101 protein-coding genes (2 of these 101 only partly in view) are annotated in these 112,016 nt (G+C 71.4%); 49 read left to right on the forward strand and 52 right to left on the reverse strand.

Going from position 1 to position 112,016, the window contains the following annotated elements; genetic code table 11:
- Window positions 1-1,193: the 3' portion of an acyl-CoA synthetase gene (locus ACZ7L6_RS09360; protein WP_471921514.1), read on the forward strand. It extends 367 nt beyond the left edge of the window; only the last 1,193 of its 1,560 coding nucleotides appear in the window; its start codon lies off the left edge, out of view; it ends in the stop codon at window positions 1,191-1,193.
- A 44-nt stretch (window positions 1,194-1,237) separates the two neighbouring features.
- Here the strand turns inward: ACZ7L6_RS09360 and ACZ7L6_RS09365 are convergent, their stop codons facing one another.
- The 4 genes from ACZ7L6_RS09365 to ACZ7L6_RS09380 all read right to left on the reverse strand — a co-directional run bounded on the left by ACZ7L6_RS09365 (window position 1,238) and on the right by ACZ7L6_RS09380 (window position 9,499).
- On the reverse strand, window positions 1,238-4,147 hold the full coding sequence (locus ACZ7L6_RS09365) for an ATP-binding protein (protein WP_471921516.1): 2,910 nt from the start codon (window positions 4,145-4,147) through the stop codon (window positions 1,238-1,240).
- Window positions 4,148-4,402: 255 nt separating this feature from the next.
- The gene (locus ACZ7L6_RS09370) at window positions 4,403-5,410 is read right to left on the reverse strand and encodes a (-)-alpha-amorphene synthase (RefSeq protein WP_471921518.1); all 1,008 of its coding nucleotides are present in this window, start codon (window positions 5,408-5,410) and stop codon (window positions 4,403-4,405) included.
- Window positions 5,394-7,031, reverse strand: coding sequence for a cytochrome P450 (locus ACZ7L6_RS09375; RefSeq protein ID WP_471921521.1), 1,638 nt, complete (start codon window positions 7,029-7,031; stop codon window positions 5,394-5,396). Before ACZ7L6_RS09375 ends, ACZ7L6_RS09370 begins: the two co-directional genes overlap by 17 nt.
- Before the next feature lie 20 nt (window positions 7,032-7,051).
- A complete protein-coding gene (locus tag ACZ7L6_RS09380) occupies window positions 7,052-9,499 on the reverse strand; it encodes a penicillin acylase family protein (RefSeq protein WP_471921523.1) in 2,448 nt (815 codons plus the stop codon).
- 132 nt (window positions 9,500-9,631) lie between these two features.
- Here ACZ7L6_RS09380 and ACZ7L6_RS09385 point away from each other — a divergent pair, with 132 nt between their 5' ends.
- Window positions 9,632-11,131 carry an acyl-CoA synthetase gene (locus tag ACZ7L6_RS09385; protein ID WP_471921525.1) on the forward strand — a complete coding sequence of 500 codons (1,500 nt, stop codon included), beginning with the start codon at window positions 9,632-9,634 and terminating at the stop codon, window positions 11,129-11,131.
- Here the strand turns inward: ACZ7L6_RS09385 and paaK are convergent.
- A complete protein-coding gene (gene paaK / locus ACZ7L6_RS09390; protein ID WP_471921527.1) occupies window positions 11,128-12,423 on the reverse strand; it encodes a phenylacetate--CoA ligase PaaK in 1,296 nt (431 codons plus the stop codon). The two genes, ACZ7L6_RS09385 and paaK, sit on opposite strands and share 4 nt — an antisense overlap.
- A gap of 418 nt (window positions 12,424-12,841) precedes the next feature.
- On the opposite strand from paaK, the gene ACZ7L6_RS09395 reads away from it, so the two are divergent.
- From ACZ7L6_RS09395 to ACZ7L6_RS09405, 3 genes are all read left to right on the forward strand, one after another.
- On the forward strand, window positions 12,842-13,327 hold the full coding sequence (locus ACZ7L6_RS09395; RefSeq protein ID WP_471921529.1) for a cation:proton antiporter regulatory subunit: 486 nt from the start codon (window positions 12,842-12,844) through the stop codon (window positions 13,325-13,327).
- A gap of 6 nt (window positions 13,328-13,333) precedes the next feature.
- Window positions 13,334-14,605: a cation:proton antiporter gene (locus ACZ7L6_RS09400; RefSeq protein WP_471921532.1), complete on the forward strand. Its 1,272-nt coding sequence runs from the start codon at window positions 13,334-13,336 to the stop codon at window positions 14,603-14,605.
- A 205-nt stretch (window positions 14,606-14,810) separates the two neighbouring features.
- Window positions 14,811-15,536, forward strand: coding sequence for an alpha/beta fold hydrolase (locus ACZ7L6_RS09405; protein WP_471921534.1), 726 nt, complete (start codon window positions 14,811-14,813; stop codon window positions 15,534-15,536).
- A gap of 15 nt (window positions 15,537-15,551) precedes the next feature.
- Here the strand turns inward: ACZ7L6_RS09405 and ACZ7L6_RS09410 are convergent, their stop codons facing one another.
- The 3 genes from ACZ7L6_RS09410 to ACZ7L6_RS09420 form a co-directional block, all read right to left on the reverse strand.
- A complete protein-coding gene (locus ACZ7L6_RS09410) occupies window positions 15,552-16,013 on the reverse strand; it encodes a hypothetical protein (protein ID WP_471921536.1) in 462 nt (153 codons plus the stop codon).
- Between the two features lie 139 nt (window positions 16,014-16,152).
- Complete coding sequence (locus tag ACZ7L6_RS09415) at window positions 16,153-17,751, reverse strand: alkaline phosphatase family protein (protein ID WP_471921813.1); 1,599 nt, start codon at window positions 17,749-17,751, stop codon at window positions 16,153-16,155.
- Between the two features lie 353 nt (window positions 17,752-18,104).
- Window positions 18,105-19,733, reverse strand: coding sequence for an acyl-CoA synthetase (locus ACZ7L6_RS09420; protein ID WP_471921538.1), 1,629 nt, complete (start codon window positions 19,731-19,733; stop codon window positions 18,105-18,107).
- Between the two features lie 178 nt (window positions 19,734-19,911).
- On the opposite strand from ACZ7L6_RS09420, the gene ACZ7L6_RS09425 reads away from it, so the two are divergent.
- The 8 genes from ACZ7L6_RS09425 to ACZ7L6_RS09460 all read left to right on the forward strand — a co-directional run bounded on the left by ACZ7L6_RS09425 (window position 19,912) and on the right by ACZ7L6_RS09460 (window position 28,453).
- The gene (locus ACZ7L6_RS09425) at window positions 19,912-20,715 is read left to right on the forward strand and encodes a crotonase/enoyl-CoA hydratase family protein (RefSeq protein WP_471921540.1); all 804 of its coding nucleotides are present in this window, start codon (window positions 19,912-19,914) and stop codon (window positions 20,713-20,715) included.
- Window positions 20,716-20,728: 13 nt separating this feature from the next.
- Window positions 20,729-21,700, forward strand: coding sequence for a Zn-ribbon domain-containing OB-fold protein (locus tag ACZ7L6_RS09430; RefSeq protein WP_471921542.1), 972 nt, complete (start codon window positions 20,729-20,731; stop codon window positions 21,698-21,700).
- Window positions 21,697-22,746 (forward strand): thiolase domain-containing protein, encoded by a 1,050-nt coding sequence (locus ACZ7L6_RS09435; protein ID WP_471921544.1) that lies wholly within the window; start codon window positions 21,697-21,699, stop codon window positions 22,744-22,746. The genes ACZ7L6_RS09430 and ACZ7L6_RS09435 overlap by 4 nt, the downstream gene beginning before the upstream one ends.
- A complete protein-coding gene (locus ACZ7L6_RS09440) occupies window positions 22,743-23,909 on the forward strand; it encodes a thiolase domain-containing protein (protein ID WP_471921546.1) in 1,167 nt (388 codons plus the stop codon). Before ACZ7L6_RS09435 ends, ACZ7L6_RS09440 begins: the two co-directional genes overlap by 4 nt.
- 120 nt (window positions 23,910-24,029) lie before the next feature.
- Window positions 24,030-24,272: a DUF397 domain-containing protein gene (locus tag ACZ7L6_RS09445; RefSeq protein WP_471921548.1), complete on the forward strand. Its 243-nt coding sequence runs from the start codon at window positions 24,030-24,032 to the stop codon at window positions 24,270-24,272.
- Window positions 24,273-24,452: 180 nt separating this feature from the next.
- The gene (locus ACZ7L6_RS09450) at window positions 24,453-25,358 is read left to right on the forward strand and encodes a universal stress protein (RefSeq protein ID WP_471921550.1); all 906 of its coding nucleotides are present in this window, start codon (window positions 24,453-24,455) and stop codon (window positions 25,356-25,358) included.
- Window positions 25,359-25,474: 116 nt separating this feature from the next.
- Window positions 25,475-25,972 (forward strand): hypothetical protein, encoded by a 498-nt coding sequence (locus tag ACZ7L6_RS09455; RefSeq protein WP_250084667.1) that lies wholly within the window; start codon window positions 25,475-25,477, stop codon window positions 25,970-25,972.
- Between the two features lie 243 nt (window positions 25,973-26,215).
- Window positions 26,216-28,453, forward strand: coding sequence for a glycoside hydrolase family 95 protein (locus ACZ7L6_RS09460; RefSeq protein ID WP_471921815.1), 2,238 nt, complete (start codon window positions 26,216-26,218; stop codon window positions 28,451-28,453).
- 18 nt (window positions 28,454-28,471) lie between these two features.
- Here the strand turns inward: ACZ7L6_RS09460 and ACZ7L6_RS09465 are convergent, their stop codons facing one another.
- Both ACZ7L6_RS09465 and ACZ7L6_RS09470 read right to left on the reverse strand, forming a co-directional pair.
- Complete coding sequence (locus tag ACZ7L6_RS09465) at window positions 28,472-30,445, reverse strand: N-acetylmuramoyl-L-alanine amidase (protein WP_471921553.1); 1,974 nt, start codon at window positions 30,443-30,445, stop codon at window positions 28,472-28,474.
- A 281-nt stretch (window positions 30,446-30,726) separates the two neighbouring features.
- Complete coding sequence (locus tag ACZ7L6_RS09470; protein ID WP_471921555.1) at window positions 30,727-31,869, reverse strand: aminoglycoside phosphotransferase family protein; 1,143 nt, start codon at window positions 31,867-31,869, stop codon at window positions 30,727-30,729.
- Window positions 31,870-32,114: 245 nt separating this feature from the next.
- Here ACZ7L6_RS09470 and ACZ7L6_RS09475 point away from each other — a divergent pair, with 245 nt between their 5' ends.
- Window positions 32,115-33,608, forward strand: coding sequence for a DNA-binding protein NsdB (locus tag ACZ7L6_RS09475; RefSeq protein WP_471921557.1), 1,494 nt, complete (start codon window positions 32,115-32,117; stop codon window positions 33,606-33,608).
- 91 nt (window positions 33,609-33,699) lie between these two features.
- On the opposite strand, the gene ACZ7L6_RS09480 is transcribed toward ACZ7L6_RS09475, so the two are convergent.
- A complete protein-coding gene (locus ACZ7L6_RS09480; protein ID WP_471921559.1) occupies window positions 33,700-35,130 on the reverse strand; it encodes a PP2C family protein-serine/threonine phosphatase in 1,431 nt (476 codons plus the stop codon).
- Between the two features lie 430 nt (window positions 35,131-35,560).
- On the opposite strand from ACZ7L6_RS09480, the gene ACZ7L6_RS09485 reads away from it, so the two are divergent.
- The gene (locus ACZ7L6_RS09485; RefSeq protein WP_471921561.1) at window positions 35,561-35,974 is read left to right on the forward strand and encodes an SsgA family sporulation/cell division regulator; all 414 of its coding nucleotides are present in this window, start codon (window positions 35,561-35,563) and stop codon (window positions 35,972-35,974) included.
- Between the two features lie 60 nt (window positions 35,975-36,034).
- On the opposite strand, the gene ACZ7L6_RS09490 is transcribed toward ACZ7L6_RS09485, so the two are convergent.
- Together ACZ7L6_RS09490 and ACZ7L6_RS09495 are read right to left on the reverse strand one after the other, a co-directional pair.
- Complete coding sequence (locus tag ACZ7L6_RS09490; protein ID WP_471921563.1) at window positions 36,035-37,132, reverse strand: baeRF3 domain-containing protein; 1,098 nt, start codon at window positions 37,130-37,132, stop codon at window positions 36,035-36,037.
- 64 nt (window positions 37,133-37,196) lie between these two features.
- Window positions 37,197-38,780 (reverse strand): alpha/beta hydrolase, encoded by a 1,584-nt coding sequence (locus ACZ7L6_RS09495; RefSeq protein WP_471921565.1) that lies wholly within the window; start codon window positions 38,778-38,780, stop codon window positions 37,197-37,199.
- A 271-nt stretch (window positions 38,781-39,051) separates the two neighbouring features.
- On the opposite strand from ACZ7L6_RS09495, the gene ACZ7L6_RS09500 reads away from it, so the two are divergent.
- Window positions 39,052-39,720, forward strand: a complete 669-nt coding sequence (locus ACZ7L6_RS09500) for a chaplin (RefSeq protein WP_471921567.1) — start codon at window positions 39,052-39,054, stop codon at window positions 39,718-39,720.
- A 205-nt stretch (window positions 39,721-39,925) separates the two neighbouring features.
- A complete protein-coding gene (locus ACZ7L6_RS09505; protein WP_471921817.1) occupies window positions 39,926-40,777 on the forward strand; it encodes a GNAT family N-acetyltransferase in 852 nt (283 codons plus the stop codon).
- Here the strand turns inward: ACZ7L6_RS09505 and ACZ7L6_RS09510 are convergent.
- The 4 genes from ACZ7L6_RS09510 to ACZ7L6_RS09525 all read right to left on the reverse strand — a co-directional run bounded on the left by ACZ7L6_RS09510 (window position 40,774) and on the right by ACZ7L6_RS09525 (window position 47,678).
- Complete coding sequence (locus ACZ7L6_RS09510) at window positions 40,774-41,502, reverse strand: class I SAM-dependent methyltransferase (RefSeq protein ID WP_471921569.1); 729 nt, start codon at window positions 41,500-41,502, stop codon at window positions 40,774-40,776. The two genes, ACZ7L6_RS09505 and ACZ7L6_RS09510, sit on opposite strands and share 4 nt — an antisense overlap.
- A 7-nt stretch (window positions 41,503-41,509) precedes the next feature.
- Window positions 41,510-45,754, reverse strand: a complete 4,245-nt coding sequence (locus ACZ7L6_RS09515; protein WP_471921819.1) for an aminotransferase class I/II-fold pyridoxal phosphate-dependent enzyme — start codon at window positions 45,752-45,754, stop codon at window positions 41,510-41,512.
- 196 nt (window positions 45,755-45,950) lie between these two features.
- Window positions 45,951-46,436, reverse strand: coding sequence for a nucleoside deaminase (locus tag ACZ7L6_RS09520; RefSeq protein ID WP_471921571.1), 486 nt, complete (start codon window positions 46,434-46,436; stop codon window positions 45,951-45,953).
- A gap of 42 nt (window positions 46,437-46,478) precedes the next feature.
- Window positions 46,479-47,678: an MFS transporter gene (locus ACZ7L6_RS09525; protein ID WP_471921573.1), complete on the reverse strand. Its 1,200-nt coding sequence runs from the start codon at window positions 47,676-47,678 to the stop codon at window positions 46,479-46,481.
- A gap of 60 nt (window positions 47,679-47,738) precedes the next feature.
- On the opposite strand from ACZ7L6_RS09525, the gene ACZ7L6_RS09530 reads away from it, so the two are divergent.
- Complete coding sequence (locus tag ACZ7L6_RS09530) at window positions 47,739-48,128, forward strand: MerR family transcriptional regulator (RefSeq protein WP_471921575.1); 390 nt, start codon at window positions 47,739-47,741, stop codon at window positions 48,126-48,128.
- Between the two features lie 40 nt (window positions 48,129-48,168).
- A complete protein-coding gene (locus ACZ7L6_RS09535; protein WP_471921577.1) occupies window positions 48,169-48,945 on the forward strand; it encodes a GNAT family N-acetyltransferase in 777 nt (258 codons plus the stop codon).
- 204 nt (window positions 48,946-49,149) lie between these two features.
- Here the strand turns inward: ACZ7L6_RS09535 and ACZ7L6_RS09540 are convergent, their stop codons facing one another.
- Window positions 49,150-49,413 (reverse strand): GlsB/YeaQ/YmgE family stress response membrane protein, encoded by a 264-nt coding sequence (locus ACZ7L6_RS09540; protein ID WP_471921579.1) that lies wholly within the window; start codon window positions 49,411-49,413, stop codon window positions 49,150-49,152.
- A gap of 69 nt (window positions 49,414-49,482) precedes the next feature.
- The gene (locus ACZ7L6_RS09545) at window positions 49,483-50,052 is read right to left on the reverse strand and encodes an ATP-binding protein (protein ID WP_471921581.1); all 570 of its coding nucleotides are present in this window, start codon (window positions 50,050-50,052) and stop codon (window positions 49,483-49,485) included.
- A gap of 29 nt (window positions 50,053-50,081) precedes the next feature.
- On the opposite strand from ACZ7L6_RS09545, the gene ACZ7L6_RS09550 reads away from it, so the two are divergent.
- Window positions 50,082-50,870, forward strand: a complete 789-nt coding sequence (locus tag ACZ7L6_RS09550) for a phosphotransferase (protein WP_471921583.1) — start codon at window positions 50,082-50,084, stop codon at window positions 50,868-50,870.
- 22 nt (window positions 50,871-50,892) lie between these two features.
- On the opposite strand, the gene ACZ7L6_RS09555 is transcribed toward ACZ7L6_RS09550, so the two are convergent.
- Entirely contained in the window at window positions 50,893-51,423 is a 531-nt protein-coding gene (locus tag ACZ7L6_RS09555; protein ID WP_471921585.1) for a hypothetical protein, read from the reverse strand.
- Window positions 51,424-51,611: 188 nt separating this feature from the next.
- On the opposite strand from ACZ7L6_RS09555, the gene ACZ7L6_RS09560 reads away from it, so the two are divergent.
- Complete coding sequence (locus tag ACZ7L6_RS09560; RefSeq protein ID WP_471921821.1) at window positions 51,612-52,379, forward strand: ArsR/SmtB family transcription factor; 768 nt, start codon at window positions 51,612-51,614, stop codon at window positions 52,377-52,379.
- Between the two features lie 79 nt (window positions 52,380-52,458).
- On the opposite strand, the gene ACZ7L6_RS09565 is transcribed toward ACZ7L6_RS09560, so the two are convergent.
- Complete coding sequence (locus ACZ7L6_RS09565; protein ID WP_471921587.1) at window positions 52,459-52,899, reverse strand: SPW repeat protein; 441 nt, start codon at window positions 52,897-52,899, stop codon at window positions 52,459-52,461.
- Window positions 52,900-53,136: 237 nt separating this feature from the next.
- On the opposite strand from ACZ7L6_RS09565, the gene ACZ7L6_RS09570 reads away from it, so the two are divergent.
- Complete coding sequence (locus tag ACZ7L6_RS09570; RefSeq protein WP_433035696.1) at window positions 53,137-53,490, forward strand: YciI family protein; 354 nt, start codon at window positions 53,137-53,139, stop codon at window positions 53,488-53,490.
- An 8-nt stretch (window positions 53,491-53,498) separates the two neighbouring features.
- Window positions 53,499-54,680 carry an RNA polymerase sigma factor gene (locus ACZ7L6_RS09575; RefSeq protein ID WP_471921589.1) on the forward strand — a complete coding sequence of 394 codons (1,182 nt, stop codon included), beginning with the start codon at window positions 53,499-53,501 and terminating at the stop codon, window positions 54,678-54,680.
- 41 nt (window positions 54,681-54,721) lie between these two features.
- On the opposite strand, the gene ACZ7L6_RS09580 is transcribed toward ACZ7L6_RS09575, so the two are convergent.
- Window positions 54,722-55,834 (reverse strand): substrate-binding domain-containing protein, encoded by a 1,113-nt coding sequence (locus ACZ7L6_RS09580; protein WP_471921591.1) that lies wholly within the window; start codon window positions 55,832-55,834, stop codon window positions 54,722-54,724.
- A gap of 157 nt (window positions 55,835-55,991) precedes the next feature.
- Here ACZ7L6_RS09580 and ACZ7L6_RS09585 point away from each other — a divergent pair, with 157 nt between their 5' ends.
- From ACZ7L6_RS09585 to ACZ7L6_RS09595, 3 genes are all read left to right on the forward strand, one after another.
- Entirely contained in the window at window positions 55,992-56,435 is a 444-nt protein-coding gene (locus ACZ7L6_RS09585; protein WP_471921593.1) for a MarR family winged helix-turn-helix transcriptional regulator, read from the forward strand.
- Between the two features lie 228 nt (window positions 56,436-56,663).
- Window positions 56,664-57,374: a chitinase gene (locus ACZ7L6_RS09590; protein ID WP_471921595.1), complete on the forward strand. Its 711-nt coding sequence runs from the start codon at window positions 56,664-56,666 to the stop codon at window positions 57,372-57,374.
- A gap of 23 nt (window positions 57,375-57,397) precedes the next feature.
- Window positions 57,398-57,943, forward strand: a complete 546-nt coding sequence (locus ACZ7L6_RS09595; RefSeq protein ID WP_471921597.1) for a beta-galactosidase trimerization domain-containing protein — start codon at window positions 57,398-57,400, stop codon at window positions 57,941-57,943.
- 3 nt (window positions 57,944-57,946) lie between these two features.
- Here the strand turns inward: ACZ7L6_RS09595 and ACZ7L6_RS09600 are convergent, their stop codons facing one another.
- A complete protein-coding gene (locus ACZ7L6_RS09600) occupies window positions 57,947-59,269 on the reverse strand; it encodes a cytochrome P450 (RefSeq protein WP_471921599.1) in 1,323 nt (440 codons plus the stop codon).
- Window positions 59,270-59,632: 363 nt separating this feature from the next.
- On the opposite strand from ACZ7L6_RS09600, the gene ACZ7L6_RS09605 reads away from it, so the two are divergent.
- Window positions 59,633-60,004: a MarR family transcriptional regulator gene (locus ACZ7L6_RS09605; protein ID WP_471921601.1), complete on the forward strand. Its 372-nt coding sequence runs from the start codon at window positions 59,633-59,635 to the stop codon at window positions 60,002-60,004.
- Between the two features lie 446 nt (window positions 60,005-60,450).
- On the forward strand, window positions 60,451-60,882 hold the full coding sequence (locus ACZ7L6_RS09610) for a tetratricopeptide repeat protein (protein WP_471921603.1): 432 nt from the start codon (window positions 60,451-60,453) through the stop codon (window positions 60,880-60,882).
- Between the two features lie 213 nt (window positions 60,883-61,095).
- On the opposite strand, the gene ACZ7L6_RS09615 is transcribed toward ACZ7L6_RS09610, so the two are convergent.
- Both ACZ7L6_RS09615 and ACZ7L6_RS09620 read right to left on the reverse strand, forming a co-directional pair.
- Window positions 61,096-62,838 carry a protein kinase domain-containing protein gene (locus ACZ7L6_RS09615; protein WP_471921823.1) on the reverse strand — a complete coding sequence of 581 codons (1,743 nt, stop codon included), beginning with the start codon at window positions 62,836-62,838 and terminating at the stop codon, window positions 61,096-61,098.
- Window positions 62,839-63,155: 317 nt separating this feature from the next.
- Window positions 63,156-64,016 (reverse strand): UbiA family prenyltransferase, encoded by an 861-nt coding sequence (locus ACZ7L6_RS09620; RefSeq protein ID WP_471921605.1) that lies wholly within the window; start codon window positions 64,014-64,016, stop codon window positions 63,156-63,158.
- A gap of 121 nt (window positions 64,017-64,137) precedes the next feature.
- Between ACZ7L6_RS09620 and ACZ7L6_RS09625 the strand changes: the two genes are divergently transcribed.
- From ACZ7L6_RS09625 to ACZ7L6_RS09640, 4 genes are read left to right on the forward strand one after another with little or no spacing between them, the layout of a single operon-like run.
- On the forward strand, window positions 64,138-65,211 hold the full coding sequence (locus ACZ7L6_RS09625; protein WP_471921825.1) for a type III polyketide synthase: 1,074 nt from the start codon (window positions 64,138-64,140) through the stop codon (window positions 65,209-65,211).
- A 22-nt stretch (window positions 65,212-65,233) separates the two neighbouring features.
- The gene (locus ACZ7L6_RS09630) at window positions 65,234-65,749 is read left to right on the forward strand and encodes an isoprenylcysteine carboxyl methyltransferase family protein (protein WP_471921827.1); all 516 of its coding nucleotides are present in this window, start codon (window positions 65,234-65,236) and stop codon (window positions 65,747-65,749) included.
- On the forward strand, window positions 65,746-66,777 hold the full coding sequence (locus ACZ7L6_RS09635; RefSeq protein ID WP_471921608.1) for an NAD(P)/FAD-dependent oxidoreductase: 1,032 nt from the start codon (window positions 65,746-65,748) through the stop codon (window positions 66,775-66,777). Before ACZ7L6_RS09630 ends, ACZ7L6_RS09635 begins: the two co-directional genes overlap by 4 nt.
- A 56-nt stretch (window positions 66,778-66,833) precedes the next feature.
- Window positions 66,834-67,757: an aldo/keto reductase gene (locus tag ACZ7L6_RS09640; RefSeq protein WP_471921611.1), complete on the forward strand. Its 924-nt coding sequence runs from the start codon at window positions 66,834-66,836 to the stop codon at window positions 67,755-67,757.
- Window positions 67,758-67,779: 22 nt separating this feature from the next.
- Here ACZ7L6_RS09640 and sph read toward each other — a convergent pair whose 3' ends face one another.
- Together sph and ACZ7L6_RS09650 are read right to left on the reverse strand one after the other, a co-directional pair.
- Entirely contained in the window at window positions 67,780-68,766 is a 987-nt protein-coding gene (gene sph, locus ACZ7L6_RS09645; RefSeq protein ID WP_471921613.1) for a sphingomyelin phosphodiesterase, read from the reverse strand.
- Between the two features lie 111 nt (window positions 68,767-68,877).
- Window positions 68,878-69,336 (reverse strand): pyridoxamine 5'-phosphate oxidase family protein, encoded by a 459-nt coding sequence (locus ACZ7L6_RS09650; RefSeq protein WP_471921615.1) that lies wholly within the window; start codon window positions 69,334-69,336, stop codon window positions 68,878-68,880.
- A 162-nt stretch (window positions 69,337-69,498) separates the two neighbouring features.
- Here ACZ7L6_RS09650 and ACZ7L6_RS09655 point away from each other — a divergent pair, with 162 nt between their 5' ends.
- Together ACZ7L6_RS09655 and ACZ7L6_RS09660 are read left to right on the forward strand one after the other, a co-directional pair.
- On the forward strand, window positions 69,499-69,885 hold the full coding sequence (locus ACZ7L6_RS09655; protein WP_471921617.1) for a VOC family protein: 387 nt from the start codon (window positions 69,499-69,501) through the stop codon (window positions 69,883-69,885).
- 54 nt (window positions 69,886-69,939) lie between these two features.
- A complete protein-coding gene (locus tag ACZ7L6_RS09660; protein ID WP_471921619.1) occupies window positions 69,940-71,010 on the forward strand; it encodes an adenosine deaminase in 1,071 nt (356 codons plus the stop codon).
- A 13-nt stretch (window positions 71,011-71,023) separates the two neighbouring features.
- Here ACZ7L6_RS09660 and ACZ7L6_RS09665 read toward each other — a convergent pair whose 3' ends face one another.
- Together ACZ7L6_RS09665 and ACZ7L6_RS09670 are read right to left on the reverse strand one after the other, a co-directional pair.
- Entirely contained in the window at window positions 71,024-71,533 is a 510-nt protein-coding gene (locus tag ACZ7L6_RS09665; protein ID WP_471921621.1) for a mycothiol transferase, read from the reverse strand.
- A 47-nt stretch (window positions 71,534-71,580) separates the two neighbouring features.
- On the reverse strand, window positions 71,581-72,468 hold the full coding sequence (locus tag ACZ7L6_RS09670) for a LysR family transcriptional regulator (RefSeq protein WP_471921623.1): 888 nt from the start codon (window positions 72,466-72,468) through the stop codon (window positions 71,581-71,583).
- Window positions 72,469-72,605: 137 nt separating this feature from the next.
- Between ACZ7L6_RS09670 and mgrA the strand changes: the two genes are divergently transcribed.
- Complete coding sequence (gene mgrA / locus ACZ7L6_RS09675; protein ID WP_471921625.1) at window positions 72,606-73,601, forward strand: L-glyceraldehyde 3-phosphate reductase; 996 nt, start codon at window positions 72,606-72,608, stop codon at window positions 73,599-73,601.
- Window positions 73,602-73,648: 47 nt separating this feature from the next.
- Here the strand turns inward: mgrA and ACZ7L6_RS09680 are convergent, their stop codons facing one another.
- Complete coding sequence (locus tag ACZ7L6_RS09680) at window positions 73,649-73,936, reverse strand: DUF1905 domain-containing protein (protein WP_471921627.1); 288 nt, start codon at window positions 73,934-73,936, stop codon at window positions 73,649-73,651.
- Window positions 73,937-74,020: 84 nt separating this feature from the next.
- On the reverse strand, window positions 74,021-74,404 hold the full coding sequence (locus tag ACZ7L6_RS09685) for a nuclear transport factor 2 family protein (protein WP_471921629.1): 384 nt from the start codon (window positions 74,402-74,404) through the stop codon (window positions 74,021-74,023).
- Between the two features lie 339 nt (window positions 74,405-74,743).
- On the opposite strand from ACZ7L6_RS09685, the gene ACZ7L6_RS09690 reads away from it, so the two are divergent.
- From ACZ7L6_RS09690 to ACZ7L6_RS09705, 4 genes are all read left to right on the forward strand, one after another.
- A complete protein-coding gene (locus tag ACZ7L6_RS09690; RefSeq protein ID WP_471921631.1) occupies window positions 74,744-75,154 on the forward strand; it encodes a hypothetical protein in 411 nt (136 codons plus the stop codon).
- A 72-nt stretch (window positions 75,155-75,226) separates the two neighbouring features.
- Window positions 75,227-77,584, forward strand: a complete 2,358-nt coding sequence (locus ACZ7L6_RS09695; RefSeq protein ID WP_471921633.1) for an FHA domain-containing protein — start codon at window positions 75,227-75,229, stop codon at window positions 77,582-77,584.
- Window positions 77,585-77,594: 10 nt separating this feature from the next.
- Window positions 77,595-78,188 (forward strand): SH3 domain-containing protein, encoded by a 594-nt coding sequence (locus ACZ7L6_RS09700; RefSeq protein ID WP_471921635.1) that lies wholly within the window; start codon window positions 77,595-77,597, stop codon window positions 78,186-78,188.
- A complete protein-coding gene (locus ACZ7L6_RS09705; protein ID WP_471921637.1) occupies window positions 78,178-79,176 on the forward strand; it encodes a serine/threonine-protein kinase in 999 nt (332 codons plus the stop codon). Before ACZ7L6_RS09700 ends, ACZ7L6_RS09705 begins: the two co-directional genes overlap by 11 nt.
- A 12-nt stretch (window positions 79,177-79,188) precedes the next feature.
- Here the strand turns inward: ACZ7L6_RS09705 and ACZ7L6_RS09710 are convergent, their stop codons facing one another.
- Window positions 79,189-80,475 carry a streptophobe family protein gene (locus tag ACZ7L6_RS09710; RefSeq protein ID WP_471921639.1) on the reverse strand — a complete coding sequence of 429 codons (1,287 nt, stop codon included), beginning with the start codon at window positions 80,473-80,475 and terminating at the stop codon, window positions 79,189-79,191.
- Window positions 80,476-80,639: 164 nt separating this feature from the next.
- Here ACZ7L6_RS09710 and ACZ7L6_RS09715 point away from each other — a divergent pair, with 164 nt between their 5' ends.
- From ACZ7L6_RS09715 to ACZ7L6_RS09725, 3 genes are all read left to right on the forward strand, one after another.
- Complete coding sequence (locus ACZ7L6_RS09715; protein ID WP_471921641.1) at window positions 80,640-81,842, forward strand: DUF6777 domain-containing protein; 1,203 nt, start codon at window positions 80,640-80,642, stop codon at window positions 81,840-81,842.
- 98 nt (window positions 81,843-81,940) lie between these two features.
- Entirely contained in the window at window positions 81,941-82,396 is a 456-nt protein-coding gene (locus ACZ7L6_RS09720) for an ATP-binding protein (protein WP_471921643.1), read from the forward strand.
- A gap of 71 nt (window positions 82,397-82,467) precedes the next feature.
- Window positions 82,468-82,950 carry a helix-turn-helix domain-containing protein gene (locus tag ACZ7L6_RS09725; protein ID WP_471921645.1) on the forward strand — a complete coding sequence of 161 codons (483 nt, stop codon included), beginning with the start codon at window positions 82,468-82,470 and terminating at the stop codon, window positions 82,948-82,950.
- A gap of 15 nt (window positions 82,951-82,965) precedes the next feature.
- On the opposite strand, the gene ACZ7L6_RS09730 is transcribed toward ACZ7L6_RS09725, so the two are convergent.
- The 3 genes from ACZ7L6_RS09730 to ACZ7L6_RS09740 form a co-directional block, all read right to left on the reverse strand.
- A complete protein-coding gene (locus ACZ7L6_RS09730) occupies window positions 82,966-83,568 on the reverse strand; it encodes a ClpP family protease (protein WP_471921647.1) in 603 nt (200 codons plus the stop codon).
- 1 nt (window position 83,569) lies between these two features.
- Window positions 83,570-84,208, reverse strand: a complete 639-nt coding sequence (locus ACZ7L6_RS09735; protein ID WP_471921649.1) for a ClpP family protease — start codon at window positions 84,206-84,208, stop codon at window positions 83,570-83,572.
- 111 nt (window positions 84,209-84,319) lie between these two features.
- Window positions 84,320-85,531 carry an epoxide hydrolase family protein gene (locus ACZ7L6_RS09740; RefSeq protein ID WP_471921651.1) on the reverse strand — a complete coding sequence of 404 codons (1,212 nt, stop codon included), beginning with the start codon at window positions 85,529-85,531 and terminating at the stop codon, window positions 84,320-84,322.
- Window positions 85,532-85,654: 123 nt separating this feature from the next.
- On the opposite strand from ACZ7L6_RS09740, the gene ACZ7L6_RS09745 reads away from it, so the two are divergent.
- Window positions 85,655-86,137, forward strand: a complete 483-nt coding sequence (locus ACZ7L6_RS09745; protein ID WP_471921653.1) for a VOC family protein — start codon at window positions 85,655-85,657, stop codon at window positions 86,135-86,137.
- Between the two features lie 8 nt (window positions 86,138-86,145).
- Here ACZ7L6_RS09745 and ACZ7L6_RS09750 read toward each other — a convergent pair whose 3' ends face one another.
- From ACZ7L6_RS09750 to ACZ7L6_RS09770, 5 genes are all read right to left on the reverse strand, one after another.
- Window positions 86,146-87,054, reverse strand: coding sequence for an SGNH/GDSL hydrolase family protein (locus ACZ7L6_RS09750; protein WP_471921655.1), 909 nt, complete (start codon window positions 87,052-87,054; stop codon window positions 86,146-86,148).
- 118 nt (window positions 87,055-87,172) lie between these two features.
- A complete protein-coding gene (locus tag ACZ7L6_RS09755) occupies window positions 87,173-88,051 on the reverse strand; it encodes a geranyl diphosphate 2-C-methyltransferase (RefSeq protein WP_471921829.1) in 879 nt (292 codons plus the stop codon).
- Between the two features lie 50 nt (window positions 88,052-88,101).
- On the reverse strand, window positions 88,102-89,157 hold the full coding sequence (locus ACZ7L6_RS09760) for a family 2 encapsulin nanocompartment cargo protein terpene cyclase (RefSeq protein ID WP_471921657.1): 1,056 nt from the start codon (window positions 89,155-89,157) through the stop codon (window positions 88,102-88,104).
- 16 nt (window positions 89,158-89,173) lie between these two features.
- Window positions 89,174-90,616 carry a family 2B encapsulin nanocompartment shell protein gene (locus ACZ7L6_RS09765; protein ID WP_471921659.1) on the reverse strand — a complete coding sequence of 481 codons (1,443 nt, stop codon included), beginning with the start codon at window positions 90,614-90,616 and terminating at the stop codon, window positions 89,174-89,176.
- A gap of 190 nt (window positions 90,617-90,806) precedes the next feature.
- Window positions 90,807-91,814, reverse strand: coding sequence for a zinc-binding alcohol dehydrogenase family protein (locus tag ACZ7L6_RS09770; RefSeq protein WP_471921831.1), 1,008 nt, complete (start codon window positions 91,812-91,814; stop codon window positions 90,807-90,809).
- Window positions 91,815-91,964: 150 nt separating this feature from the next.
- Here ACZ7L6_RS09770 and ACZ7L6_RS09775 point away from each other — a divergent pair, with 150 nt between their 5' ends.
- The gene (locus ACZ7L6_RS09775) at window positions 91,965-92,765 is read left to right on the forward strand and encodes a VOC family protein (RefSeq protein WP_471921662.1); all 801 of its coding nucleotides are present in this window, start codon (window positions 91,965-91,967) and stop codon (window positions 92,763-92,765) included.
- A 54-nt stretch (window positions 92,766-92,819) separates the two neighbouring features.
- Window positions 92,820-93,500: a ribonuclease H family protein gene (locus ACZ7L6_RS09780; RefSeq protein WP_471921664.1), complete on the forward strand. Its 681-nt coding sequence runs from the start codon at window positions 92,820-92,822 to the stop codon at window positions 93,498-93,500.
- A gap of 46 nt (window positions 93,501-93,546) precedes the next feature.
- On the opposite strand, the gene melC2 is transcribed toward ACZ7L6_RS09780, so the two are convergent.
- Complete coding sequence (gene melC2, locus ACZ7L6_RS09785) at window positions 93,547-94,371, reverse strand: tyrosinase MelC2 (protein WP_471921667.1); 825 nt, start codon at window positions 94,369-94,371, stop codon at window positions 93,547-93,549.
- 34 nt (window positions 94,372-94,405) lie between these two features.
- Complete coding sequence (gene melC1 / locus ACZ7L6_RS09790; protein WP_471921670.1) at window positions 94,406-94,783, reverse strand: apotyrosinase chaperone MelC1; 378 nt, start codon at window positions 94,781-94,783, stop codon at window positions 94,406-94,408.
- 343 nt (window positions 94,784-95,126) lie between these two features.
- Between melC1 and ACZ7L6_RS09795 the strand changes: the two genes are divergently transcribed.
- Window positions 95,127-96,344 (forward strand): FAD-dependent monooxygenase, encoded by a 1,218-nt coding sequence (locus ACZ7L6_RS09795; protein ID WP_471921672.1) that lies wholly within the window; start codon window positions 95,127-95,129, stop codon window positions 96,342-96,344.
- A gap of 7 nt (window positions 96,345-96,351) precedes the next feature.
- Here ACZ7L6_RS09795 and ACZ7L6_RS09800 read toward each other — a convergent pair whose 3' ends face one another.
- Complete coding sequence (locus ACZ7L6_RS09800) at window positions 96,352-98,043, reverse strand: cholesterol oxidase substrate-binding domain-containing protein (RefSeq protein WP_471921674.1); 1,692 nt, start codon at window positions 98,041-98,043, stop codon at window positions 96,352-96,354.
- A 137-nt stretch (window positions 98,044-98,180) separates the two neighbouring features.
- Between ACZ7L6_RS09800 and ACZ7L6_RS09805 the strand changes: the two genes are divergently transcribed.
- Both ACZ7L6_RS09805 and ACZ7L6_RS09810 read left to right on the forward strand, forming a co-directional pair.
- A complete protein-coding gene (locus ACZ7L6_RS09805) occupies window positions 98,181-99,164 on the forward strand; it encodes an aldo/keto reductase (RefSeq protein ID WP_471921676.1) in 984 nt (327 codons plus the stop codon).
- Between the two features lie 83 nt (window positions 99,165-99,247).
- Window positions 99,248-99,745, forward strand: coding sequence for a DUF6328 family protein (locus ACZ7L6_RS09810; protein WP_471921678.1), 498 nt, complete (start codon window positions 99,248-99,250; stop codon window positions 99,743-99,745).
- A gap of 41 nt (window positions 99,746-99,786) precedes the next feature.
- Here the strand turns inward: ACZ7L6_RS09810 and ACZ7L6_RS09815 are convergent, their stop codons facing one another.
- The 9 genes from ACZ7L6_RS09815 to ACZ7L6_RS09855 all read right to left on the reverse strand — a co-directional run bounded on the left by ACZ7L6_RS09815 (window position 99,787) and on the right by ACZ7L6_RS09855 (window position 110,699).
- Window positions 99,787-100,821, reverse strand: a complete 1,035-nt coding sequence (locus ACZ7L6_RS09815) for a hypothetical protein (protein ID WP_471921680.1) — start codon at window positions 100,819-100,821, stop codon at window positions 99,787-99,789.
- A 121-nt stretch (window positions 100,822-100,942) separates the two neighbouring features.
- The gene (locus tag ACZ7L6_RS09820) at window positions 100,943-101,914 is read right to left on the reverse strand and encodes an LLM class F420-dependent oxidoreductase (RefSeq protein WP_471921682.1); all 972 of its coding nucleotides are present in this window, start codon (window positions 101,912-101,914) and stop codon (window positions 100,943-100,945) included.
- Window positions 101,915-102,026: 112 nt separating this feature from the next.
- Window positions 102,027-103,622, reverse strand: a complete 1,596-nt coding sequence (locus ACZ7L6_RS09825; RefSeq protein WP_471921684.1) for a serine/threonine protein kinase — start codon at window positions 103,620-103,622, stop codon at window positions 102,027-102,029.
- Window positions 103,623-103,779: 157 nt separating this feature from the next.
- The gene (locus ACZ7L6_RS09830; protein WP_471921686.1) at window positions 103,780-104,739 is read right to left on the reverse strand and encodes a pyridoxal-phosphate dependent enzyme; all 960 of its coding nucleotides are present in this window, start codon (window positions 104,737-104,739) and stop codon (window positions 103,780-103,782) included.
- Between the two features lie 36 nt (window positions 104,740-104,775).
- A complete protein-coding gene (locus ACZ7L6_RS09835; protein WP_471921688.1) occupies window positions 104,776-105,885 on the reverse strand; it encodes a polyprenyl synthetase family protein in 1,110 nt (369 codons plus the stop codon).
- Window positions 105,882-106,946, reverse strand: coding sequence for a tetratricopeptide repeat protein (locus tag ACZ7L6_RS09840; RefSeq protein ID WP_471921833.1), 1,065 nt, complete (start codon window positions 106,944-106,946; stop codon window positions 105,882-105,884). Before ACZ7L6_RS09840 ends, ACZ7L6_RS09835 begins: the two co-directional genes overlap by 4 nt.
- Before the next feature lie 206 nt (window positions 106,947-107,152).
- Window positions 107,153-107,830, reverse strand: a complete 678-nt coding sequence (locus tag ACZ7L6_RS09845; RefSeq protein WP_398825329.1) for an AIM24 family protein — start codon at window positions 107,828-107,830, stop codon at window positions 107,153-107,155.
- Between the two features lie 146 nt (window positions 107,831-107,976).
- A complete protein-coding gene (locus ACZ7L6_RS09850; protein ID WP_471921690.1) occupies window positions 107,977-109,362 on the reverse strand; it encodes a CAP domain-containing protein in 1,386 nt (461 codons plus the stop codon).
- An 89-nt stretch (window positions 109,363-109,451) separates the two neighbouring features.
- Window positions 109,452-110,699, reverse strand: a complete 1,248-nt coding sequence (locus ACZ7L6_RS09855; RefSeq protein WP_471921692.1) for a serine hydrolase domain-containing protein — start codon at window positions 110,697-110,699, stop codon at window positions 109,452-109,454.
- Window positions 110,700-110,893: 194 nt separating this feature from the next.
- Between ACZ7L6_RS09855 and ACZ7L6_RS09860 the strand changes: the two genes are divergently transcribed.
- On the forward strand, window positions 110,894-112,016 hold the 5' portion of the coding sequence (locus ACZ7L6_RS09860) for an ROK family protein (RefSeq protein WP_471921694.1). The gene runs 59 nt beyond the window's last position; 1,123 of the gene's 1,182 nt are visible here — the first part of the coding sequence; it begins with the start codon at window positions 110,894-110,896; its stop codon lies beyond the right edge, outside the window.

Here is a 112,016-nt window from a genome sequence, read left to right on the forward strand (position 1 = left end):
AGGCAGGCCTGCCCGCGAGCCACCGGTACGCGATCGGCACGGTCGAGGGCTTCCGGCCGTACGCCGAACTCCTCGACGGGCAACCGGAGTCGGCGCCCGCCGACCGCACCCTCGGCTGGGTCATGAACTACACCTCCGGCACCACCGGCCGCCCGCGCGGCATCCGGCGCCCCCTGCCCGGCAAGCTCCCCGAGGAGGCGTACCTGGGCGGCTTCCTCGGCATCTTCGGCATCCGCCCCTTCGACGACAACGTGCACCTGGTCTGCTCGCCGCTCTACCACACGGCCGTCCTCCAGTTCGCGGGCGCGTCCCTGCACATCGGCCACCGCCTGGTGCTGATGGACAAGTGGACGCCCGAGGAGATGCTCCGCCTGATCGACCGTGAGAAGTGCACCCACACCCACATGGTCCCGACCCAGTTCCACCGCCTGCTCGCCCTGCCCGAGGAGGTGCGGGCCCGCTACGACGTCTCCTCCATGCGGCACGCCATCCACGGCGCCGCCCCCTGCCCCGACCACGTGAAGCGGGCGATGCTCGACTGGTGGGGCCCGTGCGTGGAGGAGTACTACGCGGCCAGTGAGGGCGGCGGAGCCTTCGCCACCGCGGAGGACTGGCTGAAGAAGCCCGGCACCGTCGGCAAGGCCTGGCCCATCAGCGAACTCGCCGTCTTCGACGATGACGGCAACCGGCTCCCGCCCGGCGAACTCGGCACCGTCTACCTGAAGATGAACACCGGCGGCTTCGCGTACCACAAGGACGAGGCCAAGACGAAGAAGAACCGCATCGGCGACTTCTTCACCGTCGGCGACCTCGGCTACCTCGACGAGGACGGCTACCTCTTCCTCCGCGACCGCAAGATCGACATGATCATTTCGGGTGGGGTGAACATCTATCCCGCCGAGATCGAGTCCGTGCTGCTCCAACACCCCGCCGTCGCCGACGCCGCCGCCTTCGGCATCCCGCACGACGACTGGGGCGAGGAGGTCAAGGCCGTCGTCGAGCCCGCCCCCGGTCACGAACCGGGCCCTGCCCTCGCCGCGGCGATCCTCGACCACTGCGCCGATCAACTCGCCGGCTACAAGCGGCCCAAGAGCGTCGACTTCATCACCGAGATGCCGCGCGACCCCAACGGCAAGCTGTACAAGCGGCGGTTGCGGGACCCGTACTGGGCGGGACGGGCGCGTCCCGTGTGACCACGGCCCGGCCGCTCGTCCGGGATCGGCGGCCGGCCGGGGCCTCAGGAGCGAGGGCGAGGAAAGGTCGCCAGCGCCTTGGCGAGGCCGGCGGCGTCGCTGCCGACCTTCCGGTAGACGCTGGACAGCAACTGCCGCACACCCTGCTCGGTGAGCCGGAGCTCCTTGGCGATCACGGCCGCCGGATGGCCCTGGACGGCCAGTTCGGCGGTACGGCGCTCCTGGGCCGTCAGCGTGTCCGCCTGCGTGTACCGCAGCGGCAGCGGCCGCAGCCCGGCCGCCGAGAGTTCCTTTCTGGCCCGGGCGGCCAGCGCCTCCGCCCCACAGTGGACGGCACCTTCCAGACCTCGGTAGAGCCGATCGGCGGCCTCCTGGACCCGGCCGCCCAGGGACAGGGCGGCACCGTGGCCGACCAGGGCACGGGCGAGCTCGTAGGAGGCGGGTGACTGCTCCAAGTGGTCCACGGCCTCGGCGTACAGGTCGACCGCCGCCGGACCGCCGGTCACCTCGGCGAGGGTGTGCAGGGCGTGGCCGATCGTGGAGGCGGCGCCGAAGTCCCGGGCGCGCTTGACGGCGTCCTGGGCGTGACCGACCGCGGCCTCCGGGGCGGTGGGGGCGAGGGCGGACGCCAGGTGCAGCTGCCACGGGCACCAGGAGGGGTTGCGCACGCCCCGTGCGTCGAGCCAGTCCCCGACGGCGGACAACAGGCTCTCGGCCTCGGCATGCCGGCCCTCGGCCAGCAGCAGTTCGGCGTACACCGTGCGGGGGTCGGGGTAGATGACGGCGTTCGGGACGATCTCGCCGTAGCGGTAGTTGTCGGCGAGGCGACGGGCGTCGGTGGTGCGGCCGCGGGCGAGCAGGGTTTGGATGAGGATGCCGATGGCGAACCACTGGGCGGGGACGGCGCCTTCGACCCGGTCGGCGATGCGCAGGCCCTCACGTGCCATCTGCTCGGCGTCCGCCAGGCAGCCGCGACGGTAGCGGATGTAGCCGTAGAGGGTCTGTCCCAGGGCCAGGTGGGAGCCACGCCAGCCTTTGCGCTCGCACTCGGCGATGCCGTCGGTGAACAGTTCCTCGGCCCGTCGGGGCTGGTCGCTGTACATGAACACCAGGGCGACCGACACGGGAACCTCGAAGCCCCGGGTCTCGTCGGTCCAGCTCAGTCCGCCGCGCAGGGCCTCCTCCGCACACGCGAGAACGGTGTGCCGAGGTTCGCCGCGCACCATGGCGTCCCACGCACGCGAACCCAGGATGTACCGCTCCTCCAGGCCGCGGCCGGTCAGACGCTCGGCCAGGCGGGCCAGCTTGCGTGAGCGGGCGAAGGAGTCGGGCTCGTCGGCGCGGAAGGCGCTCCAGACGAAGTGATCGCCCTGCATGCGCAGTCGGATGCGCGGATGGGTGGCGAGCCGTGCCTCGTCGGCGGACACGGTCGCCGCCTCGGCCAGCCGGTCGGTGTGGGCCAGCGCCTGGGTCAGCCGGTAGACCATGGAGGCCCGCAGATGGGGATCCACGTCGGGCTCCGCCAGCGCCTCCTGGAGATGGCTGACCGTGGCCGTGGGTTCGATCAGGAAGGTCGAGCCGGCGAGCTCGTGGAGCAGTGCGGCCCGGTGTTCCGGGTGCGGTGGCTCCTGCAGCGCTCGGGACAGGACGCGTCGGGCAGCCTCGGGAGCCCCGGCCCGGAGGTATTCGCGGGCGGCCTCGCGCAGGCACGCGACGACCTCGGGCCTGCCTTCGCAGGGGACCTCCAGCAGATGCCGGGCGGCGGCGGTCGGGCCGTACCCCGCCGCGCGGACGGCCTCCGCGGCCCTGTCGTGCAGGCCGACCCGCAGGCCCGAGGGGATGGACCGGTAGATCGTCGTGGCGATCAGCGGGTGGACGAACTCGATGCCTCCCCCGGGCCCCTCGGCCTCGGCGAGGATCCGGGCGGCGCGCAGCTTCTCGGTTGCCTCCACGGCCTCCTCGCTGCCGATCACGGCGAGAGTGGCCGCGACCTCCCGTGACACCGGTGGGCCCAGTACGGCGGCGGCATGGGCGAAGCGGACGGTGGTCGTGCCCAGCGCGTGCAGGCTCTCGATCAGTCCAGGGCCCTTGACCGCCGCGGCCAGGTCCCGCATCGCGGGCAGCTCGTCCTGCGCGCCCATCAGATTCCGTTCGCCGAGCCTGATGGCGAGTTCGACGGTCTCGAACGGGCTCCCGCCGGTCACCGACCAGCACTCGTCGCAGAACTCGTCCTCGACTCCCTCTCCCAGCTCGTCCCGGACGATCTTGGCCACCCCGGCGGCGCTGAGCCGCGCCAGCGGGTAGGGGCGGTCCCCGTGACGTTCGACGACCGTGCGGAAGGGGGCTGCATCGGGCTGCAGTTCGTCGGGCCGGTAGGCGACGACGATCAGGAGCGGAAGATCGGCGGCACGGGGGGCGAAGGAGGCGAGCCAGCCCAGTGATTCGAAATCTGCCCAGTGCAGGTCGTCCAGGAGCAGGACGAGGGGCGCCTTCATCGCCACGAGGCGCGTCATGACCCAGTCGAGGCCGTCGCGCACCCCGGTCGGGTCCGGTGTGTGGGCGGTGTCCGTGGCCTCCAGGCCGAGCGTGGCGGCGAGGATGTCGTACCAACTGCCCAGAAAGGCACGGCGTTCCGTCTCGTCCATCGTGGCCAGCGCCGGTTGGACGAGCTGGCGCACCAGACGGAACGCCAGCTCCTGGTCCTTCTCACCGGCCCGGGCCGAGAGCACATGGAATCCGTGTGCCGTGGCGCGGACGCGTGCCTTCGTGAGCAGTGCCGTCTTGCCCAGCCCGGCCGGACCGGTGAAGGCGAGCAGTCCGGTGGGCCGTGCTCGCTGCATGCCGTCGGCGGTGTCACGGAGGTCCGACAATGCGGAGTCGAGCGCATGGAGTTCCCGTTGGCGCTCGAGCAACGGGCGGGGCTCGGTGTTCGGTTGCCACGACCCATGCGCCATGTGCCCTACCGCTTCCTGTCGTTGATCCTCGGAGGACAGCGAGAGCGTATGCCCGGGATGAGCACCCGGTGGTGGTGTTCGGGGAGGGGAATGACAGAGAAGGATGAATCCCGCGCCGAAGTGGTTCGATTGTCCGCCCTTCGGGTAATGAGATCCGAATCAGCCCTGTCGGTGCGGGCCGTTGCGGAGAACTGGTTGCGGGCTACCTCGACGAGCCGTGCGCCCGCCACGTGGCACTGGCGGGCGCACCGTGCATCAGGTGAGAGCGGGCGTCAGCGCCGTGTCCACATAGCGCGGCACCGTGCGGGCCCAGTAGTAACACCCGCGGATCCAGCCGACCATGCCTTCCACATAGCCGATCCCGGCAGGGCTCAACTCAGGTTTGATCTCCTCGTAGAGCCGCTCGAACTCCCTGATCGTGCTGTTGATCTGCCGGATGGCCAGCAGCACGGCCACCGGCAGGGAGCACCGGTGGGTCCGCTGGTGGGCGAGGGCCAGATTGATCATTCCGCCCGTCCGCTGCTCCTTCACGGCGGAGAAGAGGTCGGGTATCCACACTGCGGCATCGGCCGACAGTCGGCTCAGGCGCTGCATGACGGGGTGATGCAGCTCGTGGGGAGCCAGCTCGCACGGCTGTGCCGCCTCGGTCAACGGGTAGAAGGGCTCGACGCCGGCGGTGAGGGACCGTATCGAGGTGCTCAGTCCCATGCCCGGGGCAAGGGGCTGGGCCTGGGCCACCGACTCGTACAGGAGACCGTGTACGTATTCGCGGCTCTTCCACGCCCACCGCGCAGCCTGTGCGGGTGTGCATCGCTCCCGGACCTGCCGGTGGAGATCGGCCAGCGCCGCCCCCAGTGGAGTGCGGGGCGCAGAGCCGTCACGCAGGATTCCGACGCTCTCGCACAGCATGGACAGCAGCCGGTCCGGCGACCGCCGGCCGATCTCTTCCGCCCGGTCGTCGAAGACGAATTGATAGGCGATTTGATTGGCGACCATCTGGAGGACGTCCAACTCCACCGTGGGGCTGTTGTAGGAGGCGAGTTCGGCCGGCCGAGTGAAGGCGATCATCGCCGCCACTCCCACTTCCTCGGTCAGCCCGCACGAGCGTAACCATGCGTCCACACCGGCGGCCGCTTCGGATGCGTGGCGATTGCGCACGAAGGGGAAAGGCATGTAGAGATGGGCGTCGATCAGGTCCTTGAGGCTGGAAGCCGGAATTCCGTCCTGCGCGTCGAGCACGATTTCCTCATGCGTCGTGGACACCGTCGTCACCTGCCCTTCCGGAATCGACGGTGCCGGGCGCGGCGGTTGTCCGGGGTGCGAGAGAAGCCGCGCGAGGCGACGGGCCGACCGGCGTGTGTGGGCGCGGTTCGCAGATCATCACCAGCGACCTCGGCCCCAGCGTCGCGCCGGGGCGCGGTCGTTCGACCGAACCGGGCAGGTGACGCAGGTGCCAGCGGCCGGCGACGGTCGCGAGGGCCACGGTCATCTCCGCCATGGAGAGTACGTCGCCGACGCACTTGCGGCTGCCCGCGGCGAACGGGATCAACGCACCGTACTGCTCGTCGGTGGCCTGCCCCGGAAGCCAGCGTTCCGGAAGGAATCGGTCCGGGTCGGGGAACCACTTGGGATCGTGATGCAGCAGGTAGGGGCTGTAGAGAACGGTGGCCCCCCGGGGGAGACGGCACCCGGCGAACTCCGTTTCCTTGGTGGTGACGCGCGTGAAGAGCCAGCCGGGCGGTGAGTGGCGCAGCGTCTCCGTGACAACGCATCGGGTGTAGACGAGGCGCGGCAGATCGTCGGGACCGGGTCGCCGCCCTCCGGCGAGCACAGCGTCCAGTTCGGCGTGCAGGCGGCGCTCCGCCTCCGGATGTTCGGCCAGGAGGCTGAAAGCGGAGGCCAGGCACATGGAAGGGCTCTCGGACCCGGTGAGCAGGAGCGACACGAGGTGATCGTGGACTTCCTGCTCGGTGATCGCCTTCCTTGAGTCGTCGCCGCGCGTGGCCTCCAGCAGCGTCCCCAGCAGGTCGTCGCGGGGAGCGCCCCGCCGGCGCTCGGCGATGGCCGCGTCGATGATCGCGTGCACGCGGTCGACCGCACGCCGGTACCGACGGTTCGCGGGCGTGGGGACACGGAACAGGGCCTCGACCGGCACCACCGTACGGACGAACAGGCCACGGACGATGGCGGCTAGGCTGTGCCTCACCTCGGCGGCCGTCGTGGCGTGCAGGGAGTCGGAGAAGAGAACTCGACCGATGACCCCTGTCGTGAACGTCATCATGGCCGCGCTGACGTCGATCGCCTGTCCGGGCCGCCAGTCGCGGCACACCGACTCGGCCTCCTCGCCCATCCACTCGGTGTGGTCGGCTACCCGGGAAGGGCGGAAGTCGGGTTGCACCAGCCTGCGCTGCCCCTGATGTGCCGCGTGACGGCACGTCACCACGCCGTCCCCCATCAGGACCCGAAGCCTGTCGTACTGCGGACCTCCCTTGTCGAAGGTGCGTGTGTCCCTGAGCATCCGGCGGACCAACTCCGGGTGACACACCATCCAGGCCCGCTGGGGACCCAGCCGAATTTCGACCAGATCCCCGTGCGCGGGCAAAGAATTCAGAAACGCGAGCGGCTGACGGAACAACGCGATACCGTGACCGAGGAATGGGAATATGCCTGGAGCAGTACCAGTCCTCCATGCCTGCTCCTGTTCAGGCACAGCACGACTCATGGAAACCTCCCCCTCAAACGCGACACGCGAAATCGTTGAACGTGCCACGGACTTGACACTTGAGGCAAGTCCTGCCCAGTTCAAGGGGTGCTCGGCTTCCCGAATCCTTTCTCCAAAGGGGCGCACAGAAGCACGCAGGAGCAAATTGCGGTCCCGCCCCATGGGGGCGGGACCACAACGACTCAGCGTTCGCGCACGCGCACGACCTTCAGAGCGGGCGAAGCCGCGATGTCCTTCTCGCAGAACCGCGAGGTCACCCACTTCTCACCGGAGAACAACCGGGTCTGGTCGCTGAAGTGGGGCGAGTCGGGGTTCGAGGACTGGGAGTACGTCAGCAGCGTACGGACCACCGGGCAGCGGCTGCCGTCCCAGCCCACCGCCTGGATGTGACTGGAGCCGGTCGTCACCTCCCGATAGCCGCCGCGCGCCTGGTCCCACACCGGCTCGATCTTGTTCCACACACCCAGCCCTTCCGTGCCGCCCGGAACGGGGATGTGCCGACCGTTCCGTACGACGAACTGGTGCTCACCGAGGCGCGAGTCGAGCGCGATGCCCGCCGCACGGAACTCCGCGACCGTGTCCGCGAGGGCTGTGGTGAAGCCCGGGGCGTCGGTGTTGAGGGTGTGGGGGGTGCGCACCGGGTCCGCCGCCGAGAACGGCACCTTCCACCGCTGGGCGGCCGGCACCTTCGCCGTGAGCTTCCGCCAGAACCGGTCGAACAGCAGGGCGCCCCGGCTGCCGGTGTCCATCGTGCGGTCCCAGGCCGCGAGCACCGAACAGGCCTCGGTGACGTCAACCGCCTTGCCGTCACTGCCTGTCGCCGTCCCGCCCGGCAGCGCGGCACACGCCTTCGCCACGTCGGCCGCGGCCAGGTCCCCGGCAGGCACCCGGTTCGCGAACTGCTGGCGCTCCAGGTCCCGGACGGTCAGGCCGCCTCGCTCCGCCATCGCCGCCACGTCCTGGACCGCGCCTCGGGTGCGCAGCGAGCGCTGTGTGCCGATGTTGCCGAAGACCCGCTCGTAGCCGGTGAGCGGCCGGTCGGCGTTGGCCAGCCACGCGCTGTCGTTGGAGTTCTCCGCGTACGGCGCGTCCTTCAGCGTCGGCATGCGTGCGGGCCCCAAGATCCCGGGCTGGACCGCGTCGGGGTCGGTGCCGAGCGCGCACTCACCGCGGGAGCCGTCGAGGACCGCGAGCCCCGCCGCCGGATAGGTGACGTTGCCGAGATCCGTCGAACACCGCGCCGCGAGATCGTCGGTGATCCTGGGCAGCACCTGCGACTGGGTGTAGAGGGAGTGCCCCGAGGAGTCCGCGGCGATGGTGTTCACCCACGGCAGGCCCTGGTGCCGGGCGAGGGAGGCGAGGACGTCGGCCGTGCCGCGCGCTTTGCTGAAGCCGAGAGAGGTGTCGGCGAACCTCATGTTGGCCGCGTTGGGGTCGCCCAGTGCGTACGCCGTCGTCGCCGTCCAGGGCAGCGGGAGGTCGCCGTCGGCGGAGGCCACGACTGGGCCGTACCGGGTCCACCACTGGGTGCGGGTCACCGGTGCGCCGTCCTTGACCGCGACGGTCACCGTCCGTTTGGTCATCCGCTCGGGTTTGCCGTCCACCAGATAGACGGTGGGGTCGGCCGGATCCAGCGTCAGCCTGTGCAGGTTGAACGGGACACCGGTCGAAACGGTGTGGCTCCACGCCACATGGGCGTTGTAACCGATGGAGATCGTCGGCGAGCCGAGCAGCGACGCGCCCGCGACGTTCAGCTCGCCGGGAATCGTCTGCTGCGCCTGCCAGAACCGGCGTCCGCCGTGCCACGGGTAGTGCGGGTTGCCCAGCAGCAGACCGCGGCCGTTCGCTGTGGTGTCGCCGTGGAAGGCGACCGCGTTCGAGCCCATCTCCGCGTCGGCGGTCCGCTCGCGCACGGCCCGTCCCAGGGTCTCGGCGTCCGGACGGGGTGCGGTGCCCTGGGCGCGGGCGGCGGATCCGGTGGGCGGCTGCGCGGACGTGATGTCGTCCACGGCGCCGCCCTGGCCGCCGAGCACGGCGACGGCGTAGAAGCGGGCGGCCACGTCGAGCGCGGTGACGGGCCGCACCCAGGCGGCTCCCTTGCACGCGGGGTCGGTGATCCGGTTCTGCTTCAGCCAGGCGTTGTACCCGGCCGCGAAGCCGCCCATCAGGTCCTTCACCTGACGGCTCGGACCTTGCGGTGCCGGCTCGGCGAGCAGTTTCTCCACCGTGCGCGCCTGCCGTACGCCGCGGAAGTACAGGTCGCTGGAGAGGTTCCTGGTGGCCGAGGAGAGCGAGAAGTCGGTCGCCGCGTCCGGCCCGAAGAAGCGAGACCGCTCGCCGCGCACGGTCACGAACCCGTCGGCGAGCGTGCACACCTGGTCGGCGGCCTGCGCCCAACCGGTGCCGAAGCCAAGGTTCTTGTAGTCCTTGGCGACGATGTGCGGAATGCCGTACTCGGTGTAGCGGATGACGGCGGACAGACCGCCGTGCGAAAGCTGTTCCTGCCGGTGCTGCGAGTCCTGCCGGTCCTGCGAGTCCTGCCGCTCGGCCGCGGTCGCGGGCAGCCCGGCCGCCGTGGCGGCGAGCAGGGCGACGGCCGCGACGACGAGCCGTCTGGGGCGGGTGCGCATCGTGCCTCCCAACGTCATTGAGGGAAGGAGCCGTTGAGCGTACCAACGGGTATGTGTCCCCGGCACGGTGTTCCGTGTCGTGTTCGGTGTCCTGCTTGACCTGTCCGTGCGACGCACCGAGGATCATGTGTCATGACGCCTGGACACGGCAGCACGGTTGACGGGGTCCTGCGACGCAGCGCACGGCGCACCCCAGCGCGCGTCGCGGTCGACTACCACGACCGCTCCTGGACGTACGAGGAACTCGACGAGGCCGTATCGCGCGCGGCGAGCGTCCTGCTCGGCCAAGGCCTCACCCCCGGCGACCGGGTCGGCGCCTACGGCCACAATTCGGACGCCTATCTGATCGCCTTCCTCGCCTGCGCCCGAGCCGGCCTCGTCCACGTCCCGGTCAACCAGAACCTCACCGGCGACGACCTCGCCTACATCGTCGGCCAGTCCGGCAGCTCCCTGGTCCTCACCGACCCGGACCTGGCGGACCGGCTCCCGGACGGCGTTCGTACGGTGCCCCTGCGCGACGCCGACGACTCCCTGCTGGCGCGACAGGCCACGGCGCCCGCGTACGACGGCCCGGAGGCGCGCAGCGAGGACCTCGTGCAACTGCTCTACACCTCGGGTACGACGGCCTTGCCCAAGGGCGCGATGATGACCCACCGCGCCCTGGTGCACGAGTACTTGAGCGCGATCACGGCCCTGGACCTGAGCGCCGGCGACCGCCCCGTCCACTCACTGCCGCTGTACCACTCGGCGCAGATGCATGTGTTCCTGCTGCCGTATCTCGCGGTCGGCGCCACCAACACGATCCTCGACGCGCCTGACGGCGACCGGCTCTTCGACCTGATCGAAGCAGGCCGCGCGGACAGCCTCTTCGCCCCGCCCACGGTATGGATCGGGCTCGCGGGCCGCCCCGACTTCACCACCCGCGACCTCGACGGACTGCGCAAGGCGTACTACGGCGCCTCGATCATGCCGGTGCCGGTCCTGGAGCGACTGCGGGAGCGATGGCCGAAGCTGGCCTTCTACAACTGCTTCGGGCAGAGCGAGATCGGCCCGCTGGCCACGGTCCTGGCCCCGGACGAGCACAAGGGCCGCATGGACTCCTGCGGCCGTACCGTCCTCTTCGTCGACGCCCGTGTGGTCGACGAGAACGGCGAGGACGTGCCCGACGGCACCCCCGGTGAGATCGTCTACCGCTCCCCGCAGTTGTGCGAGGGCTACTGGGACAAGCCCGAGGAGACCGCCGAGGCCTTCCGCGACGGATGGTTCCACTCCGGCGACCTCGCGGTGCGCGACCCGCACGGCTACTACACGATCGTCGACCGGGTGAAGGACGTCATCAACTCCGGTGGCGTCCTGGTCGCTTCACGCCAGGTCGAGGACGCGCTGTACACGCACGAGGGCGTCGCCGAGGTCGCCGTGATCGGCCTGCCCGACGAGCGGTGGATCGAGGCCGTCACGGCGGTCGTCGTGCCGCGCGGCGAGGTGACCGAGGCCGAACTGATCGACCACGCCCGCGACAAGATCGCCCACTTCAAGGCGCCGAAGCGGGTGGTGTTCGTGGACGAGCTGCCGCGCAACGCCAGCGGCAAGATCCTCAAGCGGGAGCTGCGGGACCGTCTTGCCGCTGATTAGCGCGGCCGCAGGTCCACGATCCGCCGGATCTTGCCGACGGAGCGTTCCAGCGACTCCGGCTCGACGATCTCCACGGCGACCGACACACCGATGCCGTCCTTCACGGCCGCCGCGATGGCCTGCGCCGCGGCGTCCCTGGTATCGGGTGACGCGTCGGGGCGGGCCTCCGCCCGCACGGTGAGCGCGTCCAGACGGCCCTCCCGGGTGAGACGCAGCTGGAAATGGGGTGCGACCCCCGGCGTGCGCAGCACGATCTCCTCGATCTGGGTGGGGAAGAGGTTCACCCCACGCAGGATCACCATGTCGTCACTGCGCCCCGTCACCTTCTCCATCCGCCGGAACACCCGCGCCGTGCCCGGCAGCAGCCGCGTCAGGTCCCGTGTCCGGTACCGGACGATCGGCATCGCCTCCTTGGTGAGCGAGGTGAAGACCAGCTCGCCCTCCTCACCGTCGGGCAGCACCTCACCGCTGATCGGGTCGACGATCTCGGGAAAGAAGTGGTCCTCCCACACTTGGAGCCCGTCCTTGGTCTCCACGCACTCCTGCGCGACCCCCGGCCCGATCACCTCGGACAGCCCGTAGATGTCGACGGCGTCGATCGCGAACCGCTCCTCGATCTCGCGCCGCATCTGCTCGGTCCAGGGCTCCGCACCGAAGATGCCGACCCGCAGCGAGGTACCGCGCGGATCGATGCCCTGCCGCTCGAACTCGTCGAGGAGGGTGAGCATGTACGACGGCGTCACCATGATGATCTCGGGCCTGAGATCCTGGATCAGCTGCACCTGGCGGGCCGTCATCCCGCCGGACGCCGGGATGACCGTACAACCCAGGCGTTCGGCCCCGTAGTGAGCGCCCAGTCCACCGGTGAACAGCCCATAGCCGTACGCCACATGGACCTTGTCCCCGGGTCGCCCACCGGCCGCCCGGATCGACCGGGCCACCATGTCGGACCACAGGGAAAGGTCGGCGTCGGTGTAGCCGACGACCGTGGGGCGTCCGGTGGTGCCGCTGGAGGCGTGGATGCGGCGGATACGGTCCTGGGGCACGGCGAACATCCCGTACGGGTAGTTCTCGCGCAGGTCGGCCTTGGTGGTGAACGGGAAGCGGGTCAGATCGGCGAGCGAACGGCAGTCGTCGGGCCGTACGCCGGCCTTGTCGAAGGACTCCCGGTAGAACGGCACGTTGTCGTACGCGTGCCGCAGTGAGGCTCTGAGCCGCTCCAGCTGCAACGCCCGCAGCGCCTCCGAGTCGAGCCGTTCCCCCGAGTCCAGCAGCTCCGTCGCATCCGCCATGGGGAGTTCTCCCTCGCCAACCGCATCAATCCGGACGACCGATCATTCGGTATGGGTGTTCGGGATCAGTAATCCAGGCGGTGAATGATCAGGCAAGAGGGCGGGCCGCACTTTCTGGCAAGGACGTTCGGGAGATGGTGCGCGCCCACATGGGGCCGGCCCCCATCCGCCCCTCCTCGTCCTCGCGGGCGAACTCGACGTCGCCCCGGCCCCGAGCTCGACCGCACCGCCGACGTCTGCGCGCACGCCGAGGTCGCCGTGCAGCCCGGCGCCGGGCACCATCAGTGGCTGGACGACGCGGAGTGGTTCGTACGGCGTGTCGTGGCCTTTCTGAACGGGGGAGCACCCGTCGGTCCGGGCGTCGGCAATGGTTAGGGTTCGGTAAAGAACCGGACGCCTGAACGACCCAGGGGACCACGTGAGCGCTCCACGTCTGAGCAGTACGCCATTGCCCGGTATCGGGGTCCGCTACGACCTCACCACGCGCGAGCAGCGCCGCCTGTCGGTGGTCGCCCACCGGGACGGATCTCGCACGCTGAGCGCCTACCGCAAGGACGATCCGGACGCGTGCGCGCTGTCGGTGCGGCTCAGTGCGGGGGAGGCGGCCACGCTGATCGACGCGCTGATGCCGGCGCACCACAGCCCCAACCTGCTGTCCACCACCGAACTGGGCCTCGTCGCCGAGCGGATCGAACTGTCCGCCACCTCGCACTGGAACGGACGGCTGCTGGGCGAGACCCGCATGCGCACCGAGACCGGCGTGTCCATCGTGGCCGTGCTGCGGCGCGCCGAGGCCATCCCCTCGCCGACGCCCGACTTCCGGCTGGCCGGCGGCGACACCCTCATCGTGATCGGCACCCGCGAGGGTGTGGAGGCGGCTGCCGTGATACTCGGGCGGGAGTGAGCCGCGATGCACTCCTCCGCGGTCTTCCTCATCGAGTTCGGCGCGATCATCCTCGGTCTCGGCCTGCTGGGCCGGCTCGCCGGGCGCCTGAAGTTCTCGCCGATACCCCTGTACCTGCTGGCCGGGCTCGCCTTCGGCGAGGGAGGGCTGCTTCCCCTCGGCACCAGCGAGGAGTTCGTCGCCATCGGCGCCGAGATCGGCGTGATCCTGCTGTTGCTGATGCTCGGCCTCGAGTACACGGCCACCGACCTCGTCTCCAACCTCAAGTCCCAGTACCCGGCGGGACTCGTCGACGCCGTGCTGAACGCGCTGCCCGGTGCCGGCCTGGCCCTGCTGCTCGGCTGGGGCCCGGTCGCCGCGTTCGTCCTGGCGGGTGTCACCTGGATCTCGTCGTCCGGTGTCATCGCGAAGGTCCTCGGCGACCTCGGACGGCTCGGCAATCGCGAGACGCCGGTCGTGCTGAGCATCCTGGTCCTCGAAGACCTGTCGATGGCCGTCTACCTCCCGATCGTCACCGCCCTGCTCGCCGGTGCCGGTCTCGCCGCGGGCAGCGTCACCCTCGCCATCGCGCTCGGCGTCGCCGGACTCGTCCTCCTGCTCGCGGTGCGCTACGGCCGTCACATCTCGCGCTTCGTCTCCAGCGACGACCCCGAGAAACTGCTGCTCGTCGTGCTCGGTCTCACCCTGGTCGTGGCCGGGCTCGCCCAGCAGCTCCAGGTCTCCGCCGCCGTCGGCGCGTTCCTCGTCGGCATCGCCCTGTCCGGCGAGGTGGCCGAGGGCGCGCACAATCTGCTGGCGCCGCTGCGGGACCTGTTCGCCGCGGTGTTCTTCGTCTTCTTCGGGCTGCACACCGACCCCGCGAGCATCCCGCCCGTGCTGCTGCCCGCGCTCGCCCTGGCCGCCGTCACCGCACTCACGAAGATCGCCACCGGCTACTGGGCGGCGAAACGCGCCGGCATCTCGGCCAAGGGCCGCTGGCGTGCGGGCGGGACGCTGGTCGCCCGCGGCGAGTTCTCCATCGTCATCGCCGGACTTGCCGTCACCGCCGGCATCGAGCCGTCGCTGGGCCCGCTGGCCACCGCCTACGTCCTGATCCTGGTGATCCTGGGTCCGCTCACCGCCCGTTACACGGAGCCGCTGGCGACCCGTCTGACGGAGCGCCTGGGCCGGCGCGCGTCGACGCGTCCGGCAGCCGCTGGGGGCGGGCCCGAACTCGACCCGACGGCGCAGGCTCCGCACGACGCGGTGGACGGCCGGGACGTGCTGGGCCGGTCATGAGCCGGTGAGCCGGTGAGCCGACGGCCCCCGGCCGCGGCCCGGTCAGCCCCGGGGCCGCGGCCCGGACCGGGCACTCGAGAGCGGCCGCCGGAGCAGGTGCAGGCCCTTCACTGCGGCGATAGCGCTGTGCGCCTGCGGCTGACGCGCTCGGCCAGGCTCTCCAACGGCTCCGGATGGCCCAACTCCGCTCGGGTACCGTACCGTTGTGGACACAACCTCCCGCACTGTCAAGGCAAACGGCATCACCCTGGCCTACCGCGCCTGGGGCCCCGAGGATGCGCCGCCCGTCCTCCTGCTGCACTGCCGCGGCGCCGACGGCGCGGACTGGGCGCGGATCGCGCAAGGGCTGGCCGCCGAGCCGCGGCCACGTCGGGTGTACGCGCCTGATCTGCGGGGTCACGGGCGCAGCGACTGGCCGGGCACGGATCCGGTCGCGGGCCCGGAGGCGTACCGGTACGAGGTGATGCGCGACGACATACGCGCCTTCCTCCTCGCCCTCGGCCTGGACCGGGTCGACGTCGTCGGCCACTCGCTCGGCGGCGCGGTCGCCTACCTCCTCGCTCAGCAGTCACCCGAGGTCGTACGGCGGCTCGTCCTGGAGGACGTACCGGCACCGTTCCCGCTCGATCCGCCACGCCCGCCCGCTGAACGGCCGGACGGGGAGCTGCCGTTCGACTGGGCCATGGTGCGGGCGACCGACGAACAGCGCAACGCCCCCGATCCTGTGTGGTGGGACCACATGGGTCGGATCACCATGCCGACCCTGCTGATCGGGGGCGGCCCCACCAGCCTCATTCCGCAGGCGCAGATCGCCGTGCTCGCCGACATGATCCCCGACACCCGACTGGTGACCCTCGACACGGGACACCTGGTCCACGAGACCCGGCCCGAGGAGTTCCTGGTGGCCGTAGAGGCGTTTCTGGGGGAGTGACGGCGGCGAGCCGACTCAGCGGCCGGCCCGGCGCCGGTACATGACGTAACCGAGGGTCAGAGCCAGGGCGCCGCCGGCGAGGCCGGCTCCCAGCGCCACCTCGAAGTCCGCCGGCCCTCTCCCGCCGCCCAGGCCGCCCCTGACGCCCTGCGTGGGCATCACCGAGCGGGTGGGGAGGGGCGTCAGCGTGGGGATCGGCGTCAGGGTGGGGATGGGCGTCAGCGTGGGCATCGTTGGCTTGACGTCAACGTCCCGGCGCGGCAGCGTCTCACAGGCGATGCCGTCGTCCACCCCATGGTCCTCGTCCAGACGGTGCGGGTCCCGGGTGTCGCGGTTGAACTCCGCCTGTGCGTCTTCCCGGAAGGTGAAGTCACTGCAGTCCAGGTCGCCCCGGGCGTGCGCAACGGGGGCCGCCGGTCCGGCGGTGACGAGAACGGTGATCGCAGTCGTGCATATCGCGCGGATGCGTATCTTCACGGGGGTTCCCTTTCGGTCCTGCGGTCTCGACGACCGTCATTGCGACCGTAGGGACGCCACCCGCGCACCGTCGCGTCCTGCTACGCCGTACGAACCCTTTCGCACCTCGAGTGTCCTCGAACGGCCCAACCCCGGTTGCTCAGCCCGTCCGGGAGCCGTACGCCGTCATGAAGCGGTCCCGGAACCTGTCCATGCCCCAGGTCGGTGCGTTCTCGGCGGGCTTGAGGCCGTCCGTCCAGCCCCAGTCGGCGATCCGCTCCAGAACCTTCTTGTCGCGGGCGACGATCGTGACCGGCACGTCCCGGTTCGTGCTGCCCGCGGTGACCGTCGGGACGGGCTGGTGGTCGCCGAGGAAGACGAGGACGGTGTCGTCGTCGCCGTACCGCTGGACCCACTGGGTCAGGCTGTCCAGGGAGTACTGGATGGCCTTGCGGTACTCGGTCCGCACGCGCTTCGAGCTCTTCCAGACCTCGGTGGGGTTCGTGCCCTCCTTCTTGATCTTGTGGAAGACCGAGCCGTCCCCGAGGTCGTTCCAGTCGACCATGTGGGCGATGGGGGACCAGGGGTTGTGGCTGGAGGCCAGGATGATCTCCGCCATGATCGGGTCGCGGTTCTTCTTGCCGTGCTCCAGCTTCTGGAAGGCCTCCAGGCTGAACTGGTCCGGCACCGGCGTCCAGCTGAAGTACGGGCCCCGGTAGCCGAGGTGGGTGGAGTCGTAGATGTGGTCGAGGCCGAAGTACTTGCCCTCGGGCCAGGACTTCCGGACGCCCGGGACGATGCCGACGGTCCGCCAGGCGCCGCTCTTCTGGAAGTAGCTGGTGAGGGTCGCGCGGTCACTGGTGGTCAGTGTGCGGTACCGCTGCTGGTTCTTGACCCACAGCCCGGACAGGAACGTCGAGTGGGCGAGCCAGCTGCCGGCGCCGGTCACGGGCGACCTGAGCCAGCCGCTGCGCGCCTCGAAACCGGCCGACTCGAGCCTGGCGTCGCCCTCCTTGAGCGTCGCGTCGACCTCCGGTGCCATCGCCGGATCGTCGATGGCCACCCGGCCGTAGCTCTCGATGAAGGTGAACATGACGTCCTTGCCACGCAGTCCGGTCAGCAGCTGGTCGGGCGGCGTGTCGGCGAAGGCGTCGACCGGGAGCTGCTTCTTGAAGTCCTCGGCGTCCCCGAGGCCGTCGCGGACGTACTGCACACGGTTGGCGAGGTACTGGGCGTAGCTCTTGGTGGCGACCGTGGTGCCGCCGAACTGCAGCCCCAGGGTGAAGCAGATGGTCCATACGACGCCGAGGACCAGCGTGGTGCGTACGGCCACGGGACGGTGCCGGGCCAGTACGTCCGCCAGCCGCCTCACCGCGAGCGCGCTCACCACGAGCACGGCGACGACCAGGACGATCACCCCGGCCACCGCGAGCAGCTCTCCCGAGCGGCCGAGCGAGTCCTTCAGGAAGTCCGCCGCGTCGTTCAGCAGAACCCAGTCGAAGACCAGGTCGAACGGTCGCGCCAGGGTCTGGCGGAAGCCCATGTCGAGGCACTTGAGAACGATGGACATCCCGAGGAACGCCCCCAGGACGACGGCCGTGACCCGCCGTGCCTTCGACGGCAGCGCGAGCAGGACGGCCGCCAGGAAGATCGCCTCCACGGGGAGACGGAGGAACTGCTGGACAGTGATCCAGTCGAGGCGGTTCGGCACGAGGAGCGCGGCGAGCACCAGCGCACCGGCCAGGACATGCGTCCCCATCCGCACGGCATATGCGGCGCGCGGGTAACGACGGCGCCAGCCGAACCAGCCGGGCCTGTCCGCGCGGCGGGGCGCAGGCGCGCTGGTCTCGTCACGTGCCTCGGCGGCCTCGGGAAGCGGCTCGGCGGCCTCGGGCGCCTCGGACCCCTCGACCCCGTCGGCTGTCTCGACCGCCTCTGCCGTCTCCGCTTCTTCTGTCTCTCGTTCTGCCTGCTCTGTTGCTGCCTCCTGCGACACCCGGAGGTCCTCCCGTGCGGTCTTGCGATGGCATGGCAAACAGCGCCCGATGACCGAGCCTGCCACCACGAGTACGTCCGCACGTCACCTTAGGTTCAATCGGACCTGCCCGGAATTCATCCGTCCGCCGCCACCGCCACGTCCCGCGCCCACCGGTAGTCCGCCTTGCCGCTCGGCGAGCGCCGGATCGACTCCGTGATCACCAGCTGGCGTGGGATCTTGTACCCCGCGAGGTGGGAGCGGCAGTGCGTCTGGATGTCCGCCAGTGACGGCCGCACCGCGCCCGCGCGCAACTGCACGACGGCCGCCACGTGATGCCCCCACTTCGGGTCCGGCACCCCGGCCACGAGCACGTCGTACACGTCGGGATGGGACTTGAGCGCCTGCTCGACCTCCTCCGGGTACACCTTCTCGCCACCGGTGTTGATGCACTGCGAGCCGCGGCCCAGCACGGTGACGACGCCTTCCTCGTCGACCGTGGCCATGTCGCCGAGCAGCACCCACCGCTCGCCGTCCTTCTCGAAGAAGGTCTCGGCGGTTTTCGCCGGGTCGTTGTAGTAGCCCAGCGGCACGTGGCCGCACTGCGCGACCCGGCCCACCTCGCCCACCGCGACCGGCTCGTGCGTCGCCGGATCGACCACCTGCGTACGGGAGTTGACGCGGATGCGGAAGCCGCGCTCGGGTCCGGAGTCCTCGGTCGCGGTGCCGTTGAAGCCGGACTCCGAGGAGCCGAAGTTGTTCAGCAGCATCACGTTCGGGACCAGCTCCTGGAACTGCCGGCGCACAGTGTCGGACATGATCGCCCCGGACGAGGAGACGCTGAACATCGACGAGCAGTCCGTGCCCTTCATGGGCCCGTTCAGCGCGTCGACCAGCGGCCGCAGCATCGCGTCGCCCACCAGCGACACGCTGGTGACCTTCTCCTTCTCGATCGTCCGCAGGACCTCCTCCGGCACGAACTTGCGGTGAATCACGACGCGTTGGCCGAAGTTGAAGCCGATGAAGGCGGTCAGCGTGGACGTCCCGTGCATCAGCGGAGCGGTGGGGAAGAACGTGATCCCGTCTCCGCCCGCCGCCACGCGCTCGGCCAGCTCCTCCGGCTTCTTCACCGGCTCGCCGGTCGGCGCACCCCCGCCGAGCCCCGAGAAGAACAGGTCCTCCTGGCGCCACATCACACCTTTGGGCATGCCGGTGGTGCCACCGGTGTAGATGATGAACTGGTCGTCGCCCGACCGCACCGGGAACCCGCGCTCGGGCGACCCGGCGGCCTCGGCGTCCGCGAAGGCCACGGCGGGCACGACCGGCGCGTCGGCCGCACCCGGCGCCGCGGTGCCCACCCGCACGAGATGCCGTACCCCGTCCACCTGCGGCAGCGCCGCCGCCACCCGATCCGTGAACTCCGCCTCGAAGACCAGCGCCACCAGATCGGCGTCCCGGTACAGGTACACCAACTCCTCTTCGACGTAGCGGTAGTTGACGTTGACCGGAACGATCCGTGCCTTCAGGCAGCCCAGCACCGTCTGCAGGTACTCGACGCCGTTGTAGAGGTGGAGCCCGAGGTGCTCGCCGGGGCGTATCCCGCTGTCGATCAGATGGTGGCCGATCCGGTTGGCGGCCGCGTCCAGTTCCGCGTACGTCAGCCGGCGCTCCGCGCCCGTGCCCGGGTGGTCGACGTACACGAGCGCCTCGCGGTCGGGCACCGCGTCGACGACCGACTCGAACAGGTCGGCAAGGTTGTACTCCACCGCTCCTCCTGACCTCGACAGGGGCCTGGCTCTCCGACGGTTCGCCGGTCATCAGAGCAAAGGGCGGCACAACTGTGAAGCCTCCGCGCAAAAGAATCTGACTGTCTGTCAGAAAACCCTTGAAGTGCCTCCGCGCCTACTGCAACCTGTTCTCGTTCTGGCAGAGGGGAGACGGGTCATGGGTGGGACGGAACACCTCACCGTGCGGCGCGAGGGCGCCACGCTGGTGCTCACGCTCAACAGGCCGGAGGCGAAGAACGCGCTGTCGTTGCCGATGCTGGTCGGTCTCTACGACGGCTGGATCGAGGCCGACGCGGACGACTCGGTCCGCTCGATCGTGTTCACCGGAGCGGGGGGCAGCTTCTGCGCGGGCATGGACCTCAGGGCCCTCGCCGGGAACGGCGGCCTGGAGGGAGAGCACTATCGCGACCGGCTCAAGGCCGATCCCGACCTGCACTGGAAGGCGATGCTCCGCCATCACCGCCCGCGCAAGCCGGTGATCGCCGCCGTCGAGGGGTACTGCGTCGCGGGCGGCACCGAGATGCTGCAGGGCACGGACATCCGGGTCGCGGGCGAGTCGGCGACGTTCGGGCTCTTCGAAGTCAAGCGAGGCCTGTTTCCGATCGGCGGCTCCACGGTCCGTCTGCAACGGCAGATCCCCCGCACCCACGCCCTGGAGATGCTGCTGACCGGCCGCCCCTACAGCGCCCGGGAAGCCGCCGACATCGGCCTGATCGGCCACGTCGTCCCCGACGGCACGGCCCTGACCAAGGCCCTGGAGATCGCCGAACAGATCAACGCCTGCGGTCCGCTGGCCGTCGAGGCCGTCAAGGCGTCGGTGTACGACACGGCCGAGATGACCGAGACCGACGGCCTCGCCGCCGAACTCAAGCGCGGCTGGCCGATCTTCGACACCGCCGACGCCAAGGAGGGCGCCCGCGCCTTCACGGAGAAGCGACCGCCTGTCTACAAACGTTCCTGACGAGGGAGTCACCGTGCCCGAAGTCCTCAAGGCCCCGCTGACCGTCGAGTTCCCGTTCACCCGCTCCCTCAGTCCCGTCCAGAGCGCCTTCCTCACCGGCCTGCGCGAACGCGTCGTGCTCGGGGTGCGCACCAGCGACGGCCGAACGCTCGTCCCACCCGTCGAGTACGACCCCGTCACCGCGGAGGAGATCCGCGACCTCGTCGAGGTCGCCCCCACCGGCACGGTCACCACCTGGGCCTGGAACCACGCCCCCCGCCGCGACCAGCCCCTCGACACCCCCTTCGCCTGGGCGCTGGTGCGCCTCGACGGCGCCGACACCGCCCTCCTGCACGCCCTCGACGCCCCCGGCCCCGACGCCGTGCACACCGGCATGCGCGTCCGCGTGCGGTGGGCCGAGGAGCGCACCGGCGCCATCACCGACATCGCCTGCTTCGAGCCGTACGAGAGCGAGGCGACCGAAAGCGCGCCGTACGACGATGACCGGGCCGAACCCGCCGCCCACACCGGCGAGTTCGAGAACCCGGTCACCGGCATCGTCGCCCCCGCCCGACTCGACTACACCTACTCACCCGGCCGCGCCCAGTCCGCCTACATCAACGCCCTGGCCGTACACCGCAACGTCGGCGAGCGGTGCCCGTCCTGCCGCAAGGTGTACGTCCCGCCGAGGGGTGCGTGCCCCACATGTGGGGTGGCCACATCGGAACAGGTCGAGGTGGGTCCCCGCGGCACAGTCACGACGTTCTGCATCGTCAACATCAAGGCCAAGAACCTCGACATCGAAGTGCCGTACGTCTACGCCCACATCGCCCTCGACGGCGCCGACCTCGCCCTGCACGGCCGGATCGGCGGCATCCCCTACGACCAGGTGCGCATGGGCCTGCGCGTCGAACCGGTGTGGACGGAAGGCGCCCGCTTCCCCGACCACTACCGGCCCACGGGCGAACCGGACGCGGACTACGACACCTACAGGGAGCTGCTGTGAACCGCGAGATCGCCGTCGTCGCCTTCGCACAGACCGACCACCGGCGCACCAGCGAGGAGCTCTCCGAGGTCGAGATGCTCATGCCGGTCCTGCACGACGTGCTGAAGCAGACGGGCCTGAAGACCGCCGACATCGGCTTCACCTGCTCCGGCTCGAGCGACTACCTCGCCGGCCGCGCCTTCTCCTTCACCCTCGCCCTCGACGGCGTCGGCGCCTGGCCGCCGATCTCGGAGTCGCACGTCGAGATGGACGGCGCGTGGGCGCTGTACGAAGCCTGGACCAAGCTGCTGACCGGGGACGCCGACACCGCGCTCGTCTACTCCTACGGCAAGTCCTCACCCGGGCCCCTGCGCGACGTCCTGACCCGGCAGCTCGACCCCTACTACCTCGCCCCCCTGTGGCCCGACTCCGTCGCCCTGGCCGCCCTCCAGGCGCAGGCCCTCATCGACGCCGGCCACACGGACGAGCCCGCGCTCGCCGCGGTCGCGGCCCGCAGCCGCGCCGACGCCTTCGCCAACCCCCATGCCCAGCTGCGGGGTCCGGTGCCGCACGGCGAGTACGTCGTACGACCGCTCCGTACCGGCGACTGCCCGCCCATCGGCGACGGCGCCGCCGCCGTGATCCTCGCGGCGGGGGAGCGGGCCCGCGAGCTGTGCGCACGGCCCGCCTGGATCCGCGGCATCGACCACCGCATCGAGGCACACGGCCTCGGTGTCCGTGACCTGACCGACTCACCCTCCACCCGCCTCGCCGCCGAGAAGGCCGGTGCGTTCGAACGGCCCGTCGACACCGCCGAGTTGCACGCGCCTTTCACCTCGCAGGAGGTCGTCCTGCGCAAGGCGCTGAAGCTCGACGACGGCGTGCGCGTCAACCCGTCGGGCGGAGCGCTCGCCGCCAACCCCGTCATGGCCGCGGGACTCATCCGCGTCGGAGAGGCCGCGGCCCGTATCCAGCGGGGCGAGTCCGACCGGGCGCTCGCGCACGCCACGTCCGGCCCCTGTCTGCAACAGAACCTGGTCGCCGTACTCGAAGGGGATCCGCGATGAGCAAGGAGCCCGTGGCCGTCGTAGGCATCGGCCAGACCAAGCACGTCGCGGCGCGCCGGGACGTGTCGATCGCCGGGCTCGTCCGGGAGGCCGCCCGAAGGGCGCTCGACGACGCGGAGTTGACCTGGGCCGACATCGACGCCGTCGTCATCGGCAAGGCGCCCGACTTCTTCGAGGGCGTGATGATGCCGGAGCTGTACCTCGCCGACGCGCTCGGCGCGGTGGGCAAGCCCATGCTCCGGGTGCACACGGCCGGCTCCGTCGGCGGGTCCACCGCCCTCGTCGCCGCCAACCTGGTGGCGGCCCGCGTGCACGGCACCGTCCTGACGCTCGCCTTCGAGAAGCAGTCCGAGTCGAACGCCATGTGGGGACTGTCCCTGCCGATCCCCTTCCAGCAACCCTTGCTGGCCGGGGCGGGCGGGTTCTTCGCCCCGCACGTGCGCGCGTACATGCGACGCAGCGGCGCGCCCGACACGGTCGGCTCGCTGGTGGCGTACAAGGACCGGCGCAACGCACTGAAGAACCCGTACGCGCACCTCCACGAGCACGACATCACCCTGGAGAAGGTCCAGGCCTCGCCCATGCTGTGGGACCCGATCCGCTACTCGGAGACCTGCCCGTCCTCCGACGGCGCCTGCGCGATGGTGCTCACCGACCGCGCCGGGGCCGCACGGGCGCCCAGGCCGCCCGCCTGGATGCTGGGCGGCGCGATGCGCAGCGAGCCCACCCTCTTCGCGGGCAAGGACGCCGTGTCGCCGCAGGCGGGCAAGGACTGCGCGGCCGACGTGTACCGGCAGGCGGGGATCGCCGATCCGCGCCGGGACATCGACGCCGTCGAGATGTACGTGCCGTTCTCCTGGTACGAGCCGATGTGGCTGGAGAACCTCGGCTTCGCCGCCGAGGGCGAGGGCTGGAAGCTCACCGAGTCCGGGGTGACCGAACTCGACGGTGACCTGCCCGTCAACATGTCGGGCGGCGTCCTGTCCACCAACCCCATCGGGGCCTCCGGGATGATCCGGTTCGCCGAAGCGGCCCTTCAGGTGCGCGGACAGGCCGGGGAACGCCAGCTGGAGCGGGCCCGCAAGGTGCTGGGGCACGCCTACGGCGGCGGGTCCCAGTTCTTCTCGATGTGGCTCGTGGGCTCCGCGCCCCCGGACGCCTGAGACGGCTCGCCGGACGGCGGTGGAGAGGCCTCCGCAAAGGTCCCCCTCACGTGGCCTGTCGACACCCGGACCCGATCGCTAGGCTGGCCCGCGGACGGACGAATCGGGAGGAGCACGGACGTGGCCGAGAGCACCATCCAGCAGCAGCCGTTCGCGGGCTGGGACAAGCCGGAGCTGGACCTCAGCAACGCCGAGTGGCACTCGGGCAGCCGCGGCCTGGGCGATGTCCAGATCGCCTTTGTCGAGGGATTCATCGCGATGCGCAACAGCGGCCGGCCGGAGAGCCCTTCCCTGATCTTCACCCCCGCCGAGTGGGGTGCCTTCGTGTCGGGCGCGAGGGAGGGCGAGTTCGACCTGACGTGAAGCGCGGGTCCGGGTGAGCCGGCGGGCGGTCGCTCCGCGCGCCGGCCGCCGTCGGGCCGATCCGGGCGCGTTCCGCCCGTTTTTCCGGACACGCGACCTTGAGAAGCCTCCTGGGGCCGATCCTTGAGCGAGGCTGGCCCCGGGAGGGGCGAAGGTCGTCTTCCGGAGGTGAGGAACCCCATGAGCACCCTGCCGGTCATCGCGGCGGTCGACGGATCGGACGACAGCCTGGTCGCGCTCGACTGGGCCGTCGAGGCCGCCCTGGCACGTGCGGCACCGCTGCGGGTGGTCCACGTACAGCAGTACCCCGCCTGGGCCAAGCCGGACGTCCTGCCCGCCGGACGGCCGGAACCGGAGGACGACCCCGTGCTCGACCAGGTACGCCGGTATCTGGCGGGGCGGAGCGAGCGACCGGTGATGGAATACGTCGCTCTGGAGGGCGCACCCGGCGCGGTGCTGCCCGAACTGGGTTCCACCGCCGACCTGTTGGTGCTCGGCTCCCGGGGCCGCGGTGGGTTCGCCAGTCTGCTGCTCGGCTCCAACGGCATGGCCGCCGCACGTGACGCCGAATGCCCGGTCGTCGTGGTGCCCAAGCCGGGGCGCGAGGTGCACGACGCCATGCCGATCGAGCCGGGGCCGCGGGTCGTCGTCGGCCTGCAGGTCGACGGTCCCGACGAGGCCACGCTCTCCTTCGCCTTCACCGAGGCGGCCCTGCGCGGCGCCCGCCTCCAGGCCGTCGCCGCCTACTCATGGCCGGCACACATCTGGACGGCGGCCCCCGGCGTGGTCCTGCCGCCGGCCGTCGACCAGGACGCCGTCGAGAACGAGACCCGCGCCCTCGCCGAGGGCTTCCTCGCCCCACACCGCGAACGCCACCCGGAAGTCCACGCCGAGCCGTACGTGGCTCCGGGCGACGCCGCCGGCCTCCTCGTCGCGGCCTCCCGGGACGCGCATCTGGTCGTCGTCGGCCGCCACCGACGCCGCCTCCTGGCCCCCGCCCGCATGATGGGCTCGGTGGCCCAGGCGGTCCTGTTGCACGCCGCGAGCCCCGTGGCGGTGGTGCCGCCCGCACCGCCGGAGGAGTGACGGCCGCAGGGCGTGTCATGCCGTCCCGAACCAGGGGCGTACGACGGCACGGCGAAACCGCGCGTGAACCTCCGCCCGCACGTCACGGACCTGGTCCGGCCACGTACCATGGCGACATGTCGTTCCTCCGCCGCCGCAGCGCCACGCCCGCCGGGCCCGACTTCGACGTACTGGCCATGGACCCGGGTGACTGGCCCGGCAATCTGGGTGCCGGGCTGCTGCCCGCCCCCGACGGCAGCTGCCAGGGCGTCTTCCTGCGCTACGACCTCTTCGGCGGCCGCGGCCCGGCGATGATCATCGGCAACCTCCCGGAGGGCTCGCCGGCCCGCGAGGTCGCCGAGGGCGAGATCCCCTTCGAGGTGGCGCAACTGCTGCTGGCCCTGGAGAACGACGAGGAGGTCACCGTCGTCGGCAGCGAGGACGTGCCCGTGATGCAGGGCGACAACCTGCTGATCGTGCGCCGTCTGAAGCTCTCCGAGAGCCGGATCTCCTGCGTTCAGTTCGACCGCAGCGACAACGTCCTGGTCACCATCGCCGCCTGGGACCGTCCGATCACCGACGACCTGTACGCCCTCCTGAAGCCGCTGCCCGCGGAGCTCTTCCAGCAGGGCTGAATCACACCGCACCGCCACGCCCCGCCAGTGATCCGCTGTGGGGTGCCTTGCTCGTGTTGTCATGACCCTTGCCGCTGAGTCATCGGACCTCTAGCGTCAGGGGTCATGTCTTATGAGTCGCGCGGGATCACTCGAAGGACCACCTTGAAGGCAACGGCTGCAGGGGCGGGAGGGTTGGCCCTGGGTGCCGGAGCTGCGGAGGCGGCCGTCGCCGATTCATCCGATGTATCGAGCGAGTCGTCCGTGCTCTGGTACGCCTCCCCGGCCGCAGACTGGGAACGCGAGGCCCTGCCCATCGGCAATGGCGCCCTCGGTGCCATGGTGTTCGGCACCCTCGCCTCCGAGCGGCTGCAGTTCAACGAGAAGACCCTCTGGACCGGCGGCCCCGGCTCCGCCCAGGGCTATGACCACGGCAACTGGCGCGCACCCCGCCCCGGCGCGATCGCCGCCGTCCAGGACGACCTCGACACGCGGACCACCCTCGACCCCGAGTCCGTGGCCGACCGGCTCGGCCAGCCACGGATCGGCTACGGCGCCCATCAGACCTTCGGTGACCTCCACCTCGACCTGCCCGGCGCGCCGACGGCGACGCCGGAGGACTACCGCCGCGAGCTCGACCTCGACCGCGCCGTCGCCTCGGTCACCTACACCCACCAAGGCGTCCGCCACCAAAGGGACTTCTTCGCCTCCCACCCCGACAGTGTGATCGTGGGCCGCCTCGCCGCCGACCGGCCCGGCGGCGTCACCTTCACCCTGCGCTATACCTCGCCCCGCGCCGACTTCACCGCAACCGCGGCCGACGCAACCCTGACCGTGCGGGGCGCGCTCGCCGACAACGGACTGCGCTTCGAAGCGCAGGTCCGGGTGCGCAGCCGGGGCGGCACGGTCACCTCCGACGCCGATGGCACGGTCACCGTGACGGGGGCCGACAGCGCCTGGTTCGTCCTGGCCGCGGGCACCGACTACGCCGACACCTACCCCGACTACCGCGGCCCGGACCCGCACACCGCCGTCGCCCGTGCCGTGCAGCAGGCGGTCGAAGGCGGCTACGAGGCCCTGCTGGCCCGGCACCTCAGCGACCACCGCGCCCTGTTCGGCCGGGTCGCCCTCGACATCGGCCAGTCACTCCCGGCAGACGTGCCCACCGACGCGCTCCTCGCCGGGTACACCGGCGGCACGAGCGCCGCGGGCCGCGCCCTCGAAGCCCTCTACTTCCAGTACGGCCGCTACCTGCTCATCGCCTCCTCACGCCCCGGCTCCCTGCCCGCCAACCTCCAGGGCGTCTGGAACAACAGCACCACGCCCCCCTGGTCCGCGGACTACCACACCAACATCAACATCCAGATGAACTACTGGCCCGCCGAGGCCGCGAACCTCGCTGAGACGACGGCGCCGTACGACCGTTTCGTCGAGGCCCTGCGCGCGCCCGGACGCCGTACGGCACGGGAGATGTTCGGCTCGCGCGGCTGGGTCGTGCACAACGAGACCAACCCGTACGGTTTCACCGGCGTGCACGACTGGGCGACCGCGTTCTGGTTCCCCGAAGCGGCGGCCTGGCTCACCCAGCAGCTCTACGAGCACTACCGGTTCGGCGGCTCCACCGACTATCTGCGCACCACCGCATACCCGGTGATGAAGGAGGCCACCGAGTTCTGGCTCGACAACCTGCGCACCGACCCGCGCGACGGAACCCTCGTCGTCACCCCCAGCTACTCGCCCGAGCACGGCGACTTCACCGCCGGCGCCGCCATGTCGCAGCAGATCGTCCACGACCTGTTCACCAACACCCTCGAAGCCGCCCGGACCCTGGGCGACACGCCCGACTTCCGCCGCCGCGTCGAGGACGCGCTGAACCGGCTCGACCCCGGCCTGCACATCGGCTCCTGGGGTCAACTCCAGGAGTGGAAGCAGGACTTGGACGACCCGACCGACACTCACCGGCATGTCTCACACCTGTTCGCCCTCCATCCCGGGCGGCAGATCGAACCCGGCAGCACGTGGGCCGAGGCCGCCAAGGCCTCCCTGACCGCACGCGGCGACGGCGGCACCGGCTGGTCCAAGGCCTGGAAGATCAACTTCTGGGCCCGGCTGCGCGACGGCGACCACGCCCACAAGATGCTCGGCGAACAGCTGAAGTCCTCGACCCTGCCCAACCTCTGGGACACCCACCCGCCGTTCCAGATCGACGGCAACTTCGGCGCCACCTCCGGGATCGTGGAGATGCTCCTGCAGAGCCAGCACGACGCCATCGAGGTGCTGCCCGCCCTGCCCGCCGCCTGGCCGGCCGGCTCGGTGCGCGGCCTGCGCGCCCGCGGCGGCGCCACCCTCGACATCACGTGGACCGACGGCCGGGCGACCCGCATCGCCCTGAAGGCGTCCCGGACGCGTCAACTCACCGTACGCAGCGACCTGTTCCAGGACGGTGACCTGACCTTCAGGGCGGTCGCCGGGCGTCGGTACACCTGGGAGAGGGAGGGCTGACGCCGCCCGGTGGTGCCGTCAGGAGCCCGACGGCACCACCCGCACATCCGCCGCCCGCACGAACGCGACCCGGTGACCGAACTGGATCTCGTAGTACTCGTCCTTGCCGGCCACGACCCGGTGCGAGCCCTCGTCGAAGGTCACCGCGTAGTAGTACTCGCCCGGTACCTTGTCGCCCACCGCGTACTGCTGCCCGGCCGGCAAGGTGTACGGCAGCGGCGACACCGTCTGAGCGGGAACGTCCGCCGGATACGCCGAGGCCTCGGGATAGGCACGCCCGTACACCGGGACGCTCTGCACACCCTCCTTGGGCGTCACCACCAGCCCGGCCGCGTTCACCGCGGTCGGGTTCTTCTTCGGGTTCCTGAACCATGCCTTCTGGCCCAGGTACCAGATCGCCGTCCAGTCGCCCGACCGCCCGGCGACCGCGTACTGCTGACCTGTCGAGACCCGGGAGGAGAGGTCGTTCACCCCGGTGCTCGGAGTGGTGCCCAGACCGACGTCCTTGATCAGGGGATACGACGCGCCGGGCCCGGAGTACAGCCGCACCGCACTCGAACCGTGGGCCGCGCACGGCTCGCCCGCGGAGACGCAGCCCGTGTACTCGGGCCGGTTGGTCGCGTAGTCGGGACGGATCGTCACCAGGCCGCCGTACGGGCCGGCGGTGGGCACCAAGGGCCGGCCGAGCAGCTCGAAGTAGTGCCGCCAGTCCCAGTACGGGCCCGGGTCGGTGTGCATACCCCTGATGTTCGACGCGGTCGGGCCCGGCACGGTGTCGTGGCCGAGGATGTGCTGCCGGTCCAGCGGGATGCCGTACTTGTCGGCGAGATACGTCACCAGGCGTGCCGAGGACCGGTACATCGCCTCCGTGTACCAGGCGTCCGGCCGCGCCAGGAAGCCCTCGTGCTCCAGGCCGATCGACTTGGCGTTGACGTACCAGTTGCCCGCGTGCCAGGCCACGTCCTTGGCCTTCACATGCTGGGCGATGTGGCCGTCGGTGGAGCGCAGCGAGTACTGCCAGGACACGTAGGTCGGGTCCTGCACCATCTTGAGGACCCCCTCCCAGGAGCCCTCCGTGTCATGGATGACGATGTACCTGATGCCCTGCGCCGCCGGACGGTCCCCCAGATCGTGGTTGCCGTAGTCGCCCTCCCCGAACTGCTCGTACGGCGCCGGGACCCACTCGCAGGCCACGGTCGACGGGCACTCGGTCTCATCGGATTCGACGGTGCGCAGTCCCGCCCGCTTCAGCTGCCCGGTGTCGGGGGAGAGGCCCGGGCGGCCGGTCACGGCGATCCGTTGGTCCGCGTCCGTGCGGCGCTGCAGGCCGGTGCGCAGCACGTCGTAGACGTCGTTCGCGTACGCCGCCGCCGTCGCGGTGTCGTCGGCGCCGGAGAAGCGGGCCACCGCGCCGTACCAGTCCGCCGGATCGGAACTCAGGGGTGCGCCCAGCGCCTTCTGCTCGGCGGCGAGCAGGGCGGCCCCGCCCGCCACATTGGCGGCCGGGTCCGTACGCAGCTCCCGCGGGCTCAGCCCGGTCAGTTCCGCCGCCCTCGGCAGGGTCCTGAGGCGCGCCGGGATCTTCGCCGTGTCCGGGAGCTTCGCCGTGGGGGACAGGGGCGCTCGGGCGCTGTCGCCGCGCGGGTCCTCCGAGCCCTCACTGTGATGCGGGACCGTCCCGGCGAGCGCGGTGCGGGCGTCGGTGAGGTGCATCGGGCCGTAGCCGCCGGTCACGCTGGGGGCTCCGCCGTGCGTGTCCCAGCGGGACTGCAGATAGGAGACACCGAGCAGGATGCTCTGCGGCACGTGGTACTTGGCTGCGGCGGAGGCGAACGCCCGCTGAAGGCTGTCCGTCGAGGAACGGTCATCGGGCGGCGGCGGAGCTGCTCCGAGCAGCGGCAGCAACAGCGCCGCGGAGGCCAGCGCGCCGACGGTGGTCCGCCTGCGTCGGTGCCCGGCCGCTCTGCCGGGGTCGGTGACGGATCCGCGCATTGCAGCCTCCTGGGACGGTCGGGCGCGATGAGCCGTGCGGGGCCGGGCGTGCGTCAGTGGTACCGGCTGTCCGACGATCCGTCAATCATGCCAAGAGACAGGCGTCTTCCCTTGTCAACCGGGGGTCCCGGGAGTTTCGCGGCGACGGCCCGCGGGCCTGCGGCGCGTCAGTGGCACACACCAATGGGGGTGAGCAGCGTCCACCGAAGGGCGTATGCGAGCAGACATACGAAGGTCCGCGGTGCGCCGTTCTCCCGGCTCACCGCGGACCACCGTCCCCGTCAGCGAGTGCCGACCGCCGCGCGCACGGCCCGCCGGGCCAGCTGGCAGTCGTCGTGCAGCCGCCGCAGCAGCAGCCGCTGTTCCTCGCCGGACGGCGCAGCACCCGGGTGGGCCTGACCCGGTGCCGCCGGGGTCGAGTCGTGCATCGAACGCTGCACGGCCGTCTCGTAGGTACGGATCTCACGGGTCAGCACGAGCATCAGGTTCACCAGGAACGCATCCCGGGAAGCCGGACCCGCCGACTGGGCGATCTGACTGATCTGCCGCCGTGCCACCGGCGCGTCCCCGAGCACCGACCACAGCGTCGCCAGGTCGTAGCCCGGCAGATACCAGCCCGCGTGCTCCCAGTCCACCAGCACTGGACCGGCCGGTGAGAGCAGGATGTTCGAGAGCAGTGCGTCGCCGTGGCAGAACTGGCCCATGCCCTGCCGGCCCGCGGTCGCCGCGATGCCGTGCAGCAGCTTCTGCAGATCGCCCATGTCCCGGTCGGTGAGCAGACCCAGCTCGTGGTACCGGGAGATCCGCGTCGCGTAGTCCAGCGGCGCGTCGAACGTGCCCGCCGGAGGCCGCCACGCGTTCAGCCGGCAGATCGCTCCGAGTGCCGCCCTGATGTCCGCACGCGGCGGCGCCTCCAGCGGGTGCCGCTGCAGGGCCGCCACCCGGCCCGGCATCCGCTCGATGACCAGCGTGCAGTTGTCCGGATCCGCCGCGATCAGTCTCGGCACCCGCACCGGGGGGCGGTGCCGGACGAACGAGCGGTATGCCGCTATCTCGTGCCGGATCCGCTCGGCCCACGCCGGGGAGTGGTCGAGTAAACACTTGGCGACGGCCGTGCTGCGCCCGGTCGTGCCGACCAGGAGCACGGACCGCCCGCTGCGGCGCAGGACCTGCACCGGAGTGAACTCCGGGCAGATCCGGTGCACCGACGCGATCGCCGTACGCAGCTGGGCGCCCTGAGGGCCGGACAAGTCGAGTCTCCCGCTGAGCGGTTGGGTGCCGATCCCCGCGGGACGGCGCGGCCGGCCCGCACCGAGCACGGGCGCGGCCGCCGGCCGCACGGGATCGAGGTAGGGGCCGCTGCCCGCCGGGCGGGCTCGCAGCGACCGGGGCGGGGCGGACACGGAGGACGATGCTGCGTACATGGGAGAGACAGATCCCTTCGTGTGCCTGAGATGTCAAAGCGCTGCCCGATCCGGCCGCCCGGGTGCACCCTGGGGAATGCACCAGCCGTGGCAAGAAGGCGACCGGGTCGGGGTGGCGCGTTCCTACCTGACACCCGATGCCCGGTGGCACACCATCTGGCGCACCCTGGCGAACCCTGGCGAATAGTCCCGGGGCAACTCTCACCCGGCTACTGTCAACTCAGCCGAGAACCTGGGGGCTTGACGTGAGCGGAGAACCCAACACCCGCCTATCGGACCTGTTCGGCCTGGCCGGCTGGTCCAAGGGCGAACTCGCGAGGCTGGTCAACCGGCAGGCGGCGGCCATGGGCCACCCCCAGCTGGCGACCGACACCTCGCGGGTGCGGCGGTGGATCGACATGGGAGAGATCCCGCGCGATCCGGTACCGCGGGTGCTGGCGGCCCTGTTCACCGAGCGTCTCGGCCGTGTCGTGACCATCGAGGACCTCGGTCTGGTCCGGCACGGGCGTGCGGGGAAACGGCAGGACGGCGGGAGTGCGGAGCATCCCGACGGTGTGCCGTGGGCGCCCGAGCGGACGGCTGCGGTCCTCACCGAATTCACGGGAATGGACCTCATGCTCAACCGACGCGGCTTGGTGGGCGCGGGTGCCGCGCTCGCCGCGGGATCCGCACTCAGCAGCGCCATGCACGACTGGCTGCACACCGACCCGGCCCTCAAGGCCGACGCCCCCCAGATCGACGACCCCCTGCACGCCGACCCCGCCGGGTTCGACCGCTACGAGGCCGCCCCCATCGGGTCGCAGGAGATCGAGGAACTGGAGCGCTCGGTAGAGGTGTTCCGGGCCTGGGACGCGGCCCGCGGCGGCGGGCTGCAGCGCAAGGCAGTCGTAGGCCAACTCAACGAGGTGGGCGGCATGCTCGCCTACCGTCACCCCGACCATCTGCAGCGGCGCCTGTGGGGCGTCGCCGCCAACCTGGCCGTCCTCGCGGGCTGGATGTCGCACGACGTCGGCCTGGAACCCACGGCCCAGAAGTACTTCGTCATCGCCGCCCACGCGGCCCGAGAAGGCGGCGACCGGCCCCGCGCCGGGGAGGCGCTCTCCCGAGCGGCTCGCCAGATGGTGCACCTCGGCCGGCCCGACGACGCACTCGACCTCATGAAACTCGCCCAGTCCGGTTCCGGCGACCAGGTGCTGCCGCGCACCAGGGCCATGTTCCACACCATCGAGGCCTGGGCGCAGGCGTCGATGGGCAAGGGCCAGGCCATGCGCCGCACCCTCGGACAGGCGGAGGACCTCTTCGTCTCCGACCGGGGCGACGTGCCGCCGCCGAGCTGGATGCAGACCTTCAAGGACGAGGATCTGTACGGCATGCAGGCCCTGGCGTACCGCACGCTGGCCGAGTTCGAGCCGGGCGCGGCCGTCCACGCCCAGCACTACGCGGAGAAGGCCCTGGCCCTGCGCGTCGACGGCCGGGAGCGCTCGAAGATCTTCGACCATCTGTCCATGGCGTCCGCCTGTTTCATCGCGGACGACCCCGAACAGGCCGACCGCTACGCACGGCTGGCCCTGATGTCGATGGGTTCGAACTCGTCCGGCCGCACCTGGGACCGGCTGCGCCAGATGTACCGGCTGACCGCCGAGTACTCCAGCTACCCGAAGATCCACGAACTGCGGGAGGAGATCCGGTTGGCGCTGCCCAAGGCGAAGAAGCCGGGCGGCGGCAGCGCACGCGCATAGCGCACAGGCACAGGGGGCCTGTGCGACCGATCGATCCCCGTACGCTCCGGGACGTCACCGACGTTCTACGACATCAACCTGGCCGGACCTTCTACGACATCACCCTGGCCACGAGCACGCAGGCGTCGTTCTCGCGCTCGCTCTCACCGAACTCCTCCACGACCAGCCGTACGCAGTCCTGTGCGCTGTGTGTCCCGTCGATGCGGGGGGCCAGGTCGAGGAGGCGGTTCATGGCGTCCGCTCCCTGGTGCCTGGGCGCCAGTCCGTCCGTGTGCAGCAGGAGCAGGTCGCCCACCTCGAGGGTCTCTTCGGCCTGTGCGTACACGGCACCCGAGGTGGCGCCGAGCAGGACGCCGTCCGGCGCGTTCAGCCTGCGCCCCGTCCCGTCGCGGAAGAGCAGCGGGGCGGGGTGTCCGGCCTGTGCCCAGGTCAGGGTGCGGGTCTCGGGCCGGTAGCGGCAGCAGACGGCGCTGCCGAGGGCCGGCTGGACGGTCGCGTCGAGCAACTGGTTGAGCCAGGACAGCAGTTGCCCCGGCTGGGTGCCCGCCATCGCCATGCCGCGTACGGCGCCCAGCAGGGTCGCCATGCCCGATGTCACGGCGACGCCGTGCCCGGTGAGGTCGCCGACGCTCAACAGCGTGTCCCCGTCCGCCAGTTCGAGGGCGTCGTACCAGTCGCCGCCGATCAGCGCGCTCGTCGACGACGGCAGATAGCGGGCGGCGAGGTCCAGGGTCCGCGGGCCCCGGTGCGGGAGCCGCAGGGAGCCGCGCCACGGCGGCAGCACGGCCTCCTGCAGCTCGACCGCGAGCCGGTGCTCGGTCTGCGCCTGGTGCTGCCGGCGTTGGAGCGAGTCACGGGTCTCGCTCACCGCCCTCTGGCTCAGGCGCAGTTCGCTGACGTCCCGCAGCACGGCCCACATCGAGGCGGTGCTGCCGTCGGCGTCGAGCGCGGGCTCGCCCATCATGTGCACGGTCCGGGCTTCGCCGTCCGGCCGCACGATCCTGAACTCCCCGTCGATGGGCTTGGCGTCGACCAGGCAGTGGGTGACCATCGCCGTCAGCTTCGGCCGGTCCTCGTCGAGCACCAGGGACGGCAGCTCGTCGAGGGTGAGCGGCGCAGCGGCGGGGTCACGGCCGAGGATCTGGTAGAGCTCGCCGGACCAACTGGCCTCGTCCGTCAGCAGGTTCCACTCCGCGCTGCCTACCCGGCTGAGCAGGGAGCCGCGCCCGGGAGCGGGTGCCGTGGTCCCGTCGGCCGGCGCGGCCGCCGGAGCCGGGGAGGCGAGGGCCGGGCCGTCCCGCAGCTGCGCCAGGTGCTCGTCGAGGTCGTTGAGCTGGTGCAGGGCGAGGTCGCACAACGCCCGCTGCCAGCGCTCCTGCGGGTCCGAACCGTCGCTCTGCGTGCCCTGCCGTACGGCGTCGACGTCGCCCTTGAGCCGTCGCGTCTGCGATATGAGCGCGTCGACCGAGCCGCGTCCGGGCGGCTGAGCGGCGGGGCGGTCCGCAGAGAGATGGGACGGCATGACGCACTCCGATGCGGGGACGGTACGACCAAGGCTGACGGAAGGACCGTTACGACTGTTGCACAGCCCGCGACGCGCTGTAAGGGATTTGGCAACACCCGATACGGTGGTGCGTCTGGCATATGCCAGAGTCTTCACGGAGGGCTCGTGCCGTGCGAATGGCGTACGTCATTGAAGGGGTCAAGTCGTAGGCAGGGTACGCGATTTGATGGTCCGTGCGGGCGATCGCGCGGCGCTCATTCGAGTGTTCGACGGTCGAACGTTCTAGGAGTGGGGCCGCGGCGGGTGTCGGTCGTACGGTTGCATTTCTCGGCAGTGATGCAGATCACATAAATGAAGTCGACTTCGGCGTAATGCGAGGGGCGCCTGCGGGGTCCTAAAGGCACAGCGGCAAAACAGCCCGACCTCCGACCCGCAGGGGAGATCGCCCATGGACATCGCCCTCGAGCAGCCCGCCCGCGCCCGTCTGATCACTGGCGAGGAGCGCGAACTCCCCGTTGCCGCCAAGCTGCGGTACGCGTCCACGGACCCGCTGGCCGTGCACCTCGACTTCCCGGGCGAGGTCTCCCTCGACGGGCAAGGGGCCACCTGGACCTTCGCCCGCGGCCTGCTGGAGGCCGGGCTGCGCGAGCCGACCGGGGACGGGGACGTGCACCTCTGGCCGTGCGGGCCGCAGCGCACGGTCGTGGAGCTGCACTCGCCCCACGGCATGGCGCTCCTGCAGTTCGACACCCCGGCGCTGCAGCGCTTCCTGCTGCGGACGTATGCGGTGGTCCCGGCCGGCGAGGAGGACCTCGAGGCGGTCGTGGAACGCGGCTTGAGCGCGCTCTTCGGGGGTGTATGAGGACGCCCGCCGGACGAGGAGGCAACCGCACCACCGCCGTGCCTCCTCGCCGCTCCGGCGTCAGTACCGCAGCACCCCGGCGATCCCTTGGGCATCGCCCAGCGTGCCGTCCGGTACGAAGCGGACCTCGGCGCCGGTCTCCAGGCACTGCTCGACGATCTCGTCCACGATGTCCTCGCGGGCGTCGAGTTCGTCGCTCTCGGCCGGGATCAGATGGTCGCCGTCCTCGCCCCGTACCGTCACGCGGTAGTTCTCCTCGACGGCCAGCAGCCGGATCCGGCCTTCGCGGGCGCTGCGCCAGACCTCGTCGACACCGGCCGCGAACGCCTTGTGGCCCATGGCCGACTCGAGTTCCCGCGCCACGGCGTCGGTGTCCTTGCGGGCCTGGGCGGCGATCACCGGCTGGATCGCCTGCCACACGGCGTCGTGCGTACCGTGGGCGAGCCCGCCGTGCGGGATGTGCACGGCGTCCTTGGTGACGCCGCCGATCTCGTCCAGCAGGGACAGCGCCGCCGGCTCGCCGGTGACGTACAGCGGCCGCGGTTCGCGCCGGATGATCGCGCTCAGGGCGGAGTCCGCGTCCTTGAGGAAGTGGCGGGTGTCCTCGTCGCGGAACGTGCTCGGCATGTCGCCGATCCGCTCCCGGCGCTCGGCGTCGAAGTTCTCGACTCTCCTGGTCAGCGGGAAGCCGCCCATGCGGGCCTCGGTGATGCGGTCGAGGCTGCCGTTCCACAGGGTGACGCGGTCGGCGGAGACCGAGAGCACCCAGTACGGCCGCTCGGCGGCGTGTGCGGAGACGAGGTTGCGGGTCAGGAAGGTGTCCGAGAGCACCACGCGCTCGGGCACCGTGCGGGCGAGCGACCACACCTGGTGCTCACCCGGCGCGGCGAAGATCGCCAGGCCGTCCTCGGCGTACGTGAGATCGACCTCGGCGAGGGCCTGGTCGAGCTGCCGCTCGACTTCCGCCCGGCGCTCGCGGGTGACCGACGGATCGGCCTCCAGCTGCTTCTTGGCCGCGGCCACGGCATTGCGCAGCCGGACCTGGTCCTGCGCCCGGTAGGGCTCTCGGCGATGGGTGGGCGTCAGCACGGACACGGCCGGATAGGGGCGCGGGCGCCGCAGCTCGGTGAGGGTCGTGGGACTGAGTGCGTGCTCCATAACAGCACGATAGGACCGATTCGCCGATCGGGCATTAGGGGCAATCCAGTGCATCGCCGCGGCCCTACTCCCGGTCGTCCTCGGGCCCGCAGGAACTGCCGTCGGGCGGCAGCGTGCCGTACAGCAGGAACGCGTCGACCTTGCCGTGCACGCACTTGGAGGAGGCGTATCCGGTGTGGCCGCTGCCCTTGTTGTCCAGCACCACGGCCGAGGTGCCGAGCCGCTTCGCGGTCTGCACGGTCCAGCGGTACGGCGTCGCAGGGTCGCCGCGGGTGCCCACGAGGAGCATCTTCGGCGTGCGCAGGTCCTTCACCTCGTCCCGGATGAAGTCCGTGCCCCTGGGGCGGCCATAGCACATCAGCACCCCGGTGAGCCGGTAGGGGCCGAAGACCGGCGACGCCTGCGCGTACTCGGCGCGCAGCCGGTCGAGATCGCCGATGATCTGCTTCGCCGCGGGACGGTCGGGATCGTCCGCGCAATTGATCGCCATCAGCGCCGCGGGTGCGTTGTCGAGGGGGATGTCCTCTTCGTCGACGAGACCGCCGTCGGGGTCCTCGGTCTCGTGGCGGCCGGTGGGCGCGGCTCCGCCGAACGCGAAGGTCTCGACGGCGTGCGTGTCGCCGTCCTCGACCAGTGAGGCGAGGGCCCGCTCCAGGGAGGGCCACAACTCCTCGCTGTAGAGCGCCTGTCCGATGGCGCCGACCAGGTCCTGCCCGGTGAACGGCTCGCCGAACGCCGAAGGGACCGGGTCCTCGTCCAGCGAGTCGACGAGTCGTACGACCTGCTTCCTGGCCTCGCGCGGATCCTGCCCGAACGGACAGGCGATGTCCTTCACGCACCAGTTGATGAACTCCTCCAGCGCCTTCTGCTGTCCCTGGGCGCTCGCCACGCCCTGCTCGGTCAGCGGTTCGGTCAGCGTGTCGACGCCGTCGAGCACCAACCGGCCCACCTTCTCGGGGAACTGGGCGGCGTACACCGCGCCGAGCCGCGTTCCGTAGGAGAAACCGAGGTAGTTGAGCTTCTTGTCGCCGAGGGCCTGGCGCATCACGTCCATGTCGCGCGAGGCGTTGACCGTGCCGATGTGGGGCAGCACGGGCCCGGAGTGCCGGGCGCACGCCTCGGCGGCCTGCTTCACATGCGCGAGGACGGACTGCGGATCGCGGCCGAGATCCGTGCCGTCGTCCGTCATGTCGACGTTCTCCTCGCCGTCCCCGCAGCTGACCGGCGAGGACCTGCCGACGCCGCGCGGATCGAACGTCACGATGTCGTAGCCGTCCGTCAGCTCCAGGAAGTCCTTTGCGCCTGCGGCGAATTCGGGGATGCCGGCGCCGCCGGGCCCGCCGAAGTTGAGCAGCACCGAGCCCCGCTTCTCGCCCGTGGCCCGGTAGCGGGCGAGCGCCAGATCGAGGGTCCCCGCCTTGGGGTGCGCGTAGTCGAGGGGAACGGTGACCTTGCCGCACTGCATGTCCTTCGGCAGTCCCTCGCCCGGGCATTTCCCCCAGGCGACCTTCTGCCGGTAGAACCGGGTCAGGTCGGGCTCGGCGTCGTCCGTGACCGTCGGCAGACCGGTGCCGAGCAGGACCACTCCGACCGCGCCGGTGACCGCGCAGCGCCGCAGCATGGGCCGCGTTGACAGCTTTGCCGGCATCGATGCCTCCAGGGACGCCCGTCGCGGACCGGGATACGGCGTCCTCGATCACGATAAGCGGGCCCCGGAACACCCGCCTCCGGACGTGCGGGACCGCCCGGGCCGCCGTACCCTGCGCCCCTTGCGTGGCTATCGGGCGTTTTTGCCACTAGTTCGACAAGCGTGCCACTCGATGGGGTGAAAGGCCGATAAGCCATAACTCCAATGGTTCGCCTGCGTTTTATCCGGTGCGGGCGAGGGCCCGCGACCATGTCTGGAAGGCAGGGAACCTATGAAACGGGTTACCCGAAACGGTGTGATCGCCTTCGCCGCCACCGGCGCGATGGCAGTGGCGGTGCCGGTGTCCGCTGCTTTTGCGGCACACGCAGCTTCCGCGGCGGACGGAGCCGCGGCCGACTCGCCGGGGCTGCTCTCCGGGAACACCGTCCAGCTCCCGGTGCACGTCCCGGTGAACGTGTGCGGGAACACCGTGAACGTGGTGGGACTGCTCAACCCCGCCGCGGGCAACACGTGCGCCAACAAGGACGGTGGAGGCAAGCACGGCGCCGCGTCGCGCAGTGGAGCCTCGGCCGAAGGGAGCGGAAAGGATTCGCCGGGCGTCGGGTCCGGCAATGTGGTGCAGCTGCCCGTCCACCTCCCGGTGAACGTCAGCGGGAACAGCGTGAACGTGGTCGGCGTCGGCAACCCGGCGACCGGCAACGAGTCGGTCAACGGCCCCGGCGGCAGCCCTTCGACGAAGCCGGCGCCCAAGCCGTCCGAGCCGCGCACCAAGCCACCGCGGCCGAAGACGGTGCCACCCGCGGTCGTCCCCCATGCGCCCGAGGGCTCCCTCGCCCACACGGGAGCGGACCAGGCCGTCATCGCCGCGGCGGGCGGCACGGTTCTCCTGCTGGGCGGGGCCGTCCTGTACCGGCGCTTCCGCCCACAGGCGGTGCGCTGACCCCGAGCCGGCACGAGCGGCACGAAAGGCCCCACCGGGCGGTCGAGCGGTGGGGCCTTCGTGGCGCGAACACCCGTGCGGGCATGCCCCCTTGTGCGGCAACGGCTTGATCATGCCGTGACGCCCTCCCGGACGATCCGAAAGGATGCTGCGGGCACGGTCGATCACCGTGCGCACGCAGCAGCCGACGGAATGGAGCACCCTCATGGCCTCTCCGGCCCCCGAAGACCTCGTCGTCACCCAGGCCGGCCTCGACGACTGGCCGGTCGTCCGCGCCTGGGCCGTCGACGAGGGCTGGAACCCGGGAGTCGCCGACAGCGCGGCCTTCTTCGCGCAGGACCCGGAGGGCTTCTTCATCGGCCGGATCGACGGCGAGCCCGTCTCGGCGATCTCCGTGGTCAACTACGGCTCCGACTACGCCTTCCTGGGCTGGTATCTGGTCCGCCCCGACGCACGCGGCCGTGGCTTCGGCCTCACCACCTGGAAGACCGCGCTGGCGCACGCCGGGAACCGCACGGTGGGCCTCGACGGAGTCGTCGCCGAGCAGGACAACTACCGCCGCTCCGGCTTCGAACTCGCCCACCGAACCTTCCGGTTCACCGGAGTCGCGCCCGCCACCGGGGCCGCGGACGTGCGGCCCGCAGTGCCCGGGGACCTGGCGGACATCACCGCGTACGACAGCGCCTGCACCCCCGCCGACCGCCCCCGCTTCCTCGCGCACTGGCTCACCACCCCCGGACACCACACCGTCGTCCGCCGCAGCGGCGACCGCGTCACCGGTTACGGCGTGATCCGCCCCGGCCAGGACTGCCCGCGCATCGGCCCGCTCTTCGCCGACACCGCCGAGGACGCACGGGCCCTGTTCGCCGCCCTGACCGCCGAGGCGGCCGGCCGCGAGGTCGCCATCGACGTGCCCGAGACCAACAAGGCGGCCGTCGCCCTCGCCGAGGAGGCCGGATTCACGCCCTCCTTCGAAACGGCCCGCATGTACACGGGCCCCGTGCGGCCGTACGCCCAGGAGCGCGTCTTCGGCGTCACCACCCTGGAACTGGGCTAGCGCGTGCGCCCCGTCAGCAGCACCATCCCGGAGTCCCCGTAGTCCGGCAGCGTCGGGTCGCTGTCGATGTGGGTGACCGCGAGCTCGCGGGTCAGCGGGGTGAACACGTCGGTGACGATGTCCGGGTCGACCGGGCAGCCCGGCCAGCGTGAGGCGGGGCCGATGCGGTAGGTCGGCATGTTCTCCATGAAGGCCGCCACCAGGTACCCGCCCGGCGTCACGCACCGTACGAACGCCCGGCAGAACTCGGCGAATTCGGCGCGGTCCTCGGTGGCGCCCTCGGCGACGAAGTGCATGGACCCCAGGTCGTAGCCGCCGGGCGGGAGGCCGCGGACGTCCGCGTGGACGACGTTCACGTGGGCCAGCGCCCCGGCCAGGGTGGCGGGCAGGTCGGGGTTGAGCCGGCGGCACAGCGCGTGGAACGGCAGCCAGCTCGCGTCGGGCTCGACCAGGATCTGCTGTTCCAGATAGGCGACATTGCCGGCCCCCGCTTCCACGGCGTCGATCCGGCGGCTCGCCGCGGCCGCCAGGACGAGGGGATACAGGTTGGGGCCGGCGCCGAACTCCACGGAGCAGCCGAGGGAGCGCGGGGCGAGCCGACGGTAGAACGCCGAGTGGTGGGCGATGACGGCCGCGTCGGAGGGGTGCACGTCGCGGTAGTTCTCCGCGAGGTAGTCCACCACGGGCCAGCTGTCCCAGTCCACGTCGTCGTTGTGCGTGATCATGGTGGGCTCAGCTCTTCGGGCGCAGCGGGAAGCGTGCGGACAGACGGGTCAGGGTCGTGGTCAGCCGGTCGATGTCGGCGTCGGAGTTGAGCGCCGTGATCTGGACGCGGAAGCCCACCCGGTCGCGGGGCACGAGGGGATAGGCGGCCAGCGTCACATAGATGCCCTCCTCCCACAGGAACGCCGCGACCGCTTCCAGGTCGGCCGGATCGGCGAGGGGAATCTCGATGATGGGCAGCCGGTCGGTGTTGAGGGTGCTGACACCCAGGGCGTCCAGGTGGTCGAGGACGCGGGCCGTCCTGCGGTACAGGTCGGCGCGCAGGGCGTCACCGCGGCGGTCGTTGATGTCCAGGCCGGCGAGCGCGGTGGCCAGGGACGCCGTGGGCGACGGCCCCGAGTAGAGGTAGGGCGCGGCGGCCGTCTTCAGCCGGTTCTTGAGCTCGGTGGGCAGGGCGAGGAACGCCAGCAGCGAGGAGTACGCCTTGGAGAAACCCGCGACCAGGACGATCCGGTCGTACGACTCGCCGGTGTGCCGGACCAGGCCGTTGCCGCGCATGCCGTACGGACAGGGCTCGTTCGGACCGCGTTCGCCGATCACGCCGAAGCCGTGCGCGTCGTCGACGTACAGCGTGGCGTCCCGTTCGCGGCACACCGTGGCCAGCGCGGGCAGGTCGGGGATGTTGCCGGTCATGCTGTTGACGCCGTCCAGGCAGACCAGGCGGGGGGCGCCGGCGGGGACCGCGGCCAGCAGGGAGTCGAGTTCGTCGGGCCGGTCGCCGTGGAAACGGCGCAGGGTCGCGCCCTGGCCGCGGGCCACGACACAGCCGTCGTACACCGTCCGGTGCGCGGCCGCCTCGACGAAGACATGGCCCTCGTCGGCCAGGACCGGGATCACCGAGGCGTGGATGAGGGTCAGCGTCGGCAGCAGCAGCGTGTCCGGGGCGCCCAGCAGCGCCGAGAGCCGTTCCTCGATCTCCGGGTACAGCCGCGGGCTGCCCAGCAGCCGCGACCAGCTCGGGTGCGTCCCCCACCGTCGTATGGCCGGACCGATACAGGCGGCGATCTCCGGGTCCCAGTCGAAACCGAGGTAGTTGCAGGAGGCGAAGTCGATCAGCCAGTGGTCCCGGCTGCGGATGTGCCGGCCCCGCACCTCGTCGAGGACGGCGTCGCTCATGGGACTCGTGCGCCGCAGATGGTCGAGTTCCGACCACCGCGCCTCCCGCCTGCTGCGCAACGGCAGGTTCCGGTGGTCGGGAGGCCGTTCCGGGACGCCGGCACCCGGCGCGAAACGGTTCCCGTCGCGCCGCAGCACCCGCCCGCTCTGCTCCAGCGTCATCGGCCGCGCGAACAGGAAGCCCTGCCCGAACCGGCACCCCATCCCGGCGAGGAGATCCCGCTGGGCGGGATCCTCGATGCCCTCGGCGATCACCTGCAGCCCCATGGTGTCGGCGATGCGCACGATGCCCTCGACCAGCGCGACCTGCTGGGCGTCGCGGGTGATGTCGTCGATGAACGACTTGTCGATCTTCAGTACGTCGATGGGGAAGTCCCGCAGATACCGCAGCGAGGAGAACCCGGTGCCGAAGTCGTCGACGGCGATGTGCACGCCCAGGTCCTTCAGGGCGTGCAGTACCGCCTGGATCTGGGCGTCGCGGCGCAGCAGCACCGTCTCGGTGAGCTCCAGCTGCAGCGAGCCGGGCGCGAGGCCCGGTGTCCGCAGCGCCTGGCCGACCTGGTCCACGAACCCGGTGTCACGGAACTGGCGCGCGGACACGTTCACACTGACGTACGGCGGACCGCTCTGTCTTGGAAGCCGCTGCAGGCCCGCGATGTCGTGCACCGCGTTCTCGAGCACCCACGACCCCAGCACGGCGATGTGCCCGGTCTCCTCGGCCAGGGCGATGAACTGCTCCGGCGTCACCGGCCGGCGCGGGGCACGCGGCCAGCGGACCAGCGCCTCGAAGCCGACGACGTCGCCCACGGTGATGTCCACGACGGGCTGGTAGCGCAGCGCGAACTCCTTCCCGCTGACCGCCTGGGCGAGCCGGCTCTGCAGGTCGTGCCGCTCGATCATGCGGGTGTGCAGCAGGGGCTGGAAGCGGCGCCACTGCCGCTTGCCGGCCGACTTCGCCGAGTACAGCGCGAGGTCGGCGTGCCCGAGCAGTTCGTCGGCGTCGGTGCTGTCGTGCGCCGTCGCCACCCCCACGCTGGCGGAGACGGTCACCGACTCACCGCCCAGCCTGAACGGCCTGCTCAGGGTCTGGATCACCTGCGCGGCCAGCAGCTCGGCGTCGAGCGGCTCGCGTGCGCCCTCCATCAGCACGGCGAACTCGTCGCCGCCGAGCCGGGCCGCGGTGTCGGTGCGCCGCAGCATCTGCGACAGCCGACTGCCGACGTCCCTCAGCAGCTGGTCGCCCGCCGAGTGCCCCAGCGTGTCGTTGACCAGCTTGAAGTCGTCCAGGTCGATGAAGAGCAGAGAGGTCAGCGAGGCCTCGCGGCGACCGCGCAGCAGGGCGCGCTCGATGCGCTCCAGCAGCAGCGTCCGGTTCGGCAGGCCGGTCAGCGAGTCGTGGAAGGCGCGCTCGGTCAGCTCGTGCTCCAGCCGGCGCTGCTCGGTGACGTCCCGCAGGGTGACGACCAGTCCGGCCACGGTGCGCTCGTCCCGGAAGTCGCTGCACCGCACCTCCACCTCGACCCGCCCGTCCGGGTGCCGCACCCACCAGTGGTCGTGGGTGGCCCGCGGCCCGATCTCGCGTACGGCGGCCAGCTGCCGGGCCGCCCGGTGCCGGTCCCGGGGGTCCACCAGGTCCGGCAGCGGCCGGCCGACCAGGTCGGTGCTGCCGAACACGGACGCGGCGGACGGGCTCGCGTACCGGATCGTGTCGTCGTCCTCCAGGATCAGGATGACGTCGGAGGCGTTGCGCACGAGGGTGCGGAAGTACGCCTCGCTCTCCCGGCGGATGACCTCCTGGCGCAGCGTGACGCGTTCCGTGGCGAGGCCCGCGTGCGAGGCCAGGATCTCCAGTGAACTGCGCGTCTCCCTGAGCCGTCCGGGCGGACCGGCGACCAGCAGCACTCCCGGGAGGTCCCCGGCCGGACGGTCGGGCGGGGTCATGGGGCACACCAGGACGGAGGTGAAGTCGCGCAGCTCGGCCGCGACGTCGGCATCCAGGGCGTCGGCGCCGACCAGCCGGCCGTGGCGCGGGGCGAGCGCGGCGGCCCGCTCGGCCGGCAGCACGAGCGTGCGGTGGCGGACGGTGGGGCCGAGCAGCCGGTCGACGGCCGCCTCGCAGGAGCGCGCGACCTCCTCGTGCCGGACCGCCGACACCAGCGAGGCACCCGCCGCGCGCAGCGCCAGCTCCCGCTCCACCGCCCGGCGGTGGGCCACGACCATGCCCCCGAGGCGCAGGATGACCAGGAAGAACAGCACCCCTGAGAAGGCGGCGATCACCGGAACGCCGTGCGGCTGCTCCTTGATCCCCTCGTGCAGCAGGATCGCCGGGGCGATGAAGGTGGCCACCGCCAGCATCAGCACCCGGTGCGGCGGCGGGAGCAGGGACTCGCGCACGGGCACGGAGGCGGTCAGCTTCACCATGTCGGGGTGCAGCGCGGCCAGGCCCCACGCCGTGTAGAAGGCGATCCACCCGGAGTCGATCAGCGTTCCCGTCTGCCACATCTCGTTCAGCTGCAGGATGCCGTACGCGATGTCGAAACCGAGCAGCGTCAGCGTGCCGACGACCAGCAGTCCCACCGACCGGTTGTGCCCGGCCAGCGGGCCCGGCGTCAGCAGCCGGGCCAGCAGGGCCAGCACCAGCACGTCACCGAGCGGATAGGCGATGCTGATCGCCCGCTGCTGCCAGGTCAGCCCCTGGATCTCGGTCAGCGGCTGGACGAGGAACACCCACACCGGCAGGGCGAGCCCCGCGGTGAAGATCAGCGCGTCGAGCAGACTGGGCAGGTCGCGGCCTTCCCAGCGGTATCGCACCAGGCCGGACAGGCCGATGGCGAAGAACGCGTAGCAGGCGAGGTACAGGGCGTCCGCGGGGGAGGGGAACGGGTTGGAGGCGTCGAAGTACTCCTCCACCACGTTGTAGTACGTGTCGCCGGCGATGAAGGACAGCAGACCGGCCGCCAGGAACCACCAGGGCCAGCGGTGCGCGGGGCGGTGCAGCTGCGTGCCGGTCAGCACGGCGGCGACACCGGCCAGACCGATGACGGCCCACACGGGGGCGAGCACGGCGGGGACCGTCATGTAGACGATCGTGGCCACGGCGACCAGCGTGATGTAGGCGGCGATCAGCCGCCGAGCCGGCAGCAAGAGCGCCTCCTCCCGTCGGAGGAGACCGGGCCGTCCACCTGGTCTGGGTCCACTTCTGATCGTAGGCACCCCGGCCAGGCGCCTGCATCTTGAGCGGGCCGGCCTGCGGCGCTCGAAACGTCTGCCCGGGTCAGCCCGTTCGCCGGTGGAACCGGAAGTGCAGGGCGCGGACGTCCTCCGCGAGCTCGGGCACCGGCCCGTCCACGGTCACGCCCGGCGCGACCTCCTGGACCGGCAGGGTCCGCACCGGCGGGGCAGGCACCGCCAACTCGGCCAGCCAACTAGCCAGTTGCTCCGACGAGGCGATGTACACGATGCGTCCCAGGCCGACCCACGCGTGCGCGGCCGCGCACATCGGGCAGTGCTCGCCTGAGGTGTACACGGTCGCCGCGGCCCGCTCCTCGGGCGTCATATGGGCGGCGGACCAGCGTGCCAGCTCGAACTCGGGGTGCCGGGTGCGGTCGCCCGAGGCAACCCGGTTGTGGTCCTCGGCGAGCACCGACCCGTCCGCCCCCACCAGCACCGAGCCGAACGGCTCGTCCCCGGCCTGAAGCGCCTCGGTCGCGAGCTCGACACAGCGGCGCAGATACGGCAGTTCGGCGTCCTTCACGACCATGGCGTACGGCCCTCCTCGCGATGCGATCCCTCCGTGCGCACCCTATGATCGCCGCCGCACGGCCGGGAAGGCGTGCCGACGCCCGAGCGCCACCGTGACGAACCCGCCCGCGACCAGCGGGAGCGAGGCCCACGGCAGAGCACCGGCGCCCAGGTGCTCCAGGGCCACTCCACCGGTGAGGGAACCCGCCGCGATGCCCGCGTTGTAAACCGTGGTCTGCAAGGACGTGGCCACGTCGGCGTGCGCGGGACCCGAGGCGTCGACCAGCGCGGTCTGGATCAGCGTCGGCGCCCCGCCGAAAGCGACGCCCCACAGCGCGACGCAGCCGAGCAGTACCGCGGGGGACCCGGCGAAGCGGCCGAGGACGACCATGACCGCCGAGCACAGGGCGAGCGCGCCCAGCAGGGCCGGCCGAAGACGCCGGTCGACCAGGGCGCCGGTCAGCCAGATCCCGGCGACCGTAGCGGTCCCGAACACCGTCAGCACCAGGCCCGTACGCCCGAACCCCGCCTGCGCCGCGAACGGGGCGACGTAGGTGTACATCACCTGGTGGCCCAGCAGCAGGAACAGCGTGACGGACAGGACGACCGGAATCCCCGGGAGCCCGGCCACGGCGCGAAGTGGCAGTCGCGCACCCGGCGGCTCGCCCGGGAACCCCGGGACCCGCCATCGCACCCATCCCACCAGCAGCACCGCGAGCCCCGCCAGGGCGCCGAACGCAGCGCGCCAGCCGACCGCCTGGGCCAGCGCGTTTCCGGCAGGTACGCCGAGTGACAGCGCGAGCGTGATGCCCGCGAGCACGATCGCGATCGCCCGGCCCCGCCGCTCGGCCGGTACCATCCGGGCCGCATACCCGACGAGCATCGCCCACAGCGTGCCGCCCGTCAGCCCGGCCACGAGCCGCGCCGCGAAGGTGAGGCCGTACGACGACGACAGCGCGACCACCACGTTGCTCACCGCGAAGCCCAGCAGTGTGCCGATGAGCACCGGCCGCCGAGGCAGGCCCCGCAGCAGGACGGTGAGCGGGATCGCGCCCGCGAAGGAGGCGACCGCGTACGCAGTGACCAGAAAGCCGACCCGCGCCTCGGACACACCCAGCGCCGGCGCCATCCGCGGCAGCAGTCCCGCCGGGAGGAGTTCGGTCAGGACGGCGGTGAAGGCGGCGGTGGACAGGGCGAGAAGCCCGGACCAGGGCAGCGATGTGGGCAGGGCTCGGCCCTTGGCCATGGATGCGGTGGACATGCGACCATGCTCGAACCCTCACATCAGTGTGAAGGCAAGGGCGGACCCGGCGAGGCAGACATGAAGATCGGCGAACTCTCCCGCCGCACCGGCATCCCGAACCGGCTGCTGCGCTACTACGAGGAACAGCACCTGCTCCAGCCGGACCGCTCGGACAACGGCTACCGGGACTACTCGGAGTCGGCCGTCCAGGACGTCCAGCAGATCCGCGGACTCCTCGACTCCGGCCTGACCACGGAGATGATCCGCACGATCCTTCCCTACCTCTCGGGCCCCGACGAGATCCTGCTGCCCGCCGAGCACCTCACGCCGGAGACGGCCGCCCTCCTGCAGGGCCACATCGATCGCATCCAGGCCCGCATCGACTGTCTGGCGCGCAATCGCGACCGGTTGAGCGCTTACCTGGCAGCGGTGCGGCCGGAGCGTGGCGAAGACGTGGTTGACCGGTAAAGCGGTTGCCCCGGGCCCCGCCCGATGCTGGAGTGAACCCATGGATCATGCCGCGATACTCGCCCTGTACGACCGGGACATGCGCGAAGGCGCACAGCCGGACAGCCCGGACGCCCGGGTCGAGCGGATCGGGCGCGTGGTCCGCCAGGTCTCCTCGGTGCGGGGATGGAACGGCGTCGTGTGGTCCGACCTGGACGAGACGAGCGCCGAGGCGGTGATCGCCGAGCAGATCGCCCACTTCACCGGCCTCGGCCGCGAGTTCGAGTGGAAGCTCTACGGGCACGACCTTCCGGTGGACCTCGGACAGCGGCTCAGGGACGCCGGGTTCACGGCCCAGCCCGAGGAGACCCTGATGGTCGGCGAGGTCGCCGGTCTCACCCTGGACGCCGAGCCGCCGGAGGGCATCCGCGTCCTGCCCGTGACCGACGCGCACGGCGTCGACCTGGTGGCCGAGGTGCACGAGAAGGCGTTCGGCACCGACAGCTCCCGGATGCGCCACCAGCTGCTCGCCCGCCTCGCGGCCGACCCGGACACCGTGGTCGCCGTGGTCGCGCTGGCCGGGGACACACCGGTGAGCGCCGCCCGCATGGAGCTGGTGCCCGGTACCCGGTTCGCCGGACTGTGGGGCGGCGGCACCGTCGAGTCCTGGCGGGGTCGCGGCATTTACCGCGCCCTGGTCGCCCACCGGGCCCGCGCGGCCGCGGACCGCGGCTACCGCTACCTCCAGGTCGACGCCATGAGCACCAGCCGCCCGATCCTGGAGCGGCTCGGCTTCGCGCCGCTGACGACCACGACGCCGTACGTGTACGTGCCGTAGCGGGCGCGCCCGGTCCCGGCGGCTGCGCCCACGCTCCCGACCGCCCTCCGACGGATTTCGGAGGCCATGTCCGCTACGTGGCAGGGGAGTTCGGGCCGGACGCCCGCGCGCCCCACGGTCCGCGACGGTCTCGCCGCTGTGCGGGCCGTGGGGCACGCGTGACGTCCCCTGCACGCCGTTGCGCCTCGCTGTCCGTCTACGAGGTCAGCGGCGTGCCTTCGACCGGTCCAGTGCCGCCACGCCCAGTGCGGCGAGGCCGATCTGGATGAGCCACTCGATCCAGTCGACGCCGTCGGTGTCGGCCACGTCGAGGCCGGCCGCGAGTGCCGAACCGAGCAGCGCGGCCACGATGCCGACGGCGATCGTCCACAGGACCCCGATGCGCTGACGGCCCGGAATCACGAGACGCCCCAGCACACCAATGATGATGCCGATAACAATGGCACTGATGATGCCCGAGATCTCCATTTCGTCCCTCTTCCTCCTGTCCCCGCAGGGTTCGGGTTCCCCCTGGACGCAGGGACAGTCGGGTCCGCTTCAACCGGCGACCGACAGCGAGCCACTCGTGACCCCGCCCGGCCCCCACCCGGTGGCGGCCACCACCTCCGCGGCGATGTCGATCACCGTGCGGCCGTCGGTCACCACGCGCAGCACGTCCGCGGGCGCACGCTCGTCCAGGAGCCGTGCCTTGCGGGCACTGCTCCTCACCTCCTGCTCCAGCTCGGAGCCGAGCTCACGCCCGAACAGCCGCCGCTCCGCGGTCTCGTCGGTGGCGGTGAGCAGAACCCGTACGAGCCGGACCTCCTCGCCCATGGCCCGGCGGAACATGGGCGTGGCCTCGTCGAGCACGCTGACGGTGTTCGTGTAGACGAGTCGCCGGTATCCGAGCTCGGCGTAGTTCGCCCACACCGCAGCCAGGTTCCGTTCCGTGATGCCGGCCCGGCGCGCGTCGCCGTCCGGGGCCGGATGGACGGCGCCCATGAAGTCGCCGTCGATCACGGCATGCGCGACCTGCGCGGCCCGCAGCCGGGCCGACACCTCCCAGCCCACCGTGGTCTTGCCGACCCCGGCCCGGCCTCCGATGAGCAGTACCTCCGCGTGATCCATACGGGCAGCGTGGCGGGGAACGGGCATGCTTGGCGAGTGGTTTTGGCTCGGGATCGTCCTGGTCGGCGGAGGTGTGGATGGAGGAGCGGGTGCTCGGTGGCGGAGCGGTCAACGAGGTCGTGCGGGTCGGGACGACCGTCCGATGTGCGCCGCACGAACGTTCAGGACATGTGCGGGAGTTGCTCGCGTTCTTCGAGGCGCGAGGCTGGGAAGGTGCCCCGCGGTACATCGGGACGGACGAGCGGGGGCGGGAGGTGTTCGGATACCTCGAGGGGCGGGCCGCGCTCACTCCTCGCGAGCGGGCGGCGGCGCGCACCGATGCGGGGCTCGTGCGCGTCGCTCAACTCGTGCGCGCTTTCCACGACATGACACACGGCACCTCCCTCGCCGGCGACCAGGACGTCGTATGCCACAACGACCTGGCTCCGAAGAACACGGTCTATGCGCTGGACGGCGCCGAGTGGTGGCCGACCGCCTTCATCGACTGGGACCTCGCCGCGCCCGGCGAGCGTGTCCACGACCTCGCCCATGTGTGCTGGCAGTACCTGGATCTGGGGCCGGCCGTCACGGATGTGCTCGAGGCGGCCCGGCGGATCGCGCTCGTCTGCGACGCGTACGGGCCGGGCGGCGGCGGTGAAGGGATCGTCGACGTGGTCCTGTGGTGGCAGGACCGCTGCTGGAGGGGGATCGAGGCCGGTGCGGCGCGCGGTGAGCCCGGCATGGTCGGGCTGCGGGAACGCGGGGCCGTCGAGGAGGTGCGGGACGCCTACGCATGGGTCGCCGAACACCGGCGCGAGCTGGGGATGTTCCTGGCCTGACGCCCTGCGAAGGGCGGTGGCGTCAGCGCGTGGGCGCCGGCGTGTCGTCGACCCATGAAGTCAGCTGACCGTCCGGCCGCAGGGTGACGTGCAGCCCGTTGTTCTCGCCGTGTGCGGCGCGGCCGTTCGCGACGAGTGTGTCCAGCCGTACGCCCTTCGCCAGGATGTCGGCCTCGTGGTGCTCGGCGGTGAGCCGGTGGAGATGCGCCGTCGTCACGCCGTCCGCCAGCGTCGCCGTGGCGACCAGCACGCGCTGGACCACGGGCTCGGGCTCCGGGCGGGGTTCGGCCCGCTCGACCGAGGACGTCACCTCGCCGTCCGGGTGGAGCGTGATGTGCAGCCCGTTGTTCAGGCCGCGCGCGGCCCTGCCCTCCGCGTACAGGGTGCCGTGTGCGGTGCCCTTGGCCCAGATCTCCGCCTCGTAGCGCTTCTTGCCGATCTTGTAGACCTGCGCCTGGCTGACGTCGTCCGCGAGTTGCACCGTCTTCACGTGGACACGCTTGATGACTGCGGCGGCGAGGGCGGTGGTGCGCAGGGTGCGGGGAGCACGCATCGGCGAGTCGTTCCTTCGGTGGGGTTCGTTCCTGCGCGTTCGACGCTACGGACCGTCCATGAAGGAGGCCCATACGTCGTGTAACAGCTGATCGATGTATATGGCTCGAAGCGGACAAACGAGGGCCGATTGACATGCAGGTACTTACCTGCATAACTTTGAGTGTGCGATCAGAGAGCGACCCCGGAATGGACAAGGTCTTCAAGGCGCTGGCCGACGAGACGCGCAGGCGGCTCCTGGACCGGCTGCACGAGCACAACGGGCAGACGCTGGGCGAGCTGTGCGCGCGCATCGACATGGCGCGCCAGTCGGTGACCCAGCATCTGGCCGTCCTGGAGGCCGCCAACCTGGTCAGCACGGTGCGGCGGGGGCGGGAGAAGCTGCACTACCTCAATCCGGTCCCGCTCCACGAGATCCAGGAGCGGTGGATCGACAAGTTCGAGCGCCCGCGGCTGCGCGTGCTCGGGGCAGTGAAACGACGAGCCGAGGAAGCCATGACCGACAAGCCCACGTTCGTGTACGTCACCTACATCGAGAGCACGCCCGAGAAGGTCTGGGACGCGCTCACCGACGCCGACCTGACCGCCGCCTACTGGGGACACAGCAACGTCTCGGACTGGCGGCCGGGTTCCCGCTGGGAACACGTGCGTACGGACGGCTCGGGCGTCGCCGACGTGGTCGGCACCGTTGTGGAGAGCGAGCGTCCGACCCGCCTGGTCACCACCTGGGCGGCGCCGGACGAGGAGCGGCAGGAGGACAAGTACTCCCGGGTCACCTTCGACATCGAGCAGCACGCCGACATCGTCCGGCTGACCGTGACCCACGAGGACCTGCCGGACGAGAGTGCGCACGCCGACGTGTCGTCCGGCTGGCCCGCGGTGCTGTCCAACCTCAAGTCGCTCCTGGAGACCGGCCACGTCCTGCCGCAGGAGCCGTGGCTGATGCCGGCCCGCTGAAGGGGCTGCCGTGGGAGGGCGCGAGAAGGCCGGTCCGCGGGCGCGGACCGGCCGGCATGGCTTCCTCTCGGGTGTACTTCTACGGCCTTGGGGCGCTCTTCGCGGCCGTACCGGCGCACATCGCCCCGAGTATCACGGCCAGCGCGCCGATGATGATGTTGTTGACGACGACGCCCGCGTCAGGGCTGTCGCCGACGATCCACGGCGCGATGATCATCCATACGCCCATCGCGCAGAAGGCCCAGCTGAGGCCGTACATGCGCTCCGGGGCCCGGGTGAACCCGAGGGCCAGCAGGCCGATCGCGATCCCCACGATCAGGTTGTGGGTCACGAGCGGCGGCTGGCTGGTCGTGTAGTGGAGTATCCAGGGGGACACCGCACAGTACAGACCGAGCAGGAACACCGGTCCGTCCACGAGCGCCACGTCACGACCGCCGAGCATGCGGTCGTAGCGCTGCCGCATTTCGGATACATCGGGGTGAGCGGTTATGTCACCTCTGGTGGGCTGCACATTGGCCATGACTCGTCTCCTTTGACTCGCAGGCCTGACCGCGTCTGGTGCGGTATGCGGTAAGCGCCGCCTAGGCACATTCTGCGCTTATTTCTTCTTTATGTGTAGAGCTCGACGGGTTCATGACGATGTAAGCGGAGCCGCTCTCCGGAAGTTTCTCCGGTGCCCGCGTGCGGGGTGTCGATCCGGGGGCGGGCCGTTCGTGTAGGAGGTGAGAGACCACGACGAAGGTCCGAGGAGGCCGTCATGAAGTACTACCTGCTCAATGTGATGCAGCCCGTCGGGGAACCGCCCGCCCCGGACGTCCTCGGTGAGATCGAGAAGAGGCTCGACGCCCTCAACCGCGAGCTGCGCGAGGCGGGCGCCTGGGTCTTCGCCGGGGGACTGCACGGCCCGGAGTCCTCCACCGTGCTCCGGCCCCGGGACGGCGACGTCCTGGTCACGGACGGGCCGTACGCCGAGGGCAAGGAGATGCTGGGCGGCATCAGCCTGATCAAGGCACCCGACCTGGACGCCGCACTCGAATGGGGCCGCAAGCTGGCCCTGGCGACCACCCTGCCGATCGAGGTGCGGCCGTTCATGGGCGAAGCCGAGGACTGATGGCGGCCATGGACGTCGAAGACGTCTTCCGTGCGGAGTACGGCCGCGCGGTCGCCGTCCTCGTCCGCTTCCTCGGCGACATCGACCTCGCCGAGGAAGCGGTCCAGGACGCCTTCACCACGGCCGTGCGGAGCTGGCCGGAGACCGGCGTGCCGCCGAGCCCGGCCGGGTGGATCATCACCACCGCCCGCAACCGGGCGATCGACCGGCTGCGCCGCGAGGCCAAGCGGGACGAACGCCAGGCCCAGGCGGCCCTGCTGCACGCCCCCGACGCACCGTCCGAGGAGGGCCCCGTGCGCGACGACCGGCTCCGGCTCATCTTCACCTGCTGCCATCCGGCCCTCGCCGTGCAGGCGCGGGTCGCCCTGACCCTGCGCCTGCTCGGCGGGCTCACCACCGCCCAGATCGCGCGTGCCTTCCTGGTGCCCGAGCCGACCATGGCCCAGCGACTCGTACGGGCCAAGGCGAAGATCCGCAACGCCGGGATCCCGTACCGGGTGCCCCGCGACGCCGACCTGCCCGACCGGCTCACGGGGGTGCTGGCCGTCGTCTACCTGATCTTCAACCAGGGGTACGAGGGTGAGGCGGGCCTGTGCGAGGAGGCCGTGCGCCTCGGACGCCTGTTGGCCGAGCTCATGCCGGACGAACCCGAGGTCACCGGCCTGCTGGCGCTGATGCTGCTGGTCCAGTCGCGCCGGGACGCCCGCCACGGCGAGCACGGCGAGTTCGTGCCGTTGCCCGAGCAGGACCGCGACCGGTGGGACGGGCAGCTGATCGCCGAGGGGCAGGAGCTCGTCCGGCGGTGTCTGCGCCGCAACCGGCCGGGGCCGTACCAGATCCAGGCCGCCATCCAGGCCGTGCACAGCGACGCGCCGACCGCCGACGCCACCGACTGGGAGCAGATCCTGCAGCTGTACGACCAGCTCATGGCCATCGCCCCCAGCCCTGTCGTGGCGCTGAACCGGGCGGTCGCCGTCGCCGAGGCGAAGGGCCCGGGGCCGGCCCTGGACCTCGTGGACGCCCTGGACCTCGACCGCTACCACGTCTTCCACGCCGTGCGAGCCGACCTCCTGCGCCGGCTCGGACAGGACACGGAGGCAGTACGGGCGTACCGGGCGGCCATCGCCCTCACCGAAAGCCCGGCGGAGCGCGGCTTCCTGCAGCGGCGCATGGAGACCCTCACACGCTGAGCGCTTTGCGGACGTGGCCACGGGGTGTGGCCGGGTGCGGGTCAGGAGCGGGCGGTGTCGAGGCCGAGCTGGGTGAGGACGTCGAAGTCCATGCCGTCCGCCTGGGCGAGGTAGATGCGCTGCTTGACATGGCCGCCCCTGAGCCGCAGCAGTCCGCGCGGTCCTTCGTACGACACCGAGTCCGCCGCCGCGCCGATGGCGGCGACGTCCAGTGTCCGGGCCCGGGCGATGAGCGCGGCGAGCAACAGCACACCCTCGTAACACGATTCGCCCAGACTCCCGGGCGCCGGCGCCTGGATGCCGTACCGCCCGGCGTACCGGCTGTGGAAGTCGAGGGTGTCCTGGTTGGCGAGCGAGGCGAAGAAGCCGGCGGTGCTGTACAGGTCGGCGGTGGCCGTGGGCCCGCTGGCCATCAGCATGTTCTCGTCCATGAGCGTGCTCAGGCGCAGACAGCGCTCGTCGAGTCCGGCGGCGGCGAAGGCCCGGTTGAAGCGGACGGCGTCGTTGCCCACCAGGAGCATCAGGACGGCGTCCGCCTCCGACTGCTCGATCCGCCGCAGCACCCCGTCGAAGTCGTGGGTGCCCAGCGGCAGATACGCCTGCCCGCAGACGACGCCCCCGCACTCGCGGGCGTACGCGCACGCGGCCCGCGCTGTGCGCCGCGGCCAGACGTAGTCGTTGCCGACGACGAACCACCGGCGCACCCTGCGCTCGCCGGCCAGCAGCCGCATCGCGGGCCGCAGTTGGTCGTCGGGTGTCTCGCCGGCCAGGAAGACACCCGCGGTGCGCTCCCCGCCCTCGTACAGCGCCGTGTACACGTACGGCACCCGGTGCGCGATGCGCGGGGCGAGCACCTGGCGGACGGAGGAGATGTGCCAGCCGGTGACGCCCTGCACGACGCCCAGCTCCACCAGCGCCGCGACCCGGTCGGCGATCTCGCGGGGCTCGCCGCCGCCGTCCACCGGCAGCAGCCGCAGCTCCTTGCCGAGCACGCCGCCCGCATGGTTGACCTCCTCCGCGGCGAGCTGTGCGCACAGCTCGCAGGCCGGGCCGAAGATGCCCGCGGCGCCCTGCATGGGGAACACTAGCGCGACGCTGAGCACGGAGTCGTCGACGGTGAACCAGTCGAGCGGAGAGGGGTCGAGCTGGAACATGCGGTCATGATTCCGGGTCCGTACGGTGAACTCCAGCCCGTCTCGCGGTCCGGGCGGTGGGGAAGTCGTGGACGCCTTTGTCCTTCGGTGACACGGCGACGATCGTTCGGTGAAGCGGCACTTGTACGATGACGGCACCCAGGGACCGAGGAGCAGGATGCCCACGCCACCTCCGCGTCAGCCCCAGGATCTGATGCAGCTGCTGACACGCGCCGAACGACTGGCCGCGCGCAGGCTGCAAGGTGTCCTCGACGAGCACGGCTGCTCGCTCGACGCCTGGCGGGTGCTCGCCCAACTCGCCGATGGCGAGGGCCACTCCATGACGGCGGTCGCCGAAGCGGCCTTCCTGCCACCGGCGACGCTCACCAAGCTGGTCGACCACCTCGTCGACCGGAACCTCGTGCACCGGCGCGTCGATCCGCGGGACCGGCGTCGTGTCCTCGCCTTTCTCACGCCGCGCGGGGAGACCTACTGGCGGCGGGTCGACCGCGAGGTCCGTGCCGAGTGGCCGGTGCTGAGCGACGGCGACGACCAACTGCTGCGCGCGCTGCTGGAGAGGACGATCGGGGCGCTCGAAGGTACGGCGAGGACCGCCACCTGATCGCCCGTCCGACTCCTCCTTGCCTGGACTCAACTCGTTCGAAATCCCGGTCAAGTTGACTGGTCTACACCCTTGACTGGTACAGACCAACGCGGTTGAGTGTGCCTCCACACCCCCCACCACGGCCGCCCCCACGCCGTGGCCGGCTTCGTCGGCGCGTGCGCACAAGGCTCTGCTTCGCCCTGCCCTTGCCCGGGAGCGGCCGTGCTCCGCAGAGGAGTTGATCCTGTGTCGAGGCGCCGCATAGCCGCAGTACTGTCCTCACTCGCCCTGGGCAGCGCCGCCCTGGTGCTCCAGCCGGCACCGAGCGCGTCCGCCGCCGGTTTCGTCGTCAGCGAGTCGCAGTTCAACCAGATGTTCCCGAACCGGAATTCGTTCTACACGTACAGCGGCCTCACCGCCGCCCTCAGCGCCTACCCCGGCTTCGCCAACACCGGCAGCGACACGGTGAAGAAGCAGGAGGCGGCCGCCTTCCTCGCCAACGTCAACCACGAGACCGGCGGCCTGGTCCACATCGTCGAGCAGAACCAGGCCAACTACCCGCACTACTGCGACTGGAGCAGGCCGTACGGCTGCCCGGCCGGTCAAGCCGCCTACTACGGACGCGGCCCCATCCAGCTCAGCTGGAACTTCAACTACAAGGCGGCCGGTGACGCACTCGGCATCGACCTGCTCAACAACCCCTGGCGGGTCCAGAACGAAGCGGCCGTCGCCTGGAAGACCGGCCTGTGGTACTGGAACACCCAGACCGGCCCCGGCACCATGACCCCCCACAACGCCATGGTCAACACCGCCGGCTTCGGCCAGACCATCCGCAGCATCAACGGCTCCCTCGAGTGTGACGGCAAGAACCCGGCCCAGGTGCAGAGCCGCGTGGACGCGTACAAGCGGTTCACCTCGATCCTCGGGGTCTCCCCGGGCGGCAACCTCTACTGCTGACGGCGGTGCGCCCGCGGAGTGCCGTGCTCCGCGGGCGTCCGCACGTCGCTCTGGTGCTGGCCGACGTGGCGGGGGTGACGTACGACGAATTCAGCGACCTCGCCGGCGACGTCCCGGTGCGTGCGTCGGCGGGCGGTCCGCTCGACCTGCCGGAGGACGGTACGGCGACGGCGACGCACTGGATCGAGTGCCTGAACGTCGTCGACGCCGAGGTGCTCGCCGAGTACGACCACCCGCATTTCGGCCGCTGGGCCGCCGTCACCACCCGACGCCACGGGGCGGGCCGCGTCACCTGCGTCGGCACCGTGCCCGGCCGCACGCTCGCCCGCCCACTGGCGGCATGGCCGGCACCCACCGCCCGCCACGGCTGGGGTGACCTTCCCGCGTCCGTGACCGTGACCACCGGCACCTCGGCCGACGGCCGCCGTGTCCACGTCGTCCACAACTGGAGCTGGGAGCCGGTCCGTGTCGTCGCCCCGGTGGATCTGACCGACATCCTGGGCGACGACGGGATCCCGGCGGGCTCCGAGGTGGAACTGGACGCATGGGACGTACGCGTGTTCGCGTGACGGCTACCGCCGTTCCACTGCCACCTTCAGCGGCGCCCTGAAGGACAACAGCCCGAGCATCGGTGGCTCCGCCGCTTCCGCTGCGGGCAGGACCTCCGGGAGGGCGTGGGCCGCCGCCCGCAGGGCCACCGCTGCCTCCGTGCGTGCCAGGGACGCGCCCGGACAGCGGTGGCGGCCCACGCCGAAGGCCAGGTGGTGGCGGATGTTCTCGCGGTGCGGGCACATCCGTTCCGGATGCGGGAAGACCTCCGGGTCGGATCCGCTGCCCATCAGCATCAGCAGCAGCTGAGCGCCCTCCGCCAGCCGCACACCGCCCAGCTCCGTGGCCCGGCCGGTGACCCTGCGCCAGGTAGTCACGGGCGGCTCGCGCCGCAGGGTCTCTTCCACCCAGGCCTCGGCCAGGCCCGCTTCCCCGGCCGCGCGTGGCCATGTGCCGGGCTCGGTCAGCGCCCGGCGCAGCACCGTGGCGATGAGCTGCCCGGTGGTGGACTGCCCGGCGATGAAGACGAAGAAGCACGCGCCGACCGCGGTCTCGACGTCCAGCGGCCTGCCGTCGGGCAGGCGGTGGCGGGTGAGTGCCCCGATGAACGAGTCGGCAGGGGCCGTGCCGCCGCGCACGGTCTCGGTGAGCCACTGGTGGAAAGCCGCGACGGGCTCTGCCAGCTCCAGTTGCCGTTCGAGTGTCGGTCTGCCCCAGAACAGCTCCAGTGACGCGTCGCTCCAGCGGATGAGCGTGTCCGGGTCGACGCCCCGGATGCCGAGGAGCTCCATCAGCACCCTGCACGGCAGGACCTGGGCGTACGCGGTGAACAGGTCGCAACCGCCGGTCGAGTCGAGCCGCGACCGCACCCCGTCGAGCAGTTCACCGGCGATGCGCTCGATCACCGGTACGGCGGCTTCGACACGCCGTGCGTTGAAGAACCGGGTGACCACGCGGCGCAGGCCGGCATGGCTCGGGCTGCCGTTGTTCGCGAGCGCGGGCGGAAGGGTGAAGCCGGCCCGGACGAGGATGCGCAACACCGGGACGGGCAGCGGGGTGACGGCGTCCTGGGCGTTGTCCGGAAGGAAGACATCCGGGTCAAGCAGTACCTGGCGTACGTCCTCGTGCCGGCTGACCAGCCACAGTCCCGTGACGGGGTCGTGGTGCACGGGAGACTCGGACCGCAGGAGGTCCAGCCACGGGTAGGGGTTACGGACGAAGGAATCGCCGAACAGGTCGAGCAGTCCGAGCGGATCACGGGCGTCGGCAGGTCCGGGGCCGGCCGCGGGACCGCCCCTTGTCGCTGCACTGCCGGGTGCGAGTGTGTCCAGAGCCGGGAAAATCACTGCCGGACGCTAACACGCGCCAGATCGCAGCCCCGGGCCTGTGTGCGCGGCATCACTCGGTCACTTGCCGGATCCCCGCGGACAGGCATCACCGGCGACGTCTTGCACGAGCCGACGTGGTGGTCCTGCTGGGCACCGGCTTGCCGTACAAACGGCTTCCTGGCGCAGGCGTGCAGTTCGCCGACCGCGGACGCCAGGTGATTTCGATGTCGGGAGGCGGGGGACTCGGCGTGCTGATGGGTGGGCGGCTGTGGGCTGCTCACGGTGAAGGTGCACGACCTGCCGCCGCACATCTCGGCCGGGCAGGTGTAGGAGTTCGCCTTCGCAGCGGACCGGATCGTGCTCGACGGAGGCGTCGGGAAGATGCTCGACATGGCGCAGTCGAACCTGTCGGCTGCCGACTTGGCGGGGCTGGTTCAGCTGACGGATGTGCCCGAGGGGCGGCAGCGTTATCAGGATCTGGCCGGGAGCTGGAGTGGGAGACAAGCCATGTCCCATCACATCGCGCGGATGGCCGGCCAGGGGCCGGTGGTGCGCGAGGAGTGCCTGGAGGACGCCCCGGGCGCCTTCGTGGTGATCACGGATGCGGGGCGGGCGGCAATCGAGGCGGCCGCTCCGCTCCATGTTGAGGCGGTGCGTTCGCTGTTCCTCGACCATGTCACTTCCGCGGAGCTGCGGACGCTCGGCGAGATCTCCGAGCGCGTGGTCACCAAGCTGGACGAAGATCAGTCCTGAGTCGGCGTCCCCGGTCGCCGCGCGGATGGCTGGAGGCGGCCTCACCGGACCGGCTCACATGGCCGGGCCGAGAGCCACGGCCTGGCGGCGCAGACCACCACGAGGATGACGGGTGCCATGGCGTTCCCCCGGGTGTCGGGGGTGGTGCAGGCGCTGGCTCTGGCGTGGAATGCCGTAGCGCCGATCATCGTTATTGCCGAAGCCGACGGCGGCCGCGATGCCCGCACGAGGAGTTCGCCAAGAGTCGGCCGACCGGCGTCCCGATGCCCAGGCACACGTCCCTGCTCGCCATCCGAGGGACCGAGCGCGCTCACTCCGCCGAATCGGCGGCATGACGCCTCGAGAGAGCGGAGCGCGGCCGGGGCGGGCGTGCAGCGGTGGCTGTGGTCAGGCTTCGGGGGCCTGGGCCGGCGGTTGCCCACCCGAGCAGGGAGGAACGAGGAACGATGACCGACAGCTTCAACGACTACCCGGCGAGCGACGGAGTCGCCCCCGACCGCTGGGCGAGCGCCCTGCACCTGTTCGACAACGGCGTCGGCGTGCCGCACGAGGAGACCACCCTCGAGCGCTGGGAGAGGGCTCAACTGCTCTTCGAAGCCAGGGACTACATCGGTGCCGCGAAGCTGCTCGCCGACGTCACCGAGGAGGTCCCGGAGCAGACGGGACCCAGGCTGCTGCTGGCCCGCGCCTATTACCACTCCGCGCAACTGCGACGCGCCGAGGAACAGTTGCGCAAGGTCGTCGAGCGCGACCCGGTGGAGCACTACGCCCACCTGATGCTGGGCCGCACCCTGGAACGCCAGGGGCGCCATGAGGAGGCGGCACCTTGGCTGCGTATGGCCGCCGCCTTCACGGGCGAGTTTCCGGCGGACACCTGAGCGGTCGCAGGCAGGGAACGGCCGAGGGGCGGACCACTGGTCGACCTGCGGCCCGCCCCTCGGGGATCCGGCCCGTGGCCGACTGGGGCAGGGGCACGATCTTGCACGCGCGGCTCGCGTCGAGCGCGGCGGCGGCCGCCGTGAGGCCGTAGGTACTTGAGATCAGCCCGCGAAGGTCGGCACGGGGGCGCACTCCGAGGCGGGCCGGGGACGTCAGTCGGTGCTGCGCAGGGAGGACCAGGTCGCGTGGTCCACGATGCCGTCGGCGTCCAGCCCCTTGCTGTGCTGAAAGCGCCGGACCGCGGACTCCGTTCCGGGGCCGAACTCTCCGTCGACGCCGGTGCTGCCCACGCTGTAGCCGCGCTTTGTCAGCATGCACTGCACCTGCAGTACGCGTTTGCCGCTGTCGCCCTGTTGCGTGCGCCCGTTGCCGGCGTAGTGGGTGCAGTCGGAGATCCAGGGCGGGGTCGCGGGTTCGGTGGGCGGACTGCTCGGGGACGCAGACGCGTCGACGGGAGCGCTGGGCCCGACACCAGGAGAGGAGGGATCGCTCTGTTGACCGGCGCCGGGGGAGCCGGAGACACCGGGGCGCGAGGCGTCGCTGTCGGTGGGGCGCGAGGCGTCGCTCTCCGGTAACGCGGCGCCGTCGACGCTCTTGCCGGGCCCGGACGTCCTGCTCGAGGCCCCGGGCATCGGCGGGGCGGCGGCACCGCCGGGAAGGGTGGCACCGGTGGTCGCGCCGGCCTCCGGGGAGAGGGCGGTGGCAGGGACGTCCTGACGCGTGAGGAGAAGGACACCCGTGGCCACCGCGCAGACGGTGATGCCCGCGGCGACGGCCAGCATCGGGCGCTTCCCTGCCCACGGACGGCCTCCTCCCGCACGCGACGGCCCGGCCGGAGTGCCGGCGGCAGGACCTGCCCCCTCCGCCGGTGGTCCGGAGTCGGGCGAAGCGGAATGGCTCGCCGGATCGGTCGGGAGCGACGGCACCGCCTTCGGCCGATCGTCCGGGGAGATCGAGTGGGCCTTGCCTTCGACGGGGAGGCGGCGCAGCGCCTCGTACGCCTGCTGTCGAGCCAGCACGCTGCCGCGCAGCGGCTCGGGCCAGAGAGTCGTCCCGGCGTGTGCCCCGGCCGCGTCGATCAGATCCTGCGGAAAGGGCCGCCGCTCGGGCTCCTTGGCCAGGCAGGCTGACAGCAGTGAGCCGAGCGCCGCGTCAGCCGCCGAGATCTCACCGAGCAGCTGGGCATTCGGTTCCTCGAACGCCACGCGGTGCATGACGTCGACACCGGTGCCGTCGCCGAACGGAGCACGCCCCGTCGCGGCGTAGACCAGCGTCCCGGCCAGGGAGAAGATGTCCGACGCCGTGTCGCATGTGCCCGTCCTCAGATGTTCCGGCGACATGTAGGCCGGGGTTCCGACCCGGTTGCCGGTGCCGGTGAGTGCGCTCGCGTCCACGGCCTTCGAAAGGCCGAAGTCGATGACGTACGTGCCCCCGACGGACAGCAGGACGTTGGACGGCTTCAGATCCCGGTGGACGATCCCCGCGGCGGCGAGGCCGGCGAGCGCCCGCCCCAGGTCCGCCACCAGGCGCCAGACCGCGGCGGTCTCGAGGGCGCCTTCCTGGCGTACGGCGTCCGCCAGATCGAGTCCCGGTATGTACTCGGTGGCCATCCACAGCAGTTCGTCCTGGAAGCCCGTGCCGCACAGACTCGGCGTGTGCGGTGTGCGGACCTGTTCGTGCACCGACGCCTCACGTTCGAACCGGCGCCGGAAGTCGGGATTCTCCGCGTACTCGGGCCTGATCACCTTCGCGGCGACCGGATCGGGGCCGCCGTCGGCGGGACGTGCGAGATAGACCCGTCCCATGCCACCGCTGCCCAGCAGCGCCAGCGGCACGTAAGGGCCGATGCGGGCCGGGTCGCCCACGCGCAGGGGAGAAGCACCGGTCTGCCGCAGCACGGCAGCCTCACTCGTCGCTGAGTCCGGTGTAACCGGCCGCTGTTCTGACACGGCTCTCCCGAAGTGACTTTCGACGTACGTCAGTTCGCTCGCAAGGGAAGACGAGGCTAACCCAGCCCGGGCGTGGGTTCAGGCATCATTTCGGTCGGCGCGTCTCGCGGGATGGCTCAATGCCGCCGTCCTGCCCGGCACACGTCGACGATGCGAGACACGCCTGCGGTGCGCGCCGCAGGTGCCCCGTGACTTCCTGCGCCCATGTCCCCGGCACGCTCCGACGGGCGCAGGCCGTACCCGTCCCAGTGCCCGGGTGCGGCTCAGGCCATGCCCGAGCCCCGCAGCAGGAGCTGAGCCACAGCAATGCCGGCCACCGCGATCGCCGCCCGGAACGGCCACCGGCTCCGGGCCCCCGACGGCAACGCCGTACCCGCGACCGCGACACTCCCGGCCGCGGCCGCCAGTACCCAGTCCGAGCCTCTCGCCGGCCCCGGCGGACCGGCGGCGACCACGCCCACGGCCGCCAGCATGACGAAGGGGGCCACCCACCGGCAGGCCGGGCGGCCCAACCGCTGCGGCAGCCCGCGGACTCCGGTCGCGAGATCGTCCTCGATGTCAGGAAGGACGTTCGCCACGTGCGCCCCCACGCCCAGCAACGCGCCCGCCGTCAGCGCCCACCAGGCGGGCCAGGACGGCGTCGGCAGACCGAGGGTGACGAAGGCCGGAAGCGAGCCGAAACCCACGGCATAGGGCAGCGGTGAGAGCACCGTGTGCTTCAACCGCAGGTTGTAGACCCAGCCGGCGGCCACCCCCGCCAGGTGTGCCGCTCCTGCGGCGACGCCGCTCAGCAGCGACAGCGGCACGCACACTCCCAGGGCCGTTCCCGCCGCGAGAGCCGCCGTCCGGGGCGTGAGTTCGCCGGTGGCCACCGGCTTGTCGGGGCGCCCGCATGCCGTGTCACGCTGCGCGTCGAGCGCGTCGTTGCACCAGCCGACCGACAGCTGACCGGCCAGCACGGCCCCGGCCACCGCCGCGGCCCCTGCCGCACCGCGGCCCGCCGTCACGGCCAGGGTGGTCACGAACACCGTCACGGCGAGAGCGGGCTCCGGATGGCAGGAGCGCAGCAGCACCGGCAGGCGGTGGCTCGTACGAGAGAGAACCCCAGACGGGTGGAGAGACACGTGTGCAAGGTAGTCGGGTGCCCGAGGCGAGGAAGGCATGAACGACATGCGTGTCCCCGTGATCGTCGATCATCCCCCTGCTCGGCCCACTGCGCGGCGCCGGACGCCCCTGCCCCCGGCGGTGACCACGATCACCGCCGTCCGCACCGCGCTGCCGCCGCACCGATACACCCAGGACGACCTCACCGAGCCGATCGGCGACCTGTGCCTGCCCCCGGGGGCGGATCGCGCCGTGCTGCGCCGCCTGCACGCGTCCGCCGGTGTGCGCACGCGTCACCTCGCCCTGCCGATCGAGCGGTACGCCGCTCTCGGCGACTTCGGCCAGAGCAACGACGCCTGGATGGCGGTGGGCCTCGAACTGGCCGAGGAGGCCCTCACCGCCGCGCTGACGGAGGCGGGGCTCCGACCGGCCGATGTCGACCTCCTGGTGTGCACCTCGATCACCGGGGTCGCCGCCCCGTCGCTCGACGCCAGGCTGGCCGGGCGCATCGGACTGCGGCCCGACGTCAAACGGCTTCCGGTGTTCGGCCTGGGCTGCGTGGCGGGCGCCGCCGGCCTCGCCCGGGTGCATGACTACCTGTGCGGGCATCCCGAGGACACCGCTGTGCTGCTCACCGTCGAACTGTGCTCGCTGACGCTGCAGAAGCGCGACGACTCCCGCGCCAACCTCGTGGCCGGCGCCCTGTTCGGTGACGGTGCGGCAGTGCTCGTCGCACGTGGCAGCGGCAGTCGCGGCGGCAGGAGCGGGCCGCACGCAATCGGGCCCTCGGTGGTCGCCACCCGCAGCCGCCTCTACCCGGACACCGAACGGCTCCTGGGGTGGGACATCACCGGGAGCGGCTTCCGCGTCGTGATCGACGCCGGTGTTCCCGCCATCGTGCGGGACCACTTCGGCCGGCACGTGCGGGCCTTCCTGGCCGAACACGGCCTCACCACCGACGACATCGGGACCTGGCTGTGCCATCCGGGAGGCCCGAGGGTCCTCACCGCCGTGACCGACTCCCTCGGCCTGCCCGGCGACGCCCTGGACTCCGCGTGGCGCTCGCTGGCGACGGCGGGGAACATGTCCTCCGTCTCCGTACTGCACGTCCTGCGGAACACGTGGGATTCCCGTCGGCCCGAGTCCGGTACATGGGGGCTCCTCATGGCGATGGGCCCCGGATTCTGTTCCGAACTCGTCCTGCTGCGCTGGTGAGTGGGTGGCCCTCATGTTCCCCATGCCGTGGTACACGCTGCTCGTCCTGGCCGTCGCCGCCGAACGCCTCGCCGAACTCGCCGTCGCCCGGCGCAACGCGGCCTGGACACTCGCCCGCGCCGGTGTGGAGCACGGCCGTGGCCACTACCCGGTCATGGTCGTCCTGCACACCGGCCTGCTCCTGTGCTGTCTGCTCGAACCCGTCCTCGCCGACCGGCCGTTCCTGCCCGCACTGGGCTGGCCCATGCTGGCGCTCGCCGCAGCGGCCCAGGCCCTGCGCTGGTGGTGCATCACCACACTCGGACCGTACTGGAACACCCGGGTCATCGTCGTTCCGGGAGCGCGCCTGGTCGGTAATGGTCCCTACCGCTTCCTGCGCCACCCCAACTACCTGGCGGTCGTCGTGGAGATCGCCGCCCTGCCCCTGGTGCACTCCGCCTGGCTGACCGCCACGGCGTTCACCCTCGCCAACGCGGTGCTCCTCACGATCCGCGTCCGCTGCGAGAACGCGGCCCTCACCCGGGCGGCGACCGCGTGAGCCGCTGCCACGACCTCCTGATCGTCGGAGGCGGGCCCGCCGGCCTGGCGACCGCCCTGTACGCCGCGCGCGCCGGCCTCGACACCGTCATCGCCGAGCCCCGCCCCGCGCCGGTCGACAAGGCGTGCGGTGAGGGGCTGATGCCCGGCGCCGTCCGCGCCCTCACCGCCCTCGGCCTGGAGATCCCGGGCCACCCCCTCACCGGCATCCGTTACATCCAGGGGCCCCGACGGGTCCAGGCCGCGTTCCGCCACGGGCCCGGACTCGGCGCGCGCCGCACCCACCTGCACAGCGCCCTGCACCGGGCCGTCCTGGACGCGGGGGTGCCGGTACTACCCCTGCGGGTGCGGGAAGTACGGCAGGACACCTCGAGCGTGACCGTCCCCGGCACGGGCCTGCGCGCCCGGTGGCTGGTCGCCGCGGACGGCCTGCACTCACCCGTGCGCCGCAGCCTCGGCCTCGGGGCGAAGACCCGCGGGACACCCCGATACGGGATGCGCCGGCACTACGCGGTGGCCCCATGGTCGCCTTACGTCGAGGTGTACTGGGGAGCGCACGCGGAGGCGTACGTCACCCCGCTCGGCCCCGCACTCATCGGCGTCGCCCTGCTGACGGCCCGGCGAGCCCCGTTCACCACCCAGCTCGAGAGCTTCCCCGACCTGGCGGCCCGCCTCCCTCCGGAAGCCGCCGCCACCGCCGTACGAGGCGCCGGACCCCTGCGCCAGCGGGCCCGCACCCGCGCCCACGGACGCGTCCTGCTCGTCGGCGACGCCGCCGGATACATCGACGCGCTGACCGGCGAGGGCGTTTCCCTCGCCCTCGCCGGCGCCGAGGCGCTGATCGGCAACGTGTGCCGCGGCACGCCGAGCCGCTACGAGACCGACTGGAGACGAGCGACCCGCTCCCACCGTCTCCTGACGGAGCTCCTGGTCAGGGCCCGTCAGCAGCCCGCACTCGCCGCACACATCGTGCCCACGGCCGCACGCCTGCCACGCCTTTTCGCGGCGGCGGTGAACGCACTGGCATGAGAGCGTCGGCACCGCCACGGGCGGCAACTACCGCTGACGACCATGCGTCCCGCGACATGTGCGAGACTCCGCCGATGACCTCCGCAACGATCACCGCGGACGCCGCGGGAAGCCGGAAGCTCGGCGACCTGCCCGTCAACCGTGTCGGCTTCGGCGCGATGCGGCTGACGGGCAGTGCCGCCTTCCACCACGGGACCCCGAGCGACCGCGACCGCTCGACAGCCGTACTGCACAAGGCGATCGAACTCGGCGTGAACCACATCGACACGGCCGCCTTCTACTTCTCCGCCCTGCGCTCGGCCAACGAACTCATCAACAGCGCGCTGGCGCCGTACGCGGACGACCTGGTCATCGCCACGAAGGTCGGCCCCTACCGCGACCACGACGGGCAGTGGGGCGCCTCGGCCCGCCCCGACCAACTGCGCGGCCACGTCGAGGAGAACCTGCGCCAACTCGGCCGGGACCACCTGGACGTCGTCTATCTGCGCCGCATGCGGCAGGACTCCATCGCCGAGCACTTCGGCGCACTGGCCGAACTGCGCGAGGCGGGCCTGATCCGGCACCTCGGCATCTCCGCCGTGGAGCCACGGCATCTCGCCGAGGCGCAGGCCGTCGCGCCCGTGGTGTGCGTGCAGAACCGGTACGCGCTCGACCGGCCCGACCCCGAGGCCGACGAACTCCTGCGCCTGTGCGGCGAGCAGGGCATCGCCTTCGTGCCGTTCTACGCCGTGGCCGGCGAGGCCGGCGAACGGGGCGCGACCACCGCCCACGACGAGGAGGTACTCGCGGTCGCCCGGGCGCACGGCGCGAGCCCCACCCAGGTCCGTATCGCCTGGACCCTGCACCAGGGTCCGCACGTCCTCGCCATCCCCGGCACCGGCAACCCCGACCACCTCGTCGAGAACGTGGCCGCGGGCGCGCTCCGCCTCACCGACGACGAGCTGGCCCGGCTCGACGCGGCCCGTCGGCAGACCGGTTGAGCCGGAGCCTTCGCCCGGCTGCTCAGCCGGCGTACCCGGTCACCGGATAGTGGTCCGAGAGGTTCGTGTACGTGTAGTCCCTGCCCCAGCTCGTCACCGTCCAGGGCGCGCTCTCCTCCTTGACGACCTCGTTCTTCCACACCGCCGGACGAACGTGACCCGCTCGGTGCAGGACGTAGTCCAGGTCCTCGCGGGGGTCGTCGGGGTAGCGGTCGTGGGCGATGGAGTTGTCCTGCGTGTCGAAGGAGTACGGATGCCCGGTGCGCGCGTCGGCGCCCACCAGCCCCCCGTCGGTGAGCATCGAGGCGTACTCGGGCGTACGCGAGTCGACGTTCAGGTCGCCGGCGACCAGGACCTGCTCGCTCGCCGGGATGTTCTTGGCGTCCAGGAACGCGTCGATCGCCTTGAACTGCCGGCTGCGCATCGCGGCGGCCTCACCGGCGTCACAGCCCGGATCCGTCGACTGCGCGTGCGTGCCGACGACGTGGACCTTGGTGCCGTTCACGTTCAACACGACGTACGCGAAGCCCTTGTTGGACCACCAGTCCGCCCCGCACGCGTCCTTGTACACGTACTGCTCCTTGCGCAGCACCGGCCACTTGCTGAGGACCGTGACCCCGCCGTCCTCGGGCGTCGTCGCCGAGTACGCACCGCCCGTCGCATCCCAGCCGTCCTTGGTCCGCCCCACCACCGGCGTCTGGTACGGGTACTCGCCCGCCACCGCGGACTTCAGCGCGTCCGACGACGAGTTGTCGAACGCCTCCTGCACCACCACGACGTCGTTCCCCCGGAAGAAGGGCGCCTTCGCGATCTCCGCGCCCCGGTGGTCCTGGCCCCAGTTCGGGTAGAGCGTCCTGCTGAAGAGAAACACGTTGTACGACAGCACCCGCAGCGGCGGTGCCTGGTCGGCGGCCGCGGCAGTGGGTGCCGCACCCGCGAGCCCGGTCGTGGCGAGCGCGAGGGCGAGCACGGCTGCGCCCGGGGTGCGGCGCGGTGCTGAGAGCGTCACTGGATCTCCCTGAGGGTGAGGGGCTGAGTGGCGCCGCACATCAAACCACCACAGATTACTCTCAGGTAACTCCCGTGCAGGGAAAGAATGTCCGGCAGCGGTACACCGGGATCAGACCACCCATACGCCCTCGCGCATGAGATGCCGGCCGGGCATCTCGTGCTCCCCGTTCCGCGCCTGCACCGTGCGCGGACGTACCCGGAAATAGACGTACGGGGCCTCGTCCGCCCGGGGATCCCAGCCGGTCTTCGCGAGGAACGCCTCGGCCGCCGCTGCCGGTACCTCGTCGGCGCCGTACATCTCGGCCCGGCCGTCGATGAGGACGACGTCCAGGGTGTCCCCGAGCGCCAGCCGAGTCCGCCTGCCGTCCCGGAGGTTGCGGCCGGTCGCGGTGGTCGGCCGGGTCGCGAGCCACACGGAATCGCCGTCCCAGAGGAACCAGAGCGGGACCAGGCACGGCAGCCCGCCGGCGTCGGCCGTGGCCACCCAGATGTCCATCTCCTTCTCCAGGCGGGCCAGGAGATCGCGCTTGCGCTGTCCGGGGCTGCGGGGCTGCTCGGTGATCTTCATGGCCGGGACGGTATCGGGAGCGCCGACGGTGCGGATCGGGCCTGGGCCCGGTCTCGGGTGCGGCCCGAGTCCTAGGACCAGGCGCCTCTGTCGGAGGCGACTGGCGCCGGTGAAGTTTTACGTATAACCTCTCCGGTCAATCGCACCTCCCGGAAGGCCCCGATGAGACGCATCGCCCTGGTCACCCTCGTCGTCGACGACTACGACGAGGCGATCCGCTTCTACACCGAAGCCCTCGGCTTCCGGCTCGTCGAGGACACCCCGCGCCCGGACGGCTCCCGCTGGGTCGTCGTTCAGCCCGGCGACGAGGGCACCTCGCTGCTGCTGGCCCGGGCCAACGGCGACGAGCAGCGGGCCCGGGTCGGCGACCAGACCGGCGGGCGTGTCGGGTTCTTCCTGCACACCGACGACTTCGCCCGCGACCACGCCCGCATGCTCGCCGCGGGCGTGACCTTCCTGGAGGAGCCCCGACACGAGCCGTACGGCTCGGTCGCCGTCTTCCAGGACCTGTACGGCAACCGCTGGGACCTGCTCCAGCCCGCCGGCTGAACCTCCGCCCGTCGCTCGAATCGCCCCGCTCGAAGAAAGACCACGGACCACACCATGACTGCTACGCGCGTAGATGACGCCCTGATCCGCCGCCTCCCCAAGGCCGTCCTGCACGACCACCTCGACGGCGGCCTGCGCCCCGCCACCGTCATCGAGCTCGCGGACGCGGTCGGCCACACCCTGCCCACCACCGACCCCGACGAGCTCGCCACCTGGTACTTCGAGGCCGCGAACTCCGGCGACCTGGTGCGCTACATCGCCACGTTCGAGCACACCCTCGCCGTGATGCAGACCCGCGAGGGCCTGCTGCGCACCGCCGAGGAGTACGTCCTGGACCTGGCCGCGGACGGCGTCGTCTACGGCGAGGTGCGCTACGCCCCCGAGCTGAACACCAGGGGCGGGCTGACGATGGGCGAGGTCGTGGAGACCGTCCAGGAGGGCCTCGCCGCCGGTATGGCCAAGGCGGCCGCCGCCGGGACGCCCGTCCGGGTCGGCACCCTGCTGTGCGGCATGCGGATGTTCGACCGCGTCCGCGAGGCCGCCGACCTCGCCGTCGCCTTCCGTGACGCCGGCGTCGTCGGCTTCGACATCGCCGGTGCCGAGGACGGCTTCCCGCCCGCCGACCACCTCGACGCCTTCGAGCACCTTCGCCGCGAGAGCGTCCCGTTCACCATCCACGCCGGCGAGGCGCACGGCCTGCCCAGCATCCACCAGGCGCTCCAGGTGTGCGGCGCCCAGCGCATAGGCCACGGCGTGCGCCTCACCGAGGACATCGTGGACGGCAAGCTCGGCCGCCTGGCCGGCTGGGTCCGTGACCGTCGTATCGCCCTGGAGATGTGCCCGACGTCCAACCTTCAGACCGGCGCTGCCACCTCGATCGCCGAGCACCCGGTCACCGCGCTGAAGGACCTCGGCTTCCGCGTCACCCTCAACACCGACAACCGTCTGGTGTCGGGGACGACGATGACGCGCGAGATGTCGCTGCTGGTGGAGCAGGCCGACTGGACGGTCGAGGACCTGCGCACGGTCACCGTGAACGCCCTCAAGAGCGCGTTCATCCCGTTCGACGAGCGCAAGGCCCTCATCGAGGACGTCGTGCTGCCGGGTTACGCGGCCGCGCTCTGAAGCGGCCCGGGGGCTACGAGTTCTGCAGGAGCCCTCGCACATAGGCGGCCTGTCCGACGTGCTGCAGATCGTCGGACAGGACGCTGACCAGCCGCACGCCCAGACTGACCGGCGGATCCCAGCGCTCGTCCACGATGCGCTCCAGATCCTTGGCGGCCACCTCCCGCAGCGCGCCGAGGGTCTGGGCGTGCACGGCGTCGTAGTAGCGGGTCAGCAGGTCGCCCGAGTCGACCCGCACCTTGGCGACCTTCGCGGCGGTGTGACCGTAGCCGGTGTCGTGGCGCGGCAGGTCGAGCCCGAAGGTCTTCTGGAAGTCCTGGGTGAGCCAGACCTGGTCGAGATCGAAGGCGTCGGCGATGTGGTCGTCCTGGACGCGGGTGAGGTGCCAGACCAGCCAGGCGATGGAGTTGGCGCCGGCGGACGGGCGGGCGTGCAGGTCGTCGGGGTCGAGGCCCTCGACGGCGGCGTGGACTTCTTCCTGGATACGGCTGAATCCGTCGATGAGGATGTCCTTGGCATGCATGGCTCCACCATCGCGCACCCGTGCGTCCCGCGCCTTCTGTTCGCGCCTCACGCGCCTTCCGTTTCCAGCAGGGTCATCAGCGCCCGGGCCGCCGGGCTGGTGGCCTGCGCGGGCGGCAGCAGGGCGACCGTCTGGTAGACGGTCTCGCCGGTGCCCTTCACCGGCAGGGCGGTCAGTGACCGCCGCTTCTCCCGGAAGTGGCGCGGTACGACCGCGATGCCCAGGTTCTCGTCCACCAGGTCCAGGAGGCTGTGCACGTCGTTCACCTCCAGGGCGACCGACCGCCGTACGCCCGCCGCGGCGAACACGGCGTCCGTCGTGCGGCGCGGCCCCCAGTCCGGGTGGAAGTCGACGAAGACCTCCCCGCCCAGTTCCTCCGGAGTGACCGCGGCGCCGGCGGCCGCGAGCGGGTGGCTCGGATGGCACAGGACGGTCATCGGCTCGCCGGTCAGCGGCACGGCCCGCAGCTGGTCGGTGTCCTCCTCGGCAGTGCGCACGGCGAAGGCCAGGTCAAGGCGGCCGGCCGCGACCTCCTCGGCGAGTGCGCCCGCACCCGCCTGCCGCAGGCAGATCTCCACGTCCGGATGCCGGCGCCGGAAGGCCGCGAGCAGCCCCGCCACATGCACCCCGGCGATGCACTGCTCCGATCCGAGCGCCAGCATCCCGCGCAGCACGCCCTGCACCGCTGCCACCGCCTCATGGGCAGCCCGCACCTGCGCCAGGATCCGCTCCGCCTCGCACAGCAGGGCACGGCCGGCCGGGGTCAAGGTCACCCGGCGGGTCGTCCGCACGAACAGCGGGGTCTGCAACTCCCGTTCCAGTGCCCGGATCGATGCCGACAGGCCCGACTGGGACACCATGAGGCGCTCGGCCGCCCGGGTGAAGTGCTGGTCCTCGGCGACCGCCACGAAGTGCTGGAGATGGCGCAGTTCCATGATTGAGCAGCGTAACCGCTGAATCCCATCGGATTTACCTGTTGGACCACTGCCCGCAGGTCACGGGAGAGTGGATGCCGACTGGATTACCGGCTCTTCGGAGCCGTCCCCCGTCTGCCAACCCCTCTGGAGTCGCGTTGTACACCGCACACACCGACCGCTACGCGGACATGCCCTACCGGCGCACCGGACGCAGCGGCCTCAAGCTCCCTGCGATCTCGCTCGGCCTGTGGCACAACTTCGGCCCGGCGGACCGCACGGTCCAGACCCAGCGGGCCATCCTGCGCCGCGCCTTCGACCTCGGTGTCACCCACTTCGACCTCGCCAACAACTACGGCCCGCCGCCCGGGGCCGCCGAGACGGCGTTCGGCGAGGCACTGCGGACGGACCTCGCGCCGTACCGGGACGAGATGATCATCTCCACCAAGGCCGGCTATCTGATGTGGCCCGGCCCGTACGGCGAGTGGGGCTCGCGCAAGTACCTGCTGTCCTCGCTCGACCAGAGCCTGAAGCGGATGGGCCTGGAGTACGTCGACATCTTCTACTCGCACCGCCCCGACCCGGAGACTCCGCTGCAGGAGACGATGGGCGCGCTGCACTCGGCGGTTCAGCAGGGCAAGGCGCTGTACGTCGGCATCTCCAACTACTCGGCCGAGCAGACCCGCGAAGCCGCCCGCATCCTCGGCGAGCTGGGCACCCCGCTCCTCATCCACCAGCCGCGCTACTCGATGCTCGACCGCCGCCCCGAGGACGAGGGTCTCCTCGACGCCCTGGACGAGCTCCAGGTCGGCTCCATCGTCTTCTCCCCGCTGGAGCAGGGCGTGCTGACCGGCCGCTACCTCGACGGCATCCCTGAGGACTCGCGGGCCGCCAGCGACAGCCCGTTCCTGAACTCGGACGCGCTCACATCGGAGCTGGTGGGCAAGCTGCGCGAGCTCAACGACATCGCCAAGTCCCGCGGTCAGACCCTGGCCCAGCTGGCCCTGGCCTGGGTCCTGCGGGGCGGCCGGGTGACCTCCGCGCTGGTCGGCGCGAGCAGCGCGCAGCAGATCGAGGACAGCGTCGCCGCTGCTCGCAACCTGGACTTCGACGCGGAGGAGCTGGCCCGGATTGACGCGGTGATCAAGGGCTGAGCGGTTCGGTCACGGTGATCAAGGGCTGAGCCGTTCCGTCGCGGTGATCAAGGGCTGAGCCGTTCCGTCAGGTGAACGGTCACCCGGTCGCCCTCCTGCTTCCCGATGGCCTTGCGTACATCGGCCCTGACGGGGAGCTTGTGGGTGCCGTCTCCGAGGGCCATGAACGAACTCTGGAACGGATGTCCGTCGACGGTCCCGCGGATCTTGACCAGTCCGCGGGTCCCGAAGAAGTCGGCGGACTCCGGCCAGACGACATAGGTCCAGCCGCCCTTGCTCGGGCTCTTGCGCAGGACGGCGGTGAATTCCGCGTCCACTTTTCCGCTGGGGGTCATGGTGTTCTCCGTTCGCGGCGGTCTTTTCCCGGCCTCTCCCGGCCTTCACTGGTCAAGACCGCCGCACGGCGCGGAATTCATCGCTCACGTCCCGGCGGGCACCCGGTCCAGAAATCCGAGGACGGAGATGATCCGCCCCTCGGCGTCCAGGGTGATCACATCGGACCCCGCCACCGGCGCCGCCCCGTCGGTCTCGCTCACCAGCTCCCAGGAGAAGCGTGCCGTGTCGTGGTGGCCGTCGACGGAGCCGGTGAGGCGGAAGACGAAGCCGGGGAACTGCGCGTGCGCGGCCGCGACGACGGCCACGATCCCCTCGTGTCCGCGCACGTCGGACAGGGGATCGGTGTAGCTGCCGAGCGGGGCCCATGCGGTGGCGACCGCCCGGGACAGGGCGTCGGGTTCGCGGGCGTTCCAGGCCTCGAAGTAGCGGGCAACGGCGATCTCGTAACGGTCGGTGGACGCGGGCATGGTCGATCAGCCTCCGATGAGGTCGGCACTGGCGGCGGGAACCGGATCCCGGTCGCGGTGACCCGGTGACCGCAACGATGCCCGCACTCGCCGGGAAGTTCGATTACCCGTGGGGTAATGAAAAGCGGCGTTGACGTGTCCCCGTCGCGTTTCGGCCAACATGGGCTGTGAATATGCCAGGAGACTGGCCGGAAAGTCGTGGTGACAGTGTTTCAGTAGTGAACATACTCACTACGAGGGAGCCTCACATGGGGCGACGGCGCCCTTACACACCGCTCACGAGCCGCATGGAAAGCGAGGCCCGCCGGCAGGCGAACACGGCAACGCGGGGGAGGCTACGTGCACGACGAGTTCCTGTGCCATGTCACCGCATACGGAGTCTGCGGAGGCCGGCGCATCGGTGTACCCCTGGGAACCTACCGGGCGCCCACCCTGGCCCTGGCCCTGTGGTGGTTACGCGACCGTGCCTCCTGGATCGCCGAGCGATTAGACCCGCAACCCGACGCCGAGCACTTCCCGCCGGGCGCGCTCGTCCCGGTCGCCGACACCCTGCTCGACGTACCGGCCGTGCTGCGCGCCTGGTGCGGCGACGTCGGCCAACAGGACCTGGTCGCCGACGAGTTGGCGGCCGGGCACCTGGTGCGGATCGCCGTGAGCGACGACACCACCGAGTACGAGCTGCTCGCCGAGTCGGTGGACGCGCTGCGCATGCAGCGGACCATCCCGGCGCTGGTCGTACCCGTCGCCTGACCCGCTGTCGCGAGGTCTCCCGGCCCTGGGCGCAGGCAGGCGCATACATGGACAGATCGATAGAATCCTGGCATGGCGGAGCGACCGGTCGCACCGACTGCGCCCGTACTCGTCGTGGAGACCGAGTCGGGCTCCACCGTGATGACCCCGGGCCGTGACTACCACGTCGGACGCGACCCGCTCAGCGACATCGTCATCGACGACGCCCGCGTCTCCTGGCACCACGCCGTGCTGCGCCCCGAGGCCGACCACTGGACCCTCGAGGACGAGAACAGCACGAACGGCACCTACACCGAAGGCCACCGCGTCCACGCCTGGGACGTCGGCCCCGGCACCGTGATCCGCTTCGGCAACCCCTCCGACGGCCCCCGCGCGGTGCTGCTCGACAACCGGCCCGCCCCGGCGGCCGCGCCCGAGCGCCCCTCGGCCGTCTCGGCCGTTTCGATGCCGGGCCTGACCGGCACCTTCCGCCGGCCCACCACCGTCCACCCGCTGCCCGCCCGAACCGTCCGCATCGGCCGCGCCGCCGACAACGACCTGGTCATCGACGACCTGATCGTCTCCCGCCACCACGCCGAACTGCGCGCCCTGCCCGACGGGACGTACGAGATCGCCGACCTGGGCAGCCACAACGGCACCTACCTCAACGGCAGCCGGGTCACCGGCGCACCGGTCGGCCCCGGCGACATCGTCGGCATCGGCCACTCCGCGTTCTGCCTGGTCGGGGACCAGCTGCAGGAGTACGTCGACACCGGTGAGATCTCCCTGGAGGTGCAGGACCTCGCGGTCGCCGTCGACCACGGCCGCAAGACCCTGCTCGACCACGTCTCCTTCCCGGTGGGGGAGAAGTGCCTGCTCGCCGTCGTCGGCCCGAGCGGCGCCGGCAAGTCCACGCTCCTGAACGCCCTGACCGGACAGCGCCCCGCCGATCACGGCACGGTCCTCTACGACGGCCGCGACCTCTACCGCGACTACGCCGAGCTGCGTCAGCGCATCGGCCTGGTCCCGCAGGACGACATCCTGCACGCCCAACTCACCGTCCGCAGCGCCCTGTCCTACGCCGCCGAGCTGCGCTTCCCCCAGGACACCGCCAAGGCCGAGCGCCGGGCCCGGGTCGACGAGGTGATCCGCGAACTGGGCCTCGAGCAGCGCGCCGGGCAGCCCGTGCACAGCCTGTCGGGCGGGCAGCGCAAGCGGGTGAGCGTCGCCCTGGAGCTGCTGACCAAGCCGTCGCTGCTGTTCCTCGACGAACCGACCTCCGGGCTCGACCCCGGCATGGACCGCTCGGTGATGCACATGCTGCGCGGCCTGGCCGACGACGGCCGCACCGTCATCGTCGTCACCCACAGCGTGCTGAGCCTCGACGTCTGCGACCGGCTCCTCGTCCTCGCGCCCGGCGGCCGGATCGCCTACTACGGCACACCCCAGGAGGCCCTGCTCTTCTTCGGCTTCGGGAACTGGCCGGAGGCCTTCGAGGCCTTCGAACGCGATCAGGACCGGGACTGGGCGGGCGACTACCGGACCTCGCTCTTCCACCAGCAGTACATCACCGACGCGACCGGACAGCCCCGGCAGCACCGCACCGGCCCGGTCGTCATCGCCCCGCCGGCCCGGCCGCGCAGCCGCGGCGCCCAGCTCGGCACGCTGATCCGCCGCTACGCCACCGCGCTCGGCGCCGACCGCACCTTCCTCGCGATCATGATCGCCCTGCCGTTCGTGATGGGCGCCATGGCCCGCGCCCTGGCGGGCAGCAAGCTGACCCAGGAGACGGCGATGAACGCGCTGCTGATCCTGTGCGTCGGCGGCGTCCTCACCGGCGCGGCGAACGCCGTGCGCGAGCTCGTCAAGGAGCGTGTTATCTATCAGCGGGAGCGGGCCGTCGGCCTGTCCAGATCGGCGTACCTGATGTCCAAGGTGGTGGTCCTGGGGACGATCACCGTGCTCCAGGCGATCGTGCTGACCCTGGTCGCGCTGCTCGGCGTCGATCTCAACGCCCCCGGTGGCGAAGGCGTGTTGATGCCGCCCCTTGTCGAAATCACCGTCGCCGTGGCATTGCTGGCCTTCACGGCGATGATGCTCGGCCTGGTCGTCTCCGCGCTGGTGCGCAAGGAGGAGGTGACGATGCCGCTGCTGGTGCTGCTCGCCATCGTCCAGGTCGTCTTCTGCGGCGCCCTGCTCAAGCTGCACGGCGTGCCCGGCCTGGAGCAGTTGTCCTGGCTAGTGCCCTCGCGGTGGGCGCTCGGCGCGATGGCCGGCACCGTCGGGCTGTCCCGGATCGTGCCCGGCGACCTCGCCGACGATCCGCTGTTCGAGCACTCGGCCGGCGTGTGGCTGCTCAACGTGGCCATGCTGGTCGTGCTCTCCGTGGCCTTCGGCTACCTCGTCTCCCGGCTGCTGCGCCGGCACGAACCCGTCGTGATGCGGAAGTAGGCGCCCGTCCATGGCTTCCCCCGGTTTCCGGCCCACCCACGTCGTCCCCCGGCAGGGCATGCCCGCCTGGGAGGCGCCCGACCCGGCCCGGCCGACCGTGCCTCTCGACCCGTTCCTGCCGGTCCAGCTCGTCGAACGGCGCGGCGACTGGGGGCACATCCGGTGCGCCAACGGCTGGTCGGCCTGGGTCGACGGCCGCTTCCTGGTCGCCGTACCCCAGGACCCGCCCACCGCCGACGGCGGCCCGCTCACCCGCACCGCCGATCCGCGCCCGCTGCTCGCCCGCGTCGAGCGGGTGCTGGCCGGTTACCGGTCCGCGGTCGAGGACCTGGCGGCCGGCGGACTGGACGGCGAGACCTTCCGCGTCCGCACGTCGGGGCTGCGGATCGGGGTGGTCGTCGACGGGGAGTCCGTGTGGCTGTACGACGCCGAGCACGCGCGGTGGGTCTACGCGGACGGCGCGCGGCTGAGCACCTACGCCACGGACGACGGCCCCCGCACCACCGAAGACGCGGGCTCCCGCGCCGCGGAGGACCGCGGCCCCCGCGCGACCGCGGCCCCCGACCACGCCCCGACCCAGGTCGTGACCCCCGATGGCCCGTGACACCAGCCTCTTCTCGGGCCGGCCCTCCGAGCTGATCGGCCGGCAGGTCGCGGGCTACCGGATCGAGCGCGAGATCGGCCGGGGCGGCATGGCCGTGGTCTACCGGGCGCGGGACCTGCGCCTGGAACGCACCGTCGCGCTGAAGCTCCTCGCCCCCGAACTAGCCCGGAACGACACCTTCCGCCGCCGCTTCACCCACGAGTCCCGGGCGGCCGCCGCGATCGACCACCCGCACATCGTGCCGGTCTTCGAGGCGGGCGAGACGGACGGCGTCCTGTACATCGCCATGCGCTACGTCTCCGGCAGCGATCTGCGCCATCTCCTCGACCGCCAGGCACCGCTGCCGCCCACGAGGGCCCTGCGCATCGGGGCACAGGTCGCCTCCGCCCTCGACGCGGCGCACGAGCACGGGCTGGTCCACCGGGACGTGAAACCCGGCAACATCCTCGTCGCCCGCGGCACCGACAGCGACCACCCCGAGCACGTCTACCTCACCGACTTCGGCCTGACGAAGAAGTCGCTGTCCCTGACCGGCTTCACGACCGTCGGCCAGTTCGTCGGCACGCTCGACTACGTGGCCCCCGAGCAGATCTCGGGCAAGCCGGTCGACGCGCGCTGCGACGTCTACGGCTTCGCCTGCGTGATCTACGAGTGCCTCGCGGGCCACCCGCCGTTCCGCCGGGACGACGACATGGCCCTGCTTTGGGCCCACCAGTACGACGAGCCGCCGCCCCTGACCGAGGCGCGCCCGGACCTCGCCCCGCCCGTGGACGCCGTGTTCGCCAGGGCCCTGGCCAAGAGCCCCGACGACCGCCAGGCCTCCTGCCTCGCCTTCGTCGCCGAGTTGCGCGCCGCCGTGGCCGGGGGTGCGGCGGCCGGGCATGCGCCCACAGAGGTGGACCTCAGGGTCGTAGGAGTCCCGAAGGAGCCCGCGCAGGCCCCGCCGAAACCGCCACCCCGCTGGGCCGGGCCGGTCTTCCCCCGGTGAACGCCGGCCCGCTCACCCTTCCGGACGTGACGTGACCTCGCCCCGGTGCCGTACCCGCCGCGCGAGCAGCCCGCCGAGGAACCCGGCGACCAGCCCCCACAGCAGCGCCAGGCCGATCGCGGACCACGCCTCGGGCCTCAGGAACAGCTCGCCGCCCAGATCCCCGCCCAGGTCGCCGATGCCGAGCACCGACAGGCCGTAGTGCGCCGAGATCCGACCGACGAGGCAGATCATCAGCACCGTGAGCGCGAGCGCGACCGCCAGGTGCACGGCGTGCTGCCAGGCGCGCATCCGCGCCGGTGAACGCCTCGCCATCACGAAAGCGGCGGTCAGCAGCAGTACCGCGTCCACGACGACCAGCCACCACACCCGGCCGTCGTGCTCGGCGAGCGTGCCCAGATTCAGCTCGGCGGTCTCCCGGCCGCGCAGCACCTCGTCGAGCACATGCGGCATGGGCAGCCCGAACGGCCCCTCCACCCGGCCGTCCCAGGTCGCGCCGAGGCCGATCGTGAGGGCGAGCCACACCAGGTTCGGCAGGCCGAGCAGGATCACCGCGAGCGTCTCGGCCGCATGTCCGCGGGTCGCCGCGACGACCAGGCCGATGACGACACCCAGTCCGACCCAGGCGAGCAGCAGCGCCACCATCGCGTACGCGGCCGGCCGCACCGACTCCTGGAAGCGCAGCAGCCGGCCCGGAAGCGGAGCCCCGCGCGAGACCAGCAGGGCCAGCACCAGCACGCCCGCCAGCCACAGCAGGCCGAAGAACAGTGTCGCGGGGACGTCGGTGGTGAAACCGACCTGCGGCGAGATGCCGAGCAGGTCGCCGAGGTCGCCGAGCGCGTCCCGTCCGAGGTCGCCGAGGGAGAGCGAGAAGGTCTGGCGGGCGGCGAAGGACAGCGCCAGGAGGCCGATCAGCCAGAGTACGGCGATCCTGGCCGCCCACCCGGCCAGCTCCGCGGCCCCGGCGACCGCCCGGTGCCGCAGCGGCCGCAGGAAACCGGCGGCCAGGACGAGGGCGCCGACGAGCGTCACCGACAGCGGGATCACGGTCAGCCCGGCATCGGACTCGGCCAGTCCTCCGGCGTTCCCCGACAGCTCGATCGTGCCGCCGACCGCGGTGACCACGGTGGCCGCCACGACCCTCGGGAAGGCGCCGTCCGGGAGCTCCGCGGCCCCGGCGGCCCACAGCCCCAGCGCGGCCACCACGCCCATCGAGACCAGGCCGGCCAGCACCGCTGCGACGGCCTGAACCCAGCCATGACGGGCCACGGCCGGTCGAGAGGCTGTCAGCACGCTCACTCTGCCCACGCTAAGCAGCGCCCCTCGGACGCGCCCGCCGGGAGGTCCGTCCGCGTCGGCTTGCGGGCGGCGCGGGACCCGGGCACAGAATGGATCAACGCAGAAAGTGATAAAAGCGGCAAATCTCTCTCAAGTAACCAGTACTTCGTAGGGAAGAAGGCTTCGTGAGCGTCGAACCTCCGTCGTCCGGCCGCCCCACAGGACCGCCCTCGGGCCCCCTGTCGGGCCCCTCCCAGCCGCCCTCCGGCCCGCCCTCGCAGCCCCCGGGCAGCGGCGGCGGGGGAGCACCCGGCCCCGAACCCCACCACCCCTGGTGGAGGTCGGTGCCCCGCCTCGCGGCGCTGACCGCCGTGGTGGTGGCCGCGGTGATCGTCGCCGTCGTCCTGTCGCGCGGCGGTGGTGGCGGCACAGCCCAGGGCGGCGAGGTCTTCCTCCAGGCGGCCGGCAAGACGGGCCCCGACCCGTTCACCGAGTCCACGGCGAAGGACAGCTCCGCCCCGCCCGTCACCCCGTCCGCGGCCACCGAGTCGGCGCCGTCCAACGCCGTCCGCGGGGTCGACGGCGGCGCGGCCGGCCTGTACGGCGGCACCCGCAACGTCGCCGCCTGCGACGTCGAGAAGCAGATCGACTATCTCCGCACGGCCCCGGAGAAGAACAGGGCGTTCGCGTCGGTCGCCCGCGTCGACTCTTCCGACGTCCCCACCTATCTGCGCTCGCTCACCCCCGTCCAGCTGCGCATGGACACCCGCGTCACCAACCACGGCTACCGCGACGGCGCGGCCACCGCCTACCAGGCCGTCCTCCAAGCCGGCACCGCCGTCCTCGTCGACGCCCGCGGAGTGCCCCGGGTGCGCTGCGCCTGCGGCAACCCGCTGACGCCGCCGGTCGCCCTGCAGGGCACACCGAAGCGGACGGGTGACTCCTGGCCGTCGTACCGCTCCTCGAACGTCGTGGTGGTCTCGCCCTCGACGACGGTCATCAACGTCTTCGTCATCTTCGACCCCGACCGCGACGAGTGGATCTCCCGGCACCGCGGCGACGACGGCGACAAGGACAAGAAGACCCACCCGCCGGTGAAGCCCTCCCCGTCGGTCAGCGTGTCGACGCCCAAGCCGCCCACCTCACCCAGCTCGCCCTCCACATGCGTCCCGCTGCCCGACGACGCCACGGAGACGGCCGCCGGTTTGGTGTCACCCTGCCCGCCCACGTCGACCGCCCCGTCCTCGCCGTCGTCGAGCCCGGAGACGTCCACTACGGAGCCGGAGTCGCCCGCGACGACGACCTCCGAGCCGCCGCCGGACGAGGACACGACCACGACGTCACAGTCGGCGTCCACCGCGAGCGCGTCGGGGTCGCCGCCGCTGTGACGTACGGCGCCACCTGCGCGGTGACTGCGCGGCTCTGCTCTGGGTACGAGGACTGGTGCAGTAGTGTCCGGCCAGTCCGGCTTCCGAGAGAGAAACGCATGATCGAGCACGTGGACGGGGCAGTGATTCCAACTGGTTTCGACGTGCCCGTGGAACCGCTCAGGCGGGCGGCGCACTACAGCGGTGAAGCGGGATGCATCGCCGAGGCGCGGTCCTTCGCCGCGCTGTTCCTCGGCCGGCTCAGGACCGAGTGGTGCGCCACCATCGGCGAGTCCGCCCAGGACAAGGTGCTCCTGGTCGTCAGCGAGCTGGTCACCAACGCCGACCGGCACAGCAACGGCCCGTACATCCTGGACCTGGAGGGCACGGACGACGCGGTGACGGTCTGCGTGTACGACAGCAGCTCCGCCCTGCCCCGCCGCTTCCCCAGGGATCCGGAGCGGGTCGGCAGGCACGGTCTGGAGATAGTGCACGCGCTGGCGACGGAGGTCGCCGTGGAACGGGTGCCGGTCGGCAAGCGGGTTCGTGCGGTGCTGCGGCTGAGCGACGAGTGACGGGCGCGATTTCCCCCAGGGCAGAACGCTGCCCCCCTTCCCCGGGCGCCCCTCGCTTCTAGGCTGGGCGGGTGAGCGAACAAGCGACGAACGAAGCCCGCGTCATCCCCCTGCGAGCGCCGTCAGTGCGCCGGGGAACGACCCGCCCCGCGTCCGAACGCCCTGCCACCGCGGCACCCCCGACCCCGCCCGCCGCCAAGCCCTCCGCCGCGCCCCGGCCACCCGAGCCCACCGCACCCGCGCCCAAAGAGCCCCTGTGGCGCGACCTGGTCGGCGACGTCCTGCGCCGTGAGCGCCTCGCCCAGGAGCGAACCCTCAAGGACGTGGCCGACGCGGCCCGCATCTCCATGCCCTACCTCTCGGAGGTCGAGCGCGGCCGCAAGGAGGCCTCCTCGGAGGTCCTCGCGGCCGCCGCCCACGCCCTCGGGCTCGGCCTCGGCGACCTGCTGTCGCTGGCACAGGGCGAGTTGGTCCGGCTCAGCGGCCGCCGGGTGCCCAACAGCAGCCGTGGCAGGGCCGGTTCGTCGTACGACGGGCTGTGCCTGGCGGCGTGAGGCCGCGCCGGCGCCTCAGACCCGCACGAGGCGCCGGCTCACCACCTCGTCCGCCAAGCCGTACTCCACGGCCTCCTGCGCGGTGAACACCTTGTCGCGGTCCATGTCCGCGCGCAGCGTCGCGATGTCGTGGTGCGTGTGCCGGGCCAGCACCTCCTCGACCTGCGAGCGGATCCGGACCATCTCCTTGGCCTGCAGGGCGAGGTCGGAGATCGCACCCCGGCTGCCGCCGGTGGCGGGCTGACCCAGTAGCACGCGCGCGTGCTCCAGCACGAACCGCCGCCCCGGATCCCCGCCGGCCAGCAGCACGGCGGCCGTGGACGCCGCCTGCCCCACGCAGAACGTGGAGATCGGCGCCTGCACGTACGTCATGGTGTCGTAGATCGCCATGAGCGAAGTGAACGATCCGCCGGGGGAGTTGATGTAGATCGCGATCTCGTTCTCCGGTGCCGTCGACTCCAGATGGAGGAGCTGCGCGATGACGACGTTGGCGACGCCGTCGTCGATCTCGGTGCCGAGGAAGATGATCCGCTCGGACAGCAGGCGGCTGAAGACGTCGGAGGAGCGCTCGCCGTGCGCGGTCCGCTCGACGACGTACGGAATCGTGTAGTTCCCCATGTCACAGCCCCATCCGTCGCTTGGAGGCGGCCGGGCGGACGTCCGCGAGGGACTCCAGGACCCGGTCCACCATGCCGTACTCCCTGGCCTCCTCGGCCGTGAACCAGCGGTCGCGGTCGCCGTCCCGGGCGATGGTCTCCGGGGTCTGGCCCGTGTTCTCGGCGAGGAGCCGCTCCATGGTCCGCTTGCTGTGCTCCAGGTTCTCCGCCTGGATCTCGATGTCGGCGGTGGTGCCGCCGATGCCCGCCGACCCCTGGTGCATCATGATCCGCGCGTTCGGCAGGGCGTACCGCTTGCCGGGCGTGCCGCCGCAGAGCAGGAACTGGCCCATGCTCGCCGCGAAGCCCATGGCGAGCGTCGAGACGTCGTTCGGGATCAGCCGCATCGTGTCGTAGATGGCCAGACCCGCGTACACCGACCCGCCGGGGCTGTTGATGTACAGGCTGATGTCGGTGCGCGGGTCCTCCGCCGACAGCAGGAGCAGTTGGGCGCAGACCCGGTTGGCGGAGGCCTCGGTGACTTCCGTGCCCAGGAACACGATGCGCTGTCCGAGCAGTTGGGCGGCGAGATGGTCGTCGAGCCGGGTGGGCGGTGCGTCGCCCTCCTCGGCGCGGGGGGTGAGCGTGGAAAATGGAGTCATCGGTTCTCCTCGTGGTGGCGGGAACTGCCGTCGACTCCACTCTTGACCTCGGACGAGGCCGGAATGCGGTTTCTCTGCCCGCGGCAGATTCGCTGCGGGCAGAGCGGGCGTTCAGCCCTTCTCGCGCAGCTGCCGGAAGAAGGCGCGTACGTCGTCCACGAGCAGGTCGGGCTCCTCCATGGCGGCGAAGTGCCCACCCCGGTCGAGCTCCGTCCAGCGGACGATGTTCTCCGTCCGCTCCGCCTTGTGGCGCAGCGGGATCTGCGGGTCGCCGGGGAAGGAGGCCACCGCGGTCGGGGCGGTCGAGGGCTCGTGCGGGGCGGCGACCCGATCACCCTGGGCGCGGGCGCGCTCGTAGTAGACCCGGGCGGACGAACCCGCCGTGCCCGTCAGCCAGTACAGCATCACGTTCGTCAGCATCAGGTCCCGGTCGACGGCCTCCTCGGGCAGGTGCTCTGAGTCGGTCCACTCCTGGAACTTCTCGACGATCCAGGCGAGTTGGCCGACCGGCGAGTCCGTGAGCGCGTACGAGAGGGTCTGCGGCCGGGTGGACTGCATGTGGAAATAACCCGTTCCGTCCCGGAACCACTGCGCCCACCGGCGCCACGAGGTGAGCGTCCGCTCCCGCTCGGCGGGGCTCAGCGCCTCCAGTTCCTCAGCGGTCGGCTCGGCGGCCGCCTGCGCGCCGGGCAGCAGATTGAGGTGGATGCCGATGACCCGGTCGGGGTGGACACGGCCCAGCTCGCGGGAGATGGCCGCACCCCAGTCGCCGCCCTGGGCGCCGAACCGCTCGTAGCCGAGGCGCGTCATCAGCTCGGCCCACGCGTCGGCGATCCGGCGTGCCTCCCAGCCGGTCTCGCGGGTGGGCCCGGAGAACCCGAAGCCGGGAATGCTCGGCAGGACCACGTGGAAGGCGTCGGCAGGGTCGCCGCCGTGCGCGGCCGGATCCGTCAACGGACCGACGACGTCCAGGAACTCGACGAACGACCCCGGCCAGCCGTGCGTGATGATCAGCGGGGTCGCGTCGGGCTCGGGTGAGCGGATGTGCGCGAAGTGCACGTGGGCGCCGTCGATCTCGGTCGTGAACTGCGGCCAGTCGTTCAGCCGCGCCTCCGCCGCCCGCCAGTCGTACTCGTGCCGCCAGTAGCGCACCAGCTCTCGCAGGTAGTCCGACGGAACGCCGTACGCCCATCCCACCCCCGGCAGCTCGTCGGGCCACCGCGTCCGGTCGAGGCGGTCGTGGAGGTCGTCGAGGTCGCTCTGCGGAATGTCGATGCGGAACGGGTGCACGCTGTTGCCGTTGTCGGCGGGCGAAGACGTCATGACCGCGATGCTAGGTCCGAACGGTGTAACGGCCACCTGGATTGTCGGCCACGCGACCGATGAGTTTCACGGCGAGGACCGGTCGATACAGATGACAGCGCATCCACGCTCCAGGAGGTACTCATGGCATCCGACGGTTTCACCACGTGTCTCTGGTTCGACGGCCAGGCCGAGGAGGCCGCCCACTTCTACGTCTCGGTCTTCAAGAACTCCAGCATCGGCAAGGTCGCCCGCTACCCCGAGGGCGCGATGCAGCCCGCCGGCAGCGTCATGACGGTCGAGTTCACGGCCAACGGCCACAGGTTCCTCGGGCTCAACGGCGGACCCCAGTTCAAGTTCACCGAGGCGGTCTCCTTCATGATCTTCTGCGCGAACCAGGAGGAGATCGACTACTACTGGACCAAGCTCACCGAGAACGGCGGCGAGCCCGGCCCGTGCGGCTGGCTCAAGGACCAGTACGGCGTGTCCTGGCAGGTCGTCCCGGACCGGCTCGACGAGATGATCACCGACCCGGACCCGGCGAAGGCGGCCCGCGTGACCAAGGCGTTCATGGCGATGAGCAAGTTCGACATCGCCGCCCTGGACAAGGCCTACGCGGGGGAGTGAACCCTGCCCTACCGGTTCTCGCGGATCACGCGGGTGATCTCCCGGGCGACCCGCATGATCCCGGGGGAGCGGACCGGGCACGGCTTCGGCGTCGAGGTCGTGGGCGCCAGACAGAAGTGCAGGTAGTCGTCGTCGCGGTGCAGGGCGGTGCGGTCGCGGTCCGGCCGGGTGCAGTACTCGGCGTGTGCGTGCTCGTATGCCGTGCACGGCAGGTACTGGACCCAGCTGTGGCGGGCCCCGGGCGCACTCAGCACCTTGGCCGCGTCCGCGAGCAGGTCGCCCGAGGCGCCGGCCCGCAGCTCGTACAGGGCGTTGACGCGCCGGACCCGGTCGGGAGTGATCGGGTCCGGGCCCTGCAGCACCCAGACGATCCGGGCGTCCCCGGCCGCGGAGATCTGGTCGGTGAGCCGCTTCAGGTCGGCCTGGTACCGCCTGAAGTACTTGTCGGGGGAGGCGTCATGGGTGATGCCGTCCATGCAGGGCGTGTAACCCCACGCGTTCCCCCAGAACTGCAGCACCACGAAGTCCGGCCGCAGCCTGCGCACCAGCGCGGCCGCCTTGTCCGCGACCGGCACGAGGGACCGCTTGCCCGTGCCCTCCAGGTAGTCGCACAGGGTGGTTCCCGAATACGGGGCGCTCGTGTACGCCGCCCCCAGCTCGCGGCGCAGCTCCTGCCCGAGTACCTTCTGCGCCTCCATCGCGAGCGAGTCGCCCAGATACAGCACGCTCGGCGCCTGCGCGGAAACGCTCGGACTCCGCCCCTGAGCGCTCGGCGACGCGGGCGCCTGCTGCTGCGTGGTGGCCGACGCACCCGGCATCTCCGGAGGCGGCCCGGCCTCCGGCTCCGACGCGGGATCCCCGCACGCGCCGAGCAGCACGGCGGCCAGCAGCACCCCGACGAGCCACGGCTTGCGCATACGGCAACTCCCGCCCCGGACACCGAAAACGGCTCCCCAGGCAAGCACAGCCCGGCCCAGGGCGGAAGACCCGCGTCGGCCACGGAACGTCCGTGGCCGACGCGGGACCGGCCGTCGCTCAGACGCGGTCCGCCGCGATCAGCAGGTACTGGAAGCTGCCGTTGCGGTAGGCGGTCAGGAACGTGTCCTCGATGCCCGTCACCAGGTGGTCGGCCTCGCGGCGCAGCTCCCAGTAGGGGATGGTCGCCTCGGTCAGGTCCTGCACATGGACCGGCACGAGCCGGTTGCGGGCCATGGCGCGGAAGTACGCCGAGCGCGGGTGGATGTCGCAGATGTAGTGGGCGTTGATGAGGGACACCTCGCGGGAGGCGCGTCCGTAGGTGTCGTTGTAGCAGCCGGTGATGGTGACGTAGCGGCCGCCGCGGCGCAGCAGCCGGGCGTGCTCGGCGAACAGCAGGTCGAGCTCGACGTACATGGTGGACTCGTTGTTCCACGAGGCCGCGAACGTCCCGGACGGCAGCCCGGTGTCGAGCATGTTGCGGCAGTGGTAGCGCACCCGGTCGTCGATGCCCCGTTTGCGGGCCTGCTCGTTCGCGAACTCGGCCTGCTTGGCGGAGAGGGTGACCCCGTCGGCCTGGCAGCCGTAGCGCAGATGGGCCACGACACTGCCGCCCCCGCGTCCGCAGCCGGCGTCGAAGACCCGGTCGTCGGATGTCAGCGGGCCGAGCCGGTCGGCGAGCAGTTCCGCCTGGGCGTGTTCGAGCCGGTGCAGTTCGGCGGTGATGCGCTCCCGGCGCCGGACGGGGTCGGGTTCGTCGAGCACGGAGCGGTCGGCGTCGCCGATGCCGTAATGGTGGTGGTACAGGTCGTCGATCTTTCCGAGTTCGAGGTTGACCGGGTTCTCCTCGGCGTTCCAGTAGTCCGCGACGCGGGTCTGGTACGTGGACTGGGACGGCACCGGGACGGTCTTGGTGCCGGCTTCGGGGGCGATGGTCAACGGTGACTCCTCGTGCTGGTTGCTGTGACGCTCTGTCATGCGGTCGCGCTTTACCAGTAGTTGGGCAGGTGGTAGCGGTGGGTGTTGGTCGCGTGCCACTCGTGGTTGCCTGCCACCCAGTCGGACAGGCCTCGCGCGTAGCGCTCCACGAGGGGCGAGGTGGCGGACAGCAGCGCGGACTCCTCCTCGAAGGCCTCCATGATCCGGTTGTGGATCTCGACGGCCTTCAGATAGGCGGCCTTCAGCCCGCAGCGCTCGTTCGCGGCGATGACCTGCGGCAGGTTGAGATGCGTGGGGTCGCTCGCCAGCTCCTTGGTGAAGGAGTACAGGTCGTTGACGATCGTGGTCGCGTTGCAGGCGAGCGCCGTGATCCGCTGGATCTCCGGGCGGGCGTAGAGCGCCTCGGGCAGTTCGTAGCCGTCCACGGCGTCCACGATCGACAGACAGGGACGGAAGTTGTTGAACTGCCGCATCACCAGGTACTCCCAGACCCGCGGCACGTACCGGGTCTCGGCCCAGGCCGCCTCGGCGAGGTAGCCCAGGTGCAGCCGGGCGATGTCGTGGACGAAGCGGTCGGTCTGGCTCGGTGTGGCGAAGGCGGCGTAGTCCTGGAGGGCGAAGTGGTACGAGCGCAGCGGACCGTCGGCGCGCACGCCGTGGCGCCACTCCTCCTCCAGCTCGGGAATGCCGTGGTAGGGGTCGAGCGCCGACTGGGCCATGATCAGACGGCCGCCGAGGCCCCGGCGCGCTCCGCCCCGGCCCTCGTCCTCCTCGCAGTAGCAGGAGTCGACGACGTTCTCGGCGAGCAGCAACTCGCCGGCGGCGGTCAGCCGGTCCGGATCGAGCGCCTCCGGGTGCTGGAGCACCACGGCCCGGCCGAACTGGAACCCCGAGAAGTCGCCCTTCCACGCCTCGGGGAACAGATCGAGGCGGCGGGCCCAGGCCTCCAGCCTGCGGTCGACCTCCGCGGCCTTGACGGGGTCGGCGGGGGCGACCTGCCGGTACCGGAGCCCGGGGATCGCCCCGCCGCGCCGGGTGCGCAGCGTGCTCGCGATGTTCGGTGGCCCCGGCAGCGCGAAGTCGGAGGTGGGGGAGGACGTGCTCATCGGGTGCTCCACACGGTCACTCGGCCGTCCGGCCGATCTGGGCGTTCTCGAGGATTCCGACCGCGTCGGGGACGAGGATCGCCAGCGAGTAGTAGGCGGTGACGAGGTAGCGGATGATCGAGTTGGTGTCGATGCCCATGAACCGCACGTTCAGACCGGGCTGGTACTCCTCCGGGATCCCGGTCTGGTACAGCCCGATGGCGCCCTGGTCGCCCTCCCCGGTGCGCAGCGCGATGATGCTGCTGGTGTGCTCCCGGCTGATCGGGATCTTGTTGCAGGGGAAGATCGGGACACCGCGCCAGGCGGGGATCTCGTGCCCCTCCACGCTCGCCGTGCCGGGCACCAGGCCGCGCCGGTTGCACTGCCGGAAGAACGCCGCGATCGCCTTCGGATGGGCGATGAACAGCTTGGTCTTGCGGCGCATCGACAGCAGCTCGTCCATGTCGTCCGGGGTCGGCGGCCCGGTGAAGGTGCTGATGCGCTGCCCGTAGTCGGCGTTGTGCAGCAGCCCGAACTCCCGGTTGTTGACCAGCTCCCACTCCTGGCGTTCGCGGATCTCCTCGATGGTCAGGCGGAGTTGCTGCTCCGTCTGGTCCATCGGGTTGTTGTAGAGGTCGGCGACCCGGGTGTGCACGCGCAGCACGGTCTGGGTCAGGGACAACTCGTACTCGCGCGGGGCGAGGTCGTAGTCGACGTAGCCGCCGTTGATCGTCGGCTCGCCGACATGGCCCGCCTGCACCGGCACGTCGGCCTCGCCCTTGCGGTTCATGGGCAGGCTCTGCCGCGCGGCGTAGGCCTCCAGGTGCGCGGCGAGGGACGGCACCCGCTCGGTGAACTCGTCGACCACGGCCCAGGGGAGCACGAGCAGCACGCCGGCCGTCTCCGCCCGCACCGAGCTCAGCCACAGAGGATCGGGGTGGCCGATGGCCTCGTCGCCCATCTGGTCGCCGTCGGTGACGACCCCGACGATCTCCTCCTCGCCGTACTTGCCTTCCGTGAAGCGGGTGAAGCGGCCGTGCACGACGAGGTAGGCCTCCGTGACCGGCTGCCCGGCCTCGACGAGGACCTGGCCGGCCCGGACCTCCCGGACCCGGAAGCGGGTGGAGACCTCCCGCAACACGTCCATGTCGGCGTAGCCGCGCAGGACCGGAAGCTCGGTGAGGGTCTCGGGGATGACCTTGATGTCGTCGGCGCCGTTCTGGTCGAACTGCACCCGGCCCCGGCCGACGCGCAGCTGCAGACGGCGGTTGACCCGGTAGGTGCCGCCCTTCACGTCCACCCAGGGCAGCATCCGCAGCAGCCAGCGCGAGCTGATGGCCTGCATCTGGGGTTCGGACTTGGTGGTCGTGGCGAGCTGCCGGGCCGCCTGGGTGCTGAGACTGGTGAGCTGACCGTCGGACTGTGGATCGGGAGCTGGTTCTTCGATGGCGGGACCGGTGGCGCTGTCCGGTGTGGACACATTCCCTCCCGGGAGGTGAGCGGGCTGGCCGTGCGCGCGTCCTAGCCAAACAGCCGCTGTGACAGCCTGATCAGGGCGTGAAAGGGGCGGCTTCAGACCCTGGAGGTGCAAACCTGCCGTGTGAGGCAGTGGACGCACCCTGAGTGACCTTGCTCCCCTCCCGTGCTCCCGCACGCCCGAGTGGCCGCGCTCAGAACAGGTCGTTCACCAGCACCGCCGCCCCGTCGAACCGGCCCGCCTTCAGATCCCGCAGCGCCTCGTCGGCCCGCGACAGCGGATAGGTGTGCGTCGTGGCGTGTACGGCGTGCTGGGCGGCGAGCGCCAGGAACTCACGGCCGTCCTCGCGCGTGTTGGAGGTGACGCTGCGCAGCTGCTTCTCGTAGAAGAGCTCGCTCTCGTAGCGCAGCGCCGGGACGTCGCTGAGGTGGATGCCCGCGACGGCCAGCGTGCCGCCACGGTCGAGGGCCCGCAGCGCCACCGGGACCAGATCGCCGGCCGGCGCGAACAGGATCGCGCTGTCCAGCGGCTCCGGCGGCATCTCGTACGCATCGCGGGCCGAGGCGGCACCCAGGCCGAGCGCGAGCTCGCGGGCGGCCGCGCCCCGCGTCAGCACGTGCACGGTGGCGCCCTCGGCGATCGCCACCTGCGCGCACAGATGGGCGCTGCCCCCGAAGCCGTACAGCCCGAGCCGCCCGCCCGGAGGCAGCGCCGCCCGCCGCAGCGCGCGATAGCCGATGATCCCGGCGCAGAGCAGCGGGGCGAGGGTCACGTCGTCGAGGTCACCCGGCAGCCGGTAGGCGTACGCCGCCTGTACGGTCGTGTACTGCGCGTATCCGCCGTCGGCGTCCCAGCCCGTGTACCGCGAGGCCGGGCACAGGTTCTCGTCCCCGCGCGCACAGTAGGCGCAGGTGCCGTCGGTGCGCCGCAGCCAGGCCACCCCCACCCGCTCCCCGACGGCGAAGCCGCGCACGGCCGCCCCGAATCCGGCCACCACGCCGACGACCTCGTGCCCCGGTGTCACAGCCGGCCGGTGCACCGGAAGATCGCCCTCCGTGACATGCAGATCCGTACGGCACACCCCGCACGCCCGCACCCCCACCAGCAGTTCGTCGTCTCCCGGCACCGGAACCGGCTTCCCGACCAGCCGCAGGGACCCCGCCTCGACCGGCCCCGGCTCGACCACCGACCACGCGCGCATCGACCTGTCCGCCATCCCGAGCCCCGTCCTTCGACCGGCCGCCGTATGCCCCAGTCTGGAACGGAAGCGAGCATTCGGCGCGCGACGGTACTGCCGGGTGGCTAGCGTAAGAATCCGGACAACTCACCGAGCCGGGAGAGGGCCGCAACCATGGCCGTGAAACCTGAGGGAACCCCCATCTGGGCCGACGCGATGTTCAGCGACGTGGAGGGAGCCAAGAGCTTCTACGGCGACGTCCTCGGCTGGACCTTCGGCGAGGCGTCGTCGGAGTACGGCAACTACACCCAGGCCTACGCGAACGGCAAGGCCGCCGCCGCGGTCGTCCCGCCCATGCCGGGCCAGGAGGGCCAGTCGCAGTGGTGCCTGTACTTCGCCACCTCCGACGTCGCCGCCACCGCCGCGAAGATCCGTGACAACGGCGGCGAGATCCTGATGGAACCGATGGCGGTCGGCGAGTTCGGCAGCATGTGCCTGGCCCGCGAGCCCAGCGGTGCCGTCTTCGGCCTCTGGCAGGCGGGCACCCACGAGGGCTTCGAGGCGCCGATGGACCAGCCGGGCGGGTTCTGCTGGGCCGAGGTCTTCACCCGCGACCGGCAGAAGACGGACACCTTCTTCCCGGCCGTCTTCGGGTACGGCGCGAAGCAGATGGAGGACGACGCGATCGACTTCCGGCTCTTCACGCTCGGAGACGACATGGCGCTCGGCCGTATGCAGATGACGGACGAGTTCCCGCCCGAGGTCCCCTCCTACATCAACGTGTACTTCACGGTCGACAACTGCGACGACGCTGTGGCCAAGGCCACCAAGCAGGGCGCCGTGCTCCGCTTCGGGCCGATGAGCTCGCCGTTCGGCCGGTTCGCGGCGCTCACCGATCCGCAGGGCGCGAACTTCTCGGTGATCGACGTCACCACGACCGAGGGGGAGATGCCGAAGACCACCGACGTCTCCTGATCCTCGACGGCACCTGCGGCCGGGCGGCCCGCCGGACCGTGGCATGATCGGCGCATGCGTGAACGTGTTGTGGCAGCGTGCGACGGGGCTTCGAAGGGAAACCCCGGGCCGGCGGGCTGGGCCTGGGTCGTCGCCGACGAGACGGAGACTCCGACCCGATGGGAGGCCGGGCCGCTCGGCAAGGCCACCAACAACGTCGCGGAACTCACCGCGCTGGAACGCCTGCTCACGGCGACCGACCCCGGCGTACCGCTGGAGATCCGCATGGACTCGCAGTACGCCATGAAGGCCGTCACCAGCTGGCTGCCCAACTGGAAGCGCAACGGCTGGAAGACGGCCGCCGGCAAGCCCGTCGCCAACCAGGACCTGGTCGTGCGCATCGACGAACTGCTCGCCGGCCGCACGGTCGAGTTCCGCTACGTCCCCGCCCACCAGGTCGACGGCGACCCCCTGAACGACTTCGCCGACCGTGCCGCCAGCCAGGCGGCCACCGTGCAGGAGCCGGCGGGCAGCGGTCTCGGCTCACCGGAGCCGCCGCCCTCCCCGGACACCCCGCCGGCCAAGGCACCGCGCCGCAAGTCCGCGGCGCCCCGGAAGAACGGCAGCTCCTCGCGCACCATCAAGGCCAAGTTCCCCGGCCGCTGCGTCTGCGGCCGCTCCTACGCGGCGGGCGAGCCCATCGCCAAGAACGCCCAGGGCTGGGGCCACCCGGAGTGCCGTACCGCCGAGGCCTGACCGGCGGGACGGGCGGCGCGGACCGGCGGCGGACCCGGGCGCTGTCTCAGGCCGCGTCGAACGTGTAGTGCGCGGTGTGGTCCAGCAGGTCGGCGGGACGCACGTCGTTCCACGGCTTCATCGTCTCGTTGAGATCGACGACGTTCGGCGTCCCGGCGGCCGGCACATAACCGGAGCCGGGGTGCCGGCGCTGCCAGTCCGCCCACAGCTTGTCGATGTAGGCGTGGTGCAGCCAGAACACCGGGTCGTTGGGGGACACGCCGGTCGCCATCTGCCCGCCGACCCAGACGTGGACCCGGTTGTGCAGATTGACGCCGCGCCAGCCCTCGAGATGGTTGCGGAAACCGTCCGACGCGCTGTTCCAGGGCGCCATGTCGTACGTGGCCATGGCGAGCACGGACTCCACCTCGGCCCGGGTCGGCAGCTCCCGTACCGCGGCGCCCAGGGACCGGCGCAGAAACGTGCGCCCGTCCACGCGCACATTGATCGGCCAGTTGCCGGTCGACGCGGCGAACGGCCCGTCCATCACCCGGCCGTCGAGGCTGCGCCCGGTGCCGCCGAGGAAGTCGGGGGCCCACAGGGAGGACCGTATCGAGCGGTCGGTGCTCCAGTCCCAGTACGGCAGCGCGACCGAGGGGTCCACCTGCTGCAGCGCACGCTCGAACTCGAGCAGGAATCTGCGGTGCCAGGGCAGGAAGGACGGTGAACGGTGGCCGGTGCGTTCCCCGTTGTCGGTGTCGCCGACGATGAAGGCGTTGTGCGTGGTGACGAACTCGTCGTAGCGGCCGCTGCGCTTCAGCTCCAGCACGGCGGCGACGAATCGGCGCTTCTCGTCGGCGGTCAGCAGGGCCTGGTTCTTGCGGACGGTCATGGTAGCGGGTGCTCCAAAGTGCGCTTGCGGCAGGTCAGTTGGCGTTGGTGGGGAAGGGCAGGAGGGCTGCGCCCTGCAGCTCGTCCACGGCGGCGCGGGCGGCGGCGCGCGGGGTGGGCACCGGGTCGTAGTGGCTCACGACGCTGATCCAGCTGCCGTCGGCGTTGCGCATCACATGCAGCTCCACCCCGTCGACGAACACGGCGTATCCGGCGCCGTGGTGCTCGTGACCGGAGCCCGAGACCGGCCGGCCCTGTATTCGGCGGCCCTTGTAGACCTCGTCGAAGGACGCCGGGGCGTGGTGGTCGTGCCCGGCGGCGGTCGCGCCGGGGGCGGCGACGGCCTGGACACCGGCCGCGGTGGCGAGGGCGGCCGCGGCGGTGAGCGCACGGCGACGGCTGAGTTCCGGCATACGGATCTCCTGGGTTCGTTCGGTTGACGACTCCGCATGCCTATCGGGCCGCACGAGAGCGGGAGAAATCGGTCGGCAGTGGTTGGCTCCGATCCGGACAAGTAGTTACATGTCGTGCAAAGTTGAATCAAGGTGATCTTGCTACGGGCCGTACTCGTGAGTTACCGGAACGGGGAATTCCTTCCCCTGTGGGCCGCGTTCCGGGTGATCTTTCGCGGGCGGGTGAGTCACCAGTGGTCTGCTTCACTCGCCGAAACTGGCGCGATCCGGAATGCGGCGGGACGGTACACCTGGCCTGTTACTCTCCCCGAACCAGAATGTCCGATTTGGGGAATATTCGGGGATGTGCGTGAAGGTCGCCTGCGTCGGCGGCGGGCCTGCCGGCCTGTATCTGTCGATCCTGCTGAAGCTGCGGAACCCCTCCCACGACATCACCGTCCACGAGCGCAACCCGGAGGGCTCCACCTACGGCTGGGGCGTCACCTACTGGCGCGGTCTGCTCGACCAACTGCACGCGCACGACCCCGAGACGGCCCGCGCCATCGACGAGAACTCGGTCCGCTGGAGCGAAGGAGTCGCCCACATCCGGCACCTGACGACCCGTCGGCCCGGTGACCAGGGCCACGGGATCGGACGCCACCAGCTGCTGGAGATCCTCGCCGCCCGCGCCCGCTCACTGGGCGTACGCCTGGCCTTCGAGCACGAGATCACGCCGGACCGCCTGCCCGCAGCCGACCTGGTCGTGGCGGCCGACGGCGTCCACAGTGCCCTGCGCACCCGGCACGCCGACCACTTCGGCACGCGGATCACGGCAGGCCGCAACCGCTACATCTGGCTCGGCACCAGCAAGGTCTTCGACGCCTTCACCTTCGCCTTCGTCGAGACCGACCATGGCTGGATCTGGTGCTACGGCTACGGCTTCGGCCCCGAGACCGGCACCTGCGTCGTCGAATGCGCCCCCGAGGCCTGGACCGGCCTGGGCCTCGACACGGCGAACGAGGCGGACGGACTGACCCTGCTGGAGACGCTCTTCGCCGAGGTCCTCGACGGCCATCCCCTCACCGGCCGCGGGTCCGCCGACGGCAGCGCCCAGTGGCTGACCTTCCGGACCCTCACCAACCGCACCTGGCACCGCGGCAACCTCGTCCTGCTCGGCGACGCCGCCCACACCACGCACTACTCCGTCGGCGCCGGCACGACCCTCGCCCTGGAGGATGCCATCGCCCTGGCCCGCTCCCTGCACGAGCACCCCGCCCTCCCGCAGGCCCTCGCCCGCTACGAACAGGAGCGCAGACAAGCCCTGTTGCCCCTGCAGAGCGCGGCCCGCTACAGCGCCCGGTGGTACGAGAACCTGCCCCGCTACATCCATCTGCCCCCGCACCAGATGTTCGCCCTGCTCGGCCAGCGCCACTCACCCCTGCTGCCCCACATGCCGCCCCGGCTGTACTACCGGCTCGACAGGGCGGCCGGGCGACTGGAGACGTTGCGCCGCTTCAAGCGCTGGCTGGGCCCGAAGGCCGCGCGCACCGTGCACGCCAGGGAACTGGCGTCCGGCAGGTAGCCGCACCTCACCTCAGCAGCCGGTCGAGGAAGGCGTTGCCGAACACCCCGTGGGGATCGAGCCGGTCCAGCACCCCGGAGGCCTGCCCCCACGTGTCCTCACCGATGGACCCGGGCACGACCGTGTCCAGCACCTCGGCGTCGCTCCAGGCGGCCTCGTCCGTGTAGGCCCAGCCCTTCGACCACTCGACCCGGGGCATGGCGTACCCGCCGTCGAAGGTACGCAGCAGAAACCGCTCGATCTCGCGCAGGAACGCCTCCGCGTGCGGAGTTCCGGGCAGCGTCAGGACGTTGAGCCACACGGCGGTGTCCCACTCGGGCCGGTCGCCGCGCGGGCGGAGCGCCGACAACAGCGGGGTCCGCGCACCGTCCGCACCGACGTCCGCCGGATCGTCGAGGCCGGTCACGCGGATCTCCACCGAGCCGTTGACCGGGAACTGCCCCCGGCCGGCGTACTCCGCCAGGCGCTCCCGACAGAAGGCGGTGAACTCGGCGACGACCCGCTGCACTTGAGCCCTGCTCGTGTGCACGACGTAGCCGTTCGTCGCGATCCTCAGCGTCGTCGGCCGCAGGTACAGCAGGGTGTTCTTGGACGGCCCCCAGATGTCCGCCGACAGCGTCGCCACCAGGCCGAGCGCGGCCGCGTCGTACTGCGCGTTGCCGAGCACCGGCGCCAGATACCAGGCCCCGTCCGACACCATGCGCCCGACCAGCTCCGCCACCGGGCGCGGGACGCTGTCGGAGAACGGGTAGTTGTACGGCGTCGCCACGTGCCGCGAGGTCAGCGGCCGGGTGGGGGAGACGCTCCACACCTTCAGCCACGGGCACTCGGTGAAGGCGAACCAGATCGCCTCGACCCGCCCGGCCCGGTCCAGGAAGCTCGCGAGCGTGCGTCCGTCCGTGCCCGGCGCGGCGAAGAGCTCCCCGGCCGGGATGTCCGTACGGCTGACGCACCGCAGGTTGCTGTCGGCGCCCACGCGCAGCAGGACCTCGGTGATCAGGGACCGGCCGAGATGGGTGAGCAGGGCGGCGCAGTCGGCCTCGTCACGGTCGTAGGTCCGTAACACATACGCGCCGTCGGCCTCGTCCCAGACGACGGCCGTCAGGGACAGCACGAGATTGCTGAGCGAGCCGTACGTGTGCCCGGACAGCCGCTGTTCACCCCGCGCCGGCACGGCGGTGCCGTGCGCGTCGACGGCCAGGGCGCCGCCCAGGGTGAGGTTGCCGGGCGCCGGGGAAGCGGTGACGCCGAGACCGTGCTCCTCCAGGAAGGTGAGCAGGGCCTCCAGGGTGACGCCGGTGCCGGCGCGCACGGAGCCCGGCGACTCCAGGGAAAGGCCGGTGAGATGAGAGGCGGTGTCGACGAGGAGGACAGGCGTGTCCGGCGGTGTGTCCTGTGTGATGGTCAGCGGAGACCAGCCGTGCGAGGAACCGCGGGCACGGACCCGCCAGCCGTGCCGCCAGGCCCAGTTGACGACGGCGACCACCTGGTCCGGGGCGGCCGGCGCGCAGGCCCACAGCCCGTCGGCGGTGATCTCGCCGACCCAGTTCCGGTACGCCGAGCGGTACAGGGCCACTTCGGGCGGGAAATCCGGTAACTCCTGTGCCGCGACGGCGGGATCCGCCGGGAGAAGAGTCGGTACGGCGGCCAGGGCGGCAGCGGTGCGCAGGAAGCCTCTGCGGCTGAAGGCGTCGGTCACGGGTCCACGTTAGGGACCGGTTTGACATGTTCCGTCGGCCTGTCGAAATGATTCACTTATGTGAGTGATGGCTTCACAGGTGGTCGGGCGGAGGGTCCCGTTCCGTGCACGGGCATGACGAATGACACACTGACGCCATGGACGAGCGTGTAATCGGTAGGTCGGGTCAGCGGGCATCCGTCGTCGGTCTCGGGACGTGGCAGCTGGGCGCCGACTGGGGAGACGTCGACGACAAGGAAGCCCTGGCGGTGCTGGAGGCGGCGGTCGAGTCGGGGGTGACCTTCTTCGACACCGCCGACGTGTACGGCGACGGGCGCAGCGAGCAGACGATCGCCGCCTTCCTGCGCGGCAGGCCCGGGCTGGACATTTTCGTGGCGACCAAGATGGGCCGCCGCGTCGACCAGATCCCCGGGAACTACGTCCTCGACAACTTCCGCGCCTGGAACGACCGTTCCCGGCGCAACCTCGGCGTGGACCGCCTCGACCTGGTCCAGCTGCACTGCCCGCCGACGCCCGTCTACTCCACGGACGAGGTGTTCGACGCCCTGGACACCCTGGTCCAGGAGGAGCGCATCGCGGCGTACGGCGTCAGCGTGGAGACCTGCGAGGAGGCGCTGACCGCGATCGCCCGGCCGGGCGTGGCCAGTGTGCAGATCATCCTGAACCCGTTCCGGATGAAGCCGCTGCGCGAGGTGCTGCCCGCCGCCCGGGAGGCGGGCGTCGGTGTCATCGCCCGCGTCCCGCTGGCCTCCGGTCTGCTGTCGGGCAAGTACACCAAGGACACCGTCTTCCCCGCGAACGACCACCGCACCTACAACCGGCACGGCGAGTCCTTCGACGTCGGGGAGACCTTCTCCGGTGTCGACTACGCGACGGGCGTCGAGGCCGCCGCCGAGTTCGCCGCCCTCGCCCCCGAGGGATTCACCCCCGCCCAGCTCGCGTTGCGCTGGATCATCCAGCAGCCGGGCGTGACCACCGTGATCCCGGGAGCCCGCTCGCCGGAGCAGGCCCGAGCGAACGCGGCCGCCGCCGCGCTGCCGGAACTGTCGCAGGACACGCTCACCGCGATCCGGGACCTCTACGACCGGCGGATCAAGGACCAGGTCGAGGGCCGCTGGTAGGACGTTCGGCGGCCGGCCGGACAGAATCCCCGCTCACGGGGTACTCGCGGGACAGGACTCAGGTAGTTCGAATCCGGGAGGACATGGTGACGGCCACCGAGAGCGGGGAGACCAGGCGCAGGGGACGCAACGAGACCGAGGAGGAGAGAGCCGACCGCATGTGGGTCGAGCTCCTCCAGGAGGTCCGCGTGGCCCAGATGGGCGTGCAGATCCTGTTCGGTTTCCTGCTCACCGTCGTGTTCACACCGAAGTACGACGACCTGAATCCCACGGACCGGGCCATCTACATCGTGACGGTCGTGCTGGGCGCCGCCGCCACCGGCGCCCTCATCGGTCCCGTGTCCCTGCACCGCCTGGTGTCGGGGCGGCGCATCAAGCCGCAGGCGGTGGAGTGGGCTTCCCGGCTGACCTTCGTCGGGCTGGTCCTGCTCCTCGTCACGATGGCGGCGTCGCTGCTGCTGATCCTGCGGGTCGCCACCCACGACGGCTCCGTGCCCTGGCTGGTCGCGGGCGTGGTCGTCTGGTACGTGGTGTGCTGGTTCGTGCTGCCCCTGTGGACACGCCACCGCTACACGGAGTGAGCGGTGGCGCTCGGACGGTGTCCCGGACCGTATGAGGCCGGCTACGACTGCGGTGCCGTGCCTCCCCGCGCCCCGCGCAGTGCCGCGATGCACGAGGCGATGGCCTGCTGGAGGTCCTCCAGCTGCTCGACCATGTCGTCCTCGACGAACTCCTGCACATCGTCGAAGGTCAGCTCCTCGAAGACCTTCGTCGCCCGCTGCAGGCTGCTGTAGAACTTCGTCCTCCGCTCCTGCACCCGCAGCTCCGGGTCGGCCTCCACGGCCTCGACGACGAGGGACTTCATGGTGTCGTAGGCCTCGCTCGCCCACTCGCCGCTGTCCTCGTCGTCGTCCAGCTCCTCGATGAGCGACAGGTGCCGTTCGGCCTCCTGGCGCAGGTCGACGGGTGCGTCGACGGTCTGCCCGGCCGGGGTCTTGATCTGGCCCGACTCGGCGATCTGGCGGACGTAGCCGATCCGGTCGGCCGCCCGGCTCTCGCCGGCCACGGCCTTCTTCAGCTCCTCGGTGCGGACCACGTCCCGCGCCAATTCGGCCTGCAGCTCCGGGTCTTCGCGGACCCGGTCCAGGAGCGCCTGGCGGGCCGCGCGGGCGGTCGAGGGATCGGCGAGGATCGCGGCGCGCAGCGCGGTGGGGTTCTCGGCGACCTCCAGGGCCTTCGTCGGGCGGATGCCCTCGGCCTCGGCGGCCTCGGCGATGGCCGTGCCGCGCTCGGAGCTGGCGCTGTTGCGGGAGACGTAGTAGCTGAGCCACACATCGGCGTCCGGCAGCTCCACCTCCTGGCCCGGCGTGAGCGCCTCGAAGTGCGGGACGAGGCCGTCGTCGGCGGCCCGGTCCCAGGCCTTGTAGTACCGCATGACGCGCTCGGGGGAGCACCCGGCGAGCTCGGCGAACTCCTTCGCGGACACCTTCGGCGTCTCGTCCGCGCCCTGGCCGCCGGGCCGCACGCTGCGCGCCACCATCAGGCCGAAGGCCCACCCTCCGGTCCGGGCGTAGACGCCGAACTCCCGAGCGTCCCGGGCGACGAGGTCGGACAGGGGCACGGGGGACGTATCGGACGGGACGATCGCCAGGCTCACGGATGACTCTCCTGTACGGACTGCTCGGACGGCGAAAATGCAGACCAGCAGCCTATGACACCTGCGCACCGCGCTCGGTCCGTCCCGGGTGCCGCCCGGCGCGGTCAGGGTGCGCGAGCCGTCATCCGAAGGCGTCCCGCAGCGCGGGCAGCAGCGTCTTCTCCGCCCAGTCGAGATACGGCAGCTGCGCCTCGCCCCCGATCTGCACCAGGGCGATCTCTTCGAACCCGGCCTCCGCGTACGGGCGTACCGCCTCGACGAAGTCCTCCGGGTCGTCGCCGCACGGGATGGAGTCGGCGACGTCGTCCTGGGTGACGAACTGGGTCGCCGCCTCGAAGGAGTCCGGGTGCGGCAGCTCCGAGTTGACCTTCCAGCCGCCGCCGAACCAGCGGAACTGGGAGTGGGCGCGCTTGATCGCGGTCTCCCGGTCGGGGTCGTGGCACACCGGCAGCTGCCCCACGCGCGGTTTGCCCTCGCCGCCGTGCCGGTCGAACGCCTCCAGCAGGCCCGCCTTGGGCTCCGTGGCGATCACCAGGTCGCCGAGCCTGCCCGCGAGCTCACAGGACTGTTCCCCGGAGACGGCGATGCCGATGGGCGGCGGCTGGTCCGGCAGGTCCCACAGGCGAGCCGACTCCACGTCGAAGTGTGTGCCGCGATGGTTCACATGTCCGCCCTTGAAGAGTGCGCGGATGATCCCCACCGCCTCCTCGAGCATTTCGTGCCGCACGTCCACGGGCGGCCAACCGCCGCCGACGACATGCTCGTTGAGGTTCTCGCCCGAGCCGAGCCCCAGCCGGAACCGGCCCTCGGACAGCAGCTGCATCGTGGCCGCCTTCTGCGCCACGACCGCCGGGTGGTAGCGGACCGTCGGACACGTCACGTAGGTCATCAGCGGAATCCGCGACGTGGCCTGGGCGGCCGCGCCCAGCACACTCCAGGCGTACGGGGAGTGACCCTGTGCACGCAGCCACGGAAAGTAGTGGTCCGAGGTCACGGAGAAGTCGAAGCCCGCCTCCTCGGCGCGGACCAGGTGGTCCACCAGGTCACGGGGGCCGGCCTGCTCGGTCATCATCGTGTATCCGATCTGCACCATGCGGGCCGAGTCCCCCGGACACGGGGTGACGAAAACGGGACGGACGGGGCAGGAGGGAGGGCGCGGGAGAAGGGGCCGGGAACCGACCGGGGCGCGCCCCACACCCGCCCGATCAGTTCTCCGGCACCCGGAAGGTCCGCAGGAAGACGTCCAGCGCCTTCTGGTTCTCCGGGTCGTCCCAGTCGGCCTCCGGGGTCGTCCAGCGCAGGGAATAGCCGCGGTGGTCGCCGATGAGGAAGCCGCGGCCGAAGGTGTGCAGACGGGTGCCGTCCTTGTCGGAGAGCCACTCCATGTCGGCGGCCTTGTATCCCTGGTATGTGGTCGCCTCGATCTCGCCGATCCGCTGGAACCCGCTCCGCTCCTCCAGATCGGGCTGGACGTCGTCGCGCCACACGGCGACGGGGTCCGGACCCACGGCCTCGCTGTAGGTGATCGCCAGTTTGCGCGGATCGCCGTCGGCGCTGAAGAAGACGCGGTACGCCAGGTCCGAGGCGCGCTGGGTGCCCAGCGACGCCCAGCCCTCGGGCAGGGCGACGGAGAAGCCCTCGGGTGATGTGTACGTCCGGTAGCCGGGCGGCAAGGCCGTGCCGGAGGGGGGAGCGGTGGGCGTCCCCGGCTCCGTCGCGTCCTGCGACGGGGACGAGCTTGGCTTGGGGGTGGGGGACGGTCCGGTCGGTGCCTCGGCCGAGGCCGACGGACTGGGTGCCGTACCGGCCGCCGACGGCCCCGAATCGTCCGGCCGGCCATTGGCCACCACGAGGACGGCGGCCGCGACGGTGACCACGGCGAGAGCGGTGCCGACGACCATGGCCCGTCTGCTCCAGCCCGGGCCCACGGCGTACAGGCCGCGCAGGCGTGGGTGTTGCGTCGTCTGCGAGGCCGTCTCGGGATCCTCGTTCAGGACGCGAACGAACGCATCCCGGACCACGGGTCTGCTCAGCCGCTCCCGGGAGTCCTTGCGCAGCAGCCCCTGCACGGCCTGGGTGAGCGGCCCGGCACGCACCGGGGCGCGCAGCGGAAGCCGGTCCACCCCCTTCAACGTGGCCTCGGGCCGGTCCCGTTCGCGGTACGGCGGACGCCCCTCGACCATCGTGTAGAGGATCGCGCCGAGCGCCCACAGATCGGACGCCGGCCCGATGCGCTCGTCACGGGCCTGTTCCGGGGACGCGTATGACGGTGCGGCGACCCGGGGCGCGAGGGTGGCGCCGGCCAGCCCGAAGCCGGTGACGACGACGGAGCCGTCGTCGCGCACGAACACCTGGCCCGGGCTGAGCTCGCCGTGCGTGATGCCCGCGACATGCGCCGCCTCCAGCACGTCCAGCAGCTCGAGGCCGATGCGGGCGGCCCGTACGTAGTTGAAGGTGCCCTGCTGGGTGAGGAGTTCGCCCAAGGGCGTACCGTCGATCCACTCGGTGACGATCCACAGGCTGCCGGACTCCTCGACGGCGTCCAGGACGGTGGCAACCCGGCCCGGACGCAACAGCCCCATCCGTTCGGACGTCCGCAGGATCCGTGAGGTCGCCCGGCGCCTGTCCTCCGGGCCGGAATCGTCGGGCAGGCCGATCTGACTGAGGAGGCACGGGCGTTCGGTTTCCGTGTCCTCACCGTAGTAACTGACGCGGTTCGTCTCGCGATGCACCACATCGACGAGCCGATACCTCCCGGCGACCAACTCGGCTGTGGAGACGCGCGCCTTGACCATGGCCATCCCTCGCTGAACCCCTGGCTCTCATTTCCCACAGGAAGTACGGGAGAAGCGACGGGATGCGTTCAACGAAATCCTCAACTAAACGCTGCTTCTTTTCCTTTGTTTCTTACGCGCGAGTAAGCTGACGAAAAGTTAAGGGAATTGTTGCTGGAGCGCTTCAGCGAAGACCGAAATCCGCCGCCCAGCGCAGTACGTCCGAGGTCGTCGCGTTGCCCCCGCACACGACCAGCCCGAGCCGGGCGCCGTCCCCGACCCGCTCCACCACCCGCCGGGCCGCGGGCAGCAGACAGCCGGCGGCCGGCTCGGTCCACACCTTGGCGTGTTCGGCCAGGTCGAGGACCCCCTGCACCGCCTCCCGGTCCGGGACCACGAGCACCTCGTCGACCAGGGCGGACACATGGTCGTACGTCAGGTGGGACACGCTCGGTGCGCTCAGCGTGGACACGATCGAGGACAGCGCCACCGGCACCGGGCCGCCCGCCGCCAGCGCCGCGGACATGGCCTCGGCGCCCTCGGTCTCCACACCCCAGATCCGCACGCCCGGCCGGCGCGCCCGCAGCGCCACCGCGACACCGGCCACGAGCCCGCCGCCCCCGACGCTGACGAGGACGTCCGTGAGGTCACCCGCGTCGTCGGCGAGCTCCAGCCCGACGGTGCCCTGCCCGGCGATCACCAGGGGGTCGTCGAAGGGGTGGACGAGCGTCAGTCCCTCGTCACGCAGCCTCGTGACGAGGGAGAACGCGCCGTCCATGTCGTCCGTAAGGCGCACCGAGGCTCCGGCGTCCCGGGCGATCTCGACGGCCCGGGCCGGCGCCGAACGGGGCATCACCACGGTGGCCTTCACATCGAGGACGGCGGCCGTCATCGCCAGGGCGATCCCATGGTTGCCGCCGCTGACCGCCACGACCCCGGCGGCGCGCTGGGCGTCGCTCAGCGACAGCAGCTTCGCCGTCGCCCCGCGCGCCTTGAACGAGCCGGTGCGCTGGAGGAGTTCGAGCTTCGCCGTGACCGGCACGCCGAGCAGCGCCGACAGGCCGGGGCTGGGGACGGTCGGGGTGTGCACGACGTGTCCGGCGATGAGGTCGGCCGCGGCTTCGACGTCCGAGATCCCGATCAAGGCAGTCACCTTTCCGGCGTGGGGCGATCCACGCTTTCACAGGTCGCGCCGCACGAGGAAGTCCAGCAGCGACCGCAGCTCCTCGGCCACCCCCGCCTCCAGCGGTACGCCGGCCAGCGCCTCCTCGGCGGCGGCCATCTGCAGCCGTGCCTCGGCCGACGCGGCCGAGCGGCCGCCCGACTCCTCGATCAGCGCGGCCGCCTCATCCGGTGCGGCGTCCGACTCCAGCAGCGCGGAGAGCCGGCCGGCGGCGGGGGAGTCGAGCGCGGCCAGCACCGGGAACGTCTTCTTCCGCTCCCGCAGATCGCCGTACACAGGCTTGCCGGTCACCGGCGGATCGCCCCAGATGCCCAGCAGATCGTCGACCACCTGGAAGGCGATGCCCAGATGCCGTCCGGCACGGTCGAGTGCGGAGACGGTGGCGGGCGGCGCACCGCCGAGCAGAGCGCCCAGCGCGGCCGCACAGCCCAGCAGGGCACCCGTCTTGTGCTCGGCCATCATGCGGTACTGGTCGAGCCGCACCCGCCCCGGCCCCGTCCAGGGACGTGTGGCGAACAGCAGGTCGTCCGCCTGTCCGCGCACCAGGTCCTGCAACGCCACGGACAGCAGCCGCACCGCCTGCGGACCCGCCGGCGCCACGGCGAGCGTCTCGACGGCCAGGGCGAACAGTGCGTCCCCCGCCAGTACGGCGGGTCCCGTGCCGTAAGCCTTCCACACGGTGGGGCGTCGCCGCCGGGCCGTGTCGCCGTCCATGATGTCGTCGTGCAGCAGGGAGAAGGCGTGCACCAGCTCCACCGCGACCGCGCCGGGCACCGCGACCCGCCCGGGCGCACCGGCCGCCTCGGCGCCGAGCACGGCCAGCGCCTGTCGTACGCCCTTCCCACCGGAGGCGTCGGCCGGTGCGCCGCCCACCTCGCACCAGCCGAAGGAGTACCCGGCCATCTCACCGACCCACGGATGCGTGCGTCCCACGGCCTCCCGCAGCGCGGGCAGCACCAAGGCACGGCAGCGGTCGAGGACTTGACGGGCGTCGGCCGGGGCATGCGCCGACGAGGGGGCTTGGCGGGCGTCGGCCGGAGAGTGCCCCGCCGAGGCGGCCCGGCGGGCGTCGTGCGGCGTGCGAACCGCCGAAGGGAACGCCGTCACCGTACGACCACCGCCCCGGCGCCCTGCAGCGCGTCGTCCGAGACGCCGAACTCCTCCTGCGCCCGCGCCACCATCTCCCGCGCGTGCCGCAGCCCGATCCGCTCCAACACCACGGCCAGCTCGGCCAGTTCGGCGGCGGTCTCCGCACGGTCGCGCCCCAGCCGGGCCCGCGACTTGACCAGCCCCAGCCGGGACAGCGCCTCCCCGCGCGGCTCGCTCATGGCGCGGAACTCCGTCAGTGCCTGCTCGTACAGCTCCCGGGCCTCGGCGTAACGCCTCGCGCGGTAGAGGACGTTGCCGCGCATCTTGTGGTTGTAGGCCAGCGCGCTGGACAGCTTCATCGCCCGGCATGTGGTCTCGGCCTCGGACAGCAGGGCCAGTGCCCGCTCGGTGTCGCCGTCGCGCACGGAGACGATGTCGGCGAGCCCGCGCAGCGCCCAGGCGTGCCCGCGCCGGTCCTCCGCCCGCGCGGCGATCTCGGCCGCCTCCTCGAACAGGGCGTACGCGGTGTCGTAGGACCCGGTGTTGCGATGGATCTGGGCGATGCCCTCCAGCGCCCACACGGTGTGCCGCGCCTCGCCGCGCCGCCGGGCCTCGGCCAGCAGCTGCTCGTGCAGCCGGCGGACGGCTTCGTAGTCGCCCTGGATGCGGCCGGTCTCCGCCAGACCGGCCAGCGAGTAGCCGCGCACGACGATGTCGCCGCCGCGCTCACCGAGGTCGGCCGCGAGCTGGAGCAGCCGCCGGGCCAGGGCGAACGCACCGCGCTGCCGGGCCAGCGTGCCGCCGCTCCACAGGGCCCAGGCCATCGCCGCGGTGTCACCGGCCTCCCGGGCGGCGCGGTAGCTCGCCTTCCACGCCCGGTCCGCGTCCCCGACCTGCCCCAGCCTGCGGTGCGCCTCGGCGACCGCGAGCCCCGAGCGCGCCGCCTCGCCGTGCTCCCCGGCCCGCTCGGCCGCTCTCAACTGCTCGGTGCCGGCGGCCAGTACGTCGGTCAGCGAGGAGTTCACGGACAGCTTGGTCAGGGAGCCCTGGTACTCCGGGGCGAATGCCTTGCCGTACATCGATGCCTCTCGATCGATATACACGCCGTCTCTACTCTGTGTGTATAGATGGTGCGTATACGTCACGGGTATACGCGGCGTGTATAGAGCGTTGAAAACCGGCCCTGGCCGGAAAGCGCGGCCAGGGCTTCACCTGTTGTCGATCAAGACGTCGGCAGGGCGGACAGGGTTGCCCGTGAGGCGCAGATCACCTCACGGGGATCGCATCAGTGCTGCTGGGCCTTCTGCGGCGTCGCCTCACTCGGCCGTACGACGACATAGCCCTGACCCTGCAGCATCAGCTGCACTGCCTCCCCGGACCCGCCGCGCAGCATCGAGCCGAGGGACTGCGAGCGGTGCAGCGACGTCTGCAGCCCGGCGGTCCAGCCGACCACCGCGTCGGTGTCGACGTACACCGGGTACTGCGGCGAGACCGGGATGACCAGCGGGTTGCCCTCGCACACCAGCCCCAGCCTGCCCTGCCCCGTGAAGACGCTGTTGAACAGGCCGCCGCCGGCGATGCCCGCGCCCTTCACCGTCGCTATCCGGTACGACAACGAGGCGTCGAAACACAGGACGTTGCGGCCGTTGACCGTGAACTCGTCGCCGGGGTCGACGTCGACGATGAAGCAGTTCTGCGCCTCGTGCGCGAACCAGGCCTCGCCCTGCCCGCGCACCGCCATCAGCGGCAGCCCCTCACCGGTCATGGCCCGCTTGAGCATGCCGCCCACGCCCTGGCCCTTGCGCTCGAACTGGAGGTTGCCGCGGTAGGCGACCATCGCGCCCTGCCGGGCGTGCATCTCGCCGTTCACCGCGTACTTGATGCACTTGGCGTTCTCGATCGTCATGCCCGGCGCCGTGGCGGGCTGGACCATGTGCTCGCTGGAAAAGAGGTCACCCTTCATGCGGGCATCCTGTCCCGGACGGTCCCGTTCCGGCCAGATCGCGGTGTGTCCGCTCCCTGATGATCGGGTTCCGACCAGAACGCGGTGCGTCGTCTCCGGGCCGATCCGGTGCCGGCCGGTCGTGGCGTGTCGCCGTCCTGAGCCCGTCAGGCGCCGAAGAGCTGTGTCCAGTACGTGCCCGCCGGACCGCCGCCCGCGAAGCCGATCCCGATGTGGGTGAAGTCGCGCTTGAGGATGTTGGCGCGATGGCCCGGGCTGTTCATCCATCCCTCGACGACCTCGGCGGGGGAGCGCTGACCGCATGCGATGTTCTCGCCGATCGTGCGCATGCGGGAGCCGGCGGCGGCAGCCCGGTCCCACGGTTGGCTCCCCTCGGGCGAGGTGTGGGCGTAGAAGGCGCGGGCTGCCATGTCGGCGCTGTAGGCCTGCGCGGCGGTGGTGAGCGCCTGATCGACGGTCAGGGGGCGCAGTCCGGCCCTGGCGCGCTCCCGGTTGGTGAGGTCGACGACCTCGGCCGCGGTGCGGGACAGGTCGCCCGGCGTGAGCGGTCTGGCCCACAACGCCGTCCAATAGGTGTCGCCGGAGCGGCCGCCCCTGACGTATGCCAGGGCGGTGTGGGTGAAGGCCGGGTCGTGCAGGGTGTGGCGGGCCTGTTCGGTGCGCAGGCAGTACGCGACGAATTCGGCGGGTGTGCGCGGGCCGGAGACCAGGTGTTCGCCGACGGTGACATACGTGTACCCGGCGGCGGTGATGCGCTGGTACACGGAGACGCCGTCACGGCCCTCGACGGCGAGCCGTCCTGCCGCGGCCATGGCCGAGGCGTGGGACCGGGCGGCGGAGGCGAGGCGGACGTCGAGGGTGACGGGAGGGGAACCGGTTTCGGCGCGGGCGGAGTTGACCAGGCCGAGGAAGCCGTCGGGGTCGGGGGAGGGGACCGCAGGGGCAGGGGCAGGGGCAGGGGCACGCACGGCGGGCTGGGTGTGCAGCGTGGACCGTGCGGCGTACGCGGGGCGGGCGGTGGGCATCGGCTGTGGCGGCGGCGCCGGCGTCGCGTCCTCGATGACGTCCACCCCGAAATCGCGCGCGAGTCCCGCCAGCCCGTCCGCGTACCCCTGCCCCAGGGCGCGCAGCTTCCATCCGCCGCCACGCCGGTAGATCTCCGCGAGCAGCAGCACCGTCTCCTGCCGCGGGCGCGGTGGGGCGAACCGGGCGATCGCGCGGCCGCCCGAGTCGCTGACATGGAGCGTGGGAGCGGGCAGCCGGCCCAGGGGACTGCCGGGGTCGGCCGGGCTGACGACCACCGTGACCCGGGTGGTCCCGGGGCGCAGCCGCGACGGGTCGACCGTCAGGGTGTCGCCGTGGAGCCGGGCGCCCGACGCGGACGGCTGGTTGTAGAACACGAAGTCGGCGTCGCCCCGGACCTTGCCGCTGTCGTCGGTGATGAGCGCGGACACGTCGAACGGGCCGGGCACCCGGACGGTCACGCTGCCGCCCGGGAGGGGCAGATTGCCCCCGGGAACCAACTCGCTCATCGTGCCGTCCTGGTGGGTGCTTCGGGATCCGGTGGGGATGTCCGGAAAACGTCCACCGGATCGCGCGGGTTCCCGCCCCACGTGTGCGCTCAGGGCGCCTTCGGACGCACGAGGCTCCCCGGCGCGATGTCCTCATGGCGTTCGACGGGCCCCGAACCCCTCCGTGCCTTCGCCTTCTTGCCGCAGAACGCCGATTCCAGCGTGCCCAGCATGGAGTTGAGGACCGTGCCGTTGTTGGAGGTGTTGGCGAGCGCGGCGAGGCTGCGCTCGCCGTCCTTCGACGCGAACGCGTACGTGTAGTAGCCCTGGACGGCGCCCGTGTGACCGTACACGGAGACTCCGCACGACAGGTCGCGGCGCCGCAGCCCGAGCCCGTACGCCTGCGAGCCGCCCGCCGGTACCCACCGCTGCATCTGGTCCAGCTGCTGCCGCGAGGTCAGCCGGCCGCCGAGCAGAGCGGACAGGAAGGTGTTGAGGTCCCGCGTGCTGGAGATGAGCGCGCCCGCGCTCTGCGCCCAGGACACCGTCTGCTCGGTGGCGTCGACGAGCGCCGCACCGGCCGTGTCCGGCGTGAGATAGCCGCGGGCGTACCGGCCGGGAATCCTCGTGCCGGGGTGCACATAGAAGGTGTCGCGCAGGTGCAGCGGCTCGATGATCCGGTTCTGGTACTCGGTCCGTACGGAGTGGCCGGTCAGCTTCTCGATGAGCATGCCGGCGACGACGAAGTTGGTGTTGGAGTAGGAGTACGCGCCGCCGGGCTGGGTGGTCCGTGGCTTGTCCAGGGATCGGTCCACCAACTGCCGGTAGGTGAAGACCTTCTTGCGGACCGCCTCGAAGCCGGGAACCGTCCGCGCGAACATCTCGTCGGTGTAGTCGTGCAGGCCGCTGCGGTGGCTGAGCACATGCCGCACCGTGATGCGGTCGTCGGGCAGCAGCCTCGGCAGATAGCGGTTGACGGGGGCGTCGAGCTCCAGCTTCTTCTCGTCGGCCAGTTGCAGCAGGACGACGGCCGAGAAGATCTTGGTGACGCTGCCGATGCGGAACCGGTCGGCGTTGCTGATGGTCCGTCCGGTCCTGCGGTCGGCGACACCGGTGGCCGCCCAGTGGATGGTGTCGCGGTCGTCGAGCCGTGCGATCGCGCCGGGGGCGCCCTGCCGCCGTGCCGTGCGCAGGACTTCCCACAGGCCCCTGACGTCGGGTTCGGACAGCGCGCCCGTCGCGGCGTCGACCGTCGTGGTGCCGGGTGCTGCCGGGGGCGTGGCGTGTGCGGGCACCGCCAGGAGCGACACGAGGGCCGCCGCCACCGCCGTACCTCGGACCACCGTTGCTGAGACCATCCGGTTTCCTCTCATCTGCGTCGATGTGCTGCCGATACGAGAACGATCGGCTTCGACCGGAGCAACTTCCCGCACCCCGTCACATCGCCACAGACGCCGCACAGTTGGACAGCCGTGCGGTCACTGGGGCGAGTCATCGATCGAATCCTGCTTCTTTTATTGACGGCGGAAAATAATGGCTCTAGGTTCCCGGCATGCCCTCGATCCGTCGCGCCGAGACGTTCCCGGCGAACACCCCGGCCGCCTCGCAGATCTTCACCACGGTCCTCTCCCACGGACCGCTGACCCGCCTGGAGGTGGCCCGGCGGGCGGGGCTGTCACCGGCCGCCGTCACCAAGGCGGTCCGGCCCCTCATCGAGGCCGGGTACCTGGTGGAGGACGTGGACGAGCAGGCGCGCCCGGCACTCGGCCGCCCCGCCAACTTGGTGCGGGTGGACGGCGGACGGGCCCTGTTCATCGGCGTCAAGGTGACCGGCGACGAGATCATCGGCGTGCTCACCGACCTGTGCTGCCGGATCCGGGTCGCTCGCCACGCGGCGCTGGGGGACCGTGCACCGAAGGGAGTGCTGGCCTCGGTCGCCGAGCTGGTGGGCGAACTGCTCGCGGCCGCAGGAGACTTGAACGTGCCGGTCCTCGGCCTCGGCATCGCAGTCTCCGGTGACGTCGACCGCGGTGCGGGCGTCGTCCGTTACTCGCCGTTCCTGGAGTGGCGGGACGTGCCCCTCGCCGAACTCGCCGCCACGACCACCGGATTGCCGGTCACCGTGGACAACGACGTACGCGCCCTCACCGTCGCCGAGCAGTGGTTCGGCGCGGGCGTGGGGCTGTCCGACTTCGCCGTGGTGACCGTCGGCGCCGGCATCGGCTGCGGCCTCGTGGTGCACGGCCGGGTGGTCGCCGGTGCGCACGGCGTCGCCGGGGAGATCGGGCATGTGACCGTCGACGACCCGGCCGGACCGCCCTGCCACTGCGGCAACCGCGGCTGCGTGGAGGCGATCGCGGGGGACGCCGCGATCCTCCGGCGGATCCGCGAGACCACGGGTGTCGAGGTCGCCGACACAGCGGAAGCCGTGGCACTCGCCCACCGCGGCGTCAGGGGAGCGCGTGAGGCCTACGCGCGCGCGGGCGAGGCGATCGGCCGCGGCATCGCCACCGTGGCCAACCTGCTCGGCCCCGAGCGCGTGATCATCTCCGGCGAGGGCCTCGCCGCCTACGACCTGTTCGCCGAACAGATCCGCGACGCCCTCGCCGCCGCCGCGTTCGGCTCCGCCGCCGAGTGTGACGTACAGACCCGCCCGCTGCCCTTCGAGGAGTGGG

The organism is Streptomyces sp. NPDC107522, from assembly GCF_055657525.1.

What these genes read in the sequence shown, in the direction of transcription:
- ACZ7L6_RS09655 (WP_471921617.1), top strand. Translation starts at nt 69,499, where the DNA reads ATGAGACGCATCGCCCTGGTCACCCTCGTCGTCGACGACTACGACGAG.
- ACZ7L6_RS09705 (WP_471921637.1), top strand. Translation starts at nt 78,178, where the DNA reads ATGGCCCGTGACACCAGCCTCTTCTCGGGCCGGCCCTCCGAGCTGATC.
- ACZ7L6_RS09680 (WP_471921627.1), bottom strand. Translation starts at nt 73,936, where the DNA reads ATGACCCCCAGCGGAAAAGTGGACGCGGAATTCACCGCCGTCCTGCGC.
- ACZ7L6_RS09630 (WP_471921827.1), top strand. Translation starts at nt 65,234, where the DNA reads ATGCCGTGGTACACGCTGCTCGTCCTGGCCGTCGCCGCCGAACGCCTC.
- ACZ7L6_RS09530 (WP_471921575.1), top strand. Translation starts at nt 47,739, where the DNA reads ATGAAGATCGGCGAACTCTCCCGCCGCACCGGCATCCCGAACCGGCTG.
- ACZ7L6_RS09850 (WP_471921690.1), bottom strand. Translation starts at nt 109,362, where the DNA reads ATGAGCGAGTTGGTTCCCGGGGGCAATCTGCCCCTCCCGGGCGGCAGC.
- ACZ7L6_RS09425 (WP_471921540.1), top strand. Translation starts at nt 19,912, where the DNA reads ATGGGTGGGACGGAACACCTCACCGTGCGGCGCGAGGGCGCCACGCTG.
- melC1 (WP_471921670.1), bottom strand. Translation starts at nt 94,783, where the DNA reads ATGCCGGAACTCAGCCGTCGCCGTGCGCTCACCGCCGCGGCCGCCCTC.
- ACZ7L6_RS09485 (WP_471921561.1), top strand. Translation starts at nt 35,561, where the DNA reads ATGGACATCGCCCTCGAGCAGCCCGCCCGCGCCCGTCTGATCACTGGC.
- ACZ7L6_RS09640 (WP_471921611.1), top strand. Translation starts at nt 66,834, where the DNA reads ATGTGCGAGACTCCGCCGATGACCTCCGCAACGATCACCGCGGACGCC.
- ACZ7L6_RS09480 (WP_471921559.1), bottom strand. Translation starts at nt 35,130, where the DNA reads ATGCCGTCCCATCTCTCTGCGGACCGCCCCGCCGCTCAGCCGCCCGGA.
- ACZ7L6_RS09385 (WP_471921525.1), top strand. Translation starts at nt 9,632, where the DNA reads ATGACGCCTGGACACGGCAGCACGGTTGACGGGGTCCTGCGACGCAGC.
- ACZ7L6_RS09660 (WP_471921619.1), top strand. Translation starts at nt 69,940, where the DNA reads ATGACTGCTACGCGCGTAGATGACGCCCTGATCCGCCGCCTCCCCAAG.
- ACZ7L6_RS09695 (WP_471921633.1), top strand. Translation starts at nt 75,227, where the DNA reads ATGGCGGAGCGACCGGTCGCACCGACTGCGCCCGTACTCGTCGTGGAG.
- ACZ7L6_RS09775 (WP_471921662.1), top strand. Translation starts at nt 91,965, where the DNA reads ATGGCCGTGAAACCTGAGGGAACCCCCATCTGGGCCGACGCGATGTTC.
- ACZ7L6_RS09545 (WP_471921581.1), bottom strand. Translation starts at nt 50,052, where the DNA reads ATGGATCACGCGGAGGTACTGCTCATCGGAGGCCGGGCCGGGGTCGGC.
- ACZ7L6_RS09845 (WP_398825329.1), bottom strand. Translation starts at nt 107,830, where the DNA reads ATGAAGGGTGACCTCTTTTCCAGCGAGCACATGGTCCAGCCCGCCACG.
- ACZ7L6_RS09840 (WP_471921833.1), bottom strand. Translation starts at nt 106,946, where the DNA reads ATGTACGGCAAGGCATTCGCCCCGGAGTACCAGGGCTCCCTGACCAAG.
- ACZ7L6_RS09470 (WP_471921555.1), bottom strand. Translation starts at nt 31,869, where the DNA reads ATGTACGCAGCATCGTCCTCCGTGTCCGCCCCGCCCCGGTCGCTGCGA.
- ACZ7L6_RS09670 (WP_471921623.1), bottom strand. Translation starts at nt 72,468, where the DNA reads ATGGAACTGCGCCATCTCCAGCACTTCGTGGCGGTCGCCGAGGACCAG.
- ACZ7L6_RS09650 (WP_471921615.1), bottom strand. Translation starts at nt 69,336, where the DNA reads ATGAAGATCACCGAGCAGCCCCGCAGCCCCGGACAGCGCAAGCGCGAT.
- ACZ7L6_RS09465 (WP_471921553.1), bottom strand. Translation starts at nt 30,445, where the DNA reads ATGCGCGGATCCGTCACCGACCCCGGCAGAGCGGCCGGGCACCGACGC.
- ACZ7L6_RS09750 (WP_471921655.1), bottom strand. Translation starts at nt 87,054, where the DNA reads ATGCGCAAGCCGTGGCTCGTCGGGGTGCTGCTGGCCGCCGTGCTGCTC.
- ACZ7L6_RS09760 (WP_471921657.1), bottom strand. Translation starts at nt 89,157, where the DNA reads ATGAGCACGTCCTCCCCCACCTCCGACTTCGCGCTGCCGGGGCCACCG.
- paaK (WP_471921527.1), bottom strand. Translation starts at nt 12,423, where the DNA reads ATGGCGGATGCGACGGAGCTGCTGGACTCGGGGGAACGGCTCGACTCG.
- ACZ7L6_RS09820 (WP_471921682.1), bottom strand. Translation starts at nt 101,914, where the DNA reads ATGGTGCAGATCGGATACACGATGATGACCGAGCAGGCCGGCCCCCGT.
- ACZ7L6_RS09745 (WP_471921653.1), top strand. Translation starts at nt 85,655, where the DNA reads ATGGCATCCGACGGTTTCACCACGTGTCTCTGGTTCGACGGCCAGGCC.
- ACZ7L6_RS09535 (WP_471921577.1), top strand. Translation starts at nt 48,169, where the DNA reads ATGGATCATGCCGCGATACTCGCCCTGTACGACCGGGACATGCGCGAA.
- ACZ7L6_RS09455 (WP_250084667.1), top strand. Translation starts at nt 25,475, where the DNA reads ATGTCGTTCCTCCGCCGCCGCAGCGCCACGCCCGCCGGGCCCGACTTC.
- ACZ7L6_RS09605 (WP_471921601.1), top strand. Translation starts at nt 59,633, where the DNA reads ATGCTCGACATGGCGCAGTCGAACCTGTCGGCTGCCGACTTGGCGGGG.
- ACZ7L6_RS09580 (WP_471921591.1), bottom strand. Translation starts at nt 55,834, where the DNA reads ATGTTCCAGCTCGACCCCTCTCCGCTCGACTGGTTCACCGTCGACGAC.
- ACZ7L6_RS09415 (WP_471921813.1), bottom strand. Translation starts at nt 17,751, where the DNA reads ATGGGGACGCATGTCCTGGCCGGTGCGCTGGTGCTCGCCGCGCTCCTC.
- ACZ7L6_RS09365 (WP_471921516.1), bottom strand. Translation starts at nt 4,147, where the DNA reads ATGGCGCATGGGTCGTGGCAACCGAACACCGAGCCCCGCCCGTTGCTC.
- ACZ7L6_RS09780 (WP_471921664.1), top strand. Translation starts at nt 92,820, where the DNA reads ATGCGTGAACGTGTTGTGGCAGCGTGCGACGGGGCTTCGAAGGGAAAC.
- ACZ7L6_RS09585 (WP_471921593.1), top strand. Translation starts at nt 55,992, where the DNA reads ATGCCCACGCCACCTCCGCGTCAGCCCCAGGATCTGATGCAGCTGCTG.
- ACZ7L6_RS09825 (WP_471921684.1), bottom strand. Translation starts at nt 103,622, where the DNA reads ATGGCCATGGTCAAGGCGCGCGTCTCCACAGCCGAGTTGGTCGCCGGG.
- ACZ7L6_RS09665 (WP_471921621.1), bottom strand. Translation starts at nt 71,533, where the DNA reads ATGCATGCCAAGGACATCCTCATCGACGGATTCAGCCGTATCCAGGAA.
- ACZ7L6_RS09440 (WP_471921546.1), top strand. Translation starts at nt 22,743, where the DNA reads ATGAGCAAGGAGCCCGTGGCCGTCGTAGGCATCGGCCAGACCAAGCAC.
- ACZ7L6_RS09450 (WP_471921550.1), top strand. Translation starts at nt 24,453, where the DNA reads ATGAGCACCCTGCCGGTCATCGCGGCGGTCGACGGATCGGACGACAGC.
- ACZ7L6_RS09610 (WP_471921603.1), top strand. Translation starts at nt 60,451, where the DNA reads ATGACCGACAGCTTCAACGACTACCCGGCGAGCGACGGAGTCGCCCCC.
- ACZ7L6_RS09400 (WP_471921532.1), top strand. Translation starts at nt 13,334, where the DNA reads ATGCACTCCTCCGCGGTCTTCCTCATCGAGTTCGGCGCGATCATCCTC.
- ACZ7L6_RS09520 (WP_471921571.1), bottom strand. Translation starts at nt 46,436, where the DNA reads ATGGTCGTGAAGGACGCCGAACTGCCGTATCTGCGCCGCTGTGTCGAG.
- ACZ7L6_RS09720 (WP_471921643.1), top strand. Translation starts at nt 81,941, where the DNA reads ATGATCGAGCACGTGGACGGGGCAGTGATTCCAACTGGTTTCGACGTG.
- ACZ7L6_RS09810 (WP_471921678.1), top strand. Translation starts at nt 99,248, where the DNA reads ATGGTGACGGCCACCGAGAGCGGGGAGACCAGGCGCAGGGGACGCAAC.
- ACZ7L6_RS09740 (WP_471921651.1), bottom strand. Translation starts at nt 85,531, where the DNA reads ATGACGTCTTCGCCCGCCGACAACGGCAACAGCGTGCACCCGTTCCGC.
- ACZ7L6_RS09570 (WP_433035696.1), top strand. Translation starts at nt 53,137, where the DNA reads ATGAAGTACTACCTGCTCAATGTGATGCAGCCCGTCGGGGAACCGCCC.
- ACZ7L6_RS09495 (WP_471921565.1), bottom strand. Translation starts at nt 38,780, where the DNA reads ATGCCGGCAAAGCTGTCAACGCGGCCCATGCTGCGGCGCTGCGCGGTC.
- ACZ7L6_RS09795 (WP_471921672.1), top strand. Translation starts at nt 95,127, where the DNA reads ATGTGCGTGAAGGTCGCCTGCGTCGGCGGCGGGCCTGCCGGCCTGTAT.
- ACZ7L6_RS09565 (WP_471921587.1), bottom strand. Translation starts at nt 52,899, where the DNA reads ATGGCCAATGTGCAGCCCACCAGAGGTGACATAACCGCTCACCCCGAT.
- ACZ7L6_RS09735 (WP_471921649.1), bottom strand. Translation starts at nt 84,208, where the DNA reads ATGACTCCATTTTCCACGCTCACCCCCCGCGCCGAGGAGGGCGACGCA.
- ACZ7L6_RS09700 (WP_471921635.1), top strand. Translation starts at nt 77,595, where the DNA reads ATGGCTTCCCCCGGTTTCCGGCCCACCCACGTCGTCCCCCGGCAGGGC.
- ACZ7L6_RS09515 (WP_471921819.1), bottom strand. Translation starts at nt 45,754, where the DNA reads ATGACGGTCCCCGCCGTGCTCGCCCCCGTGTGGGCCGTCATCGGTCTG.
- melC2 (WP_471921667.1), bottom strand. Translation starts at nt 94,371, where the DNA reads ATGACCGTCCGCAAGAACCAGGCCCTGCTGACCGCCGACGAGAAGCGC.
- ACZ7L6_RS09505 (WP_471921817.1), top strand. Translation starts at nt 39,926, where the DNA reads ATGGCCTCTCCGGCCCCCGAAGACCTCGTCGTCACCCAGGCCGGCCTC.
- ACZ7L6_RS09805 (WP_471921676.1), top strand. Translation starts at nt 98,181, where the DNA reads ATGGACGAGCGTGTAATCGGTAGGTCGGGTCAGCGGGCATCCGTCGTC.
- ACZ7L6_RS09540 (WP_471921579.1), bottom strand. Translation starts at nt 49,413, where the DNA reads ATGGAGATCTCGGGCATCATCAGTGCCATTGTTATCGGCATCATCATT.
- ACZ7L6_RS09555 (WP_471921585.1), bottom strand. Translation starts at nt 51,423, where the DNA reads ATGCGTGCTCCCCGCACCCTGCGCACCACCGCCCTCGCCGCCGCAGTC.
- ACZ7L6_RS09730 (WP_471921647.1), bottom strand. Translation starts at nt 83,568, where the DNA reads ATGGGGAACTACACGATTCCGTACGTCGTCGAGCGGACCGCGCACGGC.
- ACZ7L6_RS09770 (WP_471921831.1), bottom strand. Translation starts at nt 91,814, where the DNA reads ATGCGCGCGTGGTCGGTGGTCGAGCCGGGGCCGGTCGAGGCGGGGTCC.
- ACZ7L6_RS09490 (WP_471921563.1), bottom strand. Translation starts at nt 37,132, where the DNA reads ATGGAGCACGCACTCAGTCCCACGACCCTCACCGAGCTGCGGCGCCCG.
- ACZ7L6_RS09575 (WP_471921589.1), top strand. Translation starts at nt 53,499, where the DNA reads ATGGACGTCGAAGACGTCTTCCGTGCGGAGTACGGCCGCGCGGTCGCC.
- ACZ7L6_RS09685 (WP_471921629.1), bottom strand. Translation starts at nt 74,404, where the DNA reads ATGCCCGCGTCCACCGACCGTTACGAGATCGCCGTTGCCCGCTACTTC.
- ACZ7L6_RS09380 (WP_471921523.1), bottom strand. Translation starts at nt 9,499, where the DNA reads ATGCGCACCCGCCCCAGACGGCTCGTCGTCGCGGCCGTCGCCCTGCTC.
- ACZ7L6_RS09510 (WP_471921569.1), bottom strand. Translation starts at nt 41,502, where the DNA reads ATGATCACGCACAACGACGACGTGGACTGGGACAGCTGGCCCGTGGTG.
- ACZ7L6_RS09375 (WP_471921521.1), bottom strand. Translation starts at nt 7,031, where the DNA reads ATGGGGCGGGACCGCAATTTGCTCCTGCGTGCTTCTGTGCGCCCCTTT.
- ACZ7L6_RS09500 (WP_471921567.1), top strand. Translation starts at nt 39,052, where the DNA reads ATGAAACGGGTTACCCGAAACGGTGTGATCGCCTTCGCCGCCACCGGC.
- ACZ7L6_RS09855 (WP_471921692.1), bottom strand. Translation starts at nt 110,699, where the DNA reads ATGGTCTCAGCAACGGTGGTCCGAGGTACGGCGGTGGCGGCGGCCCTC.
- ACZ7L6_RS09525 (WP_471921573.1), bottom strand. Translation starts at nt 47,678, where the DNA reads ATGTCCACCGCATCCATGGCCAAGGGCCGAGCCCTGCCCACATCGCTG.
- ACZ7L6_RS09560 (WP_471921821.1), top strand. Translation starts at nt 51,612, where the DNA reads ATGGACAAGGTCTTCAAGGCGCTGGCCGACGAGACGCGCAGGCGGCTC.